Consider the following 87,331-nt stretch of genomic DNA (forward strand, 5'->3'; position numbering starts at 1 on the left):
CATATAGCACGCTTGTTTTTTCGTCCACCACTACAACATCATCATCAGCCGGTGTGCCAATTAGGTTATACTCCTCTGTTCCGTTCGAAATCATTGCAAACGTTGCCTTTTGTGTTGCGGTTAACTCTATAACCGGTTCAGCATCAGCTGTTCCTTTGTTTTCTACTATTCCGGAATCTTGGAATTCGTATGTTTTCTCGGGGCCGTATTTGTAGGGGTCAGCACAAATAAAAGTAATTTCCCCACGACCCGTCGAAAATATTTCATCCAACTCCAATTCACCATCTACCACGGCATAATAAACTCTATCCGGTTCATCTTTGAAAATCAGCTCTTTCGGTTCGTCATGAACGAGCCACTCCGCCATGTCTTCTTTTATTTTTTGTAAATCTTCAATGTTTTCGGCGTTTATTATTACGGGAACGACTATTTCTCTTATTTGTGTTTCTGTTCGTGATAAATAAGCTCCTGCCATTCCAGGAACTGTGACTAAAACTCTTGAAACTGGAGCCCACGCTGAGCGCCTACGCCCTGTTAATGGTATAAGGTAGTCTTTTTCAATTCCATTAAAAATCAAAGTATCACCGCCTTTTATGCAAAACTACCTCTTATTTTTTTGTTCCTTTCCTGCATTTCTGTAATCGTCGGCTCGATTACTCGACCAACTTCACGATCATCCATGACCAAAACCTTTCCTTCCCTCACTGCCACTATCAGTTCATCCAACTTTGTGATGACATCCTCATAATTATCGTTTGCGTAACGACTTGCTGGTTTGCTGAGTTTAAAACCCAACATTTCATTCATAGCCTTTTGCACATCATCAGTACCAGCCTCAATTCCCATCGATATGGTGCCGCCAAAGTTGAGTTTATCTAGGTCTTTTAACGGCCCTTCTTTAGCTGGCGAAAATGGTAAGAAGTTTCGCACTTTTTGTGTCACGCTTCCGATCGCATCAGTAACCTTTGAAATTGCACCTCTGATTCCATCCGCTATGCTTGTAACTATCCTTCTGCCCGCATCTTTGAAACGTCCAAAGAAGTTTTTAACTGCATTAAAAGCGGATGTCATTCCATTTGATACAGAGCTTCTCACACGATTAAAAGCATTCGACACAATACTTCGTAGCGAATTAAAGATGTTTCTAATGGTATTCCTGATACCATTTACAACGTTTGATATTACATTTTTTATGCCGTTCCAAATGTTTGAAATCACACTTCGAATGGCATTCATGATAGTTGTTACGGAACTCCTAACAGCTCCAAAACCTCTGCTAACAAGCCCTTTGACAAAGTCAATTGCGTACATAAAGGCTAATCGGACGGTTTCCCATTTATCTTTTATTACATTAATAAACGTCTTAGCAAAACCTTTTACTAACTTAACAATTTTTCCAACAAATGATAATTGAATAAAGTTCCAAATAAACTGAACCGCACCGGATAGAATTTTTTTAACACCGTCCCAAAGTGATGACCAGTTTCCCGTGAATAAGGCGGAGAAAAATTGAATAATTCCCGTGATGACGTTAATTGCTCCCTGAATTGCCCCTTTAATGGCTTCCCAAGTACCAACAACCAACGCTTTGATAACTGGCCATAACGCCTGCATGATTCCCCAAATTACATTCATTACGGTTGAAATAACAGTAGAAATGACATTCCATACGTTTTGCGCTGCCTGGAGTATCATTTGGCTGTTTTCCTGCCACCAAGTAACAAGCTGCCCCCAAATATCCATCACAAAATCAGATACAGCTTGAATTACAGTTGATATTGTTTCTTTGATTGTGTTCCAAACATTATGGACTAAATCTCTGAATCCTTCGTTTTCCTTATACAAAGTGGTGAATAATGCTATCAATCCGGCTATTACGCCAATCACCGCTAAAACTGGAATCGAAATCGAACCTATAGCTCCTCCAACAATTCCAGCAGCTGCTTTCACTAAGCCAAAACCTTGAACTAAGGTCATTGCTATAGATATAACCTTACTTAAGGCTAATAAAGTTGGGCCAATCGCTACAGCGATTCCTGCTAATGTCAAAATTAACTTTTTGGTATTGCCATCTAAGTTAGTCCACCAGTTAATAGCGTTTTTGACAGATTCGACAATTGTTGCAAAAACATTTCTTAATGTTTCGCCAGTATCTCTTGCCCATTCTTTCAGACCTTCTGAATTTCTTAAGTAATCGAGAAACTCCGCTAATCCTTTTTTACCGTCTTCGAATAGACCTTCAAGCAGCGCTTCTCCGATTATACCAATGTTTGCTAGTACGTTATCTTTGAGACCGCTCCACGTTTCGGCGTAAGCAGCAGACATACCGCCTGCGTATCCTTCCATAACTGCCAAAAAGTCGTCAACACTGACTTTCCCTTCCGAAACCATTTTCCGCATTTCTTCCGGAGCAACACCTAAGTGCTTGGCTAATGCTTGGGAAAATCCCGGTAAACGATATTCAATCATTTCAAGTTCCGTTCCCATTAATTTACCTGTACCTTGAATCCGGTTGAATATCTGTGCCATTTCGCCCATTGGAGCGTTTGCTCCAGTAGCAGCATCTCCAACAAGTTTGATATAGCGTTCCAAGTCAGCGCCTTCTTTTACACCTGCTGCAAGTGCTCCCGCCGCAACGTTAGCCGCATCAGCCATCGTGTGTGTTGTACCTTGCACAGCGTTACGTGCATTTTCCATCACGATTTCGAGCTGCTTTCCTTCCACTCCAAGACCTTTTAATTTTGCTTGTGCATTATCCATCCCTACAAGACGCCTAAATCCCAGCGCACTAACCACGCCAGCCACAGCGGTCGCCGCACCCAAAGCTGGTGTAGTGATGTATTTTGTCATTGTACTACCAGCTTTACTTAGGGAATTGGAAATTGCGGTTGCGATACTTTTCCCTGCTGATTTTCCTGCGGACAGAGCTTCAGGACCTATTGCTTTTTGGATACTTCCACTGATTCCTTTTGCGGATGGCATAATTTGAACGTAGGCTTTTCCTAATTCAGTAGCCATTTACTCACCTCCTAGACGCTTTCTAGCTTTCTCGAACTCCTCGCCAGAATGAAATGCTTCGACATCATTTTCTTGTTTTGTCTTTGTAAGTAAATTCGTAAGCATTTGAGGACGATTTCTGCCTTTCTGACCGTCCTTTGTTTGGAACCAAACAAGCGTACTCAATCTGTCAGCTATCGCCGCTAAAAGCATGATGTCAAACGGTACGGTTTGCCCGCTTAGTTTCATTTTGATTCGTGAGTTTTCTCGTAAACCTAAAGAAAAAACAGCCACCTTTGTTGGAGGCAGCTGTTTGTAATCATATATTTGATATGTTTCCGCAAGGTCACAAATCAATGCGTCTTCATCGACGTTTATCATTCTGGCGAGGGTTAGGAGTTTTTTGTTTCTTTTTGGTTCTCAAAGATTTCCATGATTTCTTGAGACATTTTTTCCGTTGAAACAATCCCGTTTTTATTGCGGCAATGCTCTTTCAGTTTTTCGGTTTGCTCTTTTCCGAGCAATAAATTAACCATTTTTGGGAATAATAACGGATTTTCTTGAGCTTCTGCGATAATCTCTACTAATTCGTAGTTATCAAGGTTTTCTTTTGGAAATTTATACTTAAATCCTGATTTCGTTTTTCCTTCAATCATTATCCTTCAACTCCTCCGCCGTTTTGCGTTGGTTTTTGAATATATTCATAGTGCGTATTTTCCTCTTCGTCCGGGAATGCTGTTGTAGTAATTTCGTACCCCACTGCCTCTGCGTCACTATAAACAATTTCGCCAATTTCCGTTGTTTTTCCACGCGGAATTACCACTCGTTTCAGAACTCCGCCTTTTAGAACCATATCAACTACAATTGTTCTTTCCTCTGCTTCTTTGTTGTTTGCTTTCACCGTGATTCCTGTATTTAAATCACCTGTTACGTTGTCGTCACCATACACAAATTTTAGGACGTCAACATTTAACCCTTCGATAAGCCTATACGTAAAAGTGTCCGATTTACTTGTTTGTGGCGATAATACTACATCTCCGCCCCACGCTTGGATATTCTCAGACTCGGGACTGTTTTCGTTTGTTAATCCATCCTCTGAAATGTAACCTAAACTTTTAAATGCTGCGTCTAATTCGGTTATTGCGTTGGTTGGCAAAGTTGTACCTAATGGCGCAGAATAAACAGCTCCACCAATTTTGGGTTTTGCCGTCGAAACATTAGCTGCGTTACTCATATTTTATACCTCCTAATAATATCGAATATCATATATCGCTTGATAACGGTATTCTTTGGTTGATGTGTCTGTAAAGTTGTAATCGCTGTTGAGAGTGAGACCCCTTATGTCATCAAGTTCAATCAAACTTTCTACTGCAGTTTTCACTTCTTCGTTTAATACTGCAGCTTGATATAAGGATTGCCCGTAAGATTGAAATGCAATTGTTGCTGATGGCAGATGATTGCTTTTTCCACTTGATGTTTTCTCTAGTACGACATAGTCCCCTGTTTGAGCACTTGGTTTTTCTGTAAAAACTGGTACAGATAATTTGTTTTCTAAAAAGTTCTTAACAATTATTTCGATCAATCTACTTCACCGACTTTAACATTGTATTGTTTTTAAGGTTATCCGATTGAGCTTGTGGAGTGCTCGGATAGACTCGCGCATTTGCTCTGTTTTTACCAACGTGCATATCTTGTTCGTACCCTGCGCCACTCCGATTTTTAATGTTTGTTGCATACCCTTTTAATACATCTTGCATGGGCTTTGATTTCATTAATTCCGCTACACCTTTACGGTTCAATTCAAACTTTTTTTTACTCATAGCGCTCTACCATCACCTTCTTATTCCAATCTAGTGGGATTAGATGATCTATACCCTCAGTCGGAATGCCAAACGTCCGCCATCGTTTACCAAAGAATAACACCTCGGCATCTTCCCAATTGTTCGTATCGCCTTTAGGAATAGCCAAGGTGTAAACTGCTTTTTTACCATCAATATTTAACTGATTAACAATGTCATCCGTTGATGTTGGACTTACAAGTACGTTATCGACTTCAATTTCTACATCCTCTTCAATTGGAGTGCCGAACGGGTCTCTGCCTACTTCCTTTTTATTAATTAGGGTGACTGTGATGCCTTTAATCGTTGCCATAAAAATCAATCACCCCATAACGCTGTTTTCGCAATCCTAGTGCTTTTAATTCATCACGTTTGATAAACAATCCACCACCAGGAGTAAGGAACGTGCCTGAAACAGTATAACCTAATGCAGATTCGGAATACTGAGTCATCGGCTCTTTATTGGTAGATGTCATCAAAGTGCGAGCAACTATATCGACGGTTACAGATTTAACAACATCCTTATAAGCAGCGCTATCCTCAATCATCTTATCAATGTCTTTGCTGACCTTTTCAGCTTCTAATCGCAAACGATTTGAAACAACCGGCAGCAAGGATTCAGCGCGTTTTTCTTCTTCAGGAGACATTGGTCTCCATAAAGCTGTTAAATCCTCTACAGTTGCAAAAGCTGTCATACTAACACCGCCTTATCCAATAGCTTTAACGATTGCAGCAATTCGCGTATCCTTATTTTTCTTATCTTCTGTTGTAAGCTTGATACCTTGTTCTTCTGCAAATTTTTCTAATTCTTTATTTGTCATTGATTCTAGATCGATTTCTTCCTCGAAATATTCTTCATTCTGATTTTCATCCGTTTTTTGATCAGCGTTTTTTGAAGAATCATCTTCTGTTGTCGCTTTCGCTTTTACTTCTTCCCAATTTTCACCGTGAATTTTAAAGGGACTATCAATGATAGCCCCTGTCTGAGTGTTTTTGTACCTCATTACAAGTCCCCCTTATTCAGATAGTTCCACAACACGTGCGAACGATTCAGGATCCAATATTCCCCATCCTAAGAACAATTCCGCACGGATGTAAACTTGGTTATACCCTTTTAGGTCTAAACCGGAATTGTCCGGATCACCGTACTGAATAACTTCCAGTGGAATTTGTTTAGCGTAACCCCATTTAAACCCATTTTGGAAATCACCAACATAAGCACGTGCGTTGTCTGACATATCAGATACTGTTTTGTTCACGTCCACAGGCAGACCGTTTATTGAACCAGGTGCGTTACCCCAAGCAAGCTCTGGGAACATTGGGTTGCCTTGCTGGTCTTTTTGTTTAGCTAATGCAGAACGAAAAGTAGAATCGATTGCCATACCTGTAACGTCTCCGTTAGATCCATGTACTAAAGCGATAGCAGATTCAACAACTCCATTTGCATCACTCATGCCTAACGGCGCTTCTACAGCCTGTGTTACTGCTGCATCAAAGTTATTATCACCGATAACCGCTGACGCAGTACCAGTACGTGGATTGACACCATGAAATGCCATTAAATCTAAACCCCGTGCTGCTTTTTTGGCAAATCCATCGTTAAACGCTTTAAGGATATTAATTTTTTCTTCATCAGAAGCATACAAAAACTCATCTGATACACGTGCACCGTACTCTACTTTGATAGGAATGATGGTTCTTGGTGCAAGTGATATACCACCGTGAGATTTTTTACCGGATTCCGCAACAACATCAACCTCGTTATCCATCGTGAAAACAAACTCTTTCTGTCCATTAAATGGAATTGGTTTTTCTTGAGATAATCTTGCTAGAGATGACTTTCCTTGTACTTTTTCCACTAAATCAGTTACTAATTTTGGATCAAATAATGTTCCTCGTTCTAAAACCATAGTTAATTACTCTCCTTTTAAATTTAAGTTTTGTAGCGTATTGGCATATGCTTTATCTTCCGAGTCTACTTCAGGAGGCTCCGTAGGCTTTAATGGCAGTGGTGGTTTTTTGTTTACAAAACCGGCGATTTTCTCAGCATCAGCTTTGATTTCTTCTTCTGTTTCACCGCTCAACCTTCCCGCTAACTCCAACGGAATACCTGCTTTAACAGCAATTGATGTTTTTAAATCTTTAAGCTTATAAGATTCGACTTCTTTCTTTAATTCTTCGAGATTACTTAATTCATCATCTTTGGTTTGTAACGTGTTTTGTAGGTCTTTGAGTTCCTGTTCCAGTGTGGCTTTGGTATTTTTCAACTCTTCGTAGTCCTCTGCCGGCTTGACTGTTTGAATTGCTTTACCATGTTCAGCCATCACTTTATCGATTACTTCTTTTTCCAAACCTAATTCTTCTAAAAACTTTCTATTCATAATGAATTACCTCCAATTTTAGTTACGATTTGTTAACGCAGTTACGTCTGCGACTAGCTTTAATAGTTAACGTCCATAAATGCTAAAAAGACGAAAAAACGCATAATAAAAACACCTAACGCTTGTCTGCTAGGTGCATATTAATCAAATAAAGTAACGCTATTCTTAAATATTTCTTTAAGCTCATCTGAATAATTGAATCGTTTCTGGTTAATTTCTATTGATTTTCTAATATCACCGTCATCATGTCTTAATGTTGCCGCCTTCCAATCACAAATCATTTCAATTATGTCTAACAAATCCATACCCTGAATTCCGTTTGGATAATGCTCTGGATGATGACTGTTATTTTCGTAATGATGCTTTAGTGCTTTTTGCATGCCTTTAAGATTTTCGTTATATTCATCTGATCCATAGGTGCTTTTCGCTAATTTCGGGGTGTATTCAGTGAATATTTCAATCTCTGGACTTTCAAGTTTAGATTTGTCATGAACTCGACCTCTTTCTTCAAGTTCGACTATAAACCTATTTAGGCACTTTCTAACTTGGTTAATGTGTTCAATTGTGTCTTTTCTACAATCATCTTTTGTGTAGCTCACCTCAACAACTCCTTGACTTTTTTTATTATTTTACTTATTTTTCCCTCGCCTTTGTTTACTTTCCATATAAAATGAATACCGTTATCTATCACATAATTTGATGTCTTGTAGTCTTTGCCTTTGAATTCTTGGAAGTATCCATATTTCAGAATATCTTTCTCATCACTTCTTAAAACGGTATCTTGATCAATTTGGCGGTGTATAGCTTCTTTTGTGTTTCCTTTATATGCGCCTTCTCTTCCATCGACACAACCGAACTGAACTTCATATTTAACACCATCCATTGTCTCACCACCTCTCAAATATAAGCAATACTCTCAACTGCCTGTTCCTCAAATGTGCTGTATATTTCATTATCATCATTAAAATGCTCATTGATTGGTGCAAAATGGAGATGCAGCAACTCATGTACCAAGTCATTTTCCATATCACGCTCACCCATTACATCATCGGGATAATCAATAGGATCTAATATTTTTACGCTTGCCATTTTCTTGCTTAAAGTATAATCAACACATGCACAAGTATCTTCCATCATATCCTTACCTCTAGAAATCTGTACTTCAACAATCCAATCTTGAAGCCTTAACTTTTCTTGCCAGTATTTCAGCCTTTCCTGGAGCTCTTCCTCATTTAGAATTACCTCTGCCATTTAATCAATCCCTTTCGGATAACGATTGCCAATTTAATATCTAACTTTTTGTTTTTTAGGCGGCTTAGCTTCTGAACAAGCCCAATGTGCTAGTATCATAGATTCCATTAATGCTATGTCATTTTCTTCAATCTGCGACCGGTAACCAAAACCACCGTTTGTTCCAATATTACGCTTTTCACAGTTGGTGACTACTTGAAATAATGACGGTTGACTCTTATGTGCTATCGTTTGTTGAAATAGTGCTTGTTCAAACATGGAGTTTGCTACAATGATTTCTTTTACAGTTGGTAAAATAGGTTTCTTTAATCCAGCTTGTTTCATTGCTTCGGCTAAAATATTTTGACCGTTCGCACCATCAATTACCACTTCTTGGACATCCGCATTTTGTAAAAAGTGTATGATCCATGCGTGACCGTTTCTGATACTTTGACAATCGATAGACTCTACAAACGTGTTATCATCTTCAGTTTTAACAGCAATGCTTAATGCTATATTTGTTCCGTCATAACCGTATTTAATACCAGCAAATAACTTGCCTTTAAGCTTAGGCAGCGTATCGACGTGTAAATCTTTCCATTCGTTTTCAGAGATGGCGGATTTCTGGTTGTATTGGATCCATAAACCCAAGCGCTGGATATTAAAATCAATATCATCGTCGCCAACCTCAGCTTGAATATTACGTTCAGTTACCCTTAAACCCAAACTAGGATTTGTTTGATACCAAAGGTCTTTATCTCTAACATCAGACTGCTTGTCGACACTCCATTCTGCCCAACCAGTATCTTCAGTGCTACCATGTAATGCATTTTTTCTTAGCCTAGTGAATACTGTGCCACTTGATATTGGAGTTGGTGGTGTACCGGTATAAATAGTTTGAGGGTTGGGGCTTGCTGAAATTGTATACGTCAAAGCAGAACGTTGGTCGTCTGTATATTCTTGGGCTTCATCAATAATCAATAAATCAAAACTTTCACCTAAACCACCAGTTGATGTACGAGTTCTAAAATCAACACGTCCACCATCTGCTAACTCAATGCTTTCACGACCAGTAGCTTTGATTTTATGAAAGTCCTCTCCTTCTTCTAGCCCGCTTTCTTCTAGTATGGCTAACAAACGATTAAAAGCAGCTGCACTTGTTGTTGTCCGATGTGCTGTATGTAGGATTTTTAACCCTTTTTCTAAACCGTATCGTTCAACAATTCCTATAATCTCATTTTTACCATTTTGACGTGGGACGGAGTACCCAAAGTGCATATGTGTCCATAAGCCTTCGTTGTTTATAGCTAAGATGGCATTGACAATAAATTTTTGCCAATCAAATGCTTTGCGACCTGACTCTTCATACAATTCAATTGCCTCATCGCCCATCGATTCTTCATAAGGTAAGATTAATGATTTTGTAGGAGTTTGTTCCCCGATTCTCACAGCCATCTAGCAACATCCTTTCAATTACCACTCCATTCTTTTGACCAGACATTTTGCCTGCGTATTTCTTCCGAGTCTCCCGGGTAATACTCGACAACACATCGACACCTATCATGTCGTTTGTAAACACCTTCAGGCACGTCTGGATATTTATAAACACCTTCCATCGAACGACACCAGTCACAAGGTGGGTTGCCGTGAGCCGACCTCATTATTCGTGGGCCTAACCCCGATTCCCCTTGAAATTCAACGTTAGTTTTGATGGTATCGTCGACAACTGATTGCGTGAAGTTTACGATTGGTTCTTGTAAAATCCAAGCAACCTTATCAAATTCTTCTTCTGCTACAACACGATTTATAATACTATCGATTCTTAATTGATTAACTGGCGGCTCAATGCCTCTTAATCCTAAGCCAACAGATCTATTTAATTGCTCTTGTATCTGAGATGAAACTTGAGCGACTATGATATGATTGTTTCTTAGCGTCGGATTCAGCACCCTTTCAGCAATGTTGTAATACATTTTGCCATCAGGTAATGTCTCTGATTTGATATAAACTTGAAAAGTTCGTGCTAAGGCTTCACCGACTTCAATAGCGTATTCATTCGCTTGTTTATAAGTTGCAGTTCCGTTTTCAATCATTTCTTGGATTCTTTGCAACTTTACACTTCTCCTAATTGCAGCATTAAAATCCCTTTGAATGTTTTCTAATAATTCCGGTACGACATCAGTTACCATCGTTTTCACCATCGATTCCTGTTAAATCACGTAAATTACCATTTCCAAAATAGCCTGGAATTGCTTGATTAATTTTAACTGCGCCATCACCAATAAGCGATATGGTAGATGCATCCGGTTTAAATACTGGCTCCCATTTTGCTTTTGTTTGATACAACTGGCTACGACTGTAAGGATGATTATCTCTCAACGATGCAGCTAAATAACCGACATTTAAAAACCCAGAACTAAAATCACGTTGAGCCTTTTCTGCGGCCAACCTTAATGTCTCGTGACTTGCTTTTATTGCTTCAGCACTCGATGGGTTGTCACTTGGAAATCCTAAATCATCTAACGTTAAACCTGTTTCACCAGCAAATCCCGAAGCTGCTGTTCGCAATTGCTCTACAAAAGGCGACATTGATGGAACAGTAAATTGACCTAGTGTTGGTTTGTCTCCGGCATCATCTTTTGTAAATTCTAAGAATGATGAAATAGTCGCTTTCCAATTATCCATTGCCTCAGAATCTTGGGACGTACCAACAACATACTTTTGTGGCCAAGAATAGAACTCCGCTGTAATATCTGCACGCTCCAAAGTACGCTTAGCATATTTTTGATAATAAATCGCTGAAGGAGTAATTCTCGACCTCCCAAAAGGCTTACTTGAATCAGGACGATGGATAATTGGCACCAAAAGAGGAGCAGGTGCATTGTTATCTACTGATCTATATAAATCTCCATTTACAAAATGGTCAGTTCTACCAGTTACAAAGTATAATTCTTCTTTTGGTTTTCCGTATTCATCTCTTGAGAGTACCGCATATCCTTCTGTTAACAATCTAGTCACTGGATCTAGTATGCCTGTCGCTTCCGAACCTTGAATGACCTGTAAACGAGGAATATCATCATCGCCTTCAGAAATGTAAATAAAACTACATGAGTTAATTAATGATGATAACTTAGCATCATCAAAAAGAATGTCTGCACTATTCATCTGAAATATCTCATTGATACCAAAATTATCATTAGCAAACTCACGGAATACCAATCTATCTGCCAAACTATCAACCGCTTTTGCTCCCCAACCTAATGTTGCTTTGTATTGCTGCCTTAAATTGTTCGGTATTGTGATACCAGGACTAACATCATGGTTTTTCATATCGTAAATCTTCTGACGGTATAAAGCACCTTTCCTATATAGGTCTAATTTAGAGCGTAAATAATCGATTCCTTTCACGTTTTCACTCCTTCCTAGGGGTAGGTATTAATCGCGCGAGAAAATTTGCACAGTGACAGCGTGAAGGCCAATTAGATGGTGAGGGAGGGTGGTATGCCCCCCTATTTAATTTACCTTCCTTTTAATCTTAATCACTGTCTTTTTATTCCCTTTGTTTTGTTGTGTTTTGTTACTGTTATATTCTGTCCATTTCATGCTTTGAGGTAAATTTCTATTGCCAATCACTTGTTGCTTAGTCTCATGACCTTGCTTGAATATCTTATCTGACTTCTGTCTATTACATGCCCAATGAGATAGCTGAAGGTTATCTATATCAGATGGGTGTCCATTCTTAGCAACAGGAATGATGTGGTCAATGGTCGCACTCATTGGGTGTGGGCTCTTTAATGAGAAGTCTACCGGATGCCCGCATATACCACAGGTGTTTTGTGTTGCAAAGATACGCTTCTTATTACGTTCATAATTAGCCCGGTGGGATCCTTTTTTATCTGCACGTGTGTAGGTCATTGATATCACTCCATTAAAAAAGACACCTACATTTAAGTAAGTGTCTTGATTTTATTGGTTTGGTTTATTTATTATTTTACATTAACGCTAACATCTGCGCTGCTAATATCCATAAAACCTTCATCCAATATCATCAGTTTGAATTCAAGGTTTTCGTTTAATTCTGGTAGTTCCTCATCTAAAGCCATAATAGACATCTTAGCGTTTGATTTTTTACCACCTGCTACCGTTTCACTAAAGAACACCATATCATCCACCATGAAGCCATCAATAGAAACTTCATGAGCCTGTACTTCTATCGTTGCATCTGTTTTGTTTTCGATTTCTAAATTGATGTTATGCTCATCACCGAATACATCATCTCTTACTGTTTCAATTCCTTTAAGAATTACAGTTGCATTCTCATCGTCTAATAATACTTCGTCGTATGTAGCTGATTCTGTTTCTTCAGTTTCTTCTGCCGCTTCTTCCGCTTCTGTCTCTTCTCCATCAGCGTTTTCGTTATTGGTTTCTGATGATTTGTTCGAAGATTCAACTGTATCAACTGATTTCTCTTGCGTTTCAGTTTCTCCACATGCAACCAAGACTACAGCGACTAGAATCGACAACATAAGTAATAGTAATTTTTTCATAATATTAATTCTCCCCCTAAATTATTATGGGTATATTATCTTATAAGTTACCATTATATGCAAGGAATCTTTAACTAAACAAACCACCTACCAATTAATATTTGAATAGGTGGTTTATTAGCAAATTGATTTGGCAATCTAAGCAATTTCTACCTACTACCATATTACCTCTTATTTGCTATTATGTTCTTTCTTTTATCTGTCATTTGTCTGTCATTAATTTGAATATATCAACCTACCATTTGTTAGAACGCTTTCTATTTAATCGAAATAACTTCTTAGCGTATTCATGCATATGATCTATCGGTTTATCTCTTATGATGTCTGAGACGTCCTTCCCTACAACCTTTCGATTTCCTATTCTATGACCTCTCTCATTCAATACTGTTGCAACCTTATTTACATTTTCAATCAATACATATTCATATATCGCTTCTTTTTCGAATGTATCAGCTTCATATGTCTCAATCATTTCAATGTAATCTTCTAGCTTCTTTATTTCCTCTCTAGCTTGTTCAATGTTCACCTGTCTCAGTCCCTTATTCTTATATTTACTACACTATAATAGATAGACTGTTGCACTCGACCACTTGTCAAAACGCTTGGTATTATTGGTTTTATTGCCATTCTAAATGTGAGTGCACGCTATCCATTTTTATGGTGATATTATTGGTTAAAAAAAGAAAACGTCATATGCGATACTTATCCATAGCGTCATCTAAATCATCCTGATTAATACCAATATAACGTTTAGTAACATGTTGGTCTGAATGATTAAATAACTCTTGAAGCATGGCGATATTTTTAGTCTGTTTGTAAAAATGGTATCCAAACGTTTTTCTCAATGTGTGAGTACCAATCTCCGTTAAATTAACATGCTCTGCAGCGTCTCTTAGAATCCTATATGCTGTCGACCTATCAATCGCCTTATTTCCTCCCTGACGGCTTTTTATGACGTAATCCCCGTCATTCAATTTCTTTGCATATGGCACAATCTCTTTTTTGATATAACCAGGTATCTTCACACGCTTCGCCTTTGTTGTCTTGGTTTCCTTGATGTGTATATGAGTTTTTAGTAGGTCTTCTTTTTTAAGCTTCAAAATATCAGATATCCTCAGACCTGTTGATATTCCAAGAAGAAACATAACGTAATCACGTTCGTTCTTCATTTTTAGATATGCTTTTATTTTATCGAGTTTCTCTAGATCCCTTATCGGCTGAACAAAATTCAACTTGCCTCACCACCTTCCTCTATATAGACTTCTATACGTAAGATTAAGGCTAACTTATAGAATGCTCTGGATTTAATTCTGTAATATTTGCTTTCACTAAAACCTAAATCGTTATATACCTCGTAATCATAAACTTCATCACCGGTAAGATAACGCTGTATGATAAGCGAACGCTCCTGATAAGCCAATCGATTAACAGCCCTCTGAATTCGTCGGATGAACTCTTTACGTTTCCTTTCTATGTCCAGTCGTTTGATCGCAGTATCTTCTGTGCTTGAATGAAACTGATTACTTGGTGTAGACGATACTAATTTAAACTGCGATGTGATTTTAGGCTCATTCTCTTCCGGATCCATTAACAAGTACATTCTATATTTCTCTAGCTCTTTTTCTACCGCATCTCTAGTCGCTACTTTATCAATAGTTGCTAATTCAAATGACATTTGCATACCCCCAACACCCCACATATTAGTTTGTAAAATGCAAAAGGACACCAACGAGCGCAAATTTACGCTTGTTAGTGTCCAGTCGGTTCTTCCGTAATGGACTATTCGATATAATCTAGATCAGGATTTTTACTTCTTGCCTTTTCTATATCAAACCAATGTTCTTCACTTTGAACATCTTGTTTCGGAGTTTCTTTAACATACCTTTTGTATGCTCTTTCAGATAGGATAACCCTTGTGCCATTTTTAAAATTAATTATCCAGCCACTTTTCACTCAAATCACCTCCTGCCCCTCAATTCTCAATCGCTCGCTACGATCTATATCCAGCACTTTACCATTTTTCCAAATAATGAGGTCTTGTCCAAAATCTTTTGCTGTAACCTTTGTTAATTGCCCGTCTTGCACTATATAAACCGCATTTTCCGTTAAATCAATGTTGATATGATGTTTATGCATTTTTTTATTTGCTATCTTATCCACTTCAAGACCCCCCTCGTTGTTATAGAGCTTTTTTATAGCAAGAATCACATAAGCAGCTTTTCTTGTTTTGTGGTTTTACACGACATTCTTTACATGTTTTCATTCCCATACCCTCCAACCATTTTTAATTTTCTTTTTCAGCTCTTGCCACTGGAAGTATCCATAAATCCAAACCTTTTGACCATCTTCCACCCGATATAACATGTAATTTCCATGACGGAGTTTTTTCACAAGATCCCTCCAAAGACTTTTTTCTAAACGAGCAAATTCTATTATCCTAGCACCTTTATCTTAAAGTCGCTTATAAATTGCCTCATAATACTCGTCATAAGTAGTTGTCACGTACTTATTGCGCTTGTTAAAGTGCTTGTTTGGGATAGATACTTTTTCGATTCGCTTTACACACTCAAATCCTGCCTTTTCTTTGTCTATGCATAGTAACAAGCACTTTCTTTTAGTTGATGCCCTAACTACGCTCACTGTCATAATCAGCACCCCTTATTTTTCTGCATATGCTTTAGCAGCTTCATTTTGCGCTTCAATATATGTCCATTCCAAGGTGTATAAACTGACTTCTTCTAGCTTTCTTCCATCGCTAGTTTTATAGACTTCCATGTTGTGCAATTGCCTGATGAGATATTTCTTGCGCTGACTGACTTCTGTAGCTTTTAGCTGTTTGTCAATCGCTTCTAGGCTCAATATCCATTCACCCCTATTTCATTTAATCTAGCAAATTCTCCAAAATATTCATTAGCTGCTATGTTGTAAGCGATAGCCGCATCCTCTTCTCTATCAAAATACCCTAGGCTTAATTCCCTTCCGTTTACCACTATCCTAGCTCGATAACGCCCTGTCTTTTTATGGAGTGAGACACCTTTATACTTAGAAACACCACGTGAACTGCTGTTTATAACATTTTCTCTTATAGAAACGATTCTAAGGTTTGATTTTCGATTGTCTAAAGTGTTTCCGTTAATGTGATCAACAATTTCTCTAGGTTTAGCATTTATGATGAATCTGTGTAAATATATGGTTTTACCGTTCGCGACTCTTCTAGCGTATCCCTTATCTTTCGGACTTTTCCTAAAATACCACTTCAGTTTGCTTAGCCATTCATAATCTTCAGCATCAACGAAGGTTACTTTTCCTTGAGTTAAAGGGATTTCTCTCATTAATATCCCTCTCTTTGCCGTTCATGATTCACCTTATTTTTCTCAAGATATGCTTGTTCAATTTGCTCCCCGGTGAAGCCTAAAGTTTTACCCAAACCAATGAAATTGCTTAGAATTTCCCCATAATAAAATTGTTTGTGTTCTCGACCAGATACTACACTAAATTTCGATATTTCTTTGAATATAACTCCAAACATTGTCAGAGCTGTCTTTTTATGTACCAAGTAAGGTTTAACTTTTTCAAACCCCAACTCCAACCCAATACTCAAAATAAAATGTAAGCAATCAACGTATTCTTCTAGGAGCGGGTTTGTTTCTCCCAATTTTTCCGTTCCGTAACACTCTGGACATGGTGTCATGTAATCATAATGTTCAGGTCCTATCTTGTCATATCCTGTTGTGTCACAAGTAGGGCATAAATGTTCAATTAACATATTGGGTTTTTGATTCTTACTCCAAAACTTAAACCCTCTCCACTCTTGACAAAGCTCTCCCAGTTCTACTTGAAGGGCTAAGATTTTTTTAGGTAATAAATCCTGACCTTCAAGTCCTTTCTCCTTGACGATATGTTCATCTAGTTTGCGTTGTAATTCGAATAATTCATTTAAATTCAATTTTCATTCCCCCCGTTTTTCTTTAACTGTTTACGTAATTTCTTAATCTCGCTTTTTAGATATTTAACTTCTACCGATTCGGATGGTTTAAAGCTAATATTCATGCTATGTAGCAACGTGTTTAGCTTAGGGATAGATATGGTCTTTTGATGTTTCAAGGCGTGTTGTAGCTGCGCTTTTGCTTGTTCGTATTTCAATCATCATCACCCTCCAACGCTTCTCGTGCTATTCTATCTGCGTAATCGGCATAGCGACCTCTTGACATTTCTTGTGGAGCATTTACTAACTTTTCCAACGCTTCACGATATCGTTTGTTTTGTTTTCTGAGTTTTCTTCCACGTTGATGCAGTTCTTTATTCACTGCTTTATAATCTTCTACCGTTTCTTCCAACTCCTGCACTCGTTCGGCTTGTTCTTTTGCGTAATCTAAAAGTTCCTCAATTTCGCCCGAGTATCTGATGGAATAGGGCAATAACTCTATAATTTCCTGCAGCTTATCTTCCCTCATTCTTCATCCTCCAATGCTTGACGTGCTTTTTCTCCGCTATCAAAATAAATAATTGGAGGAGCATATTCGTCATTTGAAATACAAATACCATCAGCATCATATTGGGCTTCACTGATTAGCTTTTCTTTATAATGTTCTTCATCCGCATAAAACTCCAATGCCTGTTTGTAGCGTTGGTTTTCTTCTACAGTTCGATCGTGAATATCAGATAATGTTTCAAATCGTTCTTCTAGTTCTTCTTTCTTGGAAGCTTCCACTAAAAACCATTCGTATTGTTCTTTAGTCAACTCATAGCTTTCCAATTCATCAGTAATTCCGTTAAATACTGGTATTACTTCTTCCATGATTTCTTCTAATTTAGTCACCTTTACCCCTCCTAACCATCTAATTCTCTAGCTTTATCAAACTGTTCCTGCGTTATTTCAATGTTTACAGGAGTGTAATGCTTCAACCATTCTTCTACATCAAAATTAATTACTGCATCGTCTCCGAATCGCTCGCGCATTGTTTTTTTATGATTAATGCTAGTCTGTTTTAGTTCTTCTAAATCCTTGTCACCAGGAGATTCAAAATCGTCTCTCCAAATCATAAAAGCACATTCAATATCTTCCATTAGCACATCTAAATTTTCATCCGACCAATCTCCGTTTTCAGGTCCATTTGCTAGATAACGATCTTTATTCTCTTTGTTTTGGAATACTATTACAGGAACTTTGTTCATTCTTTACCCCTCCTATAAGCAAATGGTCTAGTTAATTTACCTTCATCAGCCAGTATCAATAATGCGTATATAATTTCCATTACAGGTCTACCGAAGGTATCTGCTATATCCTCAACACAATGTCCTTCCTCATGGAATTCTCGTATCTCTTCTAACACTCCGTTAGAGAAATAAGTGTCATATTCCTTTGTTACATCGATGATCCGGCTATTCGCCATTTTCTGGGCATTGTTTTGCACTTTGCGCTGTAAGATAGCCATCAACTACCACCTGCACTTCGTTTATATTGTTCTAACATGGCAGCAACATCCTCTCTGCTTGCCTCGGGTTCAGGATTCGGTAGATTGTTAGATTGCTTTTTGCGGTCTTTGAACCAGTCTGGGACGATTTCGCTTGGCTTTTGTTGATAAGGGCGAAACTTATTATTGTTTTTCTTTCGCTCCTGGAATTCTTTAGTCAATCTATCTACATCATTGAGTGTTCTAGCGCCTTTTTGGTACCAATCTCTTAAAGTATTGTTGATATATTTCCAATTTAAGACGTTGTTTAGCATTGCTTCTTCCATTGCTCTGATCACAATTTCCGTAGATAAGTCTTTTTCCCAGTCTTGTATTTTTTCGATAATCAACGGGTTGATTCTCCCTATATACTGGTCATAAAAAATCACAGCGTCCTTCTTTTCTTCTTCTTCTTTTCTTTTAATGTCTTTAATTATTAATGTCTTTAATAATGTCTTTAGAGACGCTCTATTGATTGTCCTGACTGCGTTCCCGGCATGTGTCGGTAAGTATTTTACTAACTTAGTAGTAAGTATTTTACTTACCAACTTACTCTTATAAGTAAGTGTTTTACTTACCTTTTCGGGTTTCGGAGTATCTTCAACAGTAAGTGTTTTACTTACTTTTTTTCGAGCTAAATTTTGATGAATTAGCTCAGAAAATTTATCATCGTCCCAATTTTTGTTAGGTGTAATTTGCCAAAGGTGATAGTCTTTATTAATGCTAAAAATCATAGTTGTCTCGTCCCAATTTAATACAGCACAATCGCGCAAAAACTTAAGTTCCTTCTTTACGTCTTGCTTATACATCCCTGCCAACTCAAGTAAGTTGAACTTATCAATCTTGCAATCCTTTTGACCTGTACCATAGGATAATCGCCAAATAAATAGAATTAAGTTCAATTGGCGCTTGCTGAAATTCCTTCTTAATATTTCGTTCCATAACTCATTGGCTATTCGAATATAGCCTTTTTCAGTTTGCGGACTAGCCACCCTATCACCTCCGCACTTTTTGTATTTTGAGATCGTTTCTATCACATTCCGCAAAACCATTTTTTACTCGTATTAAGGTATAATGAGGATAACGCTGCATATACTCTTTAGTAAGGGCAAGTACCTCTTTTTCACTTTTCTGACCCTTGAAAATATACTTAGGAAGTAACACTTTATAAGGTACAAACATTGTTATCCTCCATATTTTTCAAAACAAATTGATAACATTCGGTGATATTTTTAAATCCTTCATGAATATCATTTGAGGATACTTCATATATTCCCAAATTGTTTAAATGGACTATCAAACTACCTAGCTTTATTTGATTTCCTTTTTTCAATTGCTTTAGTTTCAAATAAAAAGGATCAGCATCTAAACCTAGGTAGTCATAAATCATCGTTTGAATCATATACATTTGCTCCCTTAGTAGATTAATAGAATTAAGGAAACCGAACCCTTGTTTTAAAAAGGTTTGAATGTTAAAATTAAATTACTATTCGATATCCTGACTCGTACGTGCGGTAACACGTCGGGTCATTTTTTTGCTTTTTTTAGTCGGAATTACTTTATTGATAAAACATAAATACTTAGTGTTCATAACAGTTCACCCATCACTATAAAAAAAGCTAACAATATACCGAACCACGCTAATCCATTATCGTTTACTTTGTTCATACATCTTGCCTCCTTGTTTGATAATTAACCAACTATCATGTTCTAACTTTCTATTTTTTAGAGTCTCTAACTCTTTTACAGACCTTGCAGCATTTTCTAAATATGTTAATGCTTCTGCATAATTGCCGTTGTTGAATTGTATAGTTGCTATTTTTGAGCAATATAGAGCGCAGTTTACTTCTTTAATAGCTAATTCTTGATCGTTTGGTAAAAAGTCTTTAATCATTAAAAACACCACCCTAGAATAATAGTTCCTGCAGCTGGTAAAAAATCAACTAAGATTTGTGCTGCACTTGCAATATCGATGTTGCATGCCATGGCTATCAGCATATCTTGAGAGTTTGTTTCTTGCACCCATCGGAGAAAGTCTTTCCCCCTAATCTCCAACTTCCCACTTTCTAACTTGGAGATATTGCTCCGAGACATATTTAGTTTTTCTGATAGCGCTTCTTGGCTTAATTTAGCCCTTCTTCGCATTTGCCTTAGTTTATTTGACAAATCTGCTAATCCTTCCACTTGTTTCACCTCCCTTCAATGTTCCACGGTGGAACTTGTGCCGAGAGTGAACAGTCAATCTGTGAAGTATGTACTATTATGTAATTACCGACCCCCACTCGGTATTTGAGATGTAGCAAGAATGCCTAATAAGTGTCATAGTTTAACAATTAGTTACCGCATTTTTCGCAAATTAACGAAAAAGGTAGCGCTAATGCGCCAATGGTATTCAGTTAAAGTATCGAAACTTCATCGCTTCGAATGCTATTTTTTTGTTGTGGTCGTCAAGATAGTCTAAATCGCTTAAATTTACTTTGTTGTTTTCGTTATAAAGATGCAAAGCAAGATAGAGCATAAACTTTTCTGATTGACTCCATGGCGCTGCTGCCCTTTTTAGTGCAACAGTTTTAATCAATCCGTTTTGGAAATCAAAATATTTGGTTGTAAATAAAGTTTTTAGCTTATAGTGGTTTTGAAACAAGTGGATTAGACCTTTCCAATACTTGTCCGTCGCATATGCTGCTGGAATAGTCGCTGGCATTGATTTCACCTCCTTGTGATAATTTCTTGCGCTTTCTCTCATTGGCGATTCGGATTACATCATCCACAAGGAGAGAATAGAATCGTTGGGTTTGTTCTTCATTTAGTTTTATTCGAACTCCTTCTGCCATGATCAACACTCCTTTGTGAATGTATATGCGAAAAACACATTTAATATTTTCTTTGCCTGTTTAGTTAACTACACATTTTAGTTAAAAAAAATAAATCATCGAATTTTTTGTCTGGAAATGCATTTAGTACTCCCGTGATTAAGTTTTCACCAGGTGAACAGTACTCTGGGTGATTTTCTGGTAGTTTCGCTCTCCACAGACGACTACGAGATATACCTAATTGCTTAGCTAACTCTGTGTCATTCCAGCCCTTTTCTGCTTGAAGAGTTTCCAATATATCAACTCTTAATTTTAGTTTTTTCACCGTTTCACCTCTTCCTTGTGCAATTCTAAATGTGTTTCGCTCTCTACACAAATTAGTATATACCATGTTGTGTAGTTAATGCAACAGTTTTTTAAATAAATTTGTATTCAACTACACACTTTTATTGTTTCATGCACGAAACAATATTGATAAAATATATATATAGTCTATGTTCAGGTGGTATGTAAAATGGAATTAAAAGAATTTGGAATGTTTTTAGCTAATAAAAGAGAAGAAAGTGGATTTGATAGCCAAAGACAGCTCGCATTAGCTAGTAAGGTTAGTAATGGTACAATAGCTCGAATAGAAGCTGGTACCCAAAAGGCATCACCAGAAACATTAAAAAAACTGGCTCCGTTTTTAAAAGGCGTTGAATATGAAGACTTGTTGAAAATGGCAGGGTATCTTGAAACTGACTCTGACAATGAGAAAATGAAGCCAGGGGTAGTAAATGATGATGCTATCATCCCAAAAGGAACTACTGTTAGATATGGGGCCTACGATGAAATTTTAGAAGAAGATACTCGTTTAAGTACGATTAAAGAAAACTTAAAAAATCAATATCCAGTAACTGAATATGGAGAATATGTATATTTAGAAGATTTGGGTGTCTTGTCTCCCATGATAATGGCCAAGAAAAAAGGTGCTCTAGTTGAAGGGAAAGACGAAAAAGACATAGCAAAACAAATGAATAAAATTAAAGAGGATCTAACAAAAGGGGATGGGTTAAGTTTTAACGGAGAACCGTTGAGCGAGGAAGCTATTGAATCTCTTTTAGAGGCTATGGAGTATGCTGTTAGACAAACTCAACGAATAAATAAAAAGTACATTCCTAAAAAATACAGAGATAGCAACGAACAATAAGGGGATGCGGGGCGATTAGTATTGGGATGGATTAAAGAGATTGTACATGAACTGCAGAAAAAATATAAGACTAATGATCCATTTGAATTAGCAGAAAGCATGAATGTTCATGTAGTAATGTGGGATTTACATGAAGATATAAACGGCTTTTATAAATACGACAGAAGGAATAAATATATTTTTTTAAATTCTAATTTAAGCAGCGTTATGCAGCGTTTTGTCTGTTGTCATGAATTAGGACATGCTGTTCTTCATCCTAGGTCGAATACACCATTTTTAAGAAAAAATACGTTGTTTTCCATCGATAAAATTGAAGTGGAGGCAAACACCTTTGCCGTTGAAATGCTGATACCAGATGAAGTGTTAGAGGGCAAATCAATCTATGATTTAGCAAAGCTTCACGGTGTACCTAGTGAGGTTGCTCATTTAAAGAAATAGAAAGGATATTGGTTGTATATGAGATGTGCAATTTATAGACGTGTATCAACTGATATACAAAGAGAAGAAGGTTTCTCGTTAGAAGCACAAGCAATGCGCTTAAACGCTTATGCAGTATCACAAGGTTGGACTATAGTAGATGATTATACTGATGAGGGGTACTCAGCTAAAAACATTGACCGCCCAGCCTTACAAAAGATGATTAAGGATATGGAACAAAAAAAGTTTGATGTCCTTTTAGTTTATAGATTAGATAGGTTAGTGCGTAATGTAAGGGATTTACATGAATTACTAGAGACAATGGATAAATACGACGTAGCTTTTCAATCTGCTACGGAGCCATTTGAAACAAAAACAGCTACTGGTAGGATGTTCATCACAATCGTTGCTACCTTAGCGCAATGGGAACGTGAGACGATTGCAGAGCGTGTTTTCGAAAACATGCTTAAAAGGTCTGAAACAGGACTTCGTAATGGCGGGCCCGCTCCTTATGGTTATATATCCGAATCCGGGAAGCTCATTAAACATCCAGAGGAATCAAAATGGGTGGAGTTTATTTTTTCTCAATATCAAACCCATGGCTCCCAAAACATTGCAAAACAGTTAAATACAATGGGAGTACGGACGAAAAAGGGTGAGATTTGGAGCGATTTCTCAGTTCGCTATACGCTAAGAAACCCTATATATTCCGGATATATTAGGTGGAATAACGAGTCTGTATCATCCGGGCATAGGAAAAAAACTGGAGAAGAAGTCATAGTTCCTATTGAGCAAGATGACTTTGAGCCTGTTATTACAAAAGAAGTATGGGATCAAACGCAAAAACTACTTGAGCAACGTTCTCATATGGCATTTAGGTCTGAAAATCACTATCCATTTAGTGGTATTGCGATATGTTCTTGCTGCGGGAAGAGTTTTACTGGTGCGAAGAGAAATAGAAAATATGGTGATGAGTACAGATTTTATAAATGCCAAGGTCGTTTTAAGTTTGGAATATGTGATGTTCAAACTATTGCAGAGTCGTCTATTGAAGAAGAGTTCCTATCCATTTTAGATCTAGAAGAAGTGGAGCCAACCGTTAAATCAAGAAAAGTTAAACCTGAAATGGATCCAGAAAAATTGAAAGTACAACTGGCTAAAATAAATGATAAAAAGAAACGTGCCAAAGAATTATATATAGATGGCGATGAAACTAAAGATGAATATAACGAAAGAATGAAAAAGTTGAATGCTGAGGAAATGGAACTAATGAAGTTGTTAGATGTTGAAGATGAAATAGCTTCCGAGTTTGAGATTAGGCAGCTATTAAAAGAAATAAAAAAAGAATGGTACAATCTCTCGTATGAAACAAGAAAGAGGACCATTCATGGATTATTTGAATCAATTACAATTGAATTGGTGGAGCCTAGTAAACCAGGAAGAACTCCAATACCAGCAGTTATTAAAATCACTGACTACCAATTACGGTAGTTTTATTTTTATGGGTTATTTGTCATATGAACGCATCCTCATGCATGGGACAGCCTTTAATCGCATACACAGCACCCTCATCTGTACGAGAATATTTTTCCAATCCTCTTTTTAGCATGGTTACAATAGTAGATTTACCACCACTAACCGGGCCCATTAATAACAATATACGTTTTCTAACATCTAGTCGTTTGGCAGCTGGATGAAAGTATTCCTCAACGAGTCTCTCGATTGCCTCCTCCAGGCCAAAAATCTCCTCACCGAAAAACTCATACATCTTACGACCATCTCGTTCCTTTACACCAGCAGATTTGATCATGTTATAAACACGGGAATGGGCTGTCTGGGCAACCTCAGGCCGCTCCTTCACAATTTCCAGGTACTCCGCGAACGTACCCTCCCATTTCATACGATTCTCTTCCTCACGATAGCTCTTCACCTTGTTCAGAATATCCATGTTTTGTCTTCCCTCCATCTTGGACGCGGTTTATATAGCTTATGCACGAGTACCCCTCGTGATTCCGACTAGTTTTGTTAGGACAGGGTGGATGGGGGTGGGGGTAGTTTTGGCGGGGGAGTTTTTATTGGGGGCGGGGGTAGTTTTCTTGGGTTTGGGTGCATCTTTACTGGAGACGGGCTCATCCTGCTTTCGTTTGGGAGTATCTTTACTCGGAATGGGCACATGCTCTCCGGGGGTGGGCGCATCCTTCTCTCTTTTGGGCTCATCTACTCTCGGTGGGGGCGCATCTTTCTTCCTTTTGGGACCATCTTCTCTCGGTGAGGGCGCATCTTCCTCTCTTTTAGGCTCATCTTCTCCGGGGGTGGGCGCATCCTACTTCCTTTTGGGCTCATCTTCTCGCGGATTGGGCGTATCTTCCCCTCTTTTGGGCTCATCTACTCCGGGGATGGGCGCATCTTCCTCTTCTTTGGGCTCATCTTCTCTCGGTGGGGGCGCATCTTTCTTCCTCTTGGGCTCATCTCCTCCGATGGTGGGCGCATCCTCCTCTCTTTTGGGCTCATCTCCTCCGAGGGTGGGCGCATCTTCTCCAGGTTTGGTACCATCTTCCAAAAGATTAGGCGCACCACCCCCACCTCCCCATTAATCTACCATTCAACCAAAACTTTCCCAAGAAAATCTCTTGGATATGGTGTATAATAGTAACGTCTAAAAGTTGAAACAACATAACTACTATATTAAAATTCAATCAGATTCAAATAGAAAGTGAGATGTTCTTTGTGGGACGTAAGTGGAATAACATTAAAGATAAAAAAGCAGAGAAGGATAAAAATACGAGTCGAATTTATGCAAAATTTGGCCGTGAAATTTATGTAGCTGCTAAGCAAGGGGAGCCTGACCCAGAGTCTAACCAAGCACTAAAAGTTGTTTTGGAGCGTGCGAAAACATATAGTGTTCCTAAGCATATTATTGATAAGGCAATTGAAAAGGCTAAGGGTGGTTCTGAGGAGAACTATGATGAGCTTCGTTATGAAGGATTCGGTCCTAATGGTTCTATGATTATTGTGGATACTTTAACCAATAATGTAAATAGAACGGCATCGGAGGTTCGTGCTGCTTTTGGTAAAAACGGTGGTAACATGGGTGTAAGTGGTTCTGTTGCTTATATGTTTGACTCTTCTGCTGTATTTGGTATCGAGGGCAAGTCTGCTGATGAAGTGCTGGAGCTATTAATGGAAGCAGATATCGATGTTCGTGATGTGTTAGAAGAGGACGAGATCGTTATTGTTTATGCAGAACCAGATCAATACCATGCCGTACAAGAGGCATTTAAAAACGTCGGAATTACTGAGTTTACAGTAGCTGAATTAACGATGCTTCCGCAAAATGAAGTGACATTAGATGATGAATCAAAAGCACAATTCGAAAAATTAATTGATGTATTAGAAGACCTTGATGATGTCCAACAGGTATACCATAACGTCGATTTAGGTGAATAACAACTAGACTAAAAAACGTCCTAACTCATTAGGGCGTTTTTTTAAAAAAGGAAAGTATAAACCCTTCCTGTCAACACACATTCACTAAATAGCGAGGTTTTTCTAATAATAAGTGGGGGATGAAATGAAAGTAATTCGTTCAAAAGACTACAAGCTAATGGCCAAGTTAAGTAGATATGTTCATGATCTACATGTACGTCTATATCCGGAGTACTTTAAACCATATGATCAAGAGAGTTTTATAGCTTTCTATAAAGAACTGGTCGATCAAGATAAGTTGATCTTCCTAGTCTTAGAGGATCTATTGGAGCCAGTTGGATTTGCTATGGTGGAAGTAAAGCAGTACCCGGAAACCATTTTTAAGAAAGCCTATCAATCCGTTTACGTTCATCAAATCAGCATTTCCGATAAGAAGCAAAATAAAGGCTACGGTACGATGCTAATGAAGGAGATTGAAGCCCTTGCATACCAGAAGGGAATCCACAGGATTGAGCTAGATTATTGGTCTAATAACGAGATCGCTAAGAGCTTTTACAAGAAAAACAAATTCATCATCTACCAAGAACATGTATATAAGAAACTTTAAATCCCCTTCGTAAGGTGCACTCGCTGCACCTTATTTTTATATACTACAGTAGTTACAACTTACATAGAGCATCACCACCAAATGATATCGAACCAACCCAGCACTAATCTCCTCCTCTATCAATCACTCTCTTCCCAACCCCAGCTTCCCTAAATCAGATGAACCCCTCTATCTTCAACCCCTACCCAACTCCATCTCCTAGCGATTCATTTACCCGCCTCAGCCAAAAGTCCCCCATCAAATCTATGAAATTTCGCCTATATAATTTGTAAAACTAGTATAAAGGTATTATTAATCGACAAAATATTCAGTAAATATATTTACATCTGCTTAAATAACTCTTAACATTTGGTCTGTACAATGAAAGGTGAAACAAATATTAATTTAAACGAGGTGATCTAATTGAAGCTGAAAAAATTATTACTTACTTTATTAATCATGATGCTTTCAACTGGGGTATTATTTGGATGCGCAGCAAATGATGACGAAGATCCATCGACAGACGATAACGACACAGAGCAACAAGAAACAGAAGACGGTGAAGGTGAAAACGAATAAAATAACAAGAGCCTTCCTAGATTAACCTAGGAAGGCTCTATATAAATACCCGGTATACAAGATAGATTGCCATGCCCCAAATAATGAAGGCCGAACCCTGGTTTAATCGTTTCATTAGACTAGCTGACTTCATCAATTGACTCACCCTGCTTCCCACTAATGCCAATCCTAAAAACCAGAGCCACGATATTAAAATACTAGCAAAAGCAAACACTACTTTTTCATGTGCATCATAAACTACCGAGCTCGTGCCAATCACACCAATGGTATCTAATATTGCATGTGGGTTCAATAGGGATACCGAAGCGGCAAATGTTATTTGACGTCTAGCCGAGTATGGCCCAATCTCATTTTGTCCATCTTGCGGATTGCTTTTCCACATGATCCAGCCCATATACATTAGAAAGAAAAAGCCAATTAACGATAGTAGCTGCTCCATTCCCTCAACACGTAAAACCACTACCGAAACGCCTGCAACGGCTAAGGATATAAGTAAAGTATCACAAATGGCAGCAGTTATGACAGCTGGTAAAGCTTTACCGAAACGCTTTTGTGTGGCACCTTGATTAAAAATGAATATATTTTGAATGCCTAGAGGGAGGATTAAGCCAAATGCTAAAAGGGCGCCATGGATAAAGGCTTCCAACATGTTTCTCCCTCCCTAACCAATCTATTTAAATGGGTTTTTCCACTCCATTAGTGCAGCGTAATTCAAGGACTCTTCATCCTCTAAATAATTCGCTACAACACCGATGGGTACTCTACCCGCATTTAATAAAAAGGTAATCACTGGATCTTTCCGTTTACCTCTAACTACTTCCGCTAGATATGCTTCAGCGGATAAATGCTCTGCATGCTTGGCATATCCAGGCATTCTTCCCCCACCAAGCAAACGGTCTAAATCCTTATAAATGACCACCTCGTACATAGCTTGCATGAGCAATTTGCCTAGCGCTAATTTACGAAAGGCTGGTCGAATACAAATATCGACGACATACAAGGTATTACCATTCGGATTATGATTACGTATATACCCATCGTCGGTAATCTCTTCCCATGTATGTTCTGGATGTTCTGGATTAAAGTCCACTATTAATCCGGTCATGGAACCAGCCAGTACCCCATTCACTTCCACACATAAAGCACCCTCAGGGAATAAAGTAATGTGATTTTCTAATTGTGCTTTATTCCACCAAAGCTCCGGTGGAAAAGGAGGAGGAAAACTTTCCGACTGAATCGTTATTAATACATCAAAGTCTTCCCGTGTATAATTCCTAACCACTGCTTCCTCAAAGCCATTGTCACTTTTTAAATAGAGCTGCTTCCGGTAACGCATAAGGCTTCAGTCCCTTCTTATTTACTAAGGTCTGGATATAAGTCTAAGCGTCTATCGTTCCACGTTGTTACAGATCCTTCTTCACGTACCTTATATAAGAGATCAAGATCGAGATCTGCGGTAATAATCATATCGTGATTAAATTCACCCTCCATGAGGATGCCGTTTTTAGGAAATGGGATGTCATTCGGTGTGATAACTGCCGCTTGCCCGTAATTGGCGCGCATAAAGTCAACATTGCGTAATGCGCCAACCGTACCTGTTGTCACAACATATACCTGATTCTCAATCGTACGAGCGTGACAGGTGTAGCGAACACGATTAAAACCATGTAAATCATCCGTACAAGATGGCGCAAAGATAACATCTGCCCCCATGCCACGAACCATTCGGACTATTTCAGGGAATTCCATATCATAGCAGGTTAACAACGCAACTTTTCCTTTTTCCGTTTCAAAAATTTGAATCGATTCACCCGGTGTAATATTCCAATCCTTTTTCTCCGTTGGGGTCATGTGTAGCTTCGCTTGCTCGGCTACACGTCCATCTGGATAAAAAAGATGTGCTGTATTATACAATTTATCTTCTTTTCGAGTAACATGTGTACCACCGATAATGTGCATACCTGTCTCTTTTGCTAGCCCTTTAAACAGCTCGATATACTGTTCTGTATAATGAGGTAGCTCATCCACTAGACCTACCGTGCCATCTGAAATCGAGAGCAATTGGGTAGTGAAAAACTCTGGAAATAATACAAATTCCGATTCATATTCTGCAGCGGTTCTCACATAATGTGTTACCTGTTCTGCAAATTCTTCAAAAGCATTTATTTTTTCTAAGTGGTATTGAACCGCTGATACACGTAATTTCATAAGGCTTTCTCCTTCTACACAAATTTATATTTGTACTATATTTCATTCATACTAACATTTCAACTAAAACTTGCTATTAGAACGACTTTTCTTAACCTTATTGTTCTTTCCAAATCCTCCAAAGAAAACGGCAAAAAAAAAGCCTTCTCTTACTAGAAAAGACAAAAATCCTATTTATATATCTTTTGTTGCTCCATATCTGCTAGCTCCTGATAAAACTGCTGATCTTGGTTAAGAAAATCTTGAATTTCCGCAATACTGATACCGGCCTTTTTCGCTTCCAATATTAAGATTACCCACTCCGGATCCAAATGATTGCTCAAATAGTATCCCCCCTATAATAGGCTAACCTAGGTATTCGAGCTACACTTGGTTTTTCCCGAAAACCTACGTGACGAATTATTTCTCATTATTTCGCCCTTACTACTCCGAGCTATATCGTATCATCAGACCCGTTACACTAACATTACATTTTAACTATTTTTAATTTTCTCTAATTTATTTTTTAAATATTCCTCTCGATTGGTTATTATGAAATCATCGATATAATATTCCAAGGCTATTTGGCAATAATAGAGCGCCTGTTTAATATCTCCTATGCTTTCATAATAATCACTTAAGAACATGACCATATCGACCCATTCTTTTTCTAACCAATTACGATAATGAATAAACCAAGTCTCATACAAACCAGTCAAGGGATTTTCTGTTCGATCAGCCATAATGCGTTTATACAGTTCCACCTTCTTTACGATATTCGTTTCCTGATGTGCTCGTTTAATTGCGGCAACATGTAAAACAATATCCGATTCAATATTCGCTTGTAGAAAGATATGCTCTCTTTCTGTCAGCAAGTGATTCCTTAATGATTTCAACCATCTTCTTCTGAATAGGAAAGATTTTAAGATGAAAAGTACAAAAACGACTTCTTTAATTCGGTGTTGGGTTTGGTGTTCCTCTCCCAATAATCTTATAGAAAAATCGGGAAGTAATCGGAGGTCGTACCATGTGTACCTTAATGATATGATCCAACCCTTGTGCTTTTGACGATTGCTCAATCAACTTTAACTGAGAATGCTGGTGTAATTCCATTACTGGAGTTTCTACAGCTGTGTCACTCATGATTACATGTATTTTACGTTTACGTTTAGAAGCGGGTAATTGAGTGATAGCTTGCCAAACTAACGTTAATACCAAGGAAGAATCCTTACCACCACTATAAGAAACCACCCAGGGCTTAATTTGTTCCTCTCTACAATACTCTTGTTTTAATAAATCTATAATGGTATCGAATTCCTCAAATACATTTACTTGTTCATAACGTTTTTTCCATCGTTCTATAACAGATGTATTCATATTATTACCCTAACCTATGAGAACAAATAAATGCACTTTTCCTTTTGGATCAACAAACAAGGCTATTGGACGTTCAGTAGGAATGAAATGAAAAGCTGTTAAGTAGAAAATATCCGGGACACCAAAAATAATAGCACCATCACAATTTTCTCTCGGTATTGATAATAACATCACAACATCCCCAATTTACAATTTAATTTTTTCTTTCCTCTCGAAACGATCAATGTGGTACCGGCTAATATCTATCGATGTCTCCCCTTCATTTAATAACTCTGTCATTAATGTACCAACTAAAGGTGATAAAGTTACTCCACTATGCATCGCAGCGACATATAAATTTTCTACACTAGGAATTTCTCCTAAAATAGGAAAACCATCTTCGGGCATGACTCGAATCCCAGAAAAACACCTAACAATATTAGCTTTCGCCAAATCTGGAACATAATCAATAGCCATCCTAGCTGTATCTTGAATAACATCCAAAGTAGTACGACGATCGTATCCAACTTCTTCTTTGGAGTAACCGATTAAGACTTCTCCATTTTCCGCCTGCCTCATTCCTCCAATGGTATATTTTAGGAAAGGAGACAAAGGTTCTGTAATAATGATTTGCCCTCTTACTTGTTTCACAGGAATATTTACTTGTAACATTTGACCAAGTTCCTTTGTCCATGGACCACCTGCTATTATTAATTGTTTAGCTTGAAATTCACCCTGTTGAGTATTAACTTTAAACTTTCCACTCTCTTTTTCAACATCTAGAACGGGATTGTAAAAAGAGAACTGAACGCCATTTTTTTTGGCAGCCTTCGTATACAGTTCAACTAACCGGAATGGGTTTACGTTTCCATCTATCTTACTAAATGTAGCACCAACAATATTAGGGGATAATGCTGGTTCCTTTTCATGTACCTCATCATAGTTTAATACTTCAACTTCTATTCCAACTTTTGCTTGTTCTTCTTGTAAACGCAGTGCTTTTTCCCGATCTTCCTCTTTAAAAAAGGGAGCAAGACCTCCAGTACGATTATATTCTACATCACCTATTTTTCTTTCTAAGTATGGATACAATTCAGCACTATACATGCTTAACTCTGCATACCATGAAGGATTTTTATTATGTACCCAAACCCATGCCTGTGTTGAACCAGAAGTACCTGATAAAGGAAATCCTTTATCAATTACCAGTATCTCTTTATTTTTTCTCTCTGAAAAATGATAAGCAATACTGCTACCAACTACACCACAACCAATTACAACAATATCATAACTATTCTTCACGGTTAGTCTCACCTACTTCTTGAAGGGACTCATCAAAAACGGATGTAACACTAGTTATCGTTTGATCGGAACTAGCTAATGCGGAAATTCTTGTTAATTTTAGAGGCATTCGCATATTTGCCGGCGTTAAATCAGAAAAGGGCTTATCTGTATTGTCGTGAATAATTCGATTGACCAAATTCATACAAACCTTTGCCTGACATGGTCCCATCCCACAGCGAGTAAGTCGTTTAATATCATCAAAAGTGGTAGCACCCATTTTTATAACTGTTTCAATTTCATCTATATTTATTTCCTCGCATCGACATACTATTGTTGACTTATCCACCTCCAACCCTCCCTTATCTATTAGAAGTTACATATTTTCTTTCCAATTCGAATTCCTTTATTAATGATAACCTCGCTGACCAAACTTCTGGTTGTTCTGCTTTGGCTAGCTCTGTCCACAACGACTCCTTTCGCTTCTTAACGTAATCAGAGTTGTAATTTTCTAATGAATCTAAAATACTTATCCCTGCCAAATCTCCCGTTAACATAATTGCCTTCATCGCTGTGATTCCTGCAGCATTGCCAGCTACATAAGTATTAGGAATGCTTGTTTCAAAATTTGTATCGTATTTTGGTAACCAACCACCAAGTTCACTCAAATAGATTAATTCACATCCCAACACTTGAAACGGCTCCAATATTGGAAATAAACCTCCCGCAATACAAACTAAATCGACATCAAAAGCTACTTCTGTTCCATTATTATTTATAAGAACCATTTCAACTTCTCCTGGACCCCTCGCTCTAGTTATTGAGGAGTTTACATAAATCGGAATGTTCGCCTGTTTTAGGTAAGCGATATTATCTGCATCAACATCTACTGTGGATTCTTGCTCTATAATAGCTATAACCTCTACTCCACTTTCATTTAATTGTTTAGTAATCTCAAAAGCTAAGTTATTCGTTCCAAGAACAATTGCTTTCTTACCTGGTAATACCTTTTCACGATTTAACAAAATTTGCGCAGCACCAATGGTCATTACTCCAGGAAGTGTCCATCCTGGAAATGAAATAGAATCTTCCGCTGCCCCTGTTGTGATAATCGTTTTTTGAGATTGGATCGGAAAAGTTGTATTTCCGTTAGTAACACCAATTCTTCCATCTTTATACGTCCCAATCATCGTGCACTTGGTTAATAAATCAACATCATAATTCAATAATCTATCCTGTAAAAATTGAGAAAGTTTCATTCCTGTTTGCTTAGCAAATCCAGAAGGTAGATCTAGAACTTGAGATTGTTGATTTAGTTGTCCTCCTAGACGGAGGGATTCATCCACAATGGTGACTTTTAAACCATGACGTGCTGGTTCATACGCTGCACTCAAGCCAGCAGGTCCACCACCAATAATCAGTAAATCAGTCTCCATCAATCTTCCTCCTAATATCAGGATCACTTTCATTTGATTGAATTATCATTCCATTTTCTATTAAGGACATACAACTGAGCACATGATCCATTCCATTAACTGAAACAAAACAACTAGCACATCTTCCATTGGAGCAAAATAATCCCCTTGGTTGCTGTAACTTTCTGCTAACCCCTAATTTTTTAATCCCATTCGCAAACAAAGCCGCAGCAATTGTCTGACCTTCTATCGCTTGGAATGATTTTCCGTTGAAAGAAAAGGTGACTATATTTTCAGTTATTTGCAAAGGTCATCCCTCCTATCAAGATAATAAATTATAATATTATAATCTTCTTAATGTGGATTTACCTTTAATAGATTCTGTTTAACCTCTATTCTTTTCTCATGCAAAATCGGCTCGGTATACCCATTTGTTTGCTCCATGCCTTTAAAGACTAGGTCACATGCACCTTGAAAAGCTAAGGATTTATCGTAGTCCTTCGACATAGGTATATAACTTGGATCGTCACTATTTTGTTCATCTACTATTTTTGCCATATTCTTAAACGTATCAACTACCTGTTCCCTAGTACAAACTCCATGATATAACCAATTTGCCATATGCTGACTAGAAATACGTAACGTCGCGCGGTCTTCCATTAGACCCACACCATCAATATCCAAGACCTTTGAACAGCCAATTCCTTGGTCAATCCACCTAACTACGTAGCCTAATATTCCTTGGGCATTATTGTTTAGTTCTTGTTGAATCTCTTCTGTACTCCACTTCACTCCTGAGGCAACGGGAACTTCTAACATATTATCTTTTGCAACTGGTGATTCACCTTCTAATTGTTGTTGCACTTGGTGAACATTGACTTGATGATAGTGAATGGCATGTAACGTTGCTGCAGTTGGTGATGGTACCCAAGCAGTTGATGCACCTGCTTTTAATTGTCCGAGTTTTTGTTCCACCATATCTTTCATTTGGTCTGGAGCAGCCCACATTCCTTTTCCAATTTGTGCTAAACCTCTAAATCCCGCTTGTAGACCAACCATCACATTAGACTTTTCATAAGAATCGATCCAATTCGTATGTTTCATTTCTAATTTCCGTATCATTGGACCAGCTTCCATCGATGTATGGATTTCATCTCCTGTTCTGTCCAAGAAACCAGTATTAATAAATACTATCCGTTCCTTAACCTCAAAAATACAAGCTTTTAAATTAAGGGATGTACGTCGCTCCTCATCCATAACACCTATTTTTATTGTATTTCGTTTAAGGTTTAGCAAATCTTCTACTCTATTAAATAGTAAATTAGCAAAAGCTACCTCTTCAGGCCCATGCATTTTAGGTTTCACAATGTAAACAGAGCCATTTGATGAATTTTGGAATAATCCATTCCCTAATAAAGAATGTTTGGCAACTAAACTTGTCACTACCGCATCTAGTAAACCTTCAAACACTTCTTCTCCTTTAGAATCTATTATTATATTCGTTTTCATTAAATGTCCTACATTACGTATAAACATAAGGGATCTACCTGGAATAGTGAATTCCTCATGATTAGTAGAAAAATAGGTACGATCAGGATTCAATGTTCGTTTAATCTGTTTCCCATTTTTATTAAACGTGACAGATAAATCGCCATTAATTAGTCCATACCAATTTTGATAGACTAATACTTTATCACTTGCATCTACTGAAGAAACAGAATCCTCACAATCCATAATAGTGGTAACTGCTGATTCCAATACTATATCTTTAATTCCTGCCTTATCCGTTTTCCCAACAAAATGTTCCCTATCGAACCGAATTTCAAAATATAGATTATTATTGATAAATAATAGCGTAGAAGGGTCTTCCGGATATCCTTGATAACCCGATAACTTTTCAGGCTCTTTCAATGAAGTAGATGTTCCATTATTTAGAGAAACAACAAGACTCTCATTTTCTATACGATATTGAACCACTTCTTTATGAGACCCTTTCAGTAATGGAATCGTCTCATCTAAAAAGTTTCTTCCATATTCTATAACCTTTCCTCCACGAACAGGATTATAGTTACTGTCCTGTGTTTCACCGTCTTCTTCAGAAATCACATCTGTACCATATAAAGCATCATAGAGACTTCCCCACCGAGCATTAGCTGCATTTAGCGCATAACGAGCGTTACTTAATGGGACAACTAATTGTGGACCAGCCTTGACTACCTCCGGATCTACGTTTTCTGTCTCTATTTGGAAATCTTCCGGTTCTTTTTCTAAGTAACCTATCTTCTTAAGAAAGGTTTTATAGGAATCTAATTCAAATGTATTTTCACGATGCCAGCTATCTATTTTGGACTGTAATAATTCTCTTTTTCTTAATAATTCTTCGTTAATTGGGGTTAAATCCTCAATAAGTTTTTCAAATCCATCCCAGAACTGCTTTTCTTCAACACCACTTGATGGCAATAAATCATGATTAATAAATTGAAAAAGTTCCTTTGCTACTTTCAAGTTCCCTATCTTGTCAAAAAGCTGCATATCACACCCTCCAATCGAATTTTTATGTTAAAACGGTTTCAAGTGCTCTTGCAGGTTTATAAGGTGACAGGTCTAAATCAATCGAATCACCTTTAACAATCGATGCAGCTAAACGCCCCACATATGGTCCCATCGTTAGACCTGAAGCACCTAATCCAGTTGCTAGTACAACATTAGATTGCTCTCCCACTTTTCCGATTAATGGTAAAATATCAGGACCCATTGGACGGAAACCTATACGAAATTCTTTAAGTTTTCCATTAGATAGTCCTGGAGCGACGTTTAACGCCTCCGAAAGAACTTCATTCACTCCACTGACCGTCGTTTTATAATCAAATCCTGTACCAGTTTCTCTTGTAGCCCCAGCTACAACTCGAGAATCATCAAAAGCAAGCATATAATGACTCGTTTGAGGAAGAACAACCGGCCAGTCAGTAGTATCTTCACCAGGTAGTTCAATATGCGCAATCTGTCCACGTTGTGGTTCAATTTTCAACTCAAAACCAAGTGTCTTCAACAGGAACGGTGCCCAAGCCCCAGCAGTAATTAATACGGAATCTGCATTAATTACCTCTCCATCCACCATGACACCTGTCACTTCTCCGTTTTCACTGATTAGTTCGGCTTCTCCTGAAATTAATGTTGCCCCATGCTTTTGGGCAGCACGTTTCATTGCGTCTCGAATTAGTCTGCCATCAACTCTTGCAGCTCCTGAAATAAAAATAGATTCATAGTCTTTATTTAAAGGAGGGAACAGTTCTTGTGACTTCTCTGGTGTTAATCGAATAATATCCCCCAATTCAGGACTCTCTTTTTGTTTATTTTTCACTTTTTCTTCTATTGCATCAAGCTCTTCAGCATCATGACTAACACACAGTGCACCTACTTTTTTATATCCAACATTCTCTTCTCCATCTTGACTCAACTGAGAAATCAAATCTGGATAAAACTTCGCACCTTCTCTAGCAATCTTATACCAGTCTTCATCATCTACCCTTGATACCCATGGACAGACAATGCCTGCACCAGCAGAAGTTGCATTTCCTTCATGCTCTTTGTCAATCATTATCACTTCAACACCACTTTTCACAAGGGAGTATGCAGCACTTGCCCCTACTATCCCACAACCAATTACAACAACCTTCATTACTTTCTCTCCTTTCATACCTCAATTAATTTAATGGGAAATGACATGCAACATAATGTTCATCAGATACCTCTTTAAATTCCGGCTTTTCTTCAATACATCTCGCCTTTCCGAATGGACATCTCGAATAAAAACGGCATCCCTTTGGTACATCAAATGGGTTTGGTATATCATTTTCTAGAAAAATCCGTTCATCATCTTTTTCTCTTAGCTTTGGATTTGGTATTGGAACAGCAGAAATCAATCCTTGTGTATAGGGATGCATGGTCTTTTCAAATAATTTTTCCTTCGTGGACATTTCAACAATTTCACCCATATACATGACCGCAATTCGATCACTTATATACTTTACTGCGGGAATTCCGTGTCCAATGAAGATAAAAGTCAGATCAAATTTGTTCTGTAAATCGATTAATAAATTTAAAATTTGCGCTTGAATGGATACATCAAGTGCAGATACAGGTTCATCACAGACGATTAATTTTGGTTTTAATGCAATCGCTCTAGCAATACCAATCCTCTGACGCTGTCCACCACTAAACTCATGTGGAAAACGCTTTGCTACAGATCGGTCAAGTCCGACCGTTTCAATTAATTCAAATACCATATTTTCTAATTCTTTACCTTTTGCAACTCCATGCGTCCGGAGCGGCTCGGCAATAATATCAAACACTTTCATCCGTGGGTTTAAGGAAGAAAACGGGTCCTGAAAAATCATCTGTATATCTTTTCGGACCTTTTGTAATTGTCTATTTGATAATTGAAGTAAATCTTGACCCTCGAAGATTATTTTTCCATCCGTCGGCTCAATTAACCTGAGAATCATATTACCTGTTGTTGATTTACCACATCCCGATTCACCAACAATACCTAATGTTTCTCCTTTCTTTAAATAAAAACTAATATCATCTACTGCTTTGACACTTTGATTTTTCTTCTTGAACCAGCCTGATGAAACTGGAAAGTATTTTTTCAATCCCTCTATCCTTAATAAATACTCCGTCTCTTTCTGCTTTGTAAAATGATCTTCAATTTGTACTTGAGTCATGCTCCCACCACACCTTCTTCCTCATATAACCAACATTTCACTCCGGAATCTTCTCCATTTCTTAAGAATTCAGGCTCCTCTTGCTTACATTTTTCCATTGCAAATGGGCATCTTGGATGGAACTTACAACCTGTTGGCATTTTATCTGGCGCAGGTACATTTCCTTCAATGGATTCCAATTTATAATGCAGCTCATGAATTTTTGGAGTACTATTTAATAATCCCTTTGTATATGGGTGCTTAGGATTCTCAAATAAATCAAAGACATTATTTTCTTCCACAATTTGTCCACCATACATGACGATGACACGATCGACCATTTCCGCAACTACACCTAAATCATGAGTAATAATAATGATGGAAGTGTCAAATTCGTAGGATAGTTTTTTCATTAACCTTAATATCTGAGCTTGTATTGTTACATCAAGCGCTGTTGTTGGCTCATCTGCGATTAATAATTCCGGACTACATGATAATGCCATGGCAATCATTACCCTTTGTCTCATCCCACCACTTAGTAAATGGGGGAATGACTTATATTGCTTTTCTGGATTTGGTATCCCTACCTTTCGCAACATATCTATTGACTTTTTCTTCGCTTCTTCTTTGGTTACATTTTGATGAAGCTGGATAGCCTCAGAAATTTGTTTCCCAATAGTAAAGGAGGGATTTAAAGACGTTAATGGTTCTTGGAATATCATGGAGATCTTATTCCCTCTTAACTTTCTTAATTCCTTCTCATTAAATTGGGTTAAATCTTTTCCATCAAACTCGATTTCTCCTTCCACAATTCTCCCAGCTTCGTCTAGTAGTTGTAGAATGGACAATGATGTTACACTTTTTCCACTTCCAGATTCCCCTACAATGCCAACTACTTCACCCTTATCAATGGAGAATGACACACCATTTACAGACGGAATAACACCATACTCCGTAAAAAAATGCGTATGTAAATTTCTAACATCTAATAGTTTCTCTTTCATTATTTACCGCCTCCCTTAGTCTGTATTCTCGGGTCAAGTACATCTCGAATCCAATCCCCTAAAAGAATAATCCCAAGTACTGTTATCGTAATCGCAATTCCAGGAAAAGTAGCAAGCCACCAATTAGTTGCTAAATAATTTCTTCCATCTGTCAGCATGGAACCCCATGAAACATCAGGTGGTTGTATACCTAACCCAAGGAAACTTAACGAAGCCTCTAATATAATTGCCGTTGCTACACTCATTGCTGAGATAACAATGAAGGAAGAAATAACGTTTGGAAGCACATGTTTTACCATAATCACTCTATTTTTTGTTCCAATTGATCGTGATGCTTTTACAAATTCTCTTTCTTTTACACTTAACACTTCACCTCTTACAACCCTTGCGTAAGAAACCCAGTTTGTAAATCCAATCACGAGGATTAATACAAGGATACTAGGTTCAAATACCGCTAGAACAACTAAAATAAAAAGAATACTAGGAATGGCAAGAAATGCATCTACAATTCTCATTAAAACATTATCGATTATACCGCCATAGTAACCTGCTACAATGCCGATTATCATTCCTACTACTCCTGCAACTAGGACGGAAAATACTCCAACCATCAAGGAAACACGAGTGCCAATAATGATTCTACTGAGGATATCCCTGCCTAAATTGTCTGTTCCAAGAATATAAGTAGTAGAACCACCTTCTTCCCAAAAAGGAGGTTTTAACATATCTTGCAGATTATTTTGGGCAGGATTATGTGGTGTCAGGACGTCTGCAAAAATAGCAACCAACGTAACAAGCACTACAATAATCAACCCAACTGTTCCGGTTTTACTTACTAAAAGTAACCTACCCCATCGAGCTATGCTATTCCGTTTTCTTGGCTCAGAATCGTTCTTCTCCACATTCGCTACCGCTTTTGCACCTATCATTGCACTTTAACCTCCTATGAATAATGAATCCTTGGATCTAGTAATCTATAAATTAAATCGATTATTAAATTAATCAGAATTACTAAAACTGCAATGACTAATACCGCAGCTTGAACTACAGCCATATCCCGTCCATTTACTGCCTGCACTAGTAACAAACCTAATCCTGGCCAAGAGAAAACACTTTCTGTTACTAACGCTCCAGCTACAAGATGTGATATTTGTACACCCATAATCGTAATAACTGGATTTAGTGAATTACGAAATGCATGTTTATAAACTACCATGGAGTTGCTCAACCCTTTACTTCTAGCTGTACGTATGTAATCTTGATTAAGAATTTCCAGCATACTCGACCGAACCAAACGAGTCATTTCTGCTGCAACCCCCGTACCTAAGGTAAGTGCAGGTAATATTAAATTACTCAACCCATCTCTTCCAGATACAGGAAATAGTTCCATATTCACGGCGAATAATAGAATAAGAAGGATTCCAAGCCAAAAATTTGGCATTGCTTTTCCTAAAACAGAACCACTAGTAATAAATAAATCTACTAGACTATTACGCTTTCTTGCAGAATAAATACCTAGTGGGATTGACATAAGCGTTGCAACAATCATGGAAGCTGTTGCAAGTTCAAATGTAGCTGGAAGCCTTTCTAATACTAGTGGAAGTGCTTCTTGGCTATATTTAAAAGAAGTTCCAAAATTACCCTGACTCAAGTCAGCAAGAAATCGGAAATATTGAACAACAAATGGATCATTCAACCCTAAAGCCGCTCTTAATGCTTCACGATCACTTTCTGAAGAATCTTCCGGTAACATCAATGCCACTGGATCCCCTGCCATATAAACCAAGACAAAAACAACAAAGGTTATAATGAAAATAACAGGCACGATTTGCAGTAGTCTTTTCACTAGATATTTCTTCAATGTCAAATCTCCTTTTTTACAAAGCAGGTTTAGATACCATAATTACCTAAACCTGCTTCATCTTTGGATTCCAATCATCCATTATTTTTTTGTGATATCGTCATAAAGGAAGCCTGCATCTAATCTTGGCGTAAAGTTAATCTCCTTACTTACACCATAGTTAACTCCTTCTTGGTATAAAAATATATGTGGTCGTTCTTCCGCAACAATTGCTTGTATTTTTTGGTACTGATCGAGTCTTTCTTCATCATTTAGATTACGACCTGCGTCATGGTATAGTTGTTCAACCTCTTCGTTAAAATAATCGGTTTGACCTGCTGCACGGTCCTTTGTGTAGTGGACTAGGGAATAAGAAGCATCAAACAATCCATCCGCAAGTCCTATCATAATTAACTCTTCATTAGAATTAGAGTTATAGACATCCAAAAATGCACTAGACTCTAATAATTGTAAATTAACTGTTATACCTACTTCACCTAACATAGATGCAACTAATTGAGCAACTTCTCCATCAAGCATGTACCTGCCTTTAGGTGCAGTTAAAGTAATTTCCACACCGTCTTCATATCCAGACTCAGCTAGCAGTTCCTTGGCACGCTCTGGATCATACACGTACGCATCATATAAATCAGGATTTGATCCAAATATCTCAGTTGGGACACGAGACCTTACTGGAACACCAGTACCTTGCAATACAGAGTCGACAATGGTTTTCTCATCAATTGCTAAATCAATTGCTTCTCTCACTTTAGGATCTGATGTAACATACCCTTCTGTCGTACGAGTTACTAGCAACATAACTCGTGTCGTATCACCACCTACAAGTTCTACATCTTCCTCACCGCTTACTCGTTCCCATTCATTAGGGGGAATATCTGTAGCAATATCAACACCACCAGTTAATAATTCCCCTACACGTGTAGAACTTTCTGTGATGGCTCTTACAATGACTTGGTCCCATTTTTGATTGTTTCCACCAAAATAATCTTCGTAAGGTTCAAGTACTACTCGATCATCTGGCTTCCACTCTACATATTGATAAGGACCCGATCCTATTGGATTCTTTTGGAACTCTTCTACCCCAACTTCTTCAAAGTATTTTTTAGGGAGAATGTCAGATCCACTTTTAGCTAATACTTTAAATAAAGTTGGCATTGGACCATCTGTAACGATTTCTACATTTAATTCATCCACTACATTCACTTCTTTTAATTGTGTAAAATAAGGAAACTCCTTTAATGTTTGATCCGTCATTACACGTTCTAGACTAAACTTTACATCTTCTGCAGTTAATGGGTCTCCATTATGGAAGGTGATTCCATCTTTTAAGGTAAATACCCAGGTTTCATCATCGATTTGTTCATAGGACTCCACCACATCTTGCTGTACTTCCATGTTTTTATCCCAATAAAACAATCGACTATACATATTTCTCATGACTCTTTCTGCGTTTGTACTTAAAGAGTTATGAGGGTCCATGGAAGTTAAATCAGCTGATTGAGCAATAACTAATGTATTGTCATTTGCGCTATCGCCTTCTCCTCCATCAGAAGTAGATTCACTACTACATGCACTGATGACCATTAATACAAGCAAAGATACAAGCATTACTAGAAACCGGTAATAAGTTTTCATTTTCTTCCTCTCCTAATTATATTTAATTTTTAATATTCTGAAATAATGTGGTGTAATTAAGTTAAATTATGAATTACATTAGCAGTCACTTTAATGCCTTGTATATAATCATCTATAAAAATGTTTTCATTTGGTGCGTGATAACTAGATTGTGTATTGGCTACCCCAATCTGTACAGCAGGTATCAATGTGTTTTTTAGCATTTTGCTCATTGGACTTGAGCCTGCAAGATTTCGGAGGATAACAGGTGGTTCAGCATAAACTTCTTTTACACTTTGAAGTACAGTTTCTACGAAAGAATTATCTGGGTTTGTGTTAAATGGATCGAGACCATGAGATTGTTTAATTTCAATATCCTCATAGCCATATTTATCTAAATGTTCTCTAAGTAACTGAGCTGTTCTTTTAGGTGTTTGACCAGGGACAAGTCTAAAATCTAGCTTTACTTTTGCAATCGATGGTAGAACAGTTTTGGAACCCTCTGCCGTATAACCTGATTCTATTCCACAAATGGTGCAAGTCGGCTCAGCAGTTAATCGTTCTTTTAAATCATAGCCAGTAACACCATTAAGAAAACTATCAAGTCCATATGTCTTCTTCGTTTCCTCTTCATTAAAGTTGAGTGTATTAATTATTTCTCTATCCTTTGGTGTCAACGGGACAATGTCATCATAAAACCCATCGATTAGTATCTCTTCCTGTTCGTTTTTAATGGTGTTAAGTGCCCAAAGCAATCTCCAAGCAGGATTTTCTACAATAGCCGCTTCAGAAGAATGTAAGTCATGGTTTGCCCCTTTGCAAATTAGTTCTACATAACAAATACCTTTTACTCCTAAACCAACATGAAGACGTTTATCGTTTACATCTCTTGAACCTCCTTCCCAGATAATGCCATCCGTATGTAGTTTTTCAGGATGCTCTTTTGCAAAAAATTCTAAGTGCGGACTGCCAACCTCCTCTTCTCCTTCAAAAATAAACTTAACATTGACAGGTAACTCCCCATAAACCTCCTGATAGGCATGAATAGCACAAATCCGAGCAATCAAGTTACCTTTATTGTCCGCAGTTCCCCGTGCAAAAATCTTGCCATCTCTAATCGTAGTTTGAAATGGATCGCTAATCCATTCACCAATTGGATCTTCTGGTTGAACATCATAGTGATTGTAGAATGTTATGGTCCTTGCTTTATTAGCATTCATTTCTCCGTAAATGATGGGATAACCATCTGTTTCTATCTCAATAACTTCAGCTCCTATTTCTGAAAGAAATTTCTTTACCAACTCTTTCATTTCAAACATACCTCTGTTTTGAGCAGAAACACTTGGCTGATTACAAGCTTTAATTAACCAGTCGATATACTCTTTGGAATTTCTTTCGATGTACTGAAATACTTTTTCCACTAAACTAATCTCCTCTCCCTGTTCTAAAGTCTTTTCATAATCTGTCTGTTTATCATGTTGAATATATATAACAATATAAAGTTATAATATTATATTGTTTATATTTCCAAGTATTCTGTTTAAAAAATAAAAGTTAAATTTGAATTTCCAAAAAGAACTTTGATTGATCTTGTTTTAAAATAAATCTGGAATATTCTATAATCCTTTTATCTTCAGTTACGGTATGTCGATCTATAACAAATAATTGCTTACCTACCGGTACATTCAATAGCTCATGTTCATATTCTCCCGCAATCATCGTAGAGAAAAATATTCTAGCTTTGTCCAGTTTCATTCTATACTTCTTGACTAAAATGTTATAAATTAAGTCATCCTCAAAATCCTTTGAATCTAAGTTCTCTTGAAATAATGATGCTGGTATAAAGGAGTGCTCAATTACTAATGGTTTGTCCTCTTCTACTTTTAATCTTTGAATATTGTAAACTAACTCATGTGAATTAATGCCGAATATCTTACCAACCTTGTCCCCAACTGCTTCTTTTTTGAATTTTATAGTTTTATGAGGGTAATGCTTATTTTCACTCCAAGATTCATTTTTTAAGGAAACTAGAGTTGAAATGTCCTTCGCCTCTTTCTTTTCTATAACAAATGTCCCTTTACCACTATGTCTTTCCAATACGCCTTCATTAACCAATTCATGAATCGCTCTTTTTACCGTTATATTACTTACATCAAACTTAACAGCTAGTTCCTTTTCCGATGGTAGCTGATATCCAAGACTCCATTCTCCGATTATTATCTTTTCTTCTAAATAATCCTTTACTTGTTGATATAAAGGAATGGATAAACTTTTATCTATCTTCATTTCATTCTCCTTGTAAAGTTATATGTTTATAATATTATAATTTTTAAAATTAATTATAATTTCTCACAATTATAGGGAACGAATAAAGCAATGTCAACATCTTTTTCAATATAATTTTAATTTTCTTTATTTTTATTATATATACGCTGTGGAAGGACTAACTCTCCACAACATTCCCTATTCAAATCTTCCAAAAATTAATATAAACTAAAACCAAGCACTCTACTAAAGGGGGAAACAAACATGTCAAAGATTGCAATTATTTCTGATATTCACGGTAATCTAACCGCACTAAAAGCAGTGCTTGATGATATCAAAAAGAGAAAAGTAGACCAAATCTATTGCCTAGGAGACTTGGTAGGAAAAGGGCCACGTGGTTCGGAATGTATTCAACTAGTTCGAGAGCATTGTGATAAAGTAATCTACGGAAATTGGGATGTGTTTATCCGGGATGAGATTGATAATGAAGCGATTAAATGGACACAGAGCCGGTTAACTGATGAGGATTATGATTATCTGGCTTCCTTGCCATTTTATATCGAATTTGAATTAAACGGCAAACTAGCTCGTTGTTTTCACGCATCGCCACGTAGCGTTTTTGAACGAATCGCACCGGAGTATCATCCTACCGAAAAGTGTTTATCCCTTTTTCAGAATAGCGAAGAAACCGAGTCCCTCCACTCTACTCGCACGCCAGATATGGTGTTTTATGGCGATATTCACCTGACCTGGTTAAGAACGTATGATATTGGGATCCTATGCAATGTTGGAAGTGTTGGTTTAGATGTTGTGGACGCTACCTATATGATTGTTGATGGGTCGCATGGGGCGAATTCGATTAATTTTGTACGTGTTCCTTATGATAGGGAGAAAGAGCTCCGTGAAACAAAAGAACTGGGTATGGTTGGTTATGAGGAATATTATAGAGAGATTATGTATGATCAATTTAGAGATACGCAGTGACAGTTAAAGTAGGCTTGTTGTGAAGTGGTCCAGGACAAGTACTTATGGCTTACCTTGAGCCAAGGTACCTGTCACCGTGGCACTCCTATGCTACTCTCTTCTCGTGGTATCCGCCATTCACACACATGACTTCAGTAAGAATGTTATACCCACCCTTTATATTTTTAAGAGCCTTTCTTGCTTCCTTTTCTGTTTCAAATTCATACATGGTAATATCTAAGCCTATATAACGAGTTACAATCCACATAGTGATTTCCCTCCTGTTTTTTATAAATATGTGAAATATAATCCTCCTGAACCCATACAGCATTCATGAGGTTTAAAGTAAAATTAGGATTATCTTTGCTACAACTTAATCATAGTACATGTAGTAGTATAAGTAAAATGCTTAATTATTATCATTTTGTATAAGTTATTATTATACACAAATGCATTAATACTTACTACCAAAAATGCCAGGTACCTTTCCCCATGGCACTATTCATTTGCCTTTAACCAAAATAACAATTATGGTGGACTTAAGGAGTGAATAACATGCTTGAAATCATCGCTACAAACCTTACTGATGTCAAAGATGCCGAAAAATTTGGGGCCGATCGTATTGAACTTAGTCCTGCTATGTCTGAATTGGGAATCACACCGAGCTATGGCTTAATCCAAGCAGCAGTGGAATCCGTAAACATACCAATTAACGTGATTATCAGACCCCATAGTCAATCATTTATTTATAATAAGAATGATGTGGAAGTAATGAAAAGAGATATCAACATGGTGAAGAGCCTTGGGGCTAACGGGATTGTGATTGGCGCACTAACGAAAGACCATACCATGGATGACGATGTACTTACCGAGTTATTAGCAGTAACGGATTCGTTAGATGTGACCATTCATCGTGCATTTGACTTTGCTCGTGATTAAAAAGAGGCCTTGTTGAAATTAGCTGAGTATAAACAGATTACGACTATCTTAACGGCGGGTGGAAATTACAGAGCACCTGAAGCTGTGGAACAAATAAACGAATTGATGGCTATGGCAAGTGAAACTCATTTATCTATCATGACTGGACATGGACTTAGATTGGATACATTTGAGACATTTTACAAGTCAACTAAACCAGAATTTGTCCATTTTGGGACTGGCGCACGAATTAATGAAAGTTTTGACTTCGGACTTGATGAAAGTAAAATCAAGGAAATTAACCAAATAATGGTATCAAACTAAACAGAAACCGTAGAAGCACTCAACTTCTACGGTTTCCTTATTTCTTATTATTATAATTTCACACGATCACGATACTTATCAATTAACTCCTGATTATGAGCATCGGCCCCTTCAATATTCCCACTTAGGAATACTGGAGGCTTAAAGCCATTCTCAGCCATTAATTTAACCGCTTCGCAAAGAATTGCATTTAAAATTGTTGCACCAATTACTGTCGAGCTAGGAGAAAAGTTTACTTCTACCTGCTCATGTGATAATAATGCGTCCCCAACAGGTGCGTGGTTATTAATCACTAAGTCAACGGCGTCAAATAAATGTTTCCCACTCGTGTGACGAGATGGCTGGCTCGATGTTCTGACGTTGGGTTTAATAGTTTGTTTAAATAGTGAATCGAAACACGTAAACGACTACGAGCAGTTTTTAAATCAACATCTGGCCATACTAAGTCACATAGCTCATCTCGTGTTGCCGATTGCTGGATGATCAGATACATGAGAATTTGTTTTGCCTTTCTTTGTCCCCAACCACCTACTAAACGTTTGCCATTTAAGAAAACGTCTAAGCCTTTCATGATGTTTACTTGTAGTGTAGGCAATGTCGCTTCTGTTTTCTCCTTCATCTTTTCTCTAATTTCTCGATACATCTCTGCATATAGCGTCTGAGCATAGCTAGCTATCTCTTGATTTACTGCGTTATTTTGATGCTTCATAATAAATTTCCCATTCCACTCTGCCATGAGATTCGGCTGGTCCATCTGGATTAAGAAGGATGAATAGGGCACTGTATAATACCTTGCATTTGTATTAAAATTTAGAATAGCAGAATTTAGTTCTGGTGGAAATGTTTCATCATCTGAACCGGATAAGACTAAGATTGGAATCGTCACGTTTTGGATATTCTGTTGGGCACGATTTAGTGATTCAACATCGAAAATCTTAAAATAAACATGTGGAGTCACTTTTTCAAATGCCCAAAGAATACGCTCCTCCCTTTCCTGTGTAGGATAGAGCATAAACTTATCGATAATCAGCTGGGCCTTATGCAGCATCGTCTCATGGCCCTTTACTTGCATCTTTCGTTCGGCTACAATTTTTTACCAAGTTCTCTTGGAAAATGAACTGGAACCGCAAGTAGTGTTAACGTTTTCAAACTAGAGAAGCCTCTTGCTGCAAATTCGATAGCACTGACATCACCAAATCCTTGTGCGACAACATGATACGTATCTAGCTGTAATGTATTCACTAAGCATTGAATATCATCGGCTAGCCTGGAAATCGATAAATCACCATCCCCTACAGTAGAGTCTCCATGCCCTCTTAAATCGTACCGAACCACTTGATAGTCTTCTAAGAACAACGGGATAATCTCGTTCCAGCAATACATGTCTAATCCGGTAGGGTGAATGAATATAATGGTCTGTGTAGCACGAGGATTCGTTGATTCAAATTTTTCATAATGAATTTGAGCACCGCCACATGTTATAAAGGCCATTCTATCTCCCCCCTCTCACTAGTCCAATTTGCTTATATATACTAGTATTCTGTAAAAAAATGCTAATTCCTGTTTTTTTACATGTTTTGTTTGTTAAAAATAACAGGCCCCACCACAACGCGTGAAAGAGCCTGCCTTACTAAGTCTGTTTACCGGTATCTTCTTTGGTACCCACCGATAGATAAGGTCGCCATAATAATTCCAATGAGCAGTGCCAGTTCCATAGAAGTTCCTGAGATAACATGTTGTTTGATAAATTCCTCTTCTAGCATCATTTCTCCGGCAGTCCAGGCAAGTAAGCCCGCCCCAAAATAGACAACAATCGGGAAATGCTCCATCATTCGTAATATAAATTGACTAGCAAATAGCATAATTGGAATACTCAAGATAATACCGACGATGACCAGCATCATATTCCCCTCTGAAACTGCTACAATACCTAACACATTATCTAAGCTCATTAATACATCAGCAAAAATGATGATGACGATGGCTTCCTTTAAGGAATTGCCCACTTTCACGGAATTCTCTTCCGCTTCTTTATCAACAAGAAGTTTATAAGCTACAAACAGTAATAAAATGCCCCCTATTAAATGGATAAAGGGAAGCTTTAATAGATACATGACAATAACCGTAAATGCGATCCGAAATATAACAGCCCCGAGAGTTCCCCAGACAATCGCCTTCTGTTTTAAGTCTTGTCTTAAATTGCGACTTGCCATTGCAATAACAATTGCATTGTCACCACTTAAAATTAAATTAATCATTAATATTTTCACTAAAGGCTCTAACAGCTCCAAGAGAGATCCTCACCCTTCCACTATAAAATACTTGTCCTAAGATATTGATAATTAAATGTATGTCCGAAACGATAACATCATTACAGTTTTTACAATCGTGTGAAATGGGCTTATGTTTAACTCTCAGGTTATGAACCCGCTGCATATTCTAGTTAAAAAGCGGAGGAATGCGAATGTTTTATTATCAGTATTATTTTCCACAGTTTGTACCAGTACAGTACTATGGTCAGCCATTATATACGGAGATGAGGCAACAACCTACTGTTCAACAAATTTTACAAACGATTCGAACAGAGCATAATACGCTATACAACCAGCTAGTAAATGCTGGAATGAATCGTCAAGTAGTCGATTACGTCTTTTTCTTCATGGTCAACTATACGGTAAATCAAGCAAACACAAATCAAAATGCTAATCAAATCTATAATCAATTCCAACGGCAGGTACCTTGGTTTAACCTGATATTTAGACAATTTAATGTGCCTCAAAATGTTGCCGATCAGGTAATGAGAAGAGTCATCCAAATTACGTTAGATCAATTAGCTGGTGGTGCTCCTAGTCCTGGGCAAGGATGGTCTAGCTGGGAGGACTTAGGTGGAACACTTACCTCTGCACCTGCTGTATCTTCCTGGCAAGCCAATCGATTAGATGTGTTTGTCCGTGGTACAGATAATGCACTATATCATAAATGGTGGGATGGTTCGAGATGGAATGATTGGGAAAGCCTTGGTGGGGTCTTAACTAGTGCACCTGGTGCGGTCTCTTGGGGGCCAAATCGGATTGATGTATTTGTTCGCGGTACAGATAATGCGTTATATCATAAATGGTGGGATGGTTCGAGGTGGAGCGATTGGGAAAGCCTTGGTGGGACACTAACGAGCGGACCTGCAGCTTCCTCTAGAAGAGCGAATCAGTTAGATGTATTTGTTCGCGGTACTGGAAATAGACTATATAAACGATCATGGAATGGGTCTCGTTGGGAAGAGTGGGAGGATCTTGGTGGCAATTTAAACTCTGAGCCTGCAGCCGTTTCCTGGGGACCGAACAGAATTGATGTCTTTGCAAGAGGACAGAATAACGATTTAATCCATAAGTGGTGGGACGGTTCGAGATGGAGCAATTGGGAAAGCCTTGGCGGCACCTTAACTAGTGCACCAGCTGTCTCCTCTCGCCGAGCTAACCGATTAGATGTATTCGTTCGTGGAACTGGTAATCGCCTATACAAACGATCATGGAATGGGTCTCGCTGGGAAAACTGGGAAGACCTTGGTGGGACACTAGATTCAGCTCCTGCAGCTGTTTCCTGGGGGCCAAATCGGATTGACGTCTTTGCAAGAGGACAAAATCAGTCATTGATTCACTCCTATTGGGGAAGATAAAAACGGTATACTCCCCGATGTCTGTTATATCTATTTTAAAGGGGTACTAATCTTAGAAAAGCTCATATTCACTTTAGTGAATTTGTTAGTTTTTTCTTATAGTGTTGGGAGAGATTTTGATGCTTTCCTATCACCTAAAAAAAAGGTTTGTACCTCTTTCTTATATGTAATACAATATAAGTTATTATTTTGTTCATTACTAATGAAAAAGAGGTTTTAATGTGAATAGGCTTAGAAAGAAAAATATCCATGATCTACTAGAGAACAAAGACGTTCAATTAAAGCGAACACTAGGTGGATTTGATCTAATCATGCTAGGAGTTGGGGCGATTATTGGTACGGGTATTTTTATATTACCTGGTACGGTGGCTGCGTTACATTCTGGTCCTGCTATTATTTATTCCTTTATTATTGCAGCTATTGTGTGCTCCTTTGCGGCGATGTGTTATTCCGAGTTCGCTTCTTCTGTACCAGTGACAGGAAGTGCCTACACGTATAGCTATACTGTATTTGGTGAGATTGTTGCTTGGATTGTAGCCTGGGCTCTTGTACTGGAATATGGTCTTGCGGGAGCTTCTGTTGCAACTGGATGGTCTGCATACTTTGTTTCCTTATTAGAGGGATTCCATATTACGATTCCTCAAGCATTAACTGGACCTTTCCAGCCACAGGAGGGTACTTATGTTAATTTGCCTGCCATTATCATCGTGCTAGCCTTGGCTTTCTTGTTAACCTATGGCATGAAGGAATCTGCTCGTCTAAATAAAGTAATGGTATTTGTCAAAGTGTTCGTCATTTTACTATTTATTGTAGTTGGATTTTTCTACGTTCGTCCGGAGAACTGGCAGCCGTTTATGCCGTATGGCTGGAATGGTGTCTTTTCTGGTGCTGCATTAGTATTCTTTGCCTATCTTGGCTTTGATGCGGTATCAGCAGCTGCTGAAGAAGTGAAAAATCCGCAGAAGAATATGCCGATTGGAATTATTGGCTCCTTACTTGTTTGTACAGGATTATATATTGCCGTATCACTCGTATTGACTGGCATGGTATCTTATACCGAGTTGAATGTTAGTGACCCAGTTAGTTTTGCAATGGGATTGGTGAATCAAAATTGGGTTGCTGGGTTTATTTCACTAGGGGCTATTGCGGGGATGATTACCGTTATTCTTGTACTGCTCTACGGTGGGACAAGACTTCTATTTGCACTTGGGCGTGATCAGCTATTACCAAGAAGCATGAGTAAACTAAACGCCCACAACACACCGGTTTTTAGCACGTGGATTTTTGCTATTTTGGTAGCATTTTGTGCAGGATTTATTCCATTGTCTAAGCTAGCGGAGATGGCGAATTTAGGTACGTTGTTAGCCTTTACTATTGTATCCATAGGGGTGTTATTCCTACGTAAAAATAACACTATCCCAACCGGCGGCTTTAAGGTTCCATTATTTCCGGTGATTCCGATTTTATCCTTTGTGCTATGCATCTTTTTAATGATGCAGCTATCGAATCAAACGCTAGTTGCTTCAGCAATATGGTTCTTGATTGGTATAATCATTTATTTTGCTTATGGAAAACGAAATAGTTTAATGAAATAGAACTAGGCGAAACAAACTAACCCCATCACATTTAATTGGTGATGGGGTTTTTATTTTGATGGATTCTCCTAATGCCAAGTTAAAACTATGCAGCCAGCCAAATAAAGAGAGAGACCATGTGCGGCGCATATTTTTGCCCAAAAACGTCTAGTTGACATATTCTTCAGGATTTGGAGGGGGGGGTTCAGGATTTGGGGCACCTTTTTCAGGATTTGAGTGCCACCTTTCAGGATTTCAAAAAATCATCAGGTTGCCCGCCTATTAATCCTGGGTTTTCTGCAATAAATTTAACAAGGTGATACCCGCAAGAAACGTTATAACAGATAGTATGATGGTTGATTGATCCACTACACCATCCAGATTCATTATAATAGCATAAATTGAACCACTTACTAGTCCAATCATCGCTGCATAGGTTTCGACCTTGTAATGTGTTAATAAATAGCGAATGAGTCTACTCGTCAGTAGTACCCCTAACACGATACCTGAACCAATTGTTAAGATTACTGGCATATTTAGCGAGAATAGGGAGTTTGTTGCAATTTCATATACACCAAATATAGTGAGAATTAACGCACCACTTATTCCTGGGAGTACAAGAGCTGTACTAGCAATAAAACCTACAAGGACAAAGAATATGTAATCAACAAACGACAGATGATTTAAATCGATGTTGGTCATCTCCCCTAATAATTGCCCGCATACCACCATGCCAAGAAAGAAGAGAATGATTATGTAATGCTTTGCTTTAAGCTTCGTCTTGTGGTGTTGGAGTGTTTCTTTCCAAAGATAAGGTAAAAATCCTACAATAACTCCACCAAAAAATAGAAGCGTCGGTGTACGATGGTTTTTTAATAAGTAGTTAAGCAGAATGATAGAAAAGGCAAATCCGATAATCATCCCAACGCCGAACATAACGAGAAAAGGTAATACCTCTTTTCTTCGATTCGTTGTTAACATGCTTAACGAATAAATCAGACGCTCATATATTCCTAAAATCATAGCGACCGTACTACCGCTTATTCCAGGAACTGTTTCTGTAATCCCTACTGCCATGCCTCGAAGCATAATTCCAAACATAATTTCAACACCTAAATGAGTTATTTTTTCTGAGAACTTCAATCGAAATGCGTACTGCCAAGACGTTACTTACTAAATACCAGAAGAAGGTAGCTCGCTGCACAAAGGAAGAATGCAATTTGCGTGATGATATATATGGATAGTTCAGAGAAAGTCAATTTTCTCTCCCGCTTCATTTTCTTGAACTTCCATAATAATAGATAGAACATAAAAGCAGTATGGTGGCTGATACTTGGAATACCTTGTCCAGTAACGCGATCAAATTAATCCTCTCCTCGTGCTTTGTTTGATTGACTGTATTAACTCATTCCCTACCTCTACATTATTTTAATACTAACATAGTATTCCAAAAACAACTTCGAAATATTGAAAAACTGCACCTGTTTTGCTAGATGGTAGCAAGGTAGGTGCAGAATGACTTTTTTAGTATTGATTCTCCATATATAGTTGGAAGGAACTTGTCGCTTATTTCTTATTCTAAATAATAATCTCTTAATAACGTTATTTCTTCATCTTTTAATCCAATGCCGTTTACTAGGTAAGAATCTACTGTTCCATACTGTGCTTCTATTTCTTTGAAGAATTCTTGGATATATTCCAACCTTGCTTCAAATATAGCCTTAACCGTTTCTTTATCGATAACGTCTGGCATGGTGTGACCGATCGCTTCGAATCCTGCTTCAATTTCACTCTGTGCCTTATTTGTCAATAAGTAGTCTTCTATGATTATTTCACGAGGAACGCCTAGTAAGCTTAAGATTGTCGCAGCTACTACTCCTGTTCTATCTTTCCCAGCCATGCAATGGAACAGGAGCGGTTCTCCACGATTATCTAGTAATAGTTGGATGACTTGGCGAAGTCCAGTAGTATTGGATACTAACTGGCGGTTCAAATTAACTAGCATTTCCCCGGGCTTACTGTTAAGCAACTTATTTTCAAATTGAGAAAGATCCCCCGGCTGTCTTACTACCTTGTCATTATTAATCAACGGAACATGATTCCACGTTACGCCAGCAATGTCTGGATCTGGATACTTATTAATTTCGTCCTCATCACGCAAATCCAAAATGGCGCTAATTTCTAATTCCTTTAATACCTCTATACCAGCTTCTGTTACAGCACTTAAATTCCCCGAACGATAAAGCTTCCCCGACTTAACATAACGTCCATCCACCGTTTCATAGCCACCTAGCTCACGAAAATTAAAGCTACCCTCTAAATTCCTTTCACGTACAACTTGTTTCATCTGTTCTCCCCAACTCTCTTATGTAATTAATTCTATTATACAAGAATAGTGGAAAAATTTGCTTCAGAATAAATGTTAAGTCTTTATTAATTTAATAGTTAATGGGAAGAGAGTTTGAGTGGTGGAATGCTTATTTTATGTGATTTAGGGGGATGAAGTATTTTAAGGGGGGAGATGGGAGGAAATTGGGAGGTTGGGGTTAAAGTCGCGCGGTGGGCAGGGGTTTTCGCGCGAGATCTCGGGAATTTCGCGCGACCCTCTGGCTTTTTCGCGCGGCCTCTTGGGTTTTTCGCGCGACTCGGCGGTTCTCGCGCGATTTCTCGGACTCCTCGCGCGTTTTTCCCCACTCCCCGCGCGATTTCCCGCACCTCCCGCGCGATTTCCCGGACTCCCCGCGCGCCCCCCCCCACACACTACTCCCACAAAAATACACTCGCACCATTTAAGGTTGCGAGTGTATTTCTTCGCTAGCAAATATTTGGCTTTGGTCCTGGGATTGTGTCGTGGATGGATAGTGGGGCTAGTTGCTGGCCTACTAAGCCGCCGTGGGGTTCTGGTTGTGCGACGTATTGGAAGGTGCTGCAACCGTCCATACTTGGGCCGCTAGCCCAACGTCCAAATTTGCTTGCTTCTCCTCTTGAGAAGTTCATAAATTTGTAGGCGAATTCTCGTTTCTCCAGGTTGCGTGGGAAGGTGACTGGAACTACTTTTCCATCTTGGGCTTCTAATTCTGCGATTGCAGCTAACCATTGGTTTTGGTGCATCGTATCGCGGGCGATGAGGAAGGATAGCATATCCTTCACGCCTGGGTCATCTGCGAGTTCATATAAGCGTACTGCTTGGAGTCGTCCTTGTGATTCTGCATTCAAGTTGGCACGGAAATCGGCAAGTAAATTTCCACTTGCTATGGTATAACGGGAGTTCCAGGGATAACCAACACTATCGGTTGGTGTTGCCCCAAGACCTGACACAATAATATGCTGTGGGTTCATTCCTCCCATTGCCGCTTCTAGGATTGGATCTTTAGCTGCTTCTTCTTGAGCTGAAGCAGGGGCACCATCAAGTAATCTAGCAATCATTGTTGCTAACATTTCGACATGGGCCATCTCTTCAGTTCCAATATCTAATAGCATATCCCTATATTTTTCCTCTCCACGGCAGTTCCACCCTTGGAATAAGTATTGCATCATAACCGATATCTCACCGAATTGACCTCCAAGTATTTCTTGAAGCTTCTTGGCATATTGGGGATCTGGACAGCTTGGTTTTGCATTGTATTGCATCTCTTTGATGTGGTAAAACATCAAACCAATCCTTTCTCATATTTATGCTATTTATTCTTAACCATTCTATGAAAGAACTGGGCAAATATAGTATGTCTCCCTTACTTTTTATAAATTATTTTCCCATCATGATTTGTACAAGGAAGTTTAGAGAATATCCCTTTTGAAAGAGAACATACTAACCCTATACATATATCTAGGGAGTGATTTAAATGTTTTATCATATTAAAGAACTGCAATATAACGCAAAGCCGGACCGCCCAGATCCTGTCTACGCCAAGAAGCTACAGGAGGTTTTAGGTGGGCAATTTGGCGAAATTTCCGTCATGATGCAGTATTTATTTCAGGGCTGAATTGTAGAGGGGAACAGAAATATCGTGATATGCTTTTAGACATTGGCACGGAGGAAATAGCACATGTGGAAATGCTAGCAACGATGATTGCCCAATTATTGGATAATGCCCCTGTAGAGGATCAGGAAAACGCGGCTAAAGATCCAATTATAGGTGCTGTAATGGGGGGAATGAACCCACAGCACGCTATTGTATCCGGCCTTGGAGCAAGACCGGATGATAGTGAAGGTTATCCTTGGACCTCTCGATATACCATCGCAAGCGGGAATCTTCTTGCTGACTTTCGGGCGAATTTAAATGCAGAATCACAGGGGCGTTTGCAAGTGGTTCGGCTTTACGAAATGACAGATGACAACGGTGTACGAGATATGCTCTCCTTCCTAATCGCACGTGATACGATGCATCAAAATCAATGGATGGCTGCGATTGAAGAGCTAGAGCAGAAACAAAAACCAATTGTCCCAGCCACCTTTAATCAACAATACGAAAAACAAGAAGTTTCTTACGCCTTTATGAACTTCTCTAAAGGAGAAGAAAGCAGGCAAGGTCGGTGGGCTTCCGGTAAAAGCATGGATGGACAAGCTGAATTTGAATATATTAGTGAGCCACAGGCAATGGGTCAAATACCATTCTTACAGCCTGCTCCTCCACACATTCACGGAACTCCGCCATCCCCATTGTAGGCGCAATATCATATTAGGCAGATATGTAGCATGTATTCCAGAAAACGTCCTTTCTGAAATACATGCTGCTTTGTTTACTTGGCCTTGACTTTCATATCATCTACGTTATAATAAATAGTAATTAAGGAATTACAAATTACCTGTTTGTATTATTGAGGTGAAAAGATGGGAAGCTATAATCAAGATAAAGCATTGGAGCAGTATGATTCCAGTAAATACGTGACACCAGATGGCTATACAAGTGATATTGCCGTATTTACCATCACCACCGAAGATGATGGAACGAAGAACACGAAGAGAACCGTGAACAAACAACTCAAGATTATGCTAATTAAACGTTCTGACTACAATGCAGAAGGAGAGCCAAATATTGAAGGTGGCAAATGGGCGCTTCCTGGGGGATTTATCGATGGGAATAAACAAGAGACGGCCTTACAAGCTGCTGAAAGGGAACTAGTCGAGGAGACCGGTATACAAGGGATATTCTTAAAGCACTTTGGTGTTTATGATCAATTTGGTAGAGATAAACGGGGCTGGATTATTGCCAATGCACATTATGCCATCGTACCTGAGAAACAATTGGCCAACCGAAAAGCTTCCGATGACGCTCAAGCAGTACAATTGTTTACTATGGATGAAGTATTTCAATTGGACTTAGCCTTCGATCACCGCGATATTATCACCGATGCCTTAGCATTTATTGAACGGGATTTGATCGAGACGAAGGTTGCGAGGAACTTTCTCCCGGAGGAATTTACATTATCAGAGCTACAAAGTGTCTTAATGACCGTATCTAATCATCCTAGAATAACGACAAAATCGGTGTTTTTTGCCAAGGTCCCTAAGCTACCTTTCATCGAAAAGGTTTATGATGAGAAAGGAAACTTAAAAAAGACCGAGAGAAATTCCTATCGTCCATCACAACTGTATCGTTTTAATGATGTTGAAGTTATTAAATCGATTTATGAATAAAATGTAACGCTTGTAATTTGTAATTTTGGCATTACTAATTCAAAGGAGAGGTGTTCAATATGTCAAAGAAAGCATTAATTAATGTCGATTACACCTATGATTTTATTGCAGATGATGGCGCGTTAACTTGTGGGAAGCCTGGTCAGGAATTGGAAACGTATATTACCGAGGTAACGAAGAAGTTTATAGATAATGGGGATGAGGTCATCTTTGCAATTGATATGCATCATGAGCAAGATCCATACCATCCGGAAACAAACCTATACCCGCCCCACAATATTGCTGGTACAAAAGGAAGAGAGCTTTATGGTGCGCTGCAACAAGTATTTGAAGAGCATAAAACCAAGCCACATGTACATTGGATGGATAAAACGAGGTACTCCGCATTTGTCGGAACGAACTTAGATTTATTACTACGCGAGCGTGGCATTACAGAGGTTCATATCGTTGGTGTCTGTACCGATATTTGCGTACTCCACACTGCAGTAGATGCCTATGGAAAAGGGTATTCCATTGTTATCCATGAAAAAGGAGTAGCTAGCTTTAACCAAACAGGTCACAAGTGGGCACTCGAGCATTTTACAGGCTGCCTGAATGCAACGGTTATCTAATAATGCGATTGGGGCAGGTGGTTGTCCCAAGGAGGGAATTCGGATGAATTTTACTGATGATAGTTTAATGCTTCATACAGATTTATACCAAATTAACATGGCAGAAACCTATTGGGCTGACAATGTCCACGATCGCCGTGCGGTATTTGATTTATATTTTCGAAAGCTTCCATTTGGTAATGGCTATGCTATTTTTGCCGGATTAGAAAAGGTTATCAACTATGTACAGAACTTTCAATTTAGTGATAGTGACCTAGATTATTTACGAGAAATTGGTTACCAAGAGGATTTCTTGGCCTATTTAAAGGACCTTCGTTTTCGTGGGACCATAAAGGCGATGCAAGAAGGAGAAGTAGTATTCTGTAATGAACCATTGATTCGAGTAGAAGCAAGCCTTGCTGAAGCCCAGCTTCTTGAGACAGCGCTATTAAATATTGTGAATTACCAAACCTTAATTGCTACTAAGGCCTCTCGGATTAAGCATGTAGCCAATGGCCAAACCTTAATGGAGTTTGGAACGAGAAGAGCCCAAGAGCTCGATGCTGCATTATGGGGCACGCGTGCTGCTTATATCGGTGGATTTGATGCCACCAGCAATGTAAGGGCTGGTAAGCTATTCGGTATACCTGTTAAAGGTACTCATGCCCACTCCATGGTGCAGGCATATCAGGATGAGTATACCGCATTTAAAAAGTATGCTGAAAGACATAAGGATTGCGTCTTCCTAGTGGATACGTACGACACGTTAAAATCTGGTGTTCCTAATGCTATTCAGGTAGCAAAGGAGTTCGGGGATAAAATCAATTTCCTCGGCATTCGCCTTGATAGTGGAGACTTAGCATATTTATCCAAAAAAGCTAGACAGCAATTAGACGACGCCGGCTTTAAAGATGCAAAAATTTATGCATCTAGTAATTTGGATGAATCGACCATTTCTAGCCTGCAAGCCCAAGGCGCCAAAATAGATGTCTATGGAGTGGGAACTAAATTAATTACCGCTTACGATCAACCGGCATTAGGAGCTGTCTATAAACTCGTTGCAATTGAAAATGAGAACGGGGAGATGGAGGATACGATTAAAATATCGGCCAACCCTGAAAAAGTCACAACCCCCGGGATGAAAAAAGTGTATCGAATCATTAACACAAACAATCATCACTCTGAAGGAGACTACATTACATTAGAGGATGAAGACCCGAATCAAGAGGAAAAGATTAAAATGTTCCATCCGATACACACCTATATTAGTAAATTTGTAACCGACTTTAAAGCGATTAATCTACATCATGATATTTTCCAAAATGGGAAATTAGTCTACGATGCTCCTAGCTTACCAGAGATTCAAGCCTATGCATCGAAGCAGCTAGAACTATTATGGGATGAATATAAGCGAACTATTAACCCAGAAGAGTATCCAGTTGACTTAAGCATGAAAACTTGGGAAACTAAAATGAAAAAGATTGAAAGTACGCGAAATAAAATCAGGGAGTTGACGTAAGTGACAACGGAGGTCCAGGAGTACTACCAAAGGTTAAACCCAGAGAAAGGTATAGAAAGGTTATTTCAACAAGGAGTTAAGGTTGGAATATATGGCTCATCCTTTGATCCGATTACCAATGTACACTTGTGGACAGCATCAACCGTTGCGCATCGTAAAAAGTTAGACTTCATCATCTTTCTTCCTTCGTCCGGGAAGCGAAGGGATAAACAATTACAGACCGAGGATAACCACCGTTCCACCATGGTTCAATTAGCGATTAAAGATAATCCAAAGTTTCTATTAGATACGTATGAGTTCACAGCTCCTGCTGGAAAAACCTACACATACTATACGATGGAGCATTTCAAGGAAATTCTACCTAATGCGGAAGTATTCTTTATTATGGGTGCTGACCTATTGGTCGATATCGCAGCTGGTAAATGGATGATGGATGAAGAACTCATCCAGTCCAATCAATTTATCATCATGGCAAGAGACAATATCGATATGTTAGCAACCATTGCCCAGTCACCGCTACTTCGCAATTATGATGACGGTAGATTCCAATTACTAGATAAAGGCTTATCCATGGAGATTAGCTCCACTTATATTCGTGAAGAGTTTTCGCGTGGTGGTGAACCACGGTATTTATTGCCGACAAGCTGTTATAATTATATTCAGGAGCATAAATTATACCGAAAGAGGGGAAGCAAATGAGTACACTACAAGAAATCATTATTACAGAGCTAGGCGTTAAACCAACTATCGACCCGAAGGAAGAGATTAGAAGACGTGTTGATTTTCTAAAGAAATATTTAGTGAAGAATAGCTTTGCTAACGGATATGTACTTGGGATGTCAGGCGGACAAGATTCTACGTTAACCTCTAAACTAGCCCAAACCGCAATTAATGAGCTGAACGAAGAAGCTGGAGAAGACCGCTATCAATTTATTGGTGTTCGTCTACCGTATGGCGAGCAATTTGATGAAGAGGATTGCCAGGATGCCATTGATTTTGTTAAACCTAGCCAAGTAATTACCGTCAATATTCAAAAGTCTGTGGACGCTAGTGTCGCATCCTTAAAAGAAGCTGGTGTTACGATTAGTGATTTCCTTAAAGGGAATGAAAAAGCTCGTGAAAGAATGAAGGTACAATATAGTATTGGTGGAAGTCATAACCTGCTTGTACTTGGTACAGATCATGCGAGTGAAGCTGTTACTGGATTTTTCACCAAGCATGGTGATGGCGCTTGTGACTTAATTCCATTGTATGGATTGAATAAGCGTCAAGGTAAGCTGCTGTTGAAAGAATTAGGATGTCCAGAGCATTTATATATGAAAAAGCCTACAGCTGATTTAGAGGATGATAAGCCTGCATTACCAGATGAGGTTGCATTAGGCGTCACCTATGATGAGATTGATGATTATCTAGAAGGAAAAGAAGTTGCAGAAAAAAGTAAAAATAGAATTGAAGAATTATTTTTGAAAACAAGACATAAGCGAAACCCTGCCGTTACCATTGCGGATGATTGGTGGAAATAAGTAGAATTGGCAAAACGCTTATGCGCTAGTACATTAAAAGTACGGCTAATTGGGAAATTACTTTCATTTCTCCCAGTACAGAAAAGACACTGCTCGTAACCGCAGTGTCTTTTCTTGCATGGGATGGTTGACACGCTCCCACAGTATAGATCAGTTAGCCAGCCCTTGTGTAATTTAACTAATAACTACCGGAGCTTATTTTTACTTCTTTAGAGTACTTGGTTAAACGTATATCTTTCCTATTTATCCCTCCGTCTATCCTCACTGATTTCTTCAGCGTATTCGGTTTGATAGCGTAGGTTTCTTGTTCCGTTTGGTTCTTGGTCTGGTAACACCTGATTAGCTAAGTAGCGGTGGAAGAATATTTCGAAACCCCCTACTCCTAATGCTGCAATTAGTGAAGCAGGAAACGGGTTATCAGCTGCTGTCATACCATCTACAAACCAATAAATAATTGGCCACGCTAGTATGAAATCCGCTACAGTAGCAACCAAATTGTTCGTTCTAGGTAAAATGAATAAATCCCCAACAAGATATGCCACTATCCCTAGTACTAACGATAACAGGAATACCTCCCCAAATGTCATCGTATACATAGCACCTAGTATAATATAAAGTAGAACAAATGTAGCAATAAATTTGATTAGTAATGCTTTGATATGTTTCATTTATCATCCATCCTTATTGATTTTTGCAAGCTTCGCGTAGTGATGAAGATCTTGAGCAACTTTGCCCAGTCGTTCTAGCACTCACTCTCCCCTTCCGTACCCGTTAGCTGCTCCTCATGATTCTCTTCTTACAGCATCTATCAGCAAGAACTCCCTTTCATCAAGGTCACCTTTTAGTTGCCCCTTTTATCTTTCCAAATTAGGTTCGTTTTATTTATAGGAGATTTTATATGACTCGTTGTCATATGCTTGTTACCTTTACTTAATATGATGTAACGTTTGATGGTCATGAAAAACGTGTATATAAATAGTAAACCCGTTACCATAAAAACTTTAGATAGGGAGTGGAACGTATGGAAGGTTTTAACCATATCTTGTTAGCATTTGACGGTTCTAAATATAGTGTCCAAGCATTACAGACAGCAGAACAACTGACCAAATGGAGTGGTGCAAGATTAACAGTCGTATTTGTTCATGAACCATCACTTGACCATACTGTAACACCTGGGGTCACAACGGGTAGAGATGCAGGATTATATCATACACATCTTGGCGCAATTCCTACACCAAACGAAGGAACGCCAAGTGAATTGGATCACACGTATTTGCAAGATAATACTGCCGACAAAGTGCTTAATAACGCCTCTGTAAGACTATCAAAGCTCACAAATGTAGATTACGAGATTTTAACAGGAAAACCAGCAGCAGAAATAATTGCCTTTGCTGAGGAGCAGGATGTTGACCTCATTATTATGGGGAATCGTGGCCTTAGTGGAATTAAAAAGTTAGTCACAGGAAGTGTAAGTAAAAAAGTAGTAGAAGAAGCAAGTTGTTCCGTAATGGTTATTAAATAAAGAGTTGATAATGGCGGGGGACTGTATTACTTCCAGTGGAGGTGGTACAGTCCCCGCCCATTTTTTATTTTTTATTCAAAATATAAATTGCCCCACCATAGCCAAGCACACACCAGATAAGTAAATTAATGTAATTTCCCAAGGAAGCATCAAATGTTGATGAAGCTAGTGATGCGCGCATCACTTCTGCCATGGAATATATCGGAAGTACTTCGTGAAGTGTTTGTAGCCATTCTGGTAGTCGGTCCATTGGAAAGTTGACTGGTGAGAACATAAGAGCTCCAAAGACAATTACTTGGGACAAAGCTAAAGATGTCGTTGGGGATAATAGATAAGATAATCCATATCCTACACCAATGGAAGTGAGTGCAATCATGAGAAGGGCTGGAACTATTGTCCATGAAATATCATATCCTGGTTGATACAGCAAATGAGCAATAAAAGAGGCAACAACAATACCAGGAATCGTAATCAATAACCATATCGTCGTATCCGCACTAAGAATAACGGAACGGTTCACTGGCCATGTTCGCATAAATTCCATGTAGCCATCTGTTTTGGATGTACCTACTTGTTGTGGAAGTATGACTAACCCCGTAAATATTAAAATAATGGTCGGAGCACCTGTTGCCAAATAGAGGATGGAATGGGTGTCTGGACTAGGCATTAGGTAAGTAAACCCTATCACAATTCCAATGGATATCAGGATTTGCATTAAAGCCATAAAAATCAAAAAGCCCGCGTTTCTTAAGAATTGCATTTGAAAAACATACTTGTAATGGCTATATATTTTCATGAGGAAACCACCACCTTATTTGAGGTTAGTTCGATATAAGCATCTTCAATGGTTGTCGGTGTTAAGGAATAATCCATTACAGTCCCTAAATCTACCTGCTCTCCAGCCCACGCAACTGCATTTGTAACATTTTCCGTATTCATCTTGATAATTAGTCGAGATCCGCTTTGATGATAGGAAATAGCCCATTGTGGAATATATCGTTCCTCCATTTTTTCTAGTAGATTCAATTCGATTCGCATTTGATTACTTACGGAACGTTTTACTTCGGAAGGGGTTCCTTGTGTAAGAATTTTTCCTTGATTAATGATCGCAACACGGTCCACCGCTTTTTCTGCTTCCAACACATTATGGGTAACTAGTATAACAGAGGTACCATTATCGGTTAAATTTCGAATGACATCCCATAAATAACGCCGACGAACTGGGTCGACATCATTGGTTGGTTCGTCTAAGATGACTAGCTTACCAGGGGCAATGACCGCCATACAAAAGGCAGTAAGTCTACGGGCACCACCAGAAAGCTTTTCCCCTTCTTTATCAGCCCATTTCCCCATATCTAATGCGTCAAAGAGCATATCAAGTCGCTTCGGATTATAGTTTTTTCCAGCTCGCATTTTCCCAATAATGGAAACTGCCTGCCTAGGGGTAAGAAATCCTAAAGGTACTTGGGACTGTGGCTGAACCGAACAAACAGACCGTGCATACACCCGATTGTCCGTCACCGATTTTCCAAATAGGCGAATCTCTCCTTGGTCCGGCGTTACTAAACCTACTATTTGGTTCACTAAAGTGGTTTTTCCCGCACCATTCTGCCCTAATAAGCCGACTATTTCTCCTTCCTTCATCGTAAGCGAAATATTATCATTCGCTATTAATTTTGACTTCCCCTTCCCTTTAAACACCTTTGTCACACCGTTTATCTCCAGTACCATTATTCCATCTCCCCATGTGCTTTAGATACTTTTTGCAGAAATTCTACAACACCCTTATCCATTGGATAGAACACAACGCCTTCTTCTAGACCTTTTAATGATTCCCACAAGTTACCGAGCAGTTGTTCATCATGATCAAACATTTTCTCCGCTTGCTTCAGCCAACGCTCTGCAAGCTGTAAAGCCAGGTCAGATTTCGGGTCGATGTCCTGATGTTTTTTGATATCATAGACAGCCTTCATCCATTCACGAATATCTTCCTCACTCATCTTTTCATTGCATTCCATTATCTTTCTCATTTCTTCCTCATTCATAAAATGATTATATTGCTGTATTAATTCTTCAGGCTCCTGGTGATAGAACTTCATGATTAGCGAAATGATTGGCCAACTAATTTTCTCTTCAAACTCAATCGAGTATAGGACACCTTGAAGTGCTTGTTCTAGCATTTTCAGACGTTCCTGTTCCCGTTTCACCATGTCTAATTGTTCTTGGATTGACTCCTGCCAATTTAATTTGGAGCTTTGCAAGATAGCATTAATCTTATCCAACGGAAATCCCATATACTTCAATGCCAGAACACGCTCTAGTCGCATGACATCATCCTCACTATATAGCCGATGCCCACCACTCGTTCTCGATGAAGGCTTAACGAGACCAATCTCATCGTAATAATCTAATGTTCTTCTAGTTACCCCGGTATTTTTCGATAAAGTACCAATCGTGTACATGACACCACCCTTTCCCAATTTTCTTAAGTATAAAACAACACGTTACGTGATGTTCAATAGATATATACAAAATTATTTGATATTTTATTATGATGGTTTGTTGATATTGGATTATAGGGGGAGGAGATGGTTGATTTGTTACCTTATTCTCTGCTTCTTTCTCGGTTAGGGCATGGAGGGGGGCTCTCTGTTACCTTTTTCACTGCTTCCTTCGCATTTCGGTCACTGAGATGCTCCCTCTGTTACCTTTTTGACGGCTTCTTCCGCATTTAGGTCACTGAGGTACTCTCTCTGTTACCTTTTTCTCTGCTTCCTCAGAATTTAAGTCACTGAGATACGCTCTCTGTTACCTTTTTCTCTGCTTCTTCCCCATTTAGGTCACTGATCCACTCCCTCTGTTACCTTTTCACCTGCTTCTCCCGCATTTAGGTCACTGATTCACTCTCTCTATTCCCTTTTTCTCTGCTAATTCCTTATTTAGGCAACAGACACACCCTCTCACGTGTCTCCCTTATCCCGGGCACAGCCCCCCACTATCTAAAGCACAAAAAAGCAATCAAAATCGTCACTTGATCTTGATTGCTTCTGTTAGGATTAATCAAACATCCTACTAATCCCAAAGTATTCTGTCAGTGGTTGCTTCCTTCCTTTGTGATGCCAGTCATGATATGCCTGAAATACTTTCATGGTATCTCCATTGGCCGATTCTTCCACTAGATACTTTACGGCTAGGAAACTTCGCCAATAGTCATACATAATACTGGTTAAACTGCCCTTGTAGCTAGCTTGACCAAAATGATCTAATGAATGCTTGCCGTACTTTTCTTTAAATATGGTAACTAGTTCTGTTTCTACCTTGGTAAATTCATTAAATTCTTGTTCATCTAGCATCGCTTTCCGTGGTAAATATTCACACATGCCTTCCTCAAACCAAATACTATCTTCTCGTTCTTCATCAAACTCATCTGGGAACAGATCGAGATGATGTGTTAGTTCATGCCCTAATATCGAGAAAATATGATTTTCGGAAAGCGTTTCATAGAAAGATTCAATTCCAGGGTGCTTAAGTCCCTCTAGTTGTCTTAAGAAAAGACTTCTCCAAGCTTCAATGTCTGGTGTGAAGTAAATTAGGTCTTTACTGGTATAGGCAGGGATTGGTATCGTGGAGAATGTCTCGGTTGCTAGTTCTGCTGTAGTCCAGACGATTCCTTTAGGTAATTCCGTTAGCGCATAATGCTCTTCCAATTCCCGTTGATAAAGGGATAAGCGACTCATGAAAAATTCCATAACAGGTTGGCGTTTCATGTAGTCTTCCACTTTTTCAAAAGCATAGATTTGTTTCATATTTTCTCCTCCGTCCTAGAACCTTTAAACATTATCTCCCTATTAAAAAAGCTCTGTAGACGTTACATTCTACAGAGCCTAACGCTAGGGACCTTATGTCCCTATGCTTCTTGATAACTATTAATTAGTCCAAGTGTTTTTGCCGTCCGTTCTAATACTTCTTGAGCTAATGCCGGGTTATCGGATAAAGAACGTCCATATGATGGGATCATTTCTTTAATTTTTGGTTCCCACTCTTGCATGCGTTCTGGGAAGCATTTTGCAATGACTTCAAGCATTACATGCACGGCAGTAGATGCTCCTGGTGAGGCACCTAGTAATGCAGCGATTGATCCATCTGCTGCACTTACTACTTCTGTACCAAATTGAAGGGTTCCTTTACCGCCTGCTTCTGTCTCCTTAATTACTTGCACACGTTGACCTGCCACGACCATATCCCAATCTTCACTTTTAGCTTCTGGGATAAACTCCCGTAATTCTTCCATCCGCTTTTCTTTCGTTAATAAGACCTGCTGGATTAAGTATTTCGTTAAGGAGAAATTCTTAACACCTGCTCCGATCATATTGAACACATTATGCGGTTTCACTGAGTTAATTAAATCAAAGTATGAACCCGTCTTTAGGAACTTCGGAGAAAATCCTGCAAACGGTCCAAATAGTAATGATTTCTTATTATCAATATATCTCGTGTCTAAGTGTGGTACAGACATCGGTGGCGCACCAACCTTAGCCTTTCCATATACTTTCGCCTGGTGTTTTTCCACCACTTCTGGATTATTACATACCATAAATAATCCACTTACAGGGAAGCCACCAATACCTTTTCCTTCTGGGATTCCGGATTTTTGCAGTAAGTGTAAGCTACCTCCACCAGCACCAAGAAAGACAAATTTAGCAGTGTGATATTCTACGGTTCCGCTTTCAAGATTTTTTACCTTTAATTCCCAGGAACCGTCACTGGTGCGTCTCATATTTTTCACACTATGATTATAGTTAATCGTGACATCTTTTTCTTGTAAATGATCAAATAATGTACGTGTTAATGCCCCAAAGTTAACATCCGTACCAGAATCGATCTTCGTAGCTGCTATCGGTTCATCAGAATGACGACCCTCCATAATAACGGGGATCCATTCCTTTAGCTTATCCGGATTATCGGAGAATTCCATTCCACTAAATAGTGGGCTTTTTGACAGCGCTTCAAACCTTTTTTTCAAAAATTCTACATCTTTTTCCCCTTGTACTAAGCTCATATGCGGCAGTGGCATAACAAAGTCTTCTGGATGTTTAATTAACCCCTTATCCACCAGGTAAGACCAGAATTGTCTGGAAAGCTGAAATTGTTCATTGATATTGATTGCTTTCTTAATATCAATAGATCCATCTGCTTTCTCAGGAGTATAGTTTAACTCACATAATGCCGAGTGCCCTGTTCCAGCATTATTCCATTCGTTCGAGCTCTCTACCCCTGGCTCTTGTAGTTGCTCCAATACGGTAATCTTCCAATCTGGTACCAATTCTTTAAGCAATGACCCCAATGTTGCACTCATGATGCCGGCACCAATTAAGATAACATCTGTTTTCATTCCATTGTTGCTCATTTTCCCCATCCCTATCTTCTAGAAGTGCTTAAATCAATTGTAGGCGCATCCAATTTTAGAAATATTCACGCCTTACAAAAATTATTTTCTAAAATCATTATAACATATTACTAGTTTAGCAGATTTTTTTCGAATTATATATTAATTGGTATTCATTAATCGATATTTTCTAGTATTACTTTTTGTTGCCTTACCCTATAAATCGGCGTTATTTCCGACCAACTCCCATCATGTAAATAAAATTACTTTTCAGAGTAATTAATCATTGCATCAGAACGTAATATGAATTACTATATAAAGTAAAGGGGGGTGAAAATTAGATGGAAACGATACGTTTAAATGTTTCACTATTGCGTAGAAGAGTACCGAATCTAACCAGTGCGGCCAAATCAATTGGCTTACGACCGGCTACTGTTTCGAATCTATGTACAGGGAAAATTCCAATTGAACGCGCTGAAGTAAAGACCTTAGTTGCACTTGCAACACTCGCTAAATGTAGTTTAGATGAGCTAATTATAAGAGGGGAGTCAGTAGAAATGATTGAGACTAAAATTAAAACATTGGATTTGTTTGCACCTATATCTAAGGGTGGGACTGTTGGTTTAGTAGCCCGTCCAGGAATGGGGCAGCTTGTTTTGTTAAGAGAGTTGTTTTATAGGCTTCATGATGATGGATATTCCATAATTCTATTAAAACCAGAAGGAAACCATCCGGAGTTGAACGATTTAACAGACTTTGATGTAGTTAATGTGGTAGACTCGATTGAAAAAGCTTATGAACAAATGATTACCATTGGAGTAGAGCAAGAAATCATATTCACAGCAGATCGTTCTCATGTTTTAACTGGTGAGATATTTGAGCTACAAGACCAGCTTCAAGCATATGATTTAAAATCTATTACTACTTTCCTACTTGATTTAAAAGGAGCTGTCGTAGATGAGGATTTACCATATGGACCTTTAGAAACATTACTATACTTTGATGCCGACCTCGCAGCAAGACATAGCTTCCCTGCTATCAACCCAATCTTTTCTACTTCTTCTGTTCTAGAGGGAGCTCACCTAGACCAACATCATCTATTTACACAGCAAAGAGCTAGAAAATTATTACGCCGTTATCGAGAGCTACGTTCTATTGTCACGGTACGTGGACTAGATAAAATTCCTGAAGCAGATAAGGAGATTTATCATAGAGGAGAACGTCTAGAAGCCTATCTAACACAGCCATTTTATGTAGCGCAAGAATACTCTGGAATAGAAGGTGAATCTGTAGATCTCGCTACGACACTAAATGATGTACGAAAGATATTAGATGGTGGAGCAGATTCTCTTGATACAAAAGCATTATCTTATATCGGGAAACTATAACATCCCCTTCCCAAAGGCTGGGACTCAGTGAGCACTTTGTCTCAGCCACACTTCTCTTTTTTATTCTATGACGATTATAACGCCAATACATTCTCATCTAAAAAAACAGACTTCCCAGGCATTCTTCTCACACGAAAATTACTTGCTTCTAATTGTCGATAATAATGGGATATCTTCACTAATAGCATGTAAGTGGGTTCCTCTTATCAATTGGAACAAGAGAATCATTTAAGGGTAAATAATGAAGGAAAAAGGTGCGTCCACTTAAATGGGATGCACCTCCTTTGTTTACTTCGCTATACTTTCTTTACAAACTCTGACTTTAACTGCATGGCGCCAAATCCAGCGATTTTACAATCAATATTGTGGTCACCGTCTACTATGCGAATGCCCTTCACCTTTGTTCCTTGCTTTAGCACAGAGGAGCTGCCTTTTACCTTCAGATCCTTTATAACGGTTACCGTATCGCCGTCGTGTAATATATTGCCATTGGCATCTTTTATAGCTAGCTCTTCCTTATTGTCTTGCTCTTGATTAAGCACCCATTCATAGCCGCACTCCGGGCAAATGAGCATGGTTCCGTCCTCATATGTATATTCTGAGTTACACGTTGGACAATTAGGTAAATTCATATTTAATCGGCTCCTCACAGTTTAAATTTTCTTTCTCACATTACGTTTTTTAATCATTTAGGACTCCCCCATGGACACCCCTATTCCAAATCTCTTCTTAAATTCTTAAAGTAAAGGATATTTTTTTCAATCATTGCATATTCAGTATTACAATGTGAAAACAATTACTCGCACTATTATATCATGCATCCGCATCATCTCGTTCCTTTCATTTATCCACCCTAGGTATGTATTCCACTCCATTTGGGAAGAAAAGGTACTATAAAACAAAGATTAGCTATAGAAAGTGGTATGCAGATGATAGAGTTTTTAAAAGAAACTGGCTTGATTTTTGGTAGAATCATTACTATTTTGCCTTTGCTTCTTATCGTTACCTTACTTATGGGGAAACGAGCCATAGGTGAGTTACCTGTTTTTGACTTCCTAATCATTGTTACCTTAGGTGCGGTAGTTGGAGCCGATATTGCTGATCCTAGTATTCATCATCTCCCAACCGCCATGGCGATTATTGGAATCGGGATCCTCCAAAAAGTTGTCGCCAAATGGAAAATATCTAATCGGAAAATAGGGAGATTATTTACCTTTGAACCTACCATCGTGATACATAATGGAAAGTTCATCCATAAAAATCTCAAAAAGCTTCGTTACTCGATTGATAATATCCTGCAAATGCTAAGAGAAAAGGATGTATTTGATATCAGTGATGTGGAAACAGCGATTGTCGAAGCAAGTGGATCACTTAGTGTATTGAAGAAGCCGTTAAAAAATACTGTTACATTAGAAGATATGAATATGATGAACCCTACCTCCAACATCACGTTTCCTGTCATTATAGAAGGAACGATATACACGGATGTTTTAGCTGATTTAAACGTTGATGAGGATTGGATACGAACACAGCTATCACAGCAAGGAATTGATGGGTGGATAAGGTATTCTTTGCTTCCATTAATAAATATTTAGAATTACAGATCTCGTTATATGATGATCATTCTATTACGATTCCGCCGATTAAGCATTAATTTCTAAGCGCTTCAGAATTTCTGAGGCGCTTTTTATTATGCTATAAAATCTATCATTCTAGTAAACAACAATAAATTTACATTATTCTTACCCCCGCTTTACATTGGCTTAGTAGAACATCTATATAATGAAATTTGTCGACTTAGGTATTATTTTAGGAGGTTACAACTTGAAACTAGCGTTAAACAATATCTCAATGAAGTTTGATGATATTACCGCTGTAGACAATCTAACGGTCACGATTAATGAAGGAGAGCTAGTATGCCTTCTTGGCCCAAGCGGGTGTGGGAAAAGTACAACATTATTTATGCTAGCAGGATTATATAAGCCATCTTCTGGGAAACTCTATTTCGGTGACAAATTAGTCAATGATATAGAGCCCGAAGACCGCGGGATTGGCATGGTATTTCAAAATTATGCCCTCTACCCGCATCTATCTGTACTGAAAAACATCATGTTTCCATTAAAGATGGCAAAAGTACCTAAAAAAGAAGCGGAAGAAAGAGCAATTGAAATGGCCAAGCTTGTCCAAATCGAACATTTGCTAGACCGTAAGCCGAAGCAGCTTTCTGGTGGCCAACAGCAACGCGTAGCCATTGCTCGTGCCCTTGTTAAAAAGCCGAATCTATTATTACTAGATGAACCATTATCAAACCTAGATGCTAGACTTCGATTAGAAATGCGCGAAGAAATTCGCCGAATTCAGCAAGAGGTCGGGATTACAACCATTTTCGTAACCCATGACCAAGAAGAGGCGATGAGTATTTCAGATAGGATCTTACTTATGAAGGATGGGAAATATCAACAATATAGCCCTCCTCAGGATATGTACGATTTTCCTAAAAACGCATTCGTAGGTAAGTTCATGGGGAGTCCGCCTCTCAATATGATTCCCGTCATGTTAAATGAAGGAAGTATTACCATTAAAGATACCGAACAGTCCTTCCCTAACCCACTCACCATAAATCAAGCATTATCCTCATCTAATGAGGCATTATTAGGTGTACGTGCGGAAGATTGGACCATTGCAAAAGACACATCAAAAATACGCTTAACGGCCCTTGTTGAATTAGTTGAAAGAATCGGTCGAGATACATTACTATCTGCCACGATTGGCGGACATTCTATTCGTGCCCTAGTAGACCCTGAATTTACGATTCAGCCTGGGGACGCAGTAGATTTAACGATTCGGAATGATCGTTTCCACCTATTTGACGCAAAGACAGAAGCGAATTTAGGGTTAAAAAATGAATAAGGAGGGCTTTTGTTGAATCTAAAACCAACATTATCCAGTACATTAAAAGCTCTTCTATATTTATTACCAGCACTCGTTATATTAGGTGTTTTCAATATCTATCCGATTATTAAGTCTTTTATCATGAGCTTTTATACCGATTATGATTATTTCAATGATGTTGTTTATGAGTACGGATGGGATAATTTTTCTTACATTTTTCAGGATCATGAATTTTGGACAGCGGTTAAGAACACATTCATTTTCGTTCTCGGGGTAGTACCAGCATCCATTGTTATCTCATTAGTCATCGCGATCATGCTAAACTCGAATATTCGATTACGAGGAATATTCCGTTCTATCTACTTTATTCCATTTGTTACTTCCGTTGTTGCGATCTCTATCGTTTGGCGTTGGATTTATCATACGGAATATGGGTTGATGAACTATTTCCTTGGCATTTTTGGAGTCGATCCAATCAAGTGGTTAACAGATCCAGAGTGGGCCATGCCTGCACTTATTATTATGAGTATTTGGAAAGGGTTAGGCTATAACATTATTATTTTCCTAGCCGGATTACAAAACATTGATAAGCAATATTACTTAGCAGCGCAAATCGATGGTGCCAAGCCACTTAAACGGTTCTTTCACATTACCGTGCCTTTATTATCACCGACTACATTTTTTGTTTCGATTGTAGCGATTATTAATAACTTTAAAGTGTTCGATGAGATTTTTGCATTATTTGGTGGTAAACCCGGCCCTGCTTATAGCGCCCAAACGATTGTCTATTACATATATGAGAAGTTTTACAATGAATGGCAATTTGGGATTGCATCAGCCGCAGCTTATATACTATTTATCATCATCTTCATCTTTACCCTTGTACAACTATACATAGGTAAGCGCAGGGTGAATTACTAATGGAGAGGGGAATTGAGATTGTACAAAAAAGCTGCTCTATCTAAAGGTTTTATCTATTTAATCTTAATACTTGGTAGTTTCTTAATGTTATTACCTTTTATCTGGATGCTAAGTACTTCCTTAAAGACTTCTGGGGAAGTGACAGCAATGCCTCCCGTTTGGATCCCTGATGACCCTAAATGGGAAAACTATCAAGACGCTTGGGCTATCGCACCATTTCTCCGTTATACGATGAATAGTCTCATCGTTACCGTTCTGTCTACACTGGGGGAAGTGCTTACTACCATTCTCGCAGCCTATGCGTTCTCCCGTATTAACTTCTGGGGACGTGATGTTGTATTTGCTGTTCTCTTAGGTACGATGATGGTTCCGGGAGAGGTGCTACTCATTCCAAACTATGTAACACTAGCCAATCTAGGATGGATTAATCAATATGAAGCATTAATTGTCCCATGGCTAGCTAGTATTTTCTCTATCTTTTTATTACGTCAGTTTTTCCTTGGGATTCCGAAAGAGCTATCCTACGCAGCCAAAATCGATGGCTGTCGCGACTTTCGCTTCCTATGGACCGTCATGGTTCCATTGGCAAAGCCGGCTATCATTACGATTGTTCTTTTAAAAGCAATAGGCAGCTGGAATGCTTTCTTATGGCCATTAATTGTAACCCAATCCAAAGAAATGCGAACATTACCTGTTGGGCTAACTTCTTTTAGTACGGAAGCTGGAACGGTATACGAATTATTAATGGCTGCTTCCACGATGATCATTTTACCTATGATTATCCTTTATCTTGTTTTACAAAAATACATCATTGAAGGTGTTGCAAAAGCAGGAATTAAGGGCTAATCGATTTATGGTTTTACAAGGGTCAAACCCTTATGAAATATAAAACAAATCCTAGGAGGAAACTATGTTGAAAAAGCTTCTATTAACTTTACTTATTTCTCTTTTAACCATCGCTTTAGTAGCTTGCGGCAATAACGGTGACAAAGAGGAAGGTAACAAGGAAAACACAGAAACTAATGCTACACCATCCGAATCCAATACGGATTCAAGTGTTGTGACATCATTAGATCAGCCGATTGAAATTGAATTCTGGCACGCTATGAGTGGTGGACATGAACAAGCATTAGAAAAAATCACCGACGATTTCAATGCATCACAAGAAAATATCACAGTGAAATTAGTTAACCAAGGTAGCTATGATGATCTTTCCACTAAAAACATGGCTGCGGCAAGAGCAAATACGCTTCCAGTACTAACACAATCGTATGAAGACTGGATTACAGAATATCTGGAAAATGATTTAGTAGCTGATATGACGCCATATGTTACAGATTCAGAAATTGGTTTCTCTGAAGACGAATTAAACGATATCGTAGAAGTTTTCCGTGAAATGAACACTTGGGATGGAAAATACTACGGACTACCTTTCAATAAAAGTACACGTATTATGTTCTACAATGTCGATTACTTAGAAGAAGCAGGTGTTGACGTTCCAACAACTTGGGATGAACTTCGTAAGGTTGCTGAAGCGACAACAGGGGAAAAAGACGGAAGAAATGTTATCGGTCTAGGTCTAGAAAACTCTGTAACATTAGAATTTAACCAATGGGTACACCAAGCTGGTGGTGTTTACTTTGATGAAGCAAATGGAACCTTTGAAATGAACTCTGCTGAAGGTAAAGAAGCATTAGAATTTGTTTATGGCATGATTGAAGATGGCATCGCGCGTACTGCTGGTGAGGATGGTTACATGTCAGAGCCATTTGCTCGCGGAGATGTAGCACTTTACATTGGTTCATCTGCTGGTATTCCTTATGTAGCAGCTCCAGCTGAAGAAAACGGATTGAACTGGGGAGCTGCCGTTCTACCTGCTGGTAAGCAAGCAGCAACACCATTTGCAGGTACAAACGTATCCGTATTCTCTTCTGCAACAGAAGAAGAGAAATATGCCGCTTGGGAATATATGAAGTTCTTAATTAACACTGAAAACACGACTTATTGGGCAATGGAATCTGGTTATCTACCAGTTCGTTACTCTGCACTTGAAAGTGACGAATGGAAAGCTTATGTCTCTGAAAATCCAGAGTATGGCGTAGGGGAACAGCAATTTGATGCTGGCTTCTATGACCCTCGTATCAAAGGCGCTTATGCATTAAAAAATGCTGTAGCAAAAGAGCTAGACCGCGTTCTACTTGGTGAAATTACAGTTGACGAAGGACTAGCTAACGCAGAAGAAGCTGCAAAAAGAGAGCTTGGCCAATAATTAAGTTAACGACTTTTATAGTAAAGGAACCTGGATATTCAGGTTCCTTCACTTATTATTAAAAGGAGATACATATATGAATAAAACAACATTAACATTCTATGGTGGGTTACGTTCGATTGGCGGGACAATTGTCTCCCTACAATATGGAAGCGACCGCGTTATTTTTGACTTTGGACTTGTTTACAGCCCCCAAACCAACATATTAGATGGTCAAATACAAGTAAGAGAAAGCGCCATGACCCGTGATTATTTAACATTAGGACTTATCCCAAAGATAGATGGCATCTACCATGAAGCTTCCTTACCTATAGGCTCTTCATTAATACCAGCCAATCACTATCAAGGGAATACGGCTATCCTTATCTCCCATTTACACTTAGATCATATCGGTGGCATGGGCTTCATCGATCCATCTATTCCGGTGTTTATGAGTAAGGAATCACATGACCTTTACCAAACATTAGAATTAATTGGTGAAAGGGTTAATGGGGATAGAATCTATGAATCTTGTGAATATGACAAACCTTTCTTCGTTGGGGAAATTAAAATAACACCACTTCAAGTGGATCATGACATTCCTGGTGCTTGTGGCTTTCATATCGAAACACCAGATGGCGCTGTTGTCTATACCGGAGACCTTCGTTTACACGGTAATCACCCAGAACGAGTGGAATCATTTATTACAAAGGCAAAAACACTTGGTTTTGATGTAGTCATTATAGAAGGGACTACGCTACGCAGTGAAGAGGAGCTTCCTGAAGAATTGCTGGTTGCCAATAGGGATATCCCAGCGGAGCTAATAACCGAACCTAAGGTACCAAAGGTAATGGCGGAGCTACTTCACGACAAACAAGGAATCGGTATCTTTAACATTTACCACAGAAATATAGATCGAATTGCCGGTCTGTTACAAGCAGGACAATTACTAAATCGGAAAGTAGTCTTCGAAATTGGCACGGCCCAGCTCGCAGCTAATTTGTTAAATAAAGCGTCATTTTACATTTATGAATCGGAATCGCTAAGACTTTTAAGGGAAAATAATCAATTACAGGACTGGCAAATAAAACTGTTCAATACGTATCCTTCCCTTTCTGCTCAAGTGATTAATGAGAGTCCTCATGAATACCTATTACAAAATTCATACGATCAAGCTTTAGAGCTATTTGATCTCAACACAGAAAAGGGACTATACTTCCATTCTGACGGTGTGCCATTGGGGGATTATGACCCAGCTTTTCATAACCTCAAGCGCATACTAGATCATCTTGGTCTAGCTAAGGTTGCTGTTGGAACAGGAGGACATGCACTACCACAACATTTACAATATATCGTGGAGGAATTAGACCCAAATGTGTTAATACCGCTTCATAGCTTTCATCCAGAACGATTAACACCTAAAAGAGGGATTCAATTGCTACCACAATATGGGAAAACCTATATATTGCAGAACGGAGCATTAGTGGAATTAGTGGAGGAAGACATATAGATTGGTAGTAGAAGGGACTCCGAGGCTTGAGTCCCTTCTGCTAGATTTACACTATTTCTGTAGTCTATCCGAAATATGCTTTACCGCCTTCATAAATACTTCCACAAAATCCTCTCTTTGCACAGAGTGTAACACATGAACATTCGGTTCCTTCTCCATCCGATTTCGATAATCTACAACTGTCGCTCCCGATGTTATCCCTTCTAAGGACACTTCCACATAATAATCCTTCCCTTGAAATAACTCTGGTTTCAATAAATACATAACCGCACATACGTCGTGGAAGTGTAATACTTGGTCATAGTTCTCCTCGTCGAAGGGCGTTTTCTTGATGGCATCTAAGTAAAAGGTTACGAGTTGGTATGCTTTCTCTGCAAATTCAGTTCCAATCTCTAGAATTTGCTTTGCCTCTGCTGGTGTGACATATGCCTTATGGGTTACATCTAATCCACTCATCACAATCGGAATTCCCGAACGGAATACAATCTCAACCGCGTGTGGATCGACATAAGCATTGAATTCAGCAAACGGAGACATATTGCCGCCAACAGCTGCCCCACCCATCCAGGAGATTTGTTGAATATTTGATTTCACCTCTGGATGTGCTAATAGAAGTGCCGCGACATTCGTTAATGGACCGGTTGCTACGATCGTTATTTTCTCCTTACTATTCATAATCGTATCCAGCATGGCGCTAATAGCAGGACGCTCACTTACTGGTAATGTCGGCTCAGGGAACGAAACATTGCCAAAGCCACTCTCCCCATGGATATCCTCTGCTACTTCTAACGCTCGGAATATTGGCTGCCCTAAACCACGTGCAACTTCTACATCTGCTCCGATATAACTTAGAAATGCCCGTGCATTATAATTTGTTTTCGCTTGGGGAATGTTACCAGCGCAAGTGGTCACTAACCGAATATCTAATACATCATCATTAGCAAATGCTAAAGTGAGCATCATGGCATCGTCAATTCCTGGATCTGTATCAATAATAATTGGTAATCTTGTCATGAGAATCTACCCCTTATCGTTATGTATTTGTATCCTATCCATGCTTTTCCTACTATACTCCTTACTTATTCTCTATAACCTTGGCAAGCGAGCGTAATGCATCATACTGATAAATTTCATAGTTACGGCCTACTTTTAACAAGTATTGTTTTTCACAAAATTGGTTTAGTACATACAATAAATGGCGGTATGACACGCCTAAATAATCACAAACTGTTACATGCTTTTCTTTATACACCCCCCGGTCTGCCGTTTGCAAAATAAAATCTGCAAGTCTGTTTTCTAGTGGAAAGGCGAGGCTCTGTGAATATTTAGCCGCCATATTGGTCGCCTTCAAACTTAAGAATTTCGTCAGTTCTCTTAGGAACTTCGTATCTTCCAGTAATTTCTTTCGATAGTGGGTTATAGGAAGCGCAAAGCAGATCGTCTTCGTTGTCGCTTGAATACCCTTTGTATAATACACGTCATGTAACAATTCCATTTCACCAATATATTCATTTTCATTGATAAAATTAATTAAGGAAACCTTTCCGTTCTGATGGGTTATATAAATCTTTGCCTTTCCCTCTATCACATAAAATAAATAATTGGGTCGCATACCTTCCTGAATAATCCAATCATCCCGCCTGTATTCATGGACTTCCATGTACTCCTCTATCGGAAAAGAAAATAAATGACCGATTGCGTTCTCTTCTATAAACTTCCGCTTTTTCTCGCCTTTGTAAATTTCCATTTCTCACCTCATAATAAGAGATATCTCATATTCTTACTGGATACTTCCATGATATCATGCAATCAACAAGGGGGACAGAGAATGAATACACAACGCTGGATGAGTATGCAATTTTTTAGTTTTTTTCTAACATGGGGAATTTTTCTACCTTATTGGTCAGGGTGGATGATTTATACAAAGGGTATTAGTGTCTCAGAGGCTAGCTTGATTATGAGTTTAGGTCTAGTGGCTAGAGGCTTATCTACCTTATTTGCATTTCCGTATTTCTCCGGAAAAATTAGCAGTAAAATGTTATTGCATGTAACAGGGATCAGTACGATTATTGCGATTCTCTGTTATATTCCTGCAAGCGACTTTACTAGTCTACTAATCGTCACAATAGGCATACATATCTTTTATCCAACACTGATGCCTGCATTAGATAGCGCTGCTGGTGTGCTGATGCAAAATAAAGAATTACAGCATTATGGTAGAGCACGGCAATGGGGTTCGATTGGATTTGTGTCTGTCGGCATGGTATTGACTATTTTTACCGATAAATTTGGTGACGACATCATTTTATGGGCATTGCTACTTGGTATGATTGGATTTGTCGGTCTAGGCTTTATGCAAACACCAACCGTTCTAGCAGAAAAACCACAAGTGAGCAGCTCGCGCAGTGGCATGCTCCAGTTGTTCCGTATAAAGCACTTTAGTATCGTCTTAATTATTGTTATCCTACTACAAGCAGCACATGCTACTTATTACAATTATGGCTACATCTTTTTACAGGATATCGGCGCACCTGTTTATCTGATTGGCGTTATCATTAACATTGCCGTTTTAGCAGAAATCCTATTCTTTGCGATAGCAGACAAAGGCTTTCAGAAATATTCTGTCGGATCACTGCTGACTTTAGCCGCATTCGGTTCAACCATACGTTGGATATTAGTGTTCGCTTTCCCGAATGTAATCGTATTTAGTATTGCGCAGTTGCTACATGCCCTTTCCTTTGCGATGGGACATTATGCTTTTATGAAATATTTAATCAAGCATATTCCGAACGCACAAATACCTAATGCACAAGGAATGTATTCGGCATTAGCTCTAAGCTGGAGTACAGCCGTATTTACTATTTTCGGGGGATATTTATACGAAGTAGAACCGCGATTCGCCTTTATCGGTATGATCGTTTGTACAATTCCAGCTATGCTTCTAGCTTTCGTTTACCAGGGGTTAGAGCGTAAGCAAGAATCTGTTTCGTTTAATTAATAGTAAGGGTATAGAGGTTGGGAGTAACATTCTTATATTTTGGACTGTCCCAACCTCTAGTTAACCATCCTTACTTCTCCATACTATGTAGCCTTAATTTAGCTCTTCATCCACCTAATGTCTTCCAATTCGGGTCCTTCACATCCGTTTTTTTAGGCGGCCTCACAAACTCTAGGCATCTTTTATTCACAGCTCCAAATGCTATGAAATTTTGTTGTGCTTCCCTAAAGGAAACATCATTCGCACCTGTATCATCTACAAATTCATATTGATAACCATCATCTTCCCAAAAACAGATTTCACATATATCAAACGTACCTGGTGGCTCTTCATCTAATGTTTTATATCCGCAACAAGGACAAGTATATTTCATGTATTCACCTCTTGTGGTAGTATTTGGTGTTTTTTGTTAGGGAGCATCTTTCTTTGTTTTGGGTGCATCTGCTCACGGATCGGGTGCATCTTTCTTTAATTTGGGCTCATCTTCTCACGGGTCGGGTGCATCTTTCTTTAGTTTGGGCTCATCTACCCCCGGGGTGGGCGCATCTTTCTTTAATTTGGGCTCATTTTATCCCGGGGTGGGCGCATCTTTCTTTAATTTGGGCTCATCTTCTCACGGGTCGGGCTCATCTTCCTTTAATTTGGGCTCACCTACTCCCGGGGTGGGCGCATCCTTCTTTGTTATAGGTACACCTTCACCCAGTATAGGCACATCGCTAAGTAGACAAGACCTCATTCTTTATCCGGTCAGCATCTATTCCGGCTGCAGTCAGCTTTTCCATAGCTTCTTCTTCAATAATGTCCTTGAACAGTTGGAGATTCTGGTCAAACGCTACATATTGGTCCATCATAAAGCTCATTCTATGTTCGATATCAATCCATGTTGCTATATCGGCTTCGTTATGTTGTATTTGTGCCTCTAGTTTATCTAAGGCATTCGCAACCTTTGCTTCATATGTTTGTTTATTCTCAAATTCAAACCAGAGATGATAAAGTTCCTTTCCCAATGAATCCCCTAGTGTATCTCTAATTTTTTCGATGAATTTAATTTCATTTAAGGCTTTTTGCTCTTTTACCTTAATATTATCCATCGTATCAAATGCTGGGATATCACCGGCTTCGGCCTCTACTAAATCATGGATTATGATCATCTTTAGTAGTCTTGAAGTATCTACCTTCTGTTTTAAATACGGTTCTAATAACATAGCCATTAAGGAGACTCTCCACGTATGCTCTGCTACACTTTCTTGTCTGCCATTAGATAGCCAGCTATGTCGCATTTCATACTTTAGCTTTTCGCCTAGCTTGATTATTTCCATGACTTTCAACAGCTCTGTTTTCATGTTCTTCCCCCAATAACTTTAGTGTACATCCAAAATAACATTTAAACTAACTCATCCCTTTTTGGTTGGGTTAATTAGAAATTATTTTGACATACATCCCTCTGTTTGCTTTCTCGTATGCTGCACGTCCCATGTTTCTTACGCTTACGGATAACTCTGATGACGGTATCAATCCTCCATTCATATATATGGACGGATCAATCATGCGGACTTTATTTTTCCGATGTATGTCATAGTGCTGTCGATCTTCTTTGACTTTCACATTAAAATGAAGTCTTCGCATGAATTGTAGTACATCTTGATCCTCTGATAATTTTATCTTTTTGATTACATCCTCATCCGTACCAAGGAAATCATCAAGGTTAATAATGTTTTTTTCTAATGATCGCTTCAGTGCCTTAGCTAATATATCATAACCATAGATATTTAATGGATCCATAAAGAAGTCGATCACTTCTTTGTAATATGTTTTGACAAACCATTCGGCATTCTCTATGTTTTGTAGATACATTTTTCCTTCTACAACGACTAGATTATCTAAAAAACGATTAACCTCTTCCAACGTGATATTTCCATATGCATACATATCACGAAGCGTATAATCCACCCTATCGGCACAAAGCTCTGGTGCTGGCTGTTCCAACAATGTCCACTTTGTATCATCCAGCAATAGGTCTTCATAATGATAGCCATGTTTCATTAAAATGTTGGGAATTTCAGAATTTTCCACAACGGTGCTATATATTTTTTCATGATAGTCTTCTTCCTTATTTTCAAATACAAAATCAATGACATGCGAAAAGGCGGTGTGGGAGACGTCATGTAATAATCCTGCGATTTGCTCCTCTATCGTTCCACCAAGTTTTCTAATTAACAACATAACACCTACGGAATGACTAAAACGCGTTTCATCCCATTCTTCCTTCACCAAGTAGCTTGCCCCACCTTGATGAATTCCTTTTAACCGTTGTACTGGCTTACTTAAAATCAATTCTTCTAATACACCGTCTACTTCAAATTCCCCATAAATTTCATCATAGATAATCATTCCCTATCTCCCTTAAACCGTTAGTTAGAATTCTAGAATAACCTTATAGTTTAATAGTACTAAAATAGTATGTTTCTCCAAAATAAAAAGGCGATTTTCTTACATCGCCTTGGTTACGTTTTAATATTAAATAGGGAAAAATTCTTTAATATATATCGTAATAAAAGGAGAGGAATTCAAGATGTCATATTCGCTTCCCGTATAAAATTTGCACAAGCCCACTCTCCTTCGCGCTTATATAGCTCACTTACACGCTCCCTGTCAGAAGGTGGTTCCTCAATCCAATTTAGCAGGGTATGAATGACAGATTCTTTATTTGGAAAGTGTTGGATTGCGACTTCCGCTTGCTCATGGAGTCTTGTCGTCCAAACTTGAGAACGTGCCATCACCATGGAATAGTATGTTCGAATAAGCTTACGAGCGAAGCCTTGTGTAAATGACTTAACTTCCTCATTGGAGGCTGTTTCTAGTCTATGTAATGCCCGGTTAAGCGCCTCGCAAATATCTCCATTGAATTGAATCGCTATCTCCGAGGTTAGTTTATATGGACCAAATTGTTCCCCTACATCCTTTCCATATACACAAACACAAATCTCCCTAAGAAATGCAGTTTCGTAATAATTAGCTGGGTCTACAGTATAATCATAATCGGTAACGGCAATACCAACATCCCGAACGAGATCACGATACGTTTGGGACAGTTCTTCACTAAGTTTCTTTAAATCGTTTACTTCATCAGAATTCAATTTGCGAGTAAAAAGAGCAAGAAGATCTAAATCTGATTTAACACGAGTCGCTTCACCTCTAGCCACACTACCATAGACATAAACACTATGTAAGCATTGACCAAACCTTTTCCTAAGACACTCAACAGATTCCTGAATGCAAGCCATATAGTCATTATCTATTTTATCGATATGAACATCGCTTATAATAAATCCATTAACATCTAAACCATAGCCCGTTCTTAAGCTCACCATTTACTCCTCCTTTCCCTTTTTCTAACTCTATGTGCGATGGGAGTCTTCCTATTCTGATTGTTTTTATTATACTTGAACTCTGTTACCTTTTTCTCCTTTCTTCCCTCATTTAGAGTTCAGAACACTTAACTCTACTTCCTTTTCCTACTTTCCTTGCTCATTTAGGATAGAGGCGCACTTTCCCACTTTCCTTTATTAAGAAAAAAAGCGACCCACTTTGGTCACTATATCTAAGCCTATATTCTCGTTTTAATTTTATCTAAAATTCCGCTATAATCGCCCAATTTGTCCCTTTGTATAAGCTCAAAATAGCTTAGGGATCCCAAGCTTTCAGTTTAATACCTTGATTAATTCAATTTCGTCTCTAATGGGGATACCTTCGTTTCCTATTAGAGGGATCTCTGGTTTAAGCTTTCTCGCTTTCTCCACTGCATTCGGAAGAATTTTTGATAAGGTAAAGCCTCGCTTCTGATAAAACCTTAACGCTAGTAAATTATCATTTGTTGTAATGAGCTTTATCAGCTTACAGTTTTTCTCCATTGCAAGTTTTTCCACCTCTTGAACTAAAGCTGTCCCTATTCCTCTTCCTTCCTCGGTACTGTCTAATGAAATAATTTCACATTCGTGATCTTTTATAATGTACGTAATTAAACCAATCATCGTATCTGCTTCATTTAAAGCAGCAACACCATCTAATGTGCTGCAATCATAAACACCGCTGGAAATAACCATCTCCGGACTTCCCCAATGTTGCTGAAAAAAGTCTATTATTCTACTTTTAGGTAATTCTGCTACCGCGCAATACATCATACTAGGTCACCTCTGTCATCTCATTTACATTCAGATAGAAACCAGTCGTTCTATTCTATTAATATACTTGCTTTTCAATCTTTCTCCATTGCACGTAATCAAACGCAATTTGAACCAATTACAATTCTTTACACTCCTTTAAGAGTGAAAAGTTACATAACTAACCAATACAATAAAGAACAGTAATGTTTCTAGATTAACTAAAATAGGGTTCGGTTTTACCTTGGAGAAAAAGGTAACGCGTTTGACTAAGGCTGTATCCAGCATTATAGCGAAAAAATAAAAAACGAATAAACTAAATAACAACAAAAGACTTGCCATTAACACTTGTCCGCTACTCCAAAAAGCGATGCCTAAAAATAGTGACCAAACACATCTGAAGATATTGGCTAATAATTCAAATGGGTTGGATAATGTAGCCATCATATATTGGCCCTGCTTCTCTGTAATCGATTTATCCTCGTTATGTTTTACTATATACGAAATATGGCCGGTTTGAAGGGTCATCGTGATCACAATCATCATGAGATAGACAAACCCAAATATACTGCCCACTTGTAGAGAATCTGATTGTAGTAATGTATTTAGTGCGAATGGTAAAGGTAGCCACATTGCATACATCAATGCCATTAATAAATGTATAAAAGCATACTCGTTCAATTTTGCCAATTTCTGATAAGTAAATATGATAATTAAAAAAATTAAAATGCCTATCCATCCCATAATCACAGTAGAAATTATCATCTATAATCCCCATTTGTTATACTTTTTTCCACTTCATATAGACCGTACTATTTTATTCCCTCGATATCTGCTCAATGGCTGTTAATAGGGTCCTGCCATTCAGCATTGGCACTCACTCCAAGAATGTTTAAAGAGGAATTTAGTTTTACATACGTTATCGCGCCGCTAATATGCTACTCCCATAGATTAACATCCTTTTCCTCATCACTAGCACCCCTTTTGTTTACGCAGCGCTCTCCTACGTTCCCATTTAAAAGCAAATACTAAAGCAAGTAATTGACACGTTATTCCCAAGCACCCCCCAATTGTTGGTGAATAGTTGATCAATGGGTGTAGTGCATTTCCTAGACCTATAAACGAAGAAGCTAAAAGAATAAAGATAATCGTTAATTTCTGATTTCTATTAATAGTTCTCTCCTCCTTTTAATAAAATTTAAACACTTTAAATATACATAAAATACGCTATGACTAGTAAAACAGTTACCCCAAGAATGGACTGAATCCAGATTAATTTATTGCTTATCCCGGCCTTTGCTTCTAGATAAAAAATATAACTATTTACTAATGCATAGCCTATTGTCATTAGGCCAAAGCCTTGTGGATTTATCGATATATATTGTAATAATCCGATACCCATTAAAAGCATTCCGATTGTACCAACAACCATATTAAGATATAGATGTTTTTTGTCCTGATTCATATAGCCTAACCCCTTTCCATTACATGAAGAAGTCTTAAAAATCAACGGTATTTTTCTTAATATGGAATTTATCATCCACGCTTTTTATGACAATATCGAAGTTTTTACTGTACGAATGCATGAACTCCTCGTATTGTATACGTCTTTGCTGATGGGATTGCAGTAAATAATCCATGTTTGCTCCTCTTTTTTCTATATCGCGTATGGATCGCCTTTTTAATTCTGTATCCCCATCGGTATAAAAATAAATGAGTAAATCAAATAGCTCCGGATTGGCAAACGCTACACTCATGCCTTCTACAATGGTTATCTTGTTATGTGAGGATAGTACCTCACTTTTTGCATAGAAGGTATCTATCGTACGTAAATCCATTCCTTCCTTTAGCATCCATATATCCCTTTCCAAGGAAGGGATATGATGTGCAGCAGGATGACAAGCAGTCATCTTAAATCGATGGGCTGTACCTTTATGTGTATAATCAATTAATGCATGTTTTCTTATTACTGAGCTTACGATGTATGGATCGGTGTTTAGATAAGTAACCTGGCAATCTAGCTTTTCCATTAATGCATGGGCAAAAGTCGTCTTCCCAGCAGCTCCATGACCAGAAATTCCTATAATCCGCTTCCCATCTGCCTGACGAATCCATCGTGTGATTTCTTGAATTAATGTATCCAACCTTCATTCTCCTTGCTAGTAATCTACTCAACCTTTCATGTCTATGAACGCTTCTACCCCCGACCACCGTGCGAAATATTCAAAATATTCATCTCCATCTTATCACAAATTGGTTGTATCGTTTACATTATTTAACATAGTCTTAAATAATTTGGACTCTGTTTCCTAAACAAATAGAGTAGGCGCATGAATCACTCATGCGCCTCTCGCAGTTCCGTACGTGCGGGTCATCGCATACGGCTCCTCCATGATTATTCCCTTTGGGAATGATGTTCATTGTAAATATCAACCAGAGAAA

Annotated in this window: 107 protein-coding genes and 7 pseudogenes; 26 read left to right on the plus strand and 88 right to left on the minus strand. The window is 38.4% G+C overall.

The genetic code is table 11. The features are described from left to right. The 41 genes from AAIB49_RS07565 to AAIB49_RS07765 form a co-directional block, all read right to left on the minus strand. Nucleotides 1-577 (minus strand): distal tail protein Dit (locus AAIB49_RS07565; protein ID WP_343457673.1); only part of this gene is annotated, 577 nt, incomplete at its 3' end. A 14-nt stretch (nucleotides 578-591) separates the two neighbouring features. Then, on the minus strand, nucleotides 592-3,018 hold the full coding sequence (locus AAIB49_RS07570; protein WP_343457674.1) for a phage tail protein: 2,427 nt from the start codon (nucleotides 3,016-3,018) through the stop codon (nucleotides 592-594). Continuing rightward, nucleotides 3,019-3,354, minus strand: a complete 336-nt coding sequence (locus tag AAIB49_RS07575) for a DUF5361 domain-containing protein (RefSeq protein ID WP_343457675.1) — start codon at nucleotides 3,352-3,354, stop codon at nucleotides 3,019-3,021. Nucleotides 3,355-3,389: 35 nt separating this feature from the next. Beyond that, a complete protein-coding gene (locus tag AAIB49_RS07580; RefSeq protein ID WP_343457676.1) occupies nucleotides 3,390-3,653 on the minus strand; it encodes a hypothetical protein in 264 nt (87 codons plus the stop codon). Further along, nucleotides 3,653-4,231 (minus strand): phage tail tube protein, encoded by a 579-nt coding sequence (locus AAIB49_RS07585; RefSeq protein WP_343457677.1) that lies wholly within the window; start codon nucleotides 4,229-4,231, stop codon nucleotides 3,653-3,655. The genes AAIB49_RS07580 and AAIB49_RS07585 overlap by 1 nt, the downstream gene beginning before the upstream one ends. Before the next feature lie 12 nt (nucleotides 4,232-4,243). Continuing rightward, entirely contained in the window at nucleotides 4,244-4,579 is a 336-nt protein-coding gene (locus AAIB49_RS07590) for a hypothetical protein (RefSeq protein WP_343457678.1), read from the minus strand. A 1-nt stretch (nucleotide 4,580) separates the two neighbouring features. Beyond that, a complete protein-coding gene (locus tag AAIB49_RS07595) occupies nucleotides 4,581-4,817 on the minus strand; it encodes a hypothetical protein (protein ID WP_343457679.1) in 237 nt (78 codons plus the stop codon). Further along, entirely contained in the window at nucleotides 4,810-5,148 is a 339-nt protein-coding gene (locus AAIB49_RS07600) for a hypothetical protein (protein WP_343457680.1), read from the minus strand. The genes AAIB49_RS07595 and AAIB49_RS07600 overlap by 8 nt, the downstream gene beginning before the upstream one ends. Beyond that, nucleotides 5,135-5,530 (minus strand): phage Gp19/Gp15/Gp42 family protein, encoded by a 396-nt coding sequence (locus tag AAIB49_RS07605; protein ID WP_343457681.1) that lies wholly within the window; start codon nucleotides 5,528-5,530, stop codon nucleotides 5,135-5,137. The genes AAIB49_RS07600 and AAIB49_RS07605 overlap by 14 nt, the downstream gene beginning before the upstream one ends. A gap of 12 nt (nucleotides 5,531-5,542) precedes the next feature. Next, nucleotides 5,543-5,839 (minus strand): hypothetical protein, encoded by a 297-nt coding sequence (locus AAIB49_RS07610; protein WP_343457682.1) that lies wholly within the window; start codon nucleotides 5,837-5,839, stop codon nucleotides 5,543-5,545. Nucleotides 5,840-5,851: 12 nt separating this feature from the next. Continuing rightward, nucleotides 5,852-6,745: a phage major capsid protein gene (locus AAIB49_RS07615; protein WP_343457683.1), complete on the minus strand. Its 894-nt coding sequence runs from the start codon at nucleotides 6,743-6,745 to the stop codon at nucleotides 5,852-5,854. A gap of 6 nt (nucleotides 6,746-6,751) precedes the next feature. After that, nucleotides 6,752-7,216, minus strand: a complete 465-nt coding sequence (locus AAIB49_RS07620; protein ID WP_343457684.1) for a phage scaffolding protein — start codon at nucleotides 7,214-7,216, stop codon at nucleotides 6,752-6,754. Between the two features lie 140 nt (nucleotides 7,217-7,356). After that, entirely contained in the window at nucleotides 7,357-7,815 is a 459-nt protein-coding gene (locus AAIB49_RS07625; protein ID WP_343457685.1) for a DUF5662 family protein, read from the minus strand. Beyond that, nucleotides 7,812-8,099 (minus strand): hypothetical protein, encoded by a 288-nt coding sequence (locus AAIB49_RS07630; RefSeq protein WP_343457686.1) that lies wholly within the window; start codon nucleotides 8,097-8,099, stop codon nucleotides 7,812-7,814. The genes AAIB49_RS07625 and AAIB49_RS07630 overlap by 4 nt, the downstream gene beginning before the upstream one ends. A 14-nt stretch (nucleotides 8,100-8,113) precedes the next feature. Next, nucleotides 8,114-8,467, minus strand: a complete 354-nt coding sequence (locus AAIB49_RS07635; RefSeq protein WP_343457687.1) for a hypothetical protein — start codon at nucleotides 8,465-8,467, stop codon at nucleotides 8,114-8,116. A 33-nt stretch (nucleotides 8,468-8,500) separates the two neighbouring features. Then, nucleotides 8,501-9,901, minus strand: a complete 1,401-nt coding sequence (locus AAIB49_RS07640; protein WP_343457688.1) for a hypothetical protein — start codon at nucleotides 9,899-9,901, stop codon at nucleotides 8,501-8,503. Nucleotides 9,902-9,915: 14 nt separating this feature from the next. Continuing rightward, the gene (locus AAIB49_RS07645) at nucleotides 9,916-10,635 is read right to left on the minus strand and encodes a hypothetical protein (protein ID WP_343457689.1); all 720 of its coding nucleotides are present in this window, start codon (nucleotides 10,633-10,635) and stop codon (nucleotides 9,916-9,918) included. Further along, entirely contained in the window at nucleotides 10,625-11,854 is a 1,230-nt protein-coding gene (locus AAIB49_RS07650) for a hypothetical protein (RefSeq protein WP_343457690.1), read from the minus strand. Before AAIB49_RS07650 ends, AAIB49_RS07645 begins: the two co-directional genes overlap by 11 nt. 105 nt (nucleotides 11,855-11,959) lie before the next feature. Further along, complete coding sequence (locus AAIB49_RS07655; RefSeq protein ID WP_343457691.1) at nucleotides 11,960-12,361, minus strand: HNH endonuclease; 402 nt, start codon at nucleotides 12,359-12,361, stop codon at nucleotides 11,960-11,962. 71 nt (nucleotides 12,362-12,432) lie between these two features. Continuing rightward, on the minus strand, nucleotides 12,433-12,993 hold the full coding sequence (locus AAIB49_RS07660) for a hypothetical protein (protein WP_343457692.1): 561 nt from the start codon (nucleotides 12,991-12,993) through the stop codon (nucleotides 12,433-12,435). 235 nt (nucleotides 12,994-13,228) lie between these two features. Next, nucleotides 13,229-13,519, minus strand: a complete 291-nt coding sequence (locus AAIB49_RS07665) for a hypothetical protein (protein WP_343457693.1) — start codon at nucleotides 13,517-13,519, stop codon at nucleotides 13,229-13,231. A 163-nt stretch (nucleotides 13,520-13,682) separates the two neighbouring features. Continuing rightward, nucleotides 13,683-14,225: a tyrosine-type recombinase/integrase gene (locus AAIB49_RS07670; protein ID WP_343457694.1), complete on the minus strand. Its 543-nt coding sequence runs from the start codon at nucleotides 14,223-14,225 to the stop codon at nucleotides 13,683-13,685. Continuing rightward, complete coding sequence (locus tag AAIB49_RS07675; protein WP_343457695.1) at nucleotides 14,222-14,668, minus strand: ArpU family phage packaging/lysis transcriptional regulator; 447 nt, start codon at nucleotides 14,666-14,668, stop codon at nucleotides 14,222-14,224. The genes AAIB49_RS07670 and AAIB49_RS07675 overlap by 4 nt, the downstream gene beginning before the upstream one ends. A 104-nt stretch (nucleotides 14,669-14,772) precedes the next feature. After that, nucleotides 14,773-14,946: a hypothetical protein gene (locus AAIB49_RS07680; protein ID WP_343457696.1), complete on the minus strand. Its 174-nt coding sequence runs from the start codon at nucleotides 14,944-14,946 to the stop codon at nucleotides 14,773-14,775. Then, nucleotides 14,947-15,153, minus strand: coding sequence for a DUF3954 domain-containing protein (locus AAIB49_RS07685; protein ID WP_343457697.1), 207 nt, complete (start codon nucleotides 15,151-15,153; stop codon nucleotides 14,947-14,949). A 99-nt stretch (nucleotides 15,154-15,252) separates the two neighbouring features. After that, on the minus strand, nucleotides 15,253-15,384 hold the full coding sequence (locus AAIB49_RS07690) for a hypothetical protein (RefSeq protein WP_343457698.1): 132 nt from the start codon (nucleotides 15,382-15,384) through the stop codon (nucleotides 15,253-15,255). Nucleotides 15,385-15,444: 60 nt separating this feature from the next. Further along, nucleotides 15,445-15,639, minus strand: a complete 195-nt coding sequence (locus AAIB49_RS07695) for a hypothetical protein (RefSeq protein WP_343457699.1) — start codon at nucleotides 15,637-15,639, stop codon at nucleotides 15,445-15,447. A 12-nt stretch (nucleotides 15,640-15,651) separates the two neighbouring features. Then, a complete protein-coding gene (gene fbpA, locus AAIB49_RS07700; protein ID WP_343457700.1) occupies nucleotides 15,652-15,852 on the minus strand; it encodes a Fur-regulated basic protein FbpA in 201 nt (66 codons plus the stop codon). Further along, the gene (locus AAIB49_RS07705) at nucleotides 15,849-16,325 is read right to left on the minus strand and encodes an AP2 domain-containing protein (RefSeq protein WP_343457701.1); all 477 of its coding nucleotides are present in this window, start codon (nucleotides 16,323-16,325) and stop codon (nucleotides 15,849-15,851) included. The genes fbpA and AAIB49_RS07705 overlap by 4 nt, the downstream gene beginning before the upstream one ends. Continuing rightward, the gene (locus AAIB49_RS07710; protein WP_343457702.1) at nucleotides 16,325-16,939 is read right to left on the minus strand and encodes a dUTP diphosphatase; all 615 of its coding nucleotides are present in this window, start codon (nucleotides 16,937-16,939) and stop codon (nucleotides 16,325-16,327) included. Before AAIB49_RS07710 ends, AAIB49_RS07705 begins: the two co-directional genes overlap by 1 nt. Next, nucleotides 16,936-17,136, minus strand: a complete 201-nt coding sequence (locus AAIB49_RS07715; RefSeq protein WP_343457703.1) for a hypothetical protein — start codon at nucleotides 17,134-17,136, stop codon at nucleotides 16,936-16,938. The genes AAIB49_RS07710 and AAIB49_RS07715 overlap by 4 nt, the downstream gene beginning before the upstream one ends. Then, entirely contained in the window at nucleotides 17,133-17,447 is a 315-nt protein-coding gene (locus AAIB49_RS07720) for a hypothetical protein (protein WP_343457704.1), read from the minus strand. The genes AAIB49_RS07715 and AAIB49_RS07720 overlap by 4 nt, the downstream gene beginning before the upstream one ends. Then, nucleotides 17,444-17,812 carry a hypothetical protein gene (locus tag AAIB49_RS07725; protein WP_343457705.1) on the minus strand — a complete coding sequence of 123 codons (369 nt, stop codon included), beginning with the start codon at nucleotides 17,810-17,812 and terminating at the stop codon, nucleotides 17,444-17,446. The genes AAIB49_RS07720 and AAIB49_RS07725 overlap by 4 nt, the downstream gene beginning before the upstream one ends. 11 nt (nucleotides 17,813-17,823) lie before the next feature. After that, nucleotides 17,824-18,168: a hypothetical protein gene (locus AAIB49_RS07730; protein ID WP_343457706.1), complete on the minus strand. Its 345-nt coding sequence runs from the start codon at nucleotides 18,166-18,168 to the stop codon at nucleotides 17,824-17,826. Next, nucleotides 18,165-18,428 (minus strand): hypothetical protein, encoded by a 264-nt coding sequence (locus AAIB49_RS07735; protein WP_343457707.1) that lies wholly within the window; start codon nucleotides 18,426-18,428, stop codon nucleotides 18,165-18,167. The genes AAIB49_RS07730 and AAIB49_RS07735 overlap by 4 nt, the downstream gene beginning before the upstream one ends. Further along, entirely contained in the window at nucleotides 18,428-19,438 is a 1,011-nt protein-coding gene (locus AAIB49_RS07740; RefSeq protein WP_343457708.1) for a replication protein, read from the minus strand. Before AAIB49_RS07740 ends, AAIB49_RS07735 begins: the two co-directional genes overlap by 1 nt. A gap of 173 nt (nucleotides 19,439-19,611) precedes the next feature. Next, complete coding sequence (locus tag AAIB49_RS07745; protein ID WP_343457709.1) at nucleotides 19,612-19,848, minus strand: hypothetical protein; 237 nt, start codon at nucleotides 19,846-19,848, stop codon at nucleotides 19,612-19,614. A 246-nt stretch (nucleotides 19,849-20,094) separates the two neighbouring features. Further along, nucleotides 20,095-20,340 (minus strand): hypothetical protein, encoded by a 246-nt coding sequence (locus AAIB49_RS07750; protein WP_343457710.1) that lies wholly within the window; start codon nucleotides 20,338-20,340, stop codon nucleotides 20,095-20,097. Then, nucleotides 20,340-20,630, minus strand: a complete 291-nt coding sequence (locus tag AAIB49_RS07755) for a helix-turn-helix domain-containing protein (protein WP_343457711.1) — start codon at nucleotides 20,628-20,630, stop codon at nucleotides 20,340-20,342. Before AAIB49_RS07755 ends, AAIB49_RS07750 begins: the two co-directional genes overlap by 1 nt. A 208-nt stretch (nucleotides 20,631-20,838) precedes the next feature. Continuing rightward, nucleotides 20,839-21,150 carry a hypothetical protein gene (locus AAIB49_RS07760; RefSeq protein ID WP_343457712.1) on the minus strand — a complete coding sequence of 104 codons (312 nt, stop codon included), beginning with the start codon at nucleotides 21,148-21,150 and terminating at the stop codon, nucleotides 20,839-20,841. A 194-nt stretch (nucleotides 21,151-21,344) separates the two neighbouring features. After that, nucleotides 21,345-21,584, minus strand: a complete 240-nt coding sequence (locus tag AAIB49_RS07765) for a winged helix-turn-helix transcriptional regulator (protein WP_343457713.1) — start codon at nucleotides 21,582-21,584, stop codon at nucleotides 21,345-21,347. A 210-nt stretch (nucleotides 21,585-21,794) separates the two neighbouring features. On the opposite strand from AAIB49_RS07765, the pseudogene AAIB49_RS07770 reads away from it, so the two are divergent. The 4 genes and pseudogenes from AAIB49_RS07770 to AAIB49_RS07785 all read left to right on the plus strand — a co-directional run. Then, a pseudogene (locus tag AAIB49_RS07770) lies at nucleotides 21,795-21,938 on the plus strand (helix-turn-helix domain-containing protein); the annotation flags it as partial. Nucleotides 21,939-22,241: 303 nt separating this feature from the next. After that, a pseudogene (locus AAIB49_RS07775) lies at nucleotides 22,242-22,448 on the plus strand (immunity repressor protein); the annotation flags it as partial. A 21-nt stretch (nucleotides 22,449-22,469) separates the two neighbouring features. Next, nucleotides 22,470-22,886 (plus strand): ImmA/IrrE family metallo-endopeptidase, encoded by a 417-nt coding sequence (locus AAIB49_RS07780; RefSeq protein ID WP_343457714.1) that lies wholly within the window; start codon nucleotides 22,470-22,472, stop codon nucleotides 22,884-22,886. 18 nt (nucleotides 22,887-22,904) lie between these two features. Next, a complete protein-coding gene (locus AAIB49_RS07785) occupies nucleotides 22,905-24,356 on the plus strand; it encodes a recombinase family protein (RefSeq protein WP_343457715.1) in 1,452 nt (483 codons plus the stop codon). A gap of 34 nt (nucleotides 24,357-24,390) precedes the next feature. On the opposite strand, the pseudogene AAIB49_RS07790 reads toward AAIB49_RS07785, so the two are convergent. Then, nucleotides 24,391-24,813 (minus strand): annotated as a pseudogene (locus tag AAIB49_RS07790) (protein prkA); the annotation flags it as partial. A gap of 375 nt (nucleotides 24,814-25,188) precedes the next feature. Then, nucleotides 25,189-25,425, minus strand: a complete 237-nt coding sequence (locus AAIB49_RS07795; protein WP_343457716.1) for a hypothetical protein — start codon at nucleotides 25,423-25,425, stop codon at nucleotides 25,189-25,191. A gap of 167 nt (nucleotides 25,426-25,592) precedes the next feature. On the opposite strand from AAIB49_RS07795, the gene AAIB49_RS07800 reads away from it, so the two are divergent. The 3 genes from AAIB49_RS07800 to AAIB49_RS07810 all read left to right on the plus strand — a co-directional run bounded on the left by AAIB49_RS07800 (nucleotide 25,593) and on the right by AAIB49_RS07810 (nucleotide 27,456). Then, nucleotides 25,593-26,312 carry a YebC/PmpR family DNA-binding transcriptional regulator gene (locus tag AAIB49_RS07800; protein ID WP_343457717.1) on the plus strand — a complete coding sequence of 240 codons (720 nt, stop codon included), beginning with the start codon at nucleotides 25,593-25,595 and terminating at the stop codon, nucleotides 26,310-26,312. Between the two features lie 124 nt (nucleotides 26,313-26,436). Beyond that, a complete protein-coding gene (locus AAIB49_RS07805) occupies nucleotides 26,437-26,898 on the plus strand; it encodes a GNAT family N-acetyltransferase (protein WP_343457718.1) in 462 nt (153 codons plus the stop codon). A gap of 402 nt (nucleotides 26,899-27,300) precedes the next feature. Then, a complete protein-coding gene (locus AAIB49_RS07810) occupies nucleotides 27,301-27,456 on the plus strand; it encodes a hypothetical protein (protein WP_339212674.1) in 156 nt (51 codons plus the stop codon). 37 nt (nucleotides 27,457-27,493) lie between these two features. Here AAIB49_RS07810 and AAIB49_RS07815 read toward each other — a convergent pair whose 3' ends face one another. The 20 genes from AAIB49_RS07815 to AAIB49_RS07910 all read right to left on the minus strand — a co-directional run bounded on the left by AAIB49_RS07815 (nucleotide 27,494) and on the right by AAIB49_RS07910 (nucleotide 45,166). Then, nucleotides 27,494-28,102: a LysE/ArgO family amino acid transporter gene (locus AAIB49_RS07815; RefSeq protein ID WP_343457749.1), complete on the minus strand. Its 609-nt coding sequence runs from the start codon at nucleotides 28,100-28,102 to the stop codon at nucleotides 27,494-27,496. A 24-nt stretch (nucleotides 28,103-28,126) separates the two neighbouring features. Then, nucleotides 28,127-28,792, minus strand: coding sequence for a GNAT family N-acetyltransferase (locus AAIB49_RS07820; RefSeq protein WP_339212672.1), 666 nt, complete (start codon nucleotides 28,790-28,792; stop codon nucleotides 28,127-28,129). Nucleotides 28,793-28,809: 17 nt separating this feature from the next. Further along, entirely contained in the window at nucleotides 28,810-29,664 is an 855-nt protein-coding gene (locus tag AAIB49_RS07825) for a carbon-nitrogen hydrolase family protein (RefSeq protein WP_339212668.1), read from the minus strand. 170 nt (nucleotides 29,665-29,834) lie between these two features. After that, nucleotides 29,835-29,987 carry an anti-repressor SinI family protein gene (locus tag AAIB49_RS07830; protein WP_339212665.1) on the minus strand — a complete coding sequence of 51 codons (153 nt, stop codon included), beginning with the start codon at nucleotides 29,985-29,987 and terminating at the stop codon, nucleotides 29,835-29,837. A gap of 150 nt (nucleotides 29,988-30,137) precedes the next feature. Then, nucleotides 30,138-30,539, minus strand: a complete 402-nt coding sequence (locus AAIB49_RS07835; protein ID WP_343457719.1) for a hypothetical protein — start codon at nucleotides 30,537-30,539, stop codon at nucleotides 30,138-30,140. 55 nt (nucleotides 30,540-30,594) lie between these two features. Next, entirely contained in the window at nucleotides 30,595-31,020 is a 426-nt protein-coding gene (locus AAIB49_RS07840) for an adenine nucleotide alpha hydrolase family protein (RefSeq protein WP_339212659.1), read from the minus strand. Between the two features lie 9 nt (nucleotides 31,021-31,029). Next, a complete protein-coding gene (locus tag AAIB49_RS07845; RefSeq protein WP_339212657.1) occupies nucleotides 31,030-31,191 on the minus strand; it encodes an aminopeptidase P family N-terminal domain-containing protein in 162 nt (53 codons plus the stop codon). A gap of 15 nt (nucleotides 31,192-31,206) precedes the next feature. Then, nucleotides 31,207-32,301 (minus strand): NAD(P)/FAD-dependent oxidoreductase, encoded by a 1,095-nt coding sequence (locus AAIB49_RS07850; protein ID WP_339212654.1) that lies wholly within the window; start codon nucleotides 32,299-32,301, stop codon nucleotides 31,207-31,209. Then, a complete protein-coding gene (locus AAIB49_RS07855; protein ID WP_339212651.1) occupies nucleotides 32,291-32,629 on the minus strand; it encodes a (2Fe-2S)-binding protein in 339 nt (112 codons plus the stop codon). The genes AAIB49_RS07850 and AAIB49_RS07855 overlap by 11 nt, the downstream gene beginning before the upstream one ends. A gap of 13 nt (nucleotides 32,630-32,642) precedes the next feature. Then, entirely contained in the window at nucleotides 32,643-33,716 is a 1,074-nt protein-coding gene (locus AAIB49_RS07860; protein ID WP_343457720.1) for an NAD(P)/FAD-dependent oxidoreductase, read from the minus strand. Then, a complete protein-coding gene (locus AAIB49_RS07865; protein ID WP_339212647.1) occupies nucleotides 33,706-34,002 on the minus strand; it encodes a (2Fe-2S)-binding protein in 297 nt (98 codons plus the stop codon). The genes AAIB49_RS07860 and AAIB49_RS07865 overlap by 11 nt, the downstream gene beginning before the upstream one ends. A gap of 47 nt (nucleotides 34,003-34,049) precedes the next feature. Beyond that, nucleotides 34,050-36,227, minus strand: coding sequence for a malate synthase G (locus tag AAIB49_RS07870; RefSeq protein WP_339212642.1), 2,178 nt, complete (start codon nucleotides 36,225-36,227; stop codon nucleotides 34,050-34,052). A gap of 22 nt (nucleotides 36,228-36,249) precedes the next feature. Beyond that, entirely contained in the window at nucleotides 36,250-37,374 is a 1,125-nt protein-coding gene (locus AAIB49_RS07875; protein ID WP_339212640.1) for an NAD(P)/FAD-dependent oxidoreductase, read from the minus strand. A 25-nt stretch (nucleotides 37,375-37,399) separates the two neighbouring features. After that, a complete protein-coding gene (locus AAIB49_RS07880; RefSeq protein ID WP_339212638.1) occupies nucleotides 37,400-38,422 on the minus strand; it encodes an ABC transporter ATP-binding protein in 1,023 nt (340 codons plus the stop codon). Further along, nucleotides 38,419-39,405, minus strand: a complete 987-nt coding sequence (locus AAIB49_RS07885; protein ID WP_339212636.1) for an ABC transporter ATP-binding protein — start codon at nucleotides 39,403-39,405, stop codon at nucleotides 38,419-38,421. Before AAIB49_RS07885 ends, AAIB49_RS07880 begins: the two co-directional genes overlap by 4 nt. After that, nucleotides 39,405-40,334, minus strand: a complete 930-nt coding sequence (locus AAIB49_RS07890) for an ABC transporter permease (protein WP_343457721.1) — start codon at nucleotides 40,332-40,334, stop codon at nucleotides 39,405-39,407. Before AAIB49_RS07890 ends, AAIB49_RS07885 begins: the two co-directional genes overlap by 1 nt. A gap of 14 nt (nucleotides 40,335-40,348) precedes the next feature. Next, nucleotides 40,349-41,266, minus strand: a complete 918-nt coding sequence (locus AAIB49_RS07895) for an ABC transporter permease (protein WP_343457722.1) — start codon at nucleotides 41,264-41,266, stop codon at nucleotides 40,349-40,351. An 81-nt stretch (nucleotides 41,267-41,347) separates the two neighbouring features. Continuing rightward, nucleotides 41,348-42,901, minus strand: coding sequence for an ABC transporter substrate-binding protein (locus AAIB49_RS07900; protein ID WP_339212630.1), 1,554 nt, complete (start codon nucleotides 42,899-42,901; stop codon nucleotides 41,348-41,350). Between the two features lie 56 nt (nucleotides 42,902-42,957). Beyond that, a complete protein-coding gene (locus tag AAIB49_RS07905; protein WP_339212627.1) occupies nucleotides 42,958-44,301 on the minus strand; it encodes a M20 family metallopeptidase in 1,344 nt (447 codons plus the stop codon). A gap of 133 nt (nucleotides 44,302-44,434) precedes the next feature. Further along, the gene (locus AAIB49_RS07910; RefSeq protein WP_339212624.1) at nucleotides 44,435-45,166 is read right to left on the minus strand and encodes a GntR family transcriptional regulator; all 732 of its coding nucleotides are present in this window, start codon (nucleotides 45,164-45,166) and stop codon (nucleotides 44,435-44,437) included. A gap of 243 nt (nucleotides 45,167-45,409) precedes the next feature. Between AAIB49_RS07910 and AAIB49_RS07915 the strand changes: the two genes are divergently transcribed. Continuing rightward, the gene (locus AAIB49_RS07915) at nucleotides 45,410-46,129 is read left to right on the plus strand and encodes a metallophosphoesterase family protein (RefSeq protein WP_339212622.1); all 720 of its coding nucleotides are present in this window, start codon (nucleotides 45,410-45,412) and stop codon (nucleotides 46,127-46,129) included. 85 nt (nucleotides 46,130-46,214) lie between these two features. On the opposite strand, the gene AAIB49_RS07920 is transcribed toward AAIB49_RS07915, so the two are convergent. Then, nucleotides 46,215-46,376, minus strand: a complete 162-nt coding sequence (locus AAIB49_RS07920; RefSeq protein ID WP_176481993.1) for a hypothetical protein — start codon at nucleotides 46,374-46,376, stop codon at nucleotides 46,215-46,217. A 287-nt stretch (nucleotides 46,377-46,663) separates the two neighbouring features. Here AAIB49_RS07920 and AAIB49_RS07925 point away from each other — a divergent pair. After that, nucleotides 46,664-47,350: pseudogene (locus AAIB49_RS07925) on the plus strand (copper homeostasis protein CutC). A 50-nt stretch (nucleotides 47,351-47,400) separates the two neighbouring features. Here the strand turns inward: AAIB49_RS07925 and AAIB49_RS07930 are convergent. The 4 genes and pseudogenes from AAIB49_RS07930 to AAIB49_RS07945 form a co-directional block, all read right to left on the minus strand. Next, nucleotides 47,401-47,703 (minus strand): annotated as a pseudogene (locus AAIB49_RS07930) (phosphoheptose isomerase family protein); the annotation flags it as partial. Beyond that, the gene (locus AAIB49_RS07935) at nucleotides 47,643-48,398 is read right to left on the minus strand and encodes an alpha/beta hydrolase (protein ID WP_343457723.1); all 756 of its coding nucleotides are present in this window, start codon (nucleotides 48,396-48,398) and stop codon (nucleotides 47,643-47,645) included. The gene AAIB49_RS07935 and the pseudogene AAIB49_RS07930, both read right to left, overlap by 61 nt. Before the next feature lie 35 nt (nucleotides 48,399-48,433). After that, nucleotides 48,434-48,841 carry an alpha/beta fold hydrolase gene (locus AAIB49_RS07940; protein WP_339212615.1) on the minus strand — a complete coding sequence of 136 codons (408 nt, stop codon included), beginning with the start codon at nucleotides 48,839-48,841 and terminating at the stop codon, nucleotides 48,434-48,436. 149 nt (nucleotides 48,842-48,990) lie between these two features. Continuing rightward, nucleotides 48,991-49,641, minus strand: coding sequence for a TerC family protein (locus AAIB49_RS07945; RefSeq protein ID WP_343457724.1), 651 nt, complete (start codon nucleotides 49,639-49,641; stop codon nucleotides 48,991-48,993). A 173-nt stretch (nucleotides 49,642-49,814) separates the two neighbouring features. On the opposite strand from AAIB49_RS07945, the gene AAIB49_RS07950 reads away from it, so the two are divergent. Then, nucleotides 49,815-51,020, plus strand: coding sequence for a PLL family lectin (locus AAIB49_RS07950; protein WP_343457725.1), 1,206 nt, complete (start codon nucleotides 49,815-49,817; stop codon nucleotides 51,018-51,020). A 221-nt stretch (nucleotides 51,021-51,241) separates the two neighbouring features. Further along, nucleotides 51,242-52,615, plus strand: coding sequence for an amino acid permease (locus AAIB49_RS07955; protein WP_343457726.1), 1,374 nt, complete (start codon nucleotides 51,242-51,244; stop codon nucleotides 52,613-52,615). Nucleotides 52,616-52,876: 261 nt separating this feature from the next. On the opposite strand, the gene AAIB49_RS07960 is transcribed toward AAIB49_RS07955, so the two are convergent. The 3 genes from AAIB49_RS07960 to AAIB49_RS07970 form a co-directional block, all read right to left on the minus strand. Next, complete coding sequence (locus AAIB49_RS07960; protein ID WP_339212605.1) at nucleotides 52,877-53,695, minus strand: DUF368 domain-containing protein; 819 nt, start codon at nucleotides 53,693-53,695, stop codon at nucleotides 52,877-52,879. Nucleotides 53,696-54,167: 472 nt separating this feature from the next. Next, the gene (locus AAIB49_RS07965; protein WP_343457727.1) at nucleotides 54,168-54,941 is read right to left on the minus strand and encodes a tyrosine-protein phosphatase; all 774 of its coding nucleotides are present in this window, start codon (nucleotides 54,939-54,941) and stop codon (nucleotides 54,168-54,170) included. Between the two features lie 467 nt (nucleotides 54,942-55,408). Next, on the minus strand, nucleotides 55,409-56,245 hold the full coding sequence (locus AAIB49_RS07970; RefSeq protein WP_339212600.1) for a manganese catalase: 837 nt from the start codon (nucleotides 56,243-56,245) through the stop codon (nucleotides 55,409-55,411). Between the two features lie 191 nt (nucleotides 56,246-56,436). On the opposite strand from AAIB49_RS07970, the pseudogene AAIB49_RS07975 reads away from it, so the two are divergent. From AAIB49_RS07975 to nadE, 6 genes and pseudogenes are all read left to right on the plus strand, one after another. After that, a pseudogene (locus AAIB49_RS07975) lies at nucleotides 56,437-57,260 on the plus strand (manganese catalase). Nucleotides 57,261-57,425: 165 nt separating this feature from the next. Further along, on the plus strand, nucleotides 57,426-58,232 hold the full coding sequence (locus tag AAIB49_RS07980; RefSeq protein ID WP_343457728.1) for an NUDIX domain-containing protein: 807 nt from the start codon (nucleotides 57,426-57,428) through the stop codon (nucleotides 58,230-58,232). 59 nt (nucleotides 58,233-58,291) lie between these two features. After that, nucleotides 58,292-58,843 (plus strand): cysteine hydrolase family protein, encoded by a 552-nt coding sequence (locus tag AAIB49_RS07985; protein ID WP_343457729.1) that lies wholly within the window; start codon nucleotides 58,292-58,294, stop codon nucleotides 58,841-58,843. 43 nt (nucleotides 58,844-58,886) lie between these two features. Further along, nucleotides 58,887-60,341 carry a nicotinate phosphoribosyltransferase gene (locus AAIB49_RS07990; RefSeq protein ID WP_343457730.1) on the plus strand — a complete coding sequence of 485 codons (1,455 nt, stop codon included), beginning with the start codon at nucleotides 58,887-58,889 and terminating at the stop codon, nucleotides 60,339-60,341. A gap of 51 nt (nucleotides 60,342-60,392) precedes the next feature. Beyond that, nucleotides 60,393-61,040, plus strand: a complete 648-nt coding sequence (gene nadD / locus AAIB49_RS07995) for a nicotinate (nicotinamide) nucleotide adenylyltransferase (RefSeq protein WP_445254543.1) — start codon at nucleotides 60,393-60,395, stop codon at nucleotides 61,038-61,040. After that, entirely contained in the window at nucleotides 61,037-61,864 is an 828-nt protein-coding gene (gene nadE / locus AAIB49_RS08000) for an ammonia-dependent NAD(+) synthetase (protein ID WP_339212585.1), read from the plus strand. The genes nadD and nadE overlap by 4 nt, the downstream gene beginning before the upstream one ends. A gap of 239 nt (nucleotides 61,865-62,103) precedes the next feature. Here the strand turns inward: nadE and AAIB49_RS08005 are convergent, their stop codons facing one another. Beyond that, on the minus strand, nucleotides 62,104-62,532 hold the full coding sequence (locus AAIB49_RS08005) for a YndM family protein (RefSeq protein ID WP_343457732.1): 429 nt from the start codon (nucleotides 62,530-62,532) through the stop codon (nucleotides 62,104-62,106). A 353-nt stretch (nucleotides 62,533-62,885) separates the two neighbouring features. On the opposite strand from AAIB49_RS08005, the gene AAIB49_RS08010 reads away from it, so the two are divergent. Then, nucleotides 62,886-63,386 (plus strand): universal stress protein, encoded by a 501-nt coding sequence (locus AAIB49_RS08010; RefSeq protein WP_343457733.1) that lies wholly within the window; start codon nucleotides 62,886-62,888, stop codon nucleotides 63,384-63,386. A gap of 64 nt (nucleotides 63,387-63,450) precedes the next feature. On the opposite strand, the gene AAIB49_RS08015 is transcribed toward AAIB49_RS08010, so the two are convergent. The 5 genes from AAIB49_RS08015 to AAIB49_RS08035 form a co-directional block, all read right to left on the minus strand. Continuing rightward, a complete protein-coding gene (locus AAIB49_RS08015) occupies nucleotides 63,451-64,182 on the minus strand; it encodes an ABC transporter permease (RefSeq protein ID WP_339212571.1) in 732 nt (243 codons plus the stop codon). Further along, entirely contained in the window at nucleotides 64,179-65,117 is a 939-nt protein-coding gene (locus tag AAIB49_RS08020; RefSeq protein WP_339212570.1) for an ABC transporter ATP-binding protein, read from the minus strand. Before AAIB49_RS08020 ends, AAIB49_RS08015 begins: the two co-directional genes overlap by 4 nt. Then, entirely contained in the window at nucleotides 65,117-65,848 is a 732-nt protein-coding gene (locus AAIB49_RS08025) for a MerR family transcriptional regulator (protein WP_343457734.1), read from the minus strand. Before AAIB49_RS08025 ends, AAIB49_RS08020 begins: the two co-directional genes overlap by 1 nt. Before the next feature lie 594 nt (nucleotides 65,849-66,442). Beyond that, the gene (locus AAIB49_RS08030; RefSeq protein WP_343457735.1) at nucleotides 66,443-67,192 is read right to left on the minus strand and encodes a collagenase; all 750 of its coding nucleotides are present in this window, start codon (nucleotides 67,190-67,192) and stop codon (nucleotides 66,443-66,445) included. 101 nt (nucleotides 67,193-67,293) lie between these two features. After that, nucleotides 67,294-68,793, minus strand: a complete 1,500-nt coding sequence (locus tag AAIB49_RS08035) for a malate:quinone oxidoreductase (protein WP_339212566.1) — start codon at nucleotides 68,791-68,793, stop codon at nucleotides 67,294-67,296. Between the two features lie 320 nt (nucleotides 68,794-69,113). Between AAIB49_RS08035 and AAIB49_RS08040 the strand changes: the two genes are divergently transcribed. After that, nucleotides 69,114-70,160, plus strand: coding sequence for an ATP synthase beta subunit C-terminal domain-containing protein (locus tag AAIB49_RS08040; protein ID WP_343457736.1), 1,047 nt, complete (start codon nucleotides 69,114-69,116; stop codon nucleotides 70,158-70,160). A gap of 296 nt (nucleotides 70,161-70,456) precedes the next feature. Here AAIB49_RS08040 and AAIB49_RS08045 read toward each other — a convergent pair whose 3' ends face one another. Further along, the gene (locus tag AAIB49_RS08045; RefSeq protein WP_343457737.1) at nucleotides 70,457-70,792 is read right to left on the minus strand and encodes a zinc ribbon domain-containing protein YjdM; all 336 of its coding nucleotides are present in this window, start codon (nucleotides 70,790-70,792) and stop codon (nucleotides 70,457-70,459) included. A gap of 297 nt (nucleotides 70,793-71,089) precedes the next feature. On the opposite strand from AAIB49_RS08045, the pseudogene AAIB49_RS08050 reads away from it, so the two are divergent. The 6 genes and pseudogenes from AAIB49_RS08050 to AAIB49_RS08075 all read left to right on the plus strand — a co-directional run bounded on the left by AAIB49_RS08050 (nucleotide 71,090) and on the right by AAIB49_RS08075 (nucleotide 77,731). Further along, a pseudogene (locus tag AAIB49_RS08050) lies at nucleotides 71,090-71,814 on the plus strand (DUF421 domain-containing protein). Nucleotides 71,815-71,984: 170 nt separating this feature from the next. Continuing rightward, a complete protein-coding gene (locus AAIB49_RS08055) occupies nucleotides 71,985-73,070 on the plus strand; it encodes an ABC transporter ATP-binding protein (RefSeq protein WP_343457738.1) in 1,086 nt (361 codons plus the stop codon). Between the two features lie 12 nt (nucleotides 73,071-73,082). Continuing rightward, complete coding sequence (locus AAIB49_RS08060; RefSeq protein WP_339212553.1) at nucleotides 73,083-73,973, plus strand: carbohydrate ABC transporter permease; 891 nt, start codon at nucleotides 73,083-73,085, stop codon at nucleotides 73,971-73,973. Nucleotides 73,974-73,991: 18 nt separating this feature from the next. Next, a complete protein-coding gene (locus AAIB49_RS08065; protein WP_339212550.1) occupies nucleotides 73,992-74,819 on the plus strand; it encodes a carbohydrate ABC transporter permease in 828 nt (275 codons plus the stop codon). Nucleotides 74,820-74,886: 67 nt separating this feature from the next. Then, a complete protein-coding gene (locus tag AAIB49_RS08070; protein WP_481857851.1) occupies nucleotides 74,887-76,242 on the plus strand; it encodes an ABC transporter substrate-binding protein in 1,356 nt (451 codons plus the stop codon). A 76-nt stretch (nucleotides 76,243-76,318) separates the two neighbouring features. Further along, nucleotides 76,319-77,731: an MBL fold metallo-hydrolase gene (locus tag AAIB49_RS08075; protein ID WP_343457740.1), complete on the plus strand. Its 1,413-nt coding sequence runs from the start codon at nucleotides 76,319-76,321 to the stop codon at nucleotides 77,729-77,731. 51 nt (nucleotides 77,732-77,782) lie between these two features. Here the strand turns inward: AAIB49_RS08075 and AAIB49_RS08080 are convergent, their stop codons facing one another. Both AAIB49_RS08080 and yeiL read right to left on the minus strand, forming a co-directional pair. Next, nucleotides 77,783-78,745: a nucleoside hydrolase gene (locus AAIB49_RS08080; RefSeq protein ID WP_343457741.1), complete on the minus strand. Its 963-nt coding sequence runs from the start codon at nucleotides 78,743-78,745 to the stop codon at nucleotides 77,783-77,785. 61 nt (nucleotides 78,746-78,806) lie between these two features. After that, complete coding sequence (yeiL, locus tag AAIB49_RS08085; protein ID WP_343457742.1) at nucleotides 78,807-79,478, minus strand: transcriptional regulator YeiL; 672 nt, start codon at nucleotides 79,476-79,478, stop codon at nucleotides 78,807-78,809. An 81-nt stretch (nucleotides 79,479-79,559) separates the two neighbouring features. On the opposite strand from yeiL, the gene AAIB49_RS08090 reads away from it, so the two are divergent. Continuing rightward, the gene (locus AAIB49_RS08090) at nucleotides 79,560-80,729 is read left to right on the plus strand and encodes an MFS transporter (RefSeq protein ID WP_339212537.1); all 1,170 of its coding nucleotides are present in this window, start codon (nucleotides 79,560-79,562) and stop codon (nucleotides 80,727-80,729) included. A 106-nt stretch (nucleotides 80,730-80,835) separates the two neighbouring features. Here the strand turns inward: AAIB49_RS08090 and AAIB49_RS08095 are convergent, their stop codons facing one another. From AAIB49_RS08095 to AAIB49_RS08130, 8 genes are all read right to left on the minus strand, one after another. Next, on the minus strand, nucleotides 80,836-81,102 hold the full coding sequence (locus tag AAIB49_RS08095) for a CPCC family cysteine-rich protein (protein ID WP_339212534.1): 267 nt from the start codon (nucleotides 81,100-81,102) through the stop codon (nucleotides 80,836-80,838). Nucleotides 81,103-81,445: 343 nt separating this feature from the next. Beyond that, nucleotides 81,446-82,072, minus strand: coding sequence for an HD domain-containing protein (locus AAIB49_RS08100; RefSeq protein ID WP_343457743.1), 627 nt, complete (start codon nucleotides 82,070-82,072; stop codon nucleotides 81,446-81,448). Between the two features lie 70 nt (nucleotides 82,073-82,142). Further along, nucleotides 82,143-83,120, minus strand: a complete 978-nt coding sequence (locus tag AAIB49_RS08105; RefSeq protein WP_343457744.1) for an HD domain-containing protein — start codon at nucleotides 83,118-83,120, stop codon at nucleotides 82,143-82,145. A gap of 176 nt (nucleotides 83,121-83,296) precedes the next feature. Next, the gene (locus AAIB49_RS08110; protein WP_343457745.1) at nucleotides 83,297-84,100 is read right to left on the minus strand and encodes a nucleotidyltransferase family protein; all 804 of its coding nucleotides are present in this window, start codon (nucleotides 84,098-84,100) and stop codon (nucleotides 83,297-83,299) included. A 330-nt stretch (nucleotides 84,101-84,430) separates the two neighbouring features. Further along, nucleotides 84,431-84,910, minus strand: coding sequence for a GNAT family N-acetyltransferase (locus AAIB49_RS08115; protein WP_343457746.1), 480 nt, complete (start codon nucleotides 84,908-84,910; stop codon nucleotides 84,431-84,433). Between the two features lie 138 nt (nucleotides 84,911-85,048). Next, nucleotides 85,049-85,654, minus strand: a complete 606-nt coding sequence (locus AAIB49_RS08120) for a hypothetical protein (RefSeq protein ID WP_343457747.1) — start codon at nucleotides 85,652-85,654, stop codon at nucleotides 85,049-85,051. 442 nt (nucleotides 85,655-86,096) lie between these two features. Further along, nucleotides 86,097-86,354, minus strand: a complete 258-nt coding sequence (locus AAIB49_RS08125) for a hypothetical protein (protein ID WP_339212518.1) — start codon at nucleotides 86,352-86,354, stop codon at nucleotides 86,097-86,099. A 34-nt stretch (nucleotides 86,355-86,388) separates the two neighbouring features. Continuing rightward, a complete protein-coding gene (locus tag AAIB49_RS08130; RefSeq protein ID WP_343457748.1) occupies nucleotides 86,389-87,033 on the minus strand; it encodes a uridine kinase family protein in 645 nt (214 codons plus the stop codon). Nucleotides 87,034-87,331 lie beyond the last annotated feature (298 nt).

The organism is Ornithinibacillus proteolyticus, assembly GCF_039581225.1.
Classification (GTDB): domain Bacteria; phylum Bacillota; class Bacilli; order Bacillales; family Amphibacillaceae; genus Ornithinibacillus; species Ornithinibacillus massiliensis.

Bases quoted from the DNA above. Each gene is read 5' to 3' on its own strand.
- AAIB49_RS07570 (WP_343457674.1), bottom strand. From the start codon at position 3,018: ATGGCTACTGAATTAGGAAAAGCCTACGTTCAAATTATGCCATCCGCA.
- AAIB49_RS07580 (WP_343457676.1), bottom strand. From the start codon at position 3,653: ATGATTGAAGGAAAAACGAAATCAGGATTTAAGTATAAATTTCCAAAA.
- AAIB49_RS07585 (WP_343457677.1), bottom strand. From the start codon at position 4,231: ATGAGTAACGCAGCTAATGTTTCGACGGCAAAACCCAAAATTGGTGGA.
- AAIB49_RS07595 (WP_343457679.1), bottom strand. From the start codon at position 4,817: ATGAGTAAAAAAAAGTTTGAATTGAACCGTAAAGGTGTAGCGGAATTA.
- AAIB49_RS07600 (WP_343457680.1), bottom strand. From the start codon at position 5,148: ATGGCAACGATTAAAGGCATCACAGTCACCCTAATTAATAAAAAGGAA.
- AAIB49_RS07605 (WP_343457681.1), bottom strand. From the start codon at position 5,530: ATGACAGCTTTTGCAACTGTAGAGGATTTAACAGCTTTATGGAGACCA.
- AAIB49_RS07610 (WP_343457682.1), bottom strand. From the start codon at position 5,839: ATGAGGTACAAAAACACTCAGACAGGGGCTATCATTGATAGTCCCTTT.
- AAIB49_RS07615 (WP_343457683.1), bottom strand. From the start codon at position 6,745: ATGGTTTTAGAACGAGGAACATTATTTGATCCAAAATTAGTAACTGAT.
- AAIB49_RS07620 (WP_343457684.1), bottom strand. From the start codon at position 7,216: ATGAATAGAAAGTTTTTAGAAGAATTAGGTTTGGAAAAAGAAGTAATC.
- AAIB49_RS07630 (WP_343457686.1), bottom strand. From the start codon at position 8,099: ATGGATGGTGTTAAATATGAAGTTCAGTTCGGTTGTGTCGATGGAAGA.
- AAIB49_RS07635 (WP_343457687.1), bottom strand. From the start codon at position 8,467: ATGGCAGAGGTAATTCTAAATGAGGAAGAGCTCCAGGAAAGGCTGAAA.
- AAIB49_RS07640 (WP_343457688.1), bottom strand. From the start codon at position 9,901: ATGGCTGTGAGAATCGGGGAACAAACTCCTACAAAATCATTAATCTTA.
- AAIB49_RS07645 (WP_343457689.1), bottom strand. From the start codon at position 10,635: ATGGTAACTGATGTCGTACCGGAATTATTAGAAAACATTCAAAGGGAT.
- AAIB49_RS07655 (WP_343457691.1), bottom strand. From the start codon at position 12,361: ATGACCTACACACGTGCAGATAAAAAAGGATCCCACCGGGCTAATTAT.
- AAIB49_RS07660 (WP_343457692.1), bottom strand. From the start codon at position 12,993: ATGAAAAAATTACTATTACTTATGTTGTCGATTCTAGTCGCTGTAGTC.
- AAIB49_RS07675 (WP_343457695.1), bottom strand. From the start codon at position 14,668: ATGTCATTTGAATTAGCAACTATTGATAAAGTAGCGACTAGAGATGCG.
- AAIB49_RS07695 (WP_343457699.1), bottom strand. From the start codon at position 15,639: ATGACAGTGAGCGTAGTTAGGGCATCAACTAAAAGAAAGTGCTTGTTA.
- AAIB49_RS07705 (WP_343457701.1), bottom strand. From the start codon at position 16,325: ATGAGAGAAATCCCTTTAACTCAAGGAAAAGTAACCTTCGTTGATGCT.
- AAIB49_RS07720 (WP_343457704.1), bottom strand. From the start codon at position 17,447: ATGAGGGAAGATAAGCTGCAGGAAATTATAGAGTTATTGCCCTATTCC.
- AAIB49_RS07730 (WP_343457706.1), bottom strand. From the start codon at position 18,168: ATGAACAAAGTTCCTGTAATAGTATTCCAAAACAAAGAGAATAAAGAT.
- AAIB49_RS07735 (WP_343457707.1), bottom strand. From the start codon at position 18,428: ATGGCTATCTTACAGCGCAAAGTGCAAAACAATGCCCAGAAAATGGCG.
- AAIB49_RS07745 (WP_343457709.1), bottom strand. From the start codon at position 19,848: ATGATTCAAACGATGATTTATGACTACCTAGGTTTAGATGCTGATCCT.
- AAIB49_RS07750 (WP_343457710.1), bottom strand. From the start codon at position 20,340: ATGATTAAAGACTTTTTACCAAACGATCAAGAATTAGCTATTAAAGAA.
- AAIB49_RS07760 (WP_343457712.1), bottom strand. From the start codon at position 21,150: ATGCCAGCGACTATTCCAGCAGCATATGCGACGGACAAGTATTGGAAA.
- AAIB49_RS07785 (WP_343457715.1), top strand. From the start codon at position 22,905: ATGAGATGTGCAATTTATAGACGTGTATCAACTGATATACAAAGAGAA.
- AAIB49_RS07805 (WP_343457718.1), top strand. From the start codon at position 26,437: ATGAAAGTAATTCGTTCAAAAGACTACAAGCTAATGGCCAAGTTAAGT.
- AAIB49_RS07820 (WP_339212672.1), bottom strand. From the start codon at position 28,792: ATGCGTTACCGGAAGCAGCTCTATTTAAAAAGTGACAATGGCTTTGAG.
- AAIB49_RS07825 (WP_339212668.1), bottom strand. From the start codon at position 29,664: ATGAAATTACGTGTATCAGCGGTTCAATACCACTTAGAAAAAATAAAT.
- AAIB49_RS07840 (WP_339212659.1), bottom strand. From the start codon at position 31,020: ATGAATACATCTGTTATAGAACGATGGAAAAAACGTTATGAACAAGTA.
- AAIB49_RS07845 (WP_339212657.1), bottom strand. From the start codon at position 31,191: ATGTTATTATCAATACCGAGAGAAAATTGTGATGGTGCTATTATTTTT.
- AAIB49_RS07860 (WP_343457720.1), bottom strand. From the start codon at position 33,716: ATGGAGACTGATTTACTGATTATTGGTGGTGGACCTGCTGGCTTGAGT.
- AAIB49_RS07870 (WP_339212642.1), bottom strand. From the start codon at position 36,227: ATGCAGCTTTTTGACAAGATAGGGAACTTGAAAGTAGCAAAGGAACTT.
- AAIB49_RS07875 (WP_339212640.1), bottom strand. From the start codon at position 37,374: ATGAAGGTTGTTGTAATTGGTTGTGGGATAGTAGGGGCAAGTGCTGCA.
- AAIB49_RS07880 (WP_339212638.1), bottom strand. From the start codon at position 38,422: ATGACTCAAGTACAAATTGAAGATCATTTTACAAAGCAGAAAGAGACG.
- AAIB49_RS07885 (WP_339212636.1), bottom strand. From the start codon at position 39,405: ATGAAAGAGAAACTATTAGATGTTAGAAATTTACATACGCATTTTTTT.
- AAIB49_RS07890 (WP_343457721.1), bottom strand. From the start codon at position 40,334: ATGATAGGTGCAAAAGCGGTAGCGAATGTGGAGAAGAACGATTCTGAG.
- AAIB49_RS07900 (WP_339212630.1), bottom strand. From the start codon at position 42,901: ATGAAAACTTATTACCGGTTTCTAGTAATGCTTGTATCTTTGCTTGTA.
- AAIB49_RS07910 (WP_339212624.1), bottom strand. From the start codon at position 45,166: ATGAAGATAGATAAAAGTTTATCCATTCCTTTATATCAACAAGTAAAG.
- AAIB49_RS07915 (WP_339212622.1), top strand. From the start codon at position 45,410: ATGTCAAAGATTGCAATTATTTCTGATATTCACGGTAATCTAACCGCA.
- AAIB49_RS07920 (WP_176481993.1), bottom strand. From the start codon at position 46,376: ATGTGGATTGTAACTCGTTATATAGGCTTAGATATTACCATGTATGAA.
- AAIB49_RS07935 (WP_343457723.1), bottom strand. From the start codon at position 48,398: ATGCTGCATAAGGCCCAGCTGATTATCGATAAGTTTATGCTCTATCCT.
- AAIB49_RS07940 (WP_339212615.1), bottom strand. From the start codon at position 48,841: ATGGCCTTTATAACATGTGGCGGTGCTCAAATTCATTATGAAAAATTT.
- AAIB49_RS07950 (WP_343457725.1), top strand. From the start codon at position 49,815: ATGTTTTATTATCAGTATTATTTTCCACAGTTTGTACCAGTACAGTAC.
- AAIB49_RS07960 (WP_339212605.1), bottom strand. From the start codon at position 53,695: ATGTTTGGAATTATGCTTCGAGGCATGGCAGTAGGGATTACAGAAACA.
- AAIB49_RS07965 (WP_343457727.1), bottom strand. From the start codon at position 54,941: ATGAAACAAGTTGTACGTGAAAGGAATTTAGAGGGTAGCTTTAATTTT.
- AAIB49_RS07970 (WP_339212600.1), bottom strand. From the start codon at position 56,245: ATGTTTTACCACATCAAAGAGATGCAATACAATGCAAAACCAAGCTGT.
- AAIB49_RS07980 (WP_343457728.1), top strand. From the start codon at position 57,426: ATGGGAAGCTATAATCAAGATAAAGCATTGGAGCAGTATGATTCCAGT.
- AAIB49_RS07985 (WP_343457729.1), top strand. From the start codon at position 58,292: ATGTCAAAGAAAGCATTAATTAATGTCGATTACACCTATGATTTTATT.
- AAIB49_RS07990 (WP_343457730.1), top strand. From the start codon at position 58,887: ATGAATTTTACTGATGATAGTTTAATGCTTCATACAGATTTATACCAA.
- nadE (WP_339212585.1), top strand. From the start codon at position 61,037: ATGAGTACACTACAAGAAATCATTATTACAGAGCTAGGCGTTAAACCA.
- AAIB49_RS08005 (WP_343457732.1), bottom strand. From the start codon at position 62,532: ATGAAACATATCAAAGCATTACTAATCAAATTTATTGCTACATTTGTT.
- AAIB49_RS08010 (WP_343457733.1), top strand. From the start codon at position 62,886: ATGGAAGGTTTTAACCATATCTTGTTAGCATTTGACGGTTCTAAATAT.
- AAIB49_RS08015 (WP_339212571.1), bottom strand. From the start codon at position 64,182: ATGAAAATATATAGCCATTACAAGTATGTTTTTCAAATGCAATTCTTA.
- AAIB49_RS08020 (WP_339212570.1), bottom strand. From the start codon at position 65,117: ATGGTACTGGAGATAAACGGTGTGACAAAGGTGTTTAAAGGGAAGGGG.
- AAIB49_RS08025 (WP_343457734.1), bottom strand. From the start codon at position 65,848: ATGTACACGATTGGTACTTTATCGAAAAATACCGGGGTAACTAGAAGA.
- AAIB49_RS08030 (WP_343457735.1), bottom strand. From the start codon at position 67,192: ATGAAACAAATCTATGCTTTTGAAAAAGTGGAAGACTACATGAAACGC.
- AAIB49_RS08035 (WP_339212566.1), bottom strand. From the start codon at position 68,793: ATGAGCAACAATGGAATGAAAACAGATGTTATCTTAATTGGTGCCGGC.
- AAIB49_RS08040 (WP_343457736.1), top strand. From the start codon at position 69,114: ATGGAAACGATACGTTTAAATGTTTCACTATTGCGTAGAAGAGTACCG.
- AAIB49_RS08045 (WP_343457737.1), bottom strand. From the start codon at position 70,792: ATGAATTTACCTAATTGTCCAACGTGTAACTCAGAATATACATATGAG.
- AAIB49_RS08075 (WP_343457740.1), top strand. From the start codon at position 76,319: ATGAATAAAACAACATTAACATTCTATGGTGGGTTACGTTCGATTGGC.
- AAIB49_RS08080 (WP_343457741.1), bottom strand. From the start codon at position 78,745: ATGACAAGATTACCAATTATTATTGATACAGATCCAGGAATTGACGAT.
- yeiL (WP_343457742.1), bottom strand. From the start codon at position 79,478: ATGGAAATTTACAAAGGCGAGAAAAAGCGGAAGTTTATAGAAGAGAAC.
- AAIB49_RS08090 (WP_339212537.1), top strand. From the start codon at position 79,560: ATGAATACACAACGCTGGATGAGTATGCAATTTTTTAGTTTTTTTCTA.
- AAIB49_RS08095 (WP_339212534.1), bottom strand. From the start codon at position 81,102: ATGAAATATACTTGTCCTTGTTGCGGATATAAAACATTAGATGAAGAG.
- AAIB49_RS08100 (WP_343457743.1), bottom strand. From the start codon at position 82,072: ATGAAAACAGAGCTGTTGAAAGTCATGGAAATAATCAAGCTAGGCGAA.
- AAIB49_RS08105 (WP_343457744.1), bottom strand. From the start codon at position 83,120: ATGATTATCTATGATGAAATTTATGGGGAATTTGAAGTAGACGGTGTA.
- AAIB49_RS08110 (WP_343457745.1), bottom strand. From the start codon at position 84,100: ATGGTGAGCTTAAGAACGGGCTATGGTTTAGATGTTAATGGATTTATT.
- AAIB49_RS08115 (WP_343457746.1), bottom strand. From the start codon at position 84,910: ATGATGTATTGCGCGGTAGCAGAATTACCTAAAAGTAGAATAATAGAC.
- AAIB49_RS08120 (WP_343457747.1), bottom strand. From the start codon at position 85,654: ATGATAATTTCTACTGTGATTATGGGATGGATAGGCATTTTAATTTTT.
- AAIB49_RS08125 (WP_339212518.1), bottom strand. From the start codon at position 86,354: ATGAATCAGGACAAAAAACATCTATATCTTAATATGGTTGTTGGTACA.